Origin of the sequence: Lactobacillus sp. ESL0230 (assembly GCF_003692805.1) — a bacterium.
Taxonomy (GTDB): Bacteria; Bacillota; Bacilli; order Lactobacillales; family Lactobacillaceae; genus Lactobacillus; species Lactobacillus bombicola.
On record NZ_REHI01000008.1, the window covers coordinates 1 to 115,343 of the forward strand.

At 35.5% G+C, this 115,343-nt stretch carries 99 protein-coding genes, 2 tRNA genes, 2 pseudogenes and 1 riboswitch (1 of these 104 running past the window's edge); of the genes and pseudogenes, 17 read left to right on the forward strand and 86 right to left on the reverse strand.

The genetic code is table 11. The features are described 5' to 3' along the window. The 3 genes from F5ESL0230_RS06575 to F5ESL0230_RS06585 form a co-directional block, all read right to left on the reverse strand. Positions 1 to 17,341 (reverse strand): DUF1542 domain-containing protein (locus F5ESL0230_RS06575; protein WP_122022112.1); only part of this gene is annotated, 17,341 nt, incomplete at its 3' end. Positions 17,342 to 18,123: 782 nt separating this feature from the next. Then, complete coding sequence (locus F5ESL0230_RS06580) at positions 18,124 to 19,449, reverse strand: PTS sugar transporter subunit IIC (protein ID WP_233551659.1); 1,326 nt, start codon at positions 19,447 to 19,449, stop codon at positions 18,124 to 18,126. A gap of 17 nt (positions 19,450 to 19,466) precedes the next feature. Continuing rightward, a complete protein-coding gene (locus F5ESL0230_RS06585) occupies positions 19,467 to 20,828 on the reverse strand; it encodes a glycoside hydrolase family 1 protein (RefSeq protein WP_122022114.1) in 1,362 nt (453 codons plus the stop codon). A gap of 134 nt (positions 20,829 to 20,962) precedes the next feature. Between F5ESL0230_RS06585 and F5ESL0230_RS06590 the strand changes: the two genes are divergently transcribed. Continuing rightward, the gene (locus tag F5ESL0230_RS06590; RefSeq protein WP_158592403.1) at positions 20,963 to 21,676 is read left to right on the forward strand and encodes a GntR family transcriptional regulator; all 714 of its coding nucleotides are present in this window, start codon (positions 20,963 to 20,965) and stop codon (positions 21,674 to 21,676) included. Positions 21,677 to 21,723: 47 nt separating this feature from the next. On the opposite strand, the gene scrK is transcribed toward F5ESL0230_RS06590, so the two are convergent. The 9 genes from scrK to F5ESL0230_RS06635 form a co-directional block, all read right to left on the reverse strand. Then, positions 21,724 to 22,599 carry a fructokinase ScrK gene (scrK, locus tag F5ESL0230_RS06595; RefSeq protein WP_122022116.1) on the reverse strand — a complete coding sequence of 292 codons (876 nt, stop codon included), beginning with the start codon at positions 22,597 to 22,599 and terminating at the stop codon, positions 21,724 to 21,726. A 10-nt stretch (positions 22,600 to 22,609) separates the two neighbouring features. After that, positions 22,610 to 24,541, reverse strand: coding sequence for a transcription antiterminator (locus F5ESL0230_RS06600; RefSeq protein ID WP_122022117.1), 1,932 nt, complete (start codon positions 24,539 to 24,541; stop codon positions 22,610 to 22,612). 40 nt (positions 24,542 to 24,581) lie between these two features. Then, complete coding sequence (locus F5ESL0230_RS06605; protein WP_122022118.1) at positions 24,582 to 27,197, reverse strand: glycoside hydrolase family 38 C-terminal domain-containing protein; 2,616 nt, start codon at positions 27,195 to 27,197, stop codon at positions 24,582 to 24,584. A gap of 8 nt (positions 27,198 to 27,205) precedes the next feature. Further along, positions 27,206 to 29,875 (reverse strand): glycoside hydrolase family 38 C-terminal domain-containing protein, encoded by a 2,670-nt coding sequence (locus F5ESL0230_RS06610; protein ID WP_122022119.1) that lies wholly within the window; start codon positions 29,873 to 29,875, stop codon positions 27,206 to 27,208. 77 nt (positions 29,876 to 29,952) lie between these two features. After that, positions 29,953 to 31,050, reverse strand: coding sequence for a PTS fructose transporter subunit IIC (locus F5ESL0230_RS06615; protein WP_122022120.1), 1,098 nt, complete (start codon positions 31,048 to 31,050; stop codon positions 29,953 to 29,955). A gap of 3 nt (positions 31,051 to 31,053) precedes the next feature. Next, on the reverse strand, positions 31,054 to 31,371 hold the full coding sequence (locus F5ESL0230_RS06620; RefSeq protein ID WP_090092262.1) for a PTS fructose transporter subunit IIB: 318 nt from the start codon (positions 31,369 to 31,371) through the stop codon (positions 31,054 to 31,056). A 5-nt stretch (positions 31,372 to 31,376) separates the two neighbouring features. Next, entirely contained in the window at positions 31,377 to 31,826 is a 450-nt protein-coding gene (locus F5ESL0230_RS06625) for a PTS sugar transporter subunit IIA (protein WP_122022121.1), read from the reverse strand. A 210-nt stretch (positions 31,827 to 32,036) separates the two neighbouring features. Further along, positions 32,037 to 33,320: a glycosyltransferase gene (locus tag F5ESL0230_RS06630; RefSeq protein WP_122022122.1), complete on the reverse strand. Its 1,284-nt coding sequence runs from the start codon at positions 33,318 to 33,320 to the stop codon at positions 32,037 to 32,039. A 9-nt stretch (positions 33,321 to 33,329) separates the two neighbouring features. Further along, on the reverse strand, positions 33,330 to 33,809 hold the full coding sequence (locus tag F5ESL0230_RS06635) for a cell division protein (protein WP_122022123.1): 480 nt from the start codon (positions 33,807 to 33,809) through the stop codon (positions 33,330 to 33,332). A gap of 192 nt (positions 33,810 to 34,001) precedes the next feature. Here F5ESL0230_RS06635 and F5ESL0230_RS06640 point away from each other — a divergent pair, with 192 nt between their 5' ends. The 3 genes from F5ESL0230_RS06640 to F5ESL0230_RS06650 all read left to right on the forward strand — a co-directional run bounded on the left by F5ESL0230_RS06640 (position 34,002) and on the right by F5ESL0230_RS06650 (position 37,381). Continuing rightward, a complete protein-coding gene (locus F5ESL0230_RS06640; RefSeq protein WP_122022124.1) occupies positions 34,002 to 35,075 on the forward strand; it encodes a S66 peptidase family protein in 1,074 nt (357 codons plus the stop codon). A 357-nt stretch (positions 35,076 to 35,432) separates the two neighbouring features. Beyond that, positions 35,433 to 36,113, forward strand: a complete 681-nt coding sequence (locus F5ESL0230_RS06645) for an ABC transporter ATP-binding protein (protein WP_122022125.1) — start codon at positions 35,433 to 35,435, stop codon at positions 36,111 to 36,113. Beyond that, a complete protein-coding gene (locus F5ESL0230_RS06650) occupies positions 36,113 to 37,381 on the forward strand; it encodes an ABC transporter permease (RefSeq protein WP_122022126.1) in 1,269 nt (422 codons plus the stop codon). The genes F5ESL0230_RS06645 and F5ESL0230_RS06650 overlap by 1 nt, the downstream gene beginning before the upstream one ends. Before the next feature lie 39 nt (positions 37,382 to 37,420). Here the strand turns inward: F5ESL0230_RS06650 and F5ESL0230_RS06655 are convergent, their stop codons facing one another. From F5ESL0230_RS06655 to rpsL, 39 genes are all read right to left on the reverse strand, one after another. Next, positions 37,421 to 37,789, reverse strand: coding sequence for a DUF6176 family protein (locus F5ESL0230_RS06655; protein WP_228150092.1), 369 nt, complete (start codon positions 37,787 to 37,789; stop codon positions 37,421 to 37,423). An 88-nt stretch (positions 37,790 to 37,877) separates the two neighbouring features. Continuing rightward, positions 37,878 to 38,273, reverse strand: coding sequence for a 30S ribosomal protein S9 (rpsI, locus tag F5ESL0230_RS06660; RefSeq protein WP_090092275.1), 396 nt, complete (start codon positions 38,271 to 38,273; stop codon positions 37,878 to 37,880). 12 nt (positions 38,274 to 38,285) lie between these two features. Beyond that, positions 38,286 to 38,729, reverse strand: a complete 444-nt coding sequence (gene rplM, locus F5ESL0230_RS06665) for a 50S ribosomal protein L13 (protein WP_122022128.1) — start codon at positions 38,727 to 38,729, stop codon at positions 38,286 to 38,288. A 106-nt stretch (positions 38,730 to 38,835) separates the two neighbouring features. Next, entirely contained in the window at positions 38,836 to 39,621 is a 786-nt protein-coding gene (gene truA, locus F5ESL0230_RS06670) for a tRNA pseudouridine(38-40) synthase TruA (RefSeq protein WP_122022129.1), read from the reverse strand. Then, complete coding sequence (locus tag F5ESL0230_RS06675) at positions 39,621 to 40,418, reverse strand: energy-coupling factor transporter transmembrane protein EcfT (RefSeq protein WP_122022130.1); 798 nt, start codon at positions 40,416 to 40,418, stop codon at positions 39,621 to 39,623. The genes truA and F5ESL0230_RS06675 overlap by 1 nt, the downstream gene beginning before the upstream one ends. Before the next feature lie 4 nt (positions 40,419 to 40,422). Continuing rightward, entirely contained in the window at positions 40,423 to 41,268 is an 846-nt protein-coding gene (locus tag F5ESL0230_RS06680) for an energy-coupling factor transporter ATPase (protein ID WP_122022131.1), read from the reverse strand. Next, the gene (locus tag F5ESL0230_RS06685; protein ID WP_122022132.1) at positions 41,244 to 42,095 is read right to left on the reverse strand and encodes an energy-coupling factor transporter ATPase; all 852 of its coding nucleotides are present in this window, start codon (positions 42,093 to 42,095) and stop codon (positions 41,244 to 41,246) included. Before F5ESL0230_RS06685 ends, F5ESL0230_RS06680 begins: the two co-directional genes overlap by 25 nt. Before the next feature lie 176 nt (positions 42,096 to 42,271). Then, entirely contained in the window at positions 42,272 to 42,655 is a 384-nt protein-coding gene (gene rplQ, locus F5ESL0230_RS06690) for a 50S ribosomal protein L17 (protein WP_090092283.1), read from the reverse strand. Positions 42,656 to 42,681: 26 nt separating this feature from the next. Continuing rightward, on the reverse strand, positions 42,682 to 43,620 hold the full coding sequence (locus F5ESL0230_RS06695; RefSeq protein WP_122022133.1) for a DNA-directed RNA polymerase subunit alpha: 939 nt from the start codon (positions 43,618 to 43,620) through the stop codon (positions 42,682 to 42,684). 45 nt (positions 43,621 to 43,665) lie between these two features. Continuing rightward, the gene (gene rpsK / locus F5ESL0230_RS06700; RefSeq protein ID WP_090092287.1) at positions 43,666 to 44,049 is read right to left on the reverse strand and encodes a 30S ribosomal protein S11; all 384 of its coding nucleotides are present in this window, start codon (positions 44,047 to 44,049) and stop codon (positions 43,666 to 43,668) included. 17 nt (positions 44,050 to 44,066) lie between these two features. Continuing rightward, the gene (gene rpsM / locus F5ESL0230_RS06705) at positions 44,067 to 44,417 is read right to left on the reverse strand and encodes a 30S ribosomal protein S13 (protein ID WP_090092288.1); all 351 of its coding nucleotides are present in this window, start codon (positions 44,415 to 44,417) and stop codon (positions 44,067 to 44,069) included. 23 nt (positions 44,418 to 44,440) lie between these two features. Then, positions 44,441 to 44,557: a 50S ribosomal protein L36 gene (rpmJ, locus tag F5ESL0230_RS06710; RefSeq protein ID WP_046307548.1), complete on the reverse strand. Its 117-nt coding sequence runs from the start codon at positions 44,555 to 44,557 to the stop codon at positions 44,441 to 44,443. Between the two features lie 14 nt (positions 44,558 to 44,571). After that, on the reverse strand, positions 44,572 to 44,793 hold the full coding sequence (infA, locus tag F5ESL0230_RS06715; RefSeq protein ID WP_090092290.1) for a translation initiation factor IF-1: 222 nt from the start codon (positions 44,791 to 44,793) through the stop codon (positions 44,572 to 44,574). Between the two features lie 65 nt (positions 44,794 to 44,858). Continuing rightward, positions 44,859 to 45,515: an adenylate kinase gene (locus F5ESL0230_RS06720; RefSeq protein WP_122022134.1), complete on the reverse strand. Its 657-nt coding sequence runs from the start codon at positions 45,513 to 45,515 to the stop codon at positions 44,859 to 44,861. Positions 45,516 to 45,525: 10 nt separating this feature from the next. Next, the gene (secY, locus tag F5ESL0230_RS06725; RefSeq protein ID WP_122022135.1) at positions 45,526 to 46,821 is read right to left on the reverse strand and encodes a preprotein translocase subunit SecY; all 1,296 of its coding nucleotides are present in this window, start codon (positions 46,819 to 46,821) and stop codon (positions 45,526 to 45,528) included. After that, positions 46,821 to 47,261 carry a 50S ribosomal protein L15 gene (gene rplO / locus F5ESL0230_RS06730; RefSeq protein ID WP_122022136.1) on the reverse strand — a complete coding sequence of 147 codons (441 nt, stop codon included), beginning with the start codon at positions 47,259 to 47,261 and terminating at the stop codon, positions 46,821 to 46,823. Before rplO ends, secY begins: the two co-directional genes overlap by 1 nt. A 23-nt stretch (positions 47,262 to 47,284) precedes the next feature. Beyond that, positions 47,285 to 47,470, reverse strand: a complete 186-nt coding sequence (gene rpmD / locus F5ESL0230_RS06735; protein WP_090092296.1) for a 50S ribosomal protein L30 — start codon at positions 47,468 to 47,470, stop codon at positions 47,285 to 47,287. Between the two features lie 12 nt (positions 47,471 to 47,482). Continuing rightward, the gene (gene rpsE, locus F5ESL0230_RS06740) at positions 47,483 to 47,989 is read right to left on the reverse strand and encodes a 30S ribosomal protein S5 (RefSeq protein ID WP_090092297.1); all 507 of its coding nucleotides are present in this window, start codon (positions 47,987 to 47,989) and stop codon (positions 47,483 to 47,485) included. A gap of 16 nt (positions 47,990 to 48,005) precedes the next feature. After that, on the reverse strand, positions 48,006 to 48,365 hold the full coding sequence (rplR, locus tag F5ESL0230_RS06745) for a 50S ribosomal protein L18 (RefSeq protein ID WP_090092299.1): 360 nt from the start codon (positions 48,363 to 48,365) through the stop codon (positions 48,006 to 48,008). A gap of 23 nt (positions 48,366 to 48,388) precedes the next feature. After that, positions 48,389 to 48,919, reverse strand: a complete 531-nt coding sequence (gene rplF, locus F5ESL0230_RS06750; RefSeq protein WP_090092300.1) for a 50S ribosomal protein L6 — start codon at positions 48,917 to 48,919, stop codon at positions 48,389 to 48,391. A gap of 24 nt (positions 48,920 to 48,943) precedes the next feature. Then, entirely contained in the window at positions 48,944 to 49,342 is a 399-nt protein-coding gene (gene rpsH / locus F5ESL0230_RS06755) for a 30S ribosomal protein S8 (protein ID WP_090092302.1), read from the reverse strand. 22 nt (positions 49,343 to 49,364) lie between these two features. Beyond that, positions 49,365 to 49,550 (reverse strand): type Z 30S ribosomal protein S14, encoded by a 186-nt coding sequence (locus F5ESL0230_RS06760; protein WP_046307561.1) that lies wholly within the window; start codon positions 49,548 to 49,550, stop codon positions 49,365 to 49,367. 12 nt (positions 49,551 to 49,562) lie between these two features. Beyond that, positions 49,563 to 50,105: a 50S ribosomal protein L5 gene (gene rplE, locus F5ESL0230_RS06765; protein ID WP_090092303.1), complete on the reverse strand. Its 543-nt coding sequence runs from the start codon at positions 50,103 to 50,105 to the stop codon at positions 49,563 to 49,565. 14 nt (positions 50,106 to 50,119) lie between these two features. Continuing rightward, the gene (gene rplX / locus F5ESL0230_RS06770; protein WP_090092305.1) at positions 50,120 to 50,368 is read right to left on the reverse strand and encodes a 50S ribosomal protein L24; all 249 of its coding nucleotides are present in this window, start codon (positions 50,366 to 50,368) and stop codon (positions 50,120 to 50,122) included. 17 nt (positions 50,369 to 50,385) lie between these two features. Further along, positions 50,386 to 50,754 (reverse strand): 50S ribosomal protein L14, encoded by a 369-nt coding sequence (gene rplN, locus F5ESL0230_RS06775; protein WP_090092306.1) that lies wholly within the window; start codon positions 50,752 to 50,754, stop codon positions 50,386 to 50,388. A gap of 31 nt (positions 50,755 to 50,785) precedes the next feature. Next, a complete protein-coding gene (rpsQ, locus tag F5ESL0230_RS06780) occupies positions 50,786 to 51,052 on the reverse strand; it encodes a 30S ribosomal protein S17 (RefSeq protein WP_090092308.1) in 267 nt (88 codons plus the stop codon). 18 nt (positions 51,053 to 51,070) lie between these two features. After that, the gene (rpmC, locus tag F5ESL0230_RS06785; protein ID WP_090092309.1) at positions 51,071 to 51,268 is read right to left on the reverse strand and encodes a 50S ribosomal protein L29; all 198 of its coding nucleotides are present in this window, start codon (positions 51,266 to 51,268) and stop codon (positions 51,071 to 51,073) included. After that, positions 51,258 to 51,698: a 50S ribosomal protein L16 gene (gene rplP, locus F5ESL0230_RS06790; protein WP_090092311.1), complete on the reverse strand. Its 441-nt coding sequence runs from the start codon at positions 51,696 to 51,698 to the stop codon at positions 51,258 to 51,260. Before rplP ends, rpmC begins: the two co-directional genes overlap by 11 nt. Continuing rightward, positions 51,698 to 52,369: a 30S ribosomal protein S3 gene (gene rpsC / locus F5ESL0230_RS06795; protein WP_090092312.1), complete on the reverse strand. Its 672-nt coding sequence runs from the start codon at positions 52,367 to 52,369 to the stop codon at positions 51,698 to 51,700. The genes rplP and rpsC overlap by 1 nt, the downstream gene beginning before the upstream one ends. Before the next feature lie 13 nt (positions 52,370 to 52,382). Next, on the reverse strand, positions 52,383 to 52,736 hold the full coding sequence (gene rplV, locus F5ESL0230_RS06800; protein ID WP_090092314.1) for a 50S ribosomal protein L22: 354 nt from the start codon (positions 52,734 to 52,736) through the stop codon (positions 52,383 to 52,385). Between the two features lie 19 nt (positions 52,737 to 52,755). Next, positions 52,756 to 53,034, reverse strand: coding sequence for a 30S ribosomal protein S19 (rpsS, locus tag F5ESL0230_RS06805; protein WP_090092316.1), 279 nt, complete (start codon positions 53,032 to 53,034; stop codon positions 52,756 to 52,758). A gap of 18 nt (positions 53,035 to 53,052) precedes the next feature. Next, on the reverse strand, positions 53,053 to 53,889 hold the full coding sequence (rplB, locus tag F5ESL0230_RS06810) for a 50S ribosomal protein L2 (RefSeq protein ID WP_090092317.1): 837 nt from the start codon (positions 53,887 to 53,889) through the stop codon (positions 53,053 to 53,055). 15 nt (positions 53,890 to 53,904) lie between these two features. Then, positions 53,905 to 54,210, reverse strand: coding sequence for a 50S ribosomal protein L23 (rplW, locus tag F5ESL0230_RS06815; RefSeq protein WP_090092319.1), 306 nt, complete (start codon positions 54,208 to 54,210; stop codon positions 53,905 to 53,907). Beyond that, positions 54,207 to 54,839, reverse strand: coding sequence for a 50S ribosomal protein L4 (gene rplD / locus F5ESL0230_RS06820; RefSeq protein WP_122022137.1), 633 nt, complete (start codon positions 54,837 to 54,839; stop codon positions 54,207 to 54,209). The genes rplW and rplD overlap by 4 nt, the downstream gene beginning before the upstream one ends. Before the next feature lie 14 nt (positions 54,840 to 54,853). Continuing rightward, complete coding sequence (gene rplC, locus F5ESL0230_RS06825) at positions 54,854 to 55,483, reverse strand: 50S ribosomal protein L3 (protein ID WP_122022138.1); 630 nt, start codon at positions 55,481 to 55,483, stop codon at positions 54,854 to 54,856. 25 nt (positions 55,484 to 55,508) lie between these two features. Beyond that, complete coding sequence (gene rpsJ, locus F5ESL0230_RS06830) at positions 55,509 to 55,817, reverse strand: 30S ribosomal protein S10 (RefSeq protein ID WP_046327486.1); 309 nt, start codon at positions 55,815 to 55,817, stop codon at positions 55,509 to 55,511. Between the two features lie 436 nt (positions 55,818 to 56,253). Continuing rightward, positions 56,254 to 58,347 (reverse strand): elongation factor G, encoded by a 2,094-nt coding sequence (fusA, locus tag F5ESL0230_RS06835; protein ID WP_122022139.1) that lies wholly within the window; start codon positions 58,345 to 58,347, stop codon positions 56,254 to 56,256. Positions 58,348 to 58,368: 21 nt separating this feature from the next. After that, complete coding sequence (gene rpsG / locus F5ESL0230_RS06840; RefSeq protein WP_090092325.1) at positions 58,369 to 58,839, reverse strand: 30S ribosomal protein S7; 471 nt, start codon at positions 58,837 to 58,839, stop codon at positions 58,369 to 58,371. 14 nt (positions 58,840 to 58,853) lie between these two features. Next, on the reverse strand, positions 58,854 to 59,261 hold the full coding sequence (gene rpsL, locus F5ESL0230_RS06845; RefSeq protein ID WP_090092326.1) for a 30S ribosomal protein S12: 408 nt from the start codon (positions 59,259 to 59,261) through the stop codon (positions 58,854 to 58,856). Positions 59,262 to 59,441: 180 nt separating this feature from the next. On the opposite strand from rpsL, the gene F5ESL0230_RS06850 reads away from it, so the two are divergent. Next, positions 59,442 to 60,128, forward strand: coding sequence for an A24 family peptidase (locus F5ESL0230_RS06850; protein ID WP_122022140.1), 687 nt, complete (start codon positions 59,442 to 59,444; stop codon positions 60,126 to 60,128). Between the two features lie 48 nt (positions 60,129 to 60,176). Here the strand turns inward: F5ESL0230_RS06850 and rpoC are convergent, their stop codons facing one another. The 5 genes from rpoC to F5ESL0230_RS06875 form a co-directional block, all read right to left on the reverse strand. After that, positions 60,177 to 63,839: a DNA-directed RNA polymerase subunit beta' gene (gene rpoC, locus F5ESL0230_RS06855; RefSeq protein WP_122022141.1), complete on the reverse strand. Its 3,663-nt coding sequence runs from the start codon at positions 63,837 to 63,839 to the stop codon at positions 60,177 to 60,179. A gap of 15 nt (positions 63,840 to 63,854) precedes the next feature. Next, a complete protein-coding gene (rpoB, locus tag F5ESL0230_RS06860) occupies positions 63,855 to 67,496 on the reverse strand; it encodes a DNA-directed RNA polymerase subunit beta (RefSeq protein WP_122022142.1) in 3,642 nt (1,213 codons plus the stop codon). A gap of 209 nt (positions 67,497 to 67,705) precedes the next feature. Beyond that, positions 67,706 to 70,201, reverse strand: a complete 2,496-nt coding sequence (locus F5ESL0230_RS06865; RefSeq protein WP_122022143.1) for an ATP-dependent Clp protease ATP-binding subunit — start codon at positions 70,199 to 70,201, stop codon at positions 67,706 to 67,708. 582 nt (positions 70,202 to 70,783) lie between these two features. Beyond that, a tRNA-Pro gene (locus F5ESL0230_RS06870) sits at positions 70,784 to 70,857 on the reverse strand. A gap of 43 nt (positions 70,858 to 70,900) precedes the next feature. After that, positions 70,901 to 70,972: transfer RNA gene (locus F5ESL0230_RS06875), tRNA-Gly, on the reverse strand. Positions 70,973 to 71,127: 155 nt separating this feature from the next. On the opposite strand from F5ESL0230_RS06875, the pseudogene F5ESL0230_RS08580 reads away from it, so the two are divergent. Next, positions 71,128 to 71,940 (forward strand): annotated as a pseudogene (locus tag F5ESL0230_RS08580) (DUF2785 domain-containing protein). Positions 71,941 to 72,084: 144 nt separating this feature from the next. Here the strand turns inward: F5ESL0230_RS08580 and F5ESL0230_RS08585 are convergent. From F5ESL0230_RS08585 to pth, 16 genes are all read right to left on the reverse strand, one after another. Beyond that, positions 72,085 to 72,219 (reverse strand): site-specific integrase, encoded by a 135-nt coding sequence (locus F5ESL0230_RS08585; RefSeq protein WP_233551660.1) that lies wholly within the window; start codon positions 72,217 to 72,219, stop codon positions 72,085 to 72,087. 190 nt (positions 72,220 to 72,409) lie between these two features. Then, complete coding sequence (locus F5ESL0230_RS08455; RefSeq protein WP_158592404.1) at positions 72,410 to 72,574, reverse strand: hypothetical protein; 165 nt, start codon at positions 72,572 to 72,574, stop codon at positions 72,410 to 72,412. A 21-nt stretch (positions 72,575 to 72,595) separates the two neighbouring features. Continuing rightward, positions 72,596 to 73,363: an ABC-2 family transporter protein gene (locus tag F5ESL0230_RS06895; RefSeq protein WP_233551661.1), complete on the reverse strand. Its 768-nt coding sequence runs from the start codon at positions 73,361 to 73,363 to the stop codon at positions 72,596 to 72,598. Beyond that, positions 73,360 to 74,115: an ABC transporter permease gene (locus F5ESL0230_RS06900; RefSeq protein WP_122022147.1), complete on the reverse strand. Its 756-nt coding sequence runs from the start codon at positions 74,113 to 74,115 to the stop codon at positions 73,360 to 73,362. Before F5ESL0230_RS06900 ends, F5ESL0230_RS06895 begins: the two co-directional genes overlap by 4 nt. Next, positions 74,102 to 75,049 carry an ATP-binding cassette domain-containing protein gene (locus tag F5ESL0230_RS06905; RefSeq protein ID WP_122022148.1) on the reverse strand — a complete coding sequence of 316 codons (948 nt, stop codon included), beginning with the start codon at positions 75,047 to 75,049 and terminating at the stop codon, positions 74,102 to 74,104. The genes F5ESL0230_RS06900 and F5ESL0230_RS06905 overlap by 14 nt, the downstream gene beginning before the upstream one ends. A 641-nt stretch (positions 75,050 to 75,690) precedes the next feature. Continuing rightward, positions 75,691 to 77,229, reverse strand: a complete 1,539-nt coding sequence (gene lysS / locus F5ESL0230_RS06915; protein ID WP_122022149.1) for a lysine--tRNA ligase — start codon at positions 77,227 to 77,229, stop codon at positions 75,691 to 75,693. Between the two features lie 20 nt (positions 77,230 to 77,249). After that, entirely contained in the window at positions 77,250 to 78,272 is a 1,023-nt protein-coding gene (gene dusB / locus F5ESL0230_RS06920) for a tRNA dihydrouridine synthase DusB (RefSeq protein WP_122022150.1), read from the reverse strand. A 106-nt stretch (positions 78,273 to 78,378) separates the two neighbouring features. After that, complete coding sequence (locus F5ESL0230_RS06925) at positions 78,379 to 79,002, reverse strand: histidine phosphatase family protein (protein WP_090092363.1); 624 nt, start codon at positions 79,000 to 79,002, stop codon at positions 78,379 to 78,381. 117 nt (positions 79,003 to 79,119) lie between these two features. Next, positions 79,120 to 79,986 (reverse strand): Hsp33 family molecular chaperone HslO, encoded by an 867-nt coding sequence (gene hslO, locus F5ESL0230_RS06930; RefSeq protein ID WP_122022151.1) that lies wholly within the window; start codon positions 79,984 to 79,986, stop codon positions 79,120 to 79,122. Positions 79,987 to 80,031: 45 nt separating this feature from the next. After that, entirely contained in the window at positions 80,032 to 82,212 is a 2,181-nt protein-coding gene (gene ftsH / locus F5ESL0230_RS06935; protein WP_122022152.1) for an ATP-dependent zinc metalloprotease FtsH, read from the reverse strand. 102 nt (positions 82,213 to 82,314) lie between these two features. Continuing rightward, positions 82,315 to 83,574, reverse strand: coding sequence for a tRNA lysidine(34) synthetase TilS (tilS, locus tag F5ESL0230_RS06940; protein WP_122022153.1), 1,260 nt, complete (start codon positions 83,572 to 83,574; stop codon positions 82,315 to 82,317). Beyond that, positions 83,564 to 83,929, reverse strand: coding sequence for a S1 RNA-binding domain-containing protein (locus F5ESL0230_RS06945; protein WP_122022154.1), 366 nt, complete (start codon positions 83,927 to 83,929; stop codon positions 83,564 to 83,566). The genes tilS and F5ESL0230_RS06945 overlap by 11 nt, the downstream gene beginning before the upstream one ends. Next, on the reverse strand, positions 83,926 to 84,312 hold the full coding sequence (locus F5ESL0230_RS06950; protein WP_122022155.1) for a septum formation initiator family protein: 387 nt from the start codon (positions 84,310 to 84,312) through the stop codon (positions 83,926 to 83,928). Before F5ESL0230_RS06950 ends, F5ESL0230_RS06945 begins: the two co-directional genes overlap by 4 nt. Before the next feature lie 79 nt (positions 84,313 to 84,391). Further along, the gene (locus F5ESL0230_RS06955) at positions 84,392 to 84,634 is read right to left on the reverse strand and encodes an RNA-binding S4 domain-containing protein (protein WP_122022156.1); all 243 of its coding nucleotides are present in this window, start codon (positions 84,632 to 84,634) and stop codon (positions 84,392 to 84,394) included. 16 nt (positions 84,635 to 84,650) lie between these two features. Further along, positions 84,651 to 88,142, reverse strand: a complete 3,492-nt coding sequence (gene mfd / locus F5ESL0230_RS06960; protein ID WP_122022157.1) for a transcription-repair coupling factor — start codon at positions 88,140 to 88,142, stop codon at positions 84,651 to 84,653. Between the two features lies 1 nt (position 88,143). Then, entirely contained in the window at positions 88,144 to 88,710 is a 567-nt protein-coding gene (pth, locus tag F5ESL0230_RS06965) for an aminoacyl-tRNA hydrolase (protein WP_090092376.1), read from the reverse strand. 229 nt (positions 88,711 to 88,939) lie between these two features. Here pth and cbpA point away from each other — a divergent pair, with 229 nt between their 5' ends. Further along, positions 88,940 to 89,647 carry a cyclic di-AMP binding protein CbpA gene (gene cbpA / locus F5ESL0230_RS06970; protein ID WP_090092378.1) on the forward strand — a complete coding sequence of 236 codons (708 nt, stop codon included), beginning with the start codon at positions 88,940 to 88,942 and terminating at the stop codon, positions 89,645 to 89,647. Positions 89,648 to 89,692: 45 nt separating this feature from the next. On the opposite strand, the gene alr is transcribed toward cbpA, so the two are convergent. The 7 genes from alr to rbsK form a co-directional block, all read right to left on the reverse strand. Further along, the gene (alr, locus tag F5ESL0230_RS06975; protein WP_122022158.1) at positions 89,693 to 90,838 is read right to left on the reverse strand and encodes an alanine racemase; all 1,146 of its coding nucleotides are present in this window, start codon (positions 90,836 to 90,838) and stop codon (positions 89,693 to 89,695) included. 1 nt (position 90,839) lies between these two features. Continuing rightward, a complete protein-coding gene (gene acpS, locus F5ESL0230_RS06980) occupies positions 90,840 to 91,193 on the reverse strand; it encodes a holo-ACP synthase (protein WP_122022159.1) in 354 nt (117 codons plus the stop codon). A 75-nt stretch (positions 91,194 to 91,268) separates the two neighbouring features. Continuing rightward, positions 91,269 to 92,768: a DEAD/DEAH box helicase gene (locus F5ESL0230_RS06985; RefSeq protein WP_122022160.1), complete on the reverse strand. Its 1,500-nt coding sequence runs from the start codon at positions 92,766 to 92,768 to the stop codon at positions 91,269 to 91,271. A 9-nt stretch (positions 92,769 to 92,777) separates the two neighbouring features. Continuing rightward, positions 92,778 to 94,145 carry a UDP-N-acetylmuramoyl-tripeptide--D-alanyl-D-alanine ligase gene (murF, locus tag F5ESL0230_RS06990; RefSeq protein ID WP_122022161.1) on the reverse strand — a complete coding sequence of 456 codons (1,368 nt, stop codon included), beginning with the start codon at positions 94,143 to 94,145 and terminating at the stop codon, positions 92,778 to 92,780. A gap of 120 nt (positions 94,146 to 94,265) precedes the next feature. Next, a complete protein-coding gene (locus tag F5ESL0230_RS06995) occupies positions 94,266 to 94,514 on the reverse strand; it encodes a type B 50S ribosomal protein L31 (protein ID WP_090092385.1) in 249 nt (82 codons plus the stop codon). A 181-nt stretch (positions 94,515 to 94,695) separates the two neighbouring features. Next, on the reverse strand, positions 94,696 to 95,604 hold the full coding sequence (locus F5ESL0230_RS07000; RefSeq protein WP_122022162.1) for an L-lactate dehydrogenase: 909 nt from the start codon (positions 95,602 to 95,604) through the stop codon (positions 94,696 to 94,698). A gap of 36 nt (positions 95,605 to 95,640) precedes the next feature. Further along, positions 95,641 to 96,552: a ribokinase gene (gene rbsK / locus F5ESL0230_RS07005; protein ID WP_122022163.1), complete on the reverse strand. Its 912-nt coding sequence runs from the start codon at positions 96,550 to 96,552 to the stop codon at positions 95,641 to 95,643. 210 nt (positions 96,553 to 96,762) lie between these two features. Here rbsK and F5ESL0230_RS07010 point away from each other — a divergent pair, with 210 nt between their 5' ends. Both F5ESL0230_RS07010 and F5ESL0230_RS07015 read left to right on the forward strand, forming a co-directional pair. Next, positions 96,763 to 98,064 (forward strand): APC family permease, encoded by a 1,302-nt coding sequence (locus tag F5ESL0230_RS07010; protein WP_122022164.1) that lies wholly within the window; start codon positions 96,763 to 96,765, stop codon positions 98,062 to 98,064. Positions 98,065 to 98,254: 190 nt separating this feature from the next. After that, positions 98,255 to 98,878 (forward strand): hypothetical protein, encoded by a 624-nt coding sequence (locus F5ESL0230_RS07015; protein WP_122022165.1) that lies wholly within the window; start codon positions 98,255 to 98,257, stop codon positions 98,876 to 98,878. 272 nt (positions 98,879 to 99,150) lie between these two features. Here F5ESL0230_RS07015 and F5ESL0230_RS07020 read toward each other — a convergent pair whose 3' ends face one another. From F5ESL0230_RS07020 to F5ESL0230_RS07035, 4 genes are read right to left on the reverse strand one after another with little or no spacing between them, the layout of a single operon-like run. Continuing rightward, positions 99,151 to 99,636 carry a PTS glucose transporter subunit IIA gene (locus F5ESL0230_RS07020; protein WP_122022166.1) on the reverse strand — a complete coding sequence of 162 codons (486 nt, stop codon included), beginning with the start codon at positions 99,634 to 99,636 and terminating at the stop codon, positions 99,151 to 99,153. A 15-nt stretch (positions 99,637 to 99,651) separates the two neighbouring features. Then, positions 99,652 to 100,443, reverse strand: coding sequence for a DeoR/GlpR family DNA-binding transcription regulator (locus tag F5ESL0230_RS07025; protein WP_147440877.1), 792 nt, complete (start codon positions 100,441 to 100,443; stop codon positions 99,652 to 99,654). A gap of 29 nt (positions 100,444 to 100,472) precedes the next feature. Then, positions 100,473 to 101,846, reverse strand: a complete 1,374-nt coding sequence (locus F5ESL0230_RS07030; protein ID WP_122022168.1) for a PTS transporter subunit EIIC — start codon at positions 101,844 to 101,846, stop codon at positions 100,473 to 100,475. 33 nt (positions 101,847 to 101,879) lie between these two features. Next, the gene (locus tag F5ESL0230_RS07035; RefSeq protein ID WP_233551663.1) at positions 101,880 to 102,833 is read right to left on the reverse strand and encodes a sugar phosphate isomerase/epimerase; all 954 of its coding nucleotides are present in this window, start codon (positions 102,831 to 102,833) and stop codon (positions 101,880 to 101,882) included. 366 nt (positions 102,834 to 103,199) lie between these two features. On the opposite strand from F5ESL0230_RS07035, the gene rpe reads away from it, so the two are divergent. The 5 genes from rpe to F5ESL0230_RS07060 all read left to right on the forward strand — a co-directional run bounded on the left by rpe (position 103,200) and on the right by F5ESL0230_RS07060 (position 107,551). Beyond that, positions 103,200 to 103,850, forward strand: coding sequence for a ribulose-phosphate 3-epimerase (gene rpe, locus F5ESL0230_RS07040; RefSeq protein ID WP_122022170.1), 651 nt, complete (start codon positions 103,200 to 103,202; stop codon positions 103,848 to 103,850). A 2-nt stretch (positions 103,851 to 103,852) separates the two neighbouring features. After that, positions 103,853 to 104,347 carry a ribose 5-phosphate isomerase B gene (gene rpiB, locus F5ESL0230_RS07045; RefSeq protein WP_122022171.1) on the forward strand — a complete coding sequence of 165 codons (495 nt, stop codon included), beginning with the start codon at positions 103,853 to 103,855 and terminating at the stop codon, positions 104,345 to 104,347. A gap of 67 nt (positions 104,348 to 104,414) precedes the next feature. Further along, positions 104,415 to 105,431, forward strand: coding sequence for a LacI family DNA-binding transcriptional regulator (locus tag F5ESL0230_RS07050; RefSeq protein ID WP_122022172.1), 1,017 nt, complete (start codon positions 104,415 to 104,417; stop codon positions 105,429 to 105,431). 502 nt (positions 105,432 to 105,933) lie between these two features. Beyond that, positions 105,934 to 106,617, forward strand: a complete 684-nt coding sequence (locus F5ESL0230_RS07055; RefSeq protein ID WP_122022173.1) for a hypothetical protein — start codon at positions 105,934 to 105,936, stop codon at positions 106,615 to 106,617. A gap of 151 nt (positions 106,618 to 106,768) precedes the next feature. Beyond that, a complete protein-coding gene (locus F5ESL0230_RS07060; protein WP_122022174.1) occupies positions 106,769 to 107,551 on the forward strand; it encodes a helix-turn-helix transcriptional regulator in 783 nt (260 codons plus the stop codon). 154 nt (positions 107,552 to 107,705) lie between these two features. Here F5ESL0230_RS07060 and guaA read toward each other — a convergent pair whose 3' ends face one another. Further along, positions 107,706 to 109,262 carry a glutamine-hydrolyzing GMP synthase gene (guaA, locus tag F5ESL0230_RS07065; RefSeq protein WP_199692503.1) on the reverse strand — a complete coding sequence of 519 codons (1,557 nt, stop codon included), beginning with the start codon at positions 109,260 to 109,262 and terminating at the stop codon, positions 107,706 to 107,708. A 181-nt stretch (positions 109,263 to 109,443) separates the two neighbouring features. Then, positions 109,444 to 109,541: riboswitch (purine riboswitch) on the forward strand. Between the two features lie 74 nt (positions 109,542 to 109,615). Between guaA and F5ESL0230_RS07070 the strand changes: the two genes are divergently transcribed. Together F5ESL0230_RS07070 and F5ESL0230_RS07075 are read left to right on the forward strand one after the other, a co-directional pair. Further along, complete coding sequence (locus tag F5ESL0230_RS07070) at positions 109,616 to 110,194, forward strand: xanthine phosphoribosyltransferase (protein WP_122022175.1); 579 nt, start codon at positions 109,616 to 109,618, stop codon at positions 110,192 to 110,194. Continuing rightward, positions 110,194 to 111,483, forward strand: coding sequence for a nucleobase:cation symporter-2 family protein (locus F5ESL0230_RS07075; protein ID WP_122022176.1), 1,290 nt, complete (start codon positions 110,194 to 110,196; stop codon positions 111,481 to 111,483). The genes F5ESL0230_RS07070 and F5ESL0230_RS07075 overlap by 1 nt, the downstream gene beginning before the upstream one ends. A 175-nt stretch (positions 111,484 to 111,658) precedes the next feature. Here F5ESL0230_RS07075 and F5ESL0230_RS07080 read toward each other — a convergent pair. Both F5ESL0230_RS07080 and F5ESL0230_RS07085 read right to left on the reverse strand, forming a co-directional pair. Beyond that, a pseudogene (locus F5ESL0230_RS07080) lies at positions 111,659 to 113,235 on the reverse strand (ATP-binding cassette domain-containing protein). Between the two features lie 237 nt (positions 113,236 to 113,472). Further along, on the reverse strand, positions 113,473 to 114,303 hold the full coding sequence (locus F5ESL0230_RS07085) for a phosphotransferase (RefSeq protein ID WP_122022177.1): 831 nt from the start codon (positions 114,301 to 114,303) through the stop codon (positions 113,473 to 113,475). Positions 114,304 to 114,420: 117 nt separating this feature from the next. Between F5ESL0230_RS07085 and F5ESL0230_RS07090 the strand changes: the two genes are divergently transcribed. Beyond that, a protein-coding gene (locus F5ESL0230_RS07090; protein WP_122022178.1) for a C69 family dipeptidase crosses the window boundary here: on the forward strand, positions 114,421 to 115,343 show its 5' portion. The gene runs 493 nt beyond the window's last position; the window shows 923 of its 1,416 coding nt (coding positions 1-923); the start codon lies at positions 114,421 to 114,423; the stop codon falls past the right edge of the window.

Genomic DNA, 115,343 nt, shown 5'->3' on the forward strand with positions numbered 1-115,343 from the left:
TAGCCTGATCTACTGCATCCTTGGCCTTGGCTTGAGCATCATCAACTGCTTGACTTTGTTTTGCCTTTTCAGCACTAGTGATAGTTGGATCTTGGCTAATCTTGTCTTTAGCTGCGGCAGCGGCCTTATCAATGGCATCAGTTGCGGCCTTCTTCTGCTCGTCTACTGTACCATTTGATTTTGGAATACTGTTGATTCCTGTAATTCCGTCTGCTTGGGCTTGATTAATTTCATCTGCATTCTTAGCCTGATCTACTGCATCCTTGGCCTTGGCTTGAGCATCATCAACTGCTTGACTTTGTTTTGCCTTTTCAGCACTAGTGATAGTTGGATCTTGGCTAATCTTGTCTTTAGCTGCGGCAGCGGCCTTGTCAATGGCGTCAGTTGCGGCCTTCTTCTGACCTGCTACTGTACCATTTGATTTTGGAATAGCATTTATTTCAGCCACTCCATCTTCTTGGGCTTGAGCAATTTCATCTGCATTCTTAGCTTTTCTGATTGCGCTCTTGGCCTTGGCTTGAGCATCATCAACTGCTTGACTTTGTTTTGCCTTTTCCGCGCTAGTTAAGGTTAAATCTTGACTTATCTTTTCCTTAGCTTTAGCAGCAGCATCTTCAATGGCCTTATTTGCTATATCTTTTTGATCATTAAGTGGTTTCCCAGGAATGTATTGTGCATCAATTGCTGCAATTCCTTTATCTTGTTGATCTTCAACTTCTTGTGAAGTTCTTGCACGATCAATTGAATTTTGTGCTTTTTGGAGCTCTAATTCAACATTATCAATCTGTGTTTTCTTAGCAATACTGTCCAAAGTTGAATCAGCATTAATTGCACTCTTAATTGTATCTGCTTCTTTAACAAGTGCATTTTTAGCTACTTGCTTTTGAGCATCTAACTGATCAGCTGCTAGATGCTGAGCATGAAGTGCAAGGACACCATTTTTATATTCATCTTTAATAGCTTGCGAATTCGTAGCTTCGTCAATTTTATCCAAAGCCTTTTGCTTTTGAGCTTCTACAGCTTCAATTTGTTGTGCCTTAAGTTTTTGAGATAAAGTCTTATCACTGTTAATTTCATTCTTAACAATTTCAGCCTCATCCATAATAAGTTTCTTAGCATAAGATTTTTGATCAGCTATTGAAATTGAAGGTACATATTTAGCATCTATATTAGTAATTCCAAGATTAAGAGCATCATTAATTTCTTGGGCATTTTCAGCCTTTTGAATATTCTCCTTAGCCCTAGTTGCTTCTTGGTCAACTGCCGCTATCTGATCTGCCTTCGCTTTGTCGTCTAATGATAAATCATTTGCAATCTTATTCTTGATTACAGAAGCTTCTTGATCAATTGCTGCTTTTGCCTTAGCCTTTTGGCTATCTAAGCTTCCTTGAGGAATGTATTGTGCGTCAATTGCTGCAATTCCCTTATTGATGGTGTTCTTAAGTTCTTGAGCATTAGGTGCATTATCAATTGCTTCTTTAGCTTTAACTACTTCTGCATCTACATTAGCTTTTTCTTTAGCCTTTGTAGCATTATCTAAAGTTACATCAGCTTCAATTTCTGCTTTAATCTTCTTAGCTTCTTGATCAATTGTTGCTTTAGCAGCTAGTTTTTGATCAGTTAATGATGTGCTATTAGTTACATAGTCACTATCAATCTTACTAATTCCAGTAGATTGAGCATCCTTAACACTTTGAGCATTCGTTGCTTGATCAATTTTATCTTTTGCATCAGCAGCATCTTTATCTACATTAGCCTTTTGTGCTGCTTTAGCAGCATTGTCTAAGGTAGGATCAGCATCAATTGCTGCTTTCACTTTAGTAGCCTCTTGATCAATTGCTATTTGGGCATTTCTCTTTTGATCGGCTAATGACATGCTACTTGGAATATGATCACTATCAATCTTACTAATTCCAGCTATTTTAGCGTCTTTGACACCTTGAACATTTGGAGCTTGATCAACATTAATCTTAGCCGCTTGTGCATCTTTATCTACATTAGCCTTTTGTGCTGCTTTAGCAGCATTATCTAAGGTAGGATCGGCATCAATTTCGGCCTTAATCTTAGCGGCTTCTTGATCAATTGTTGCCTTAGCTTGAGATTTTTGACTTTCCAAACTTCCATTTTCATTAGTTATATGTTGCCCATCTACTGCTACAATTCCATCACGAACTGCACCTTTTATACCTTGAGCGTTGGTTGCATTATCAATTGCACCTTTAGCCTTAGTTGCCTCAGCATCAACATTGACTTTTTGCTTAGCCTTAGTTGCGTCATCTAAAGAAGGATCAGCATCAATTTCAGTTTTGACTTTCTTAGCTTCTTGGTCAATCGCATCTTTAGCAGCAATCTTTTGATCAGCTAATGAAACTTTACTACTTAAGTGATCAGCATCAATCTTACTAATTCCTGCCGCTTTGGCATCTTTAACACCTTGAGCATCTGGAGCTTGATCAATGTTATTCTTAGCTGCTTGTGCATCCTTATCCACATTATCTTTTTGTGCAAGCTTAGTTGCATCATCTATAGCAGGATCAGCATCAATTTCGGCTTTAATCTTAGCAGCTTCTTGATCAATTGCATTTTGGGCATTCCGCTTTTGATCGGCTAATGACATACCATTTACTAAATGATCACCATCAATCTTACTAATTCCAGCAGATTTTGCATCTTTTACTTCTTGAGCATTAGTTGCTTGATCAATCTTACCTTTAGCGCTGGTTGCATCGTTATCTACATTAGCTTTTTGTTTTGCCTTTGCAGTATCATCTAAAGTTTCATCGGCATCAATTTCAGCCTTAATCTTAGCAGCTTCTTGATCAATGGCTGCTTGAGCTGCTGATTTTTGATCAGCTAATGAGGCACTATTTGGCACATGATCGCTATCAATCTTACTGATACCAGCAGATTTTGCATCCTTTACACCTTGAGCATTAATTGCTTGATCGATGTTATTCTTAGCCGCTTGTGAGTCTCTATCAACATTAGCCTTTTGGGCTGCTTTAACTGCATTATCTAAAGTAGAATCAGCATCAATTTCAGCTTTAATCTTAGCAGCTTCTTGATCAATCGCATTTTGGGCACTCCGCTTTTGATCAGCTAATGGAATATTGTTTGTTACATGATCATCATCAATCTTACTAATTCCATCAGCTTTAGCATCTTTGACTGCTTGGGCATTAGTCGATTCAGCAATCTTCGCCTTAGCCGCTTGTGCATCTTTATCAACACTATTCTTTTGTGCCAATTTTGTTGCATCATCTAAGCTAGGATCAGCATCAATTTCGGCTTTAATCTTAGTAGCTTCTTTTGTGATTTCCGCTTGCGCGTTTCTCTTTTGATCAGCTAATGAAGCACCGTTTTCTAAGTGATCGCTATCAATTTTAGCAATTCCTGCACTTTGTGCATCCTTTACGCCTTGAGCATTTAGTGCTTGATCAATCTTCGCCTTGGCAGCTTGCGCATCCTTATCAACATTAGCTTTTTGTGATTTCTTAGCTGCATCATCTAAAGTTTCATCCGCATCAATCTCAGCCTTAATTTTAGCGGCTTCTTGATCAATGGCAGCCTTAGCATTAGTCTTTTGTTCAGCTAATGATGTATTACTTGGCACATAATCACTGTCAATCTTAGCAGTTCCAGCTGCTTGCGCATCTTTCACGCCCTGAGCATTAAGTGCTTGGTCAATCTTCGCCTTAGCTGCTTGCGCATCTCTATCTACAGTCAACTTTTGGGCTGCCTTGAGTGCATCGTCTAGTGCGGGATCGGCATCAATATCAGCTTTAATTTTAGCAGCTTCTTGATCAATGGCAGCTTTAGCATTAGTCTTTTGCTCAGCTAATGATGTATTACTTGGTACGTAATCACTATCAATTTTGGCAATTCCTGCACCTTGGGCATCTTTCACACCTTGAGCATTAGTTGCCTGACCAATTTTAGCTTTAGCTGCTGCTGCATCCTTATCTACATTAGCTTTTTGCTTATTCTTTGTAGCATCGTCTAAGGCTGGATCAGCATCAATATCAGCCTTAATCTTGGCAGCTTCTTGATCAATTGTCGCTTGAGCAGCAACTTTTTGATCCGCTAGTGAAGTACTGTTTGGAATATGATCACCATCAATTTTGGCAATTCCAGTTGCTTTAGCATCCTTCACGCCTTGAGCATTCGTTGCTTGATCAATACTATTTTTAGCTGCTTGCGCATCCTTATTAACATTAGCTTTTTGGGCAGCTTTAGTTACATCGTCTAAGGTTTCATCTGCATCAATCTCAGCCTTAATCTTGGCAGCTTCTTGATCAATTATACCTTGAGCAGCCTTCTTTTGATCTTCTAGTGACATACTATTTGGTACGTGATCACCATCAATCTTACTAATTCCAGCTGCCTTGGCATCTTTGACGCCTTGCGCATCTGTAGCTTGATCAATATTGTTCTTAGCCGCATTGGCATGAGTATCAACATTAGCTTTTTGTTTAGCCTTAGTTGCATCATCCAAAGTTGGATCAGTATCAATTTCGGCTTTAATCTTAGCGGCTTCTTGGTCAATTATACCTTGAGCAGCTTTCTTTTGATCTTCTAATGAGATACCACTTGGCACATGGTCACTATCAATCTTACTAATTCCAGCTGCTTTAGCATCTTTGACACCTTGGGCATTAGGTGCTTGATCAATGCTATTCTTAGCGGCTTGCGCATCTTTATCAACGTTAGTCTTTTGTTTTGTCTTTTCGTTGGTATCTAGAGATGGGTCAGCATCAATCTCAGCCTTAATCTTAGCGGCTTCTTGATCAATAGCAGCTTGTGCTGATGACTTTTGATCGGCTAATGAAGCACTATTTGGTACATAATCGCTATCAATCTTGTTAATACCGGCTTTAACAGCATCTTTAACTGCTTGCGCATCTGCAGCCTGATCAATCTTCGCCTTAGCGGCTTGTGCATCTTTATTTACATTAGCCTTTTGCACAGCCTTAGTTGCATCATCTAAAGTTACGTCGGCATCAATTTCCGCTTTAATCTTAGCGGCTTCTTGATCAATTGTACTTTGCGCATTCCGCTTTTGATCATTTAATGAAATGCCACTTGGTACATGATCAGCATCAATCTTAGTAACTCCCGCAGCTTGTGCATCTTTGACACCTTGAGCATCAGGAGCTTGACTAATTTTGGCCTTCGCATCTGTTGCATCCTTATCTACATTTGCTTTTTGCGCATCTTTAGCATCACAATCCAAAGTTACATCGGCATCAATTTCTGCTTTAATCTTAGCAGCTTCTTGATCAATTATTGCTTGAGCAGCAGCCTTTTGATCAGCTAATGACATCTTGCTACTTTGATGATCTGAATCAATTTTACTAATTCCTGCAGCTTGAGCATCTTTGACGCCTTGGGCATTAGTTGCAGCATCAATGTTATCTTTTGCAGTTTGTGCATCTTTATCAACATTGCCTTTTTGAGCAGCTTTAGTTGCACTATCTAAAGTAGAATCTGCATCAATTTCAGCCTTAATTTTAGCGGCTTCTTGGTCAATTATATTTTGGGCATTCTTCTTTTGATTTTCTAAAGATACACTATTTGGTACATGATCTTTGTCAATCTTGTTAATTCCAGCAGCTTGAGCATCTTTGACGCCTTGGGCATCTGTAGCTTGATCAATATTGTTCTTAGCTGCGTTAGCATCGGCATCAACATTAGCTTTTTGCTTGGTCTTAGTTGCAGCGTCTAAAGTTGGATCATTATCAATTTCGGCCTTGATTTTAGCTGCTTCTTGATCAATTAAACCTTGAGCAGCCTTCTTCTGATCAGTAAGTGATGCACTATTTGGTACATGATCTGAATCAATCTTACTAATTCCAGCAGCTTGGGCATCTTTGACGCCTTGGGCATTAGGTGCTTGAGCAACTTTATTTTTAGCTACTGCTGCATCATTGTCCACATTAGTTTTTTGCTTAGCCTTAGTTGCATCGTCTAGAGTTACGTCAGCATCAATTTCGGCCTTGATTTTAGCGGCTTCTTGATCAATGGCATCTTGCGCATTCTTCTTTTGGTCGGCAAGAGAAGTACTATTTGGTACATGATCGGCATCAATCTTACTAATTCCAGCATTTTGCGCATCCTTAACCTCTTGGGCATTAGTTGCAGCATCAATCTTATTCTTAGCGGCTTGCGCATCAGCATCTACATTAGCTTTTTGTTTTGCCTTAGTTGCATCATCTAAGGTTGGATCATTATCAATCTCAGCTTTAATCTTTATTGCTTCTTGATCAACTAAACCTTGTGCATTCTTCTTTTGGTCAGCAAGAGAAGTGCTATTTGATACATGATCGCTATCAATCTTAATGATTCCAGCATTTTGCGCATCCTTAACATCTTGTGCATTAGTTGCGGTATCAATCTTATTCTTAGCGGCTTGCGCATCGGCATCTACATTAGCTTTTTGCTTAGCCTTTGTAGCACTATCTAAGGTTGGATCATTATCAATTTCGGTCTTAATCTTAGCGGCTTCTTGATCAATAGCATCTTGCGCATTCTTCTTTTGGTCGGCAAGAGAAGTACTATTTGGTACATGATCGGCATCAATCTTACTAATTCCAGCATTTTGCGCATCTTTGACACCTTGAGCGTTTGTTGCTTGATCAATCTTGCTCTTAGCAGCTTGCGCATCGGCATCTACATTAGCTTTTTGCTTAGCCTTTGTAGCACTATCTAAGGTTGGATCAGATTCAATTTCGGCCTTAATCTTAGCAGCTTCCTGATCAATTGTTGCTTGTGCCTTAGCTTTTTGCGCCTCTAAACTTCCATTTTGACCTGATACATGTTGGGCATCAATTGCTGAAATTCCATCATGCAGAGAAGATTTGATTTCTTGAGCATTATTTGCACCATCAATTGCCTTCTTAGCTTTTGCTGCTTCATTATTAACATTATTCTTTTGCACATCTTTTGTTGCATCATCTAATGTTATATCAGCATCAATTTCAGCCTTAACCTTTTTAGCTTCTGCATCAATCTCAGCTTTTGCTGCCAATTTTTGATCTGACAATGAGGTCTTATTACTTTGATGGTCAGAGTCAATCTTAGTAATTCCAGCATTTTGCGCATCCTTGACCTCTTGGGCATTAGTTGCAGCATCAATCTTATTCTTAGCGGCTTGTGCATCAGCATCTACGTTACCCTTTTGACTAATCTTAGTAGCATCGTCTAGAGTTACATCAGCATCAATTTCAGCCTTGATTTTGGCGGCTTCTTGATCAATTGCAGATTGCGCATTCTTCTTCTGATCTGCTAATGATAAGTTGTTTGGTACATGATCACTATCAATCTTACTAATTCCAGCCGCTTTAGCATCTTTGACACCTTGGGCACTAGTAGCCTGGTCAATATTATTCTTAGCGGCTTGCGCATCCTTGTCAACATTGCTCTTTTGGGCTGTCTTTTCTGCATTATCTAAAGTTGAATCATTATCAATTTCCGCTTTAATCTTAGCGGCTTCTTGATCAATAGCATCCTGGGCATTCTTCTTCTGATCTGCTAATGATAAATTGTTTGGTACATGATCACTGTCAATCTTGTTAATTCCAGCTATCTTAGCATCCTTAACACTCTGAGCGTCAGGAGCTTGATCAATTTTATTCTTAGCGGCTTGCGCATCTTTATCAACATTACTCTTTTGCGCTGCCTTCTCCGCATTATCTAAACTAGTATCAGCATCGATATTTGCTTTAATCTTAGCAGCTTCTTGATCAATCTCTGATTGCGCATTCTTCTTTTGATCGGCTAATGATGAGTTGTTTGGTACATGGTCATTATCAATCTTAATAATTCCAGCAGCTTGCGCATCTTTGACACCTTGAACATCAGGAGCTTGATTAATCTTAGCCTTAGCGACTTGCGCATCTTTATCAACATTACTCTTTTGCGCTGCCTTTTCTGCATTATCTAAACTGGTATCAGCATCGATATTTGCTTTAATCTTAGTTGCTTCTTGATCAATTGCATCTTGGGCATTCTTCTTTTGATCGGCAAGTGATGTACTACTTGGAATATGATCGCTATCAATCTTAATAATTCCAGCGGCCTGTGCATCCTTTACTTCCTGCGCATTAGCTGCTTGATCAATATTATTTTTAGCAACAGCTGCATCATTATCGACATTTGCTTTTTGTTTAGCCTTAGCTGCGTTATCTAAAGTTGCATCATTATCAATTTCAGCTTTAATCTTAGCAGCTTCCTGATCAATCATGCTTTGAGCATTCTTCTTTTGATCGGCTAATGTTGTAACACTTGGAATATGATCACCATCAATCTTAATAATTCCGGCTGCTTGCGCATCTTTGACACCCTGAGCATCAGGAGCTTGATTAATCTTATTCTTAGCAACAGTTGCATCATTATCGACATTTGCTTTTTGCTTAATCTTGGCCGCATTGTCTAAAGTTGCATCATTATCAATGTCAAATTTAATTTTAGCGGCTTCTTGATCAATTGCATCTTGAGCGCTCTTCTTTTGATCGGCAAGTGATGTACTGTTTGGCACATGATCGCTATCAATCTTAGTAATTCCAGCGGCTTGCGCATCTTTTACTTCCTGTGCATTCGCTGCTTGATCAATCTTATTTTTAGCAGCTGTAGCATCATTATCGACATTTGCTTTTTGCTTAAGTTTAGTAGCATTGTCTAAAGTTGGATCATTGTCAATTTCAGCCTTAATCTTAGCTGCTTCTTGATCAATCGCACTTTGGGCATTCTTCTTTTGATTGTCTAAAGATACATTATTTGGTATATGATCGCTGTCAATTTTAGCAATTCCAGCAGCTTGGGCATCCTTGACACCTTGAGCATTAGTTGCAGCATCAATATTCTTTTTAGCATTGGCTGCATCAGTATCAACCTCGGCTTTTTGTTTAGCTTTGGCAGCATCATCTAATGTCACATCTTTATCTATCTCAGATTTAATCTTAACTGCTTCTTGATCTATTGCATTTTGAGCAGCTTTCTTTTGATCGGATAATGAAATATTATTTGGAATATGGTCGCCATCAATTTTGTTAATTCCTGCGGCTTTAGCATCTTTCACACCTTGAGAATTGGTTGCTTGATCTATTTGAATTTTGGCAGTTGCAGCATCAGCATCAACATTATTCTTTTGTGCTGTTTTTTGTACACTATCCAAAGTTGAATCAGCATCGATTTCAGCCTTAATCTTAGCTGCTTCTTGATCAATTGCATCTTGAGCACTCTTCTTTTGATCGGCAAGTGAGGTACTATTTGGTACGTGATCACTGTCAATCTTAGTAATTCCTGCCGCTTGTGCATCTTTGACTTCCTGCGCATTAGCTGCTTGATCTATTTTGCTCTTAGCAGCCGCCGCATCAATATCAACATTACCCTTTTGCGCTGCTTTAGTAGTATTATCTAGCGTTGGATCGTTATCAATTTCAGCTTTTACTTTAGCTGCTTCTTGATCAATTGCACTTTGAGCACTTCGCTTTTGTTCTGCTAAAGAAACGCTATTAGTAATATGGTCACCATCAATCTTGATAATACCAGCAGCTTGCGCATCCTTAACAGCTTGCGAGTTAGTTGCTTGATTTATCTTGTTTTTGGCATCAGCCGCATCTTTATCAACGTTACCCTTTTGTGTAGCCTTAGTAGCGCTATCCAAAGTTGGATCAGCTTCAATTTCAGCTTTAATCTTAGCTGCCTCTTGATCGATTAATAGAGTAGCATTTTTCTTTTGATCTTCAAGTGAAGTACTGTTAGAAATATGATCAGCATCAATTTTGGTAATACCAACTGCTTGCGCATCTTTTACACCTTGGGCATTAATTGCTTGATCTATTTTATTCTTGGCGTCAGTAGCATCTTTATCGACATTAGCTTTTTGCGTTGCTTTTTCAGCTCTATCTAAGCTATTGTCTGCCTCTATTTCGGCCTTAATTTTAGCAGCTTCAGCATCTATTGCAGCTTGAGCTGCTTTCTTTTGATCAGCTAATGAAGCTTCATTTGGAATATGATCACTATCAATTTTCGCAATTCCCGCATTAGTTGCATCCTTAACACCTTGAGCATTAACTGCCTGATCTATTTTCACCTTAGCTGCAGCAGCATCAATATCGACATTACCTTTTTGAGCTGCTTTAGCCGCTGCATCTAAAGTTACATCAGCTTCAATTTCGGCTTTTACTTTAGCCGCTTCTTGATCAATTATATTCTGAGCATTTTTCTTTTGATCAGCTAGTGACGTACTATTTGGTACATGGTCACTATCAATCTTCGAAATCCCATTATCACGAGCATCTTTCACAGCTTGAGCTCCAGTTGCTTGATTTATTTTAGTTTTAGCATTAGTTGCATCAGTATCGACATTGGCCTTTTGTTTTGTCTTAGTAGCATCGTCCAAAGTGACATCGGCATCAATTTCAGCCTTGATTTTAGCGGCTTCTTGGTCAATCGCATCTTGAGCCGCTTTCTTTTGATCACCTAATGAAGTAGAACCTGGAATATGATCAGCATCTATTTTATTGATTCCAGCTATTTGCTCATCTTTAACTATTTGAGCATTAGTTGCTTGATCTATCTTAGTTTTAGCATTAGTTGCATCAGTATCAACATTAGCCTTTTGCTTGGCCTTAGCCGCATCATCTAAAGTGACATCGGCATCAATTTCGCCCTTAATCTTAGTTGCTTCCGCATCAATTGCTGATTTTGCCTTCGCTTTTTGACTATCTAAACTTCCATTTTCACCTGGTACATATTGCGCATCGATAGCTACTATTCCATCGTGTAAAGAAGTTTTAATCTCTTGAGCATTCTTTGAGTTATCGATAGCTGATTTAGCTTTAATTGCTTCAGTATCAACGTTAGCCTTTTGCTTGGCCTTAGTCGCATCGTCTAAAGTAGCGTCATTATCAATCATACTCTTAACTCGTCTAGCTTCGGCATCAATTGACAATTTAGCGGCCCGTTTTTGGTCATCTAATGGCGTTGCATTAGGGATGTGATCTGAATCAATTTGTACAATTCCATCATTTTTAGCATCTTTAATTCCTTGCGCATCTGTAGCTTGATTAATCTTGCTCTTAGCTGCGGTTGCATCAGTATCCACATTAGCTTTTTGCTTGGTCTTAGCCGCATCATCTAAAGTGACATCGGCATCAATTTCTCCCTTAACCTTAGTTGCTTCTTGATCAATGGCATCTTGAGCTGCTTTCTTTTGATCAGCTAATGAAATATTATTTGGAATATGATCGCTATCGATCTTTCTAATACCTTCATTTTTAGCATCTTTCACGCCTTGAGCACTTGTGGCTTGATCAATCTTATTCTTTGCGGCTTGAGCGTCTTTATTAACATTACTCTTTTGCGCAGCTTTTTCAGCACTATCTAAAGTTGAATCGGCATCAATCTCGGCTTTAACTTTAGCGGCTTCTTGATCAATGGCATCTTGAGCGTTCTTCTTTTGATCAGCTAATGAGACATTGTTTGGTATATAATCGGCATCAATCTTAATAATTCCAGCGGCTTGCGCATCCTTAACGGCCTGAGCAGTCGTTGCCTGGTCAATATTAGCTTTGGCAACTAAAGAATCCTTGTCAACATTGGACTTTTGTTTGGCCTTTTCAGCATCATCTAAGGTGATATCGGCATCAATTTCGCCTTTAACCTTAGCGGCTTCTTGATCAATCGCATCTTTGGCGGTCTTCTTTTGATCAGCTAATGAGATGTTATTTGGAACATGATCACTATCGATTTTAATTATTCCAGCATTTTGCGCGTCTTTGACGCCTTGAGCATTAGTTGCTTGGTCTATCTTTACCTTAGCAGCAGCGGCATCAATATCAACATTATTTTTCTGCGCTGCTTTCTCATTATTAGCTAAACTATTATCGGCATCAATTTCAGCCTTGATCTTAGTTGCTTCTTGATCAATTATTGCCTTAGCGTTTTGCTTTTGATCAGCCAATGAAGTAGAACCTGGAATATGATCACTATCAATGTTAATTATTCCTTGGTTCCTAGCATCGTTAACCCCTTGAGCATTAGCTGCCTGATCTATTTGAGTCTTAGCTGCGGCCGCATCATTGTCTACATTTGCTTTTTGCTTAGCCTTAGTCGCATCGTCTAAAGTTACATCGGCATCAATTTCGCCCTTAACCTTAGTTGCTTCTTGATCAATGGCAGCCTTAGCTGCTGTCTTTTGATCAGCTAATGAAGTAGAACCTGGAATATGATCACTGTCAATCTTGGCAATTCCTTCTGTTTTAGCATCCTTAACATCTTGTGCACCTGTTGCTTGATCAATTTTACTCTTAGCAGCATCGGCATCAGTATCCACATTTGCTTTTTGCTTGGCCTTAGCCGCATTATCTAAAGTTACATCGGCATCAATTTCAGCCTTGATCTTAGTTGCTTCCGCATCAATGGCATCTTTAGCAATCTTCTTTTGACCAGCTAGTGAGGTTGAATTAGGGATATAATCAGCATCAATCTTGGCAATTCCTTCTGCTTTAGCATCCTTAACACCCTGTGCACCTGTTGCTTGATCAATCTTTTTCTTAGCATTTACCGCATCAGCATCAACATTACCTTTTTGTGCTGCTTTTTCTGCACTGTCCAAACTAGAATCGGCATCAATTTCAGCCTTGACTTTCTTAGCTTCTTGGTCAATTGCATCCTGAGCTGCTTTCTTTTGATCAGCTAAAGAAACCTTATTTGGTATGTGATCGGCATCAATCTTGGCAATTCCAGCTTCAGTTGCTTCTTTCACACCTTGAGCATTAGTTGCTTGGTCTATCTTTCTCTTAGCAGCAGCGGCATCAGTATCTACATTAGCTTTTTGACTAGCTTTTTCTGCACTATCTAAAGTCTCATCAGCATCAATTTCAGCTTTAATCTTAGTTGCTTCTTGATCAATGGCACTCTTATCATTTTGCTTGATTTCATCTAAAGAAATGTTGTTTCTAACATGATCGCTGTCAATTTTGATAATACCTGCATCTTTTGCATCCTTAACACCTTGAGCATTAGTCGCTTGGTCTATCTTCACCTTAGCAGCAGCAGCATCAATATCCACATTAGACTTTTGCTTAGCTTTAGTTGCATCATCTAAAGTGTCATCAGCATCAATTTCAGCTTTAATTTTTACTGCTTCTTGATCAATTATCCCTTTAGCAGCTTGTTTTTGATCAGCTAATGAAGTAGTTCCTGGTATATGATCGGCATCAATTTTAACTATACCTTCAGCTTGAGCATCTTTAACACCTTGGGCATTAAGTGCTCGATCAATCTTATCTTTAGCTGCCGCCGCATCAGTATCCACATTAGACTTTTGCTTGGCTTTAGTTACGTCATCTAAAGTTACATCCGCATCAATTTCAGCTTTAATTTTTACTGCTTCTTGGTCGATAGCAGCTTTAGAAGCTTGTTTTTGGTCAATTAATGACATTTTATTAGGAATATGATCTGCATCAATCTTCGCAATTCCTGCTGCTTGTTCATCTTTAACTGCTTGTGAGTTAGTAGCTGCATTGATTTTAGTTTTAGCTGCTGTGGCATCTGCATCGACATTGGCCTTTTGCTTGGCTTTTTCTGTATCGTCTAAAGTAACATCAGCATCAATTTCAGCCTTAATCTTAGTTGCTTCTTGGTCAATAACATTTTGAGCAGCTCTTTTTTGATCAGGTAATGATGTTTTGTTAGGAATATGATCTGCATCAATCTTAGCTATACCTTCAGCTTGTGCATTTTTAATTGCCTGTGCGTTAGGCGCAGCATTGATTTTGGTTTTAGCTGCTGTAGCATCAGCATCAACATTAGCTTTTTGGGTATCTTTTTCTGCATTATCTAAAGTTACATCCGCATCAATTTCAGCCTTAATTTTAGTTGCTTCCGCATCAATTGCATCAGTAGAGGCTTTCTTTTGATCACTTAATGCCGTACCAGGTTGATGTGCTGCATCGATTGCAGCTTTACCATTTTTCTCTGCCTCACTTACTTCACTAGGAACGATAGCTTGATCTATCTTGCTTTTAGCAGCACTAGCAGCCTTGTCAACCGCATCTTTTTGCGTTTTCTTAGCAAGATCATCAAGAGTAGGGTCATTGTCAATCTCACCCTTAACTTTAGTCGCCTCATCATCGATAGATTTATTAGCAGCTTGCTTTTCAATATCTAGTGAATGATATACATAGGTTACTGAATCTGTTCCATCAGCTAATTCAAATGATGCATCAAATGCAACTTTTTGCCCATTTACAATCACATGATCTGGAGCCCAATTGTTTGCATCAGGTGCTGGTGGTAATTTTACAGTTTCACCTGTAATACCTTCAATTACTACTTTGTTATTTGGAGTAATCTTGTTGCCGTTAGTATCTACATATGTTGGATTTACAGTCTGATTATTACCTTCAACATAGATATTAACTACTGGGTTATCGTCAGATACTAAAGTCTTTGTAGCTTGATTTTGTGCCTTTGCAGCATAATGATAACCTGCTGGAACATTATCTTGGGTATAGTATTTATTAGTCCAGTCAATGGTATTACCATAGTTGGCTGGAACTAAGTTTTCAACAGACTCTGTACCTGATTTACCTGACATTGGTGAGATCAAAACGCGTTCAGGGTGATTAACATCAACATATCTATATGTTACGTTCTTCTTTACCCCGTATACATAAACCTTATATGTATAATTATCACCTTCCATTGGTGCAATACCAATAGATGCTTGACCAAATTCATCGCCATTATCAGCATTGGTAGTTAAATCACCACCACTTTGAGCATCTTTTACGGCACCAGCATAAATTTGCTTACCTAAGGCCCACATATATCCTTTAGGCATATTATTAATAACATTTTCGTTATTAATAAGTGGTATATATTGACCAATATAAGGATCAGGTGGCAAAGTCATCTCCACTGGTGAACCAAGATTTTTACCGTTTTGATCAACATATTGAATCTTAATTTTCCCTACTGGAATAGCAATTGTTTGTAGTTCACGAGTTGCTGGTGTAACAATGTTGGAATTAGAAGTAACACCATTAATATCAGTAATTACTGCTTGACCATTTGTAACAACCATTTTGGCAAACTTTAAAGTATTATCTCCATTGGCATTATTACTTGCGGAGTTATTGCTTATCCAAGTCTTAATATTTGAATTATTAAGAGTTACAGAGCCCGTGCCTGAAATAATACCAGCATTAGTAGCTATTGGTTCCCCATTAGGACCTTGAATAGCCAAATGCAATTGTTTTGGTGAAATAAAAGTTACTCTAGAAGTATTAGCAACTTGAATTACAGCCCCATTAGCTCGTTGATTAATATCAAAAGTGGTCCCAGCATTAAATTCAACAGATTGATTCCCTTGAAGTCTAATTGCGCCTGGCATGGTGGTAATTGGCGCTTTCAAATTAAAATTTTGACCAAATTTAAATATGGCATTATTGTTAAATGCATTAGATTGGGTCCCATTCAAAAAGTATTGGAAGCCAGATTGAGTCCAACTAACATTATCACCAACATTTACACCACCAATGTTATTATACATAGCTGGATAATTGGCTGAGATATCATTGTAAGTAAGTGCTGTGTTGGAAGAACCGTCACCCATAGTAATCATATTACCGTAGCCTACACTTGCTTGTGGTGATATACTCGACATCCAAAATTCCGAAAAGCGAATATCATTACTAGTTCTCTTCATGGTTACACTGCTATTGTTCGCAAAAATAATATTCCCGACGCCACGGGTAACCTCATTAGAAATATTAAAGACATTCTCACCTGAAAAAGTTACTTTTGAGTCATTAGCCATTACTGCATGAATCGGATTATTACCATTTACTGTACTTGGAGATAAGGTTACATTATCCAAGTTTACAGAAAGTCCTGCACCATTACCTGAATAAACAAGAGAATATGCATTATTATCATTTGTATTAAACCCTTGCTTAAAGACTCCATTAGTTAGAGTTACAGTTGTTAGATTATTATATGGCACAGCAACATAACTAAAAGTTTGTGTTCCTAAATCAATTGTATGGCCGTTACCATTGACTACAACATTTGCGCCTGCAGCACGATTTCCAATATTATTAGCTGCTCCTGGCGCATAAGCTATATCATTTGTAATATTAATATATGTTACAGTTGCATCTGACCATGCAGCTGCTAAACTTGAAAAATCACTTACATTTACTAATTTTTGCTTATACATATTAGGATTCCGAATTTGATCAGGTGTAGGAACATTCAATGAGGTTGGGGTTTTGCCAGTAGTTTTACCAATCTCATCATTAAATTTTTGACGACTACTATCAGAATCTGGAGAAACTGTTATATCCCTTGATGTTCCAACATCGGCTGCTGTTTCAACTCTAGGAGTGGTCTCACTAACTAGAGTAGACTCACTCAACCCTCTCTTATCTAATGACTTGGTATCAGCCATATCATTAATAATAGAAGAAGATGGAGCAAAATCACCTGCTGGAATGTTAACAGATGTATTAGATTGTTTAGGAACAATAGTTAATGGCCTACTGTTTTCTGTGTTAGCAGTGGGAACTTGATTTGAATTAGTTACTGGCTGCTTTAGGCCATTATCGTTTACGTTTAAACTTTCACCATTTGTTTTTGATTTTTTATTAGGTGACTTGGGATCATCAACTATCTGTTTTGCATTATCAGTATTCGGTCTTTCTTCTAAAAAAGAATTAAGGCCTGAATATGTCGATAAGCTTTTTGTAACAGATGGTTTTTTCGTTGCCCCTTTTTTATTCTGTGCTTTGGTAGAAGCTATTTTAGTCTCGATACCATTGTTAGCAGCTGTAACATTATAACTAGCATCAATTTTAGTTATTACATTATTCACGATTGCCTTGACACTAGCTAAATTAATTGCTGACTCAATCTTATTATTAGCGTCACTAAATAAAGCATCAACATTCTTAATTTGATTTGCTTTTTCTCCACTACTCAAAGTTTGATCAGCATTAATTTTTGCTTTAGTATCAACTGCTTTGTTTTCTAAAGTACTCAAAGCCGTTTTCTTTGCTTCTTCAAGCATATTTGAATCAATAGGCTTACTTTCAGTAACTGATTGATTTAGTGTCGCTCGTTGAGCAAGCTTATCAATAGAATCCTCTTGATTAGTTTGGCTGTTAATATCAGCTGCTTGTACATCTTGTATACCTAGTTTATTGCTATAAACTAGCCCTCCTCCTAGCATAAAAGTTAATAAGGAATAGCTAACTAGCCATCCTTTTTTGCTTTTATGCATTTTATAGTTCGTATTCTTTATTTCTTCGATTAATTCAAATCTGTTCAAAAATATACTCTCCTTTTTATGCACTAATATATACAGTTTGCAATTCAATATAGGTGTTATTTTATCACAGTTATTATAGTGTTTCCACATTTATGTAGTTTTGACATATAAAATTCTAAAAGTTATATAAAATTATTTTGTTTGCATTTTTTATTAGATAACAATTTTTAAAATGTTTTTATTTTTATTAAAAGAAATAAAATTTTAAAAAATCATTAATTAAATATGATATAATAACATTAATGTTATTTTTAAATCCAAATTATCTTCTAAGATAAAGCAATATTTATTGTTTTAATAATTATTAACTAAAATAATTATTAGCATCATTTTTTATATATGATTAATCAAAAAATATAAATATGAATTTTTAAATAACTAAAATCAGATATATATAATTGCTTTTTTCTTAAAAACCATAGTTGTAAACATATTTTTTAATCATATGTTCCACTTTTTATAAATTTACTATTATAAATAAATAGTTAAATTTTATGATATTACATTAGCCTAACTATTTCTTTTCTAATTAAAGTATTTAATTGCAACTAACGTACTATAGGAAATTCAGTATTTTTAAGTATTATTGATAAAGCTAAGAAATCATAACTTAATTAGAAACCCCGTACTATTCTCAATAACAATCAAAGCAAAAAGGGTTAACTCCGACTTACTATCGGAAATTAACCCTAAATTAAACAATCTATTCGACCTTATGTTCATGTCCCAAATTATTATGAATATGAATTTCGTAACTAGGTTTATTGAGATAACGATTCAAGTTATTGCAGTTCTGCTTGCTTTAAAGCTACTCGCTCAGAAATTTTAATGAACGGAATATAGAATAACGTACAAACTATTAAAATGATAATTTGAACTAATACAACCTTCCAATCTCCCGCACTGGCCAAAAGTCCACTTAAAAGTGGAGGAGTTGTCCAAGGAATTAGTACACTAAGTGGCTTAACAAAACCAATTGCCGTTGCAAAATATCCAATTAATGACCCAATTACTGGACTTAATACAAAAGGAATAATCATTGGAATATTAAAAACTATGGGAAAACCAAAAATGATTGGTTCATTAATTTCAAATATTCCCGGAACAGTTGCCAATCTAACTACATCTTTATACGGCTTATAGCGCGAAACCAATAAAACAGCAATAATCAAGGATAAAGTCAGGCCTGTTCCGCCCATTTGTGAATATACTGTTACAAAGTCTGTGTTGATAATATGAATTGGCTGTTTACCAGCTGCAACAGCTGCCATATTTTCGTTCATGTTAACCAGATTCAATGGGTCAAGAAGTGAGCCGTTAATAACAGTTTGATGAATCCCAAGAGTATAAAGAAAATTACCTGTAGAGTAAATTAATAAAAAGCCTGGAAGAGAAGTATTAACTGACCGTAAGGGATTTTGAATTAAGCGCGAAATTAAAGTTACCAAATCGGTCTTAAAATAAGCTAAAATAGCTGCTAAAATACCAAATACACTTAAAGTTAAAAGTGATGGGATTAAAGAGCTAAAGCTTTGTCCTACGGCAGGCGGCACCTGATCTCCTAAATTGATTTTCAGTGCTTTAACTTTAGTCAATCTAATATAAATTTCGGTCGCCAGTAAACCAATAATGATACCAGCAAACATGCCCGTTGTACCAATTTGTGAATATAAAGCTGCACCAGTTATTTCAACTGGTTTTTTCCCTGAAAGCGGCACAACATTGACTTTAATCGCTAACATAATAAAAACTGCTGACAAAGACACTGCAGCGGCAGAAATTGGATTTTCGTAAACCTTATTTTTAGCTAAATAATACCCAATCAGGGGGGCAATTAAGATACTAGCTACATTTAATGTGCCGTTTGTTAAGGCTGTGCCAAAAACTTGAAATCTTGCTAAAATTGCTCCCTTCATTAACCAAGTAAAAATGACATTATTAAACAAAACAGCAACACCAGCTAAAATAAACATTGGCATTAATGTGGCAAAAGCATCTCGTAATGATCTTAAATGAACCTGGTTACCAATTTGGACTGAAACTTCTGTAAATTTATCTAAAAATTTTTGTAATTGTGGATGAGCCTGATTCCTAGCTGAATTATTCACTTTAATCACCTCTAAACTCAAGTTAAATCTTGACCATTTGAATGAATAACTTTTTTCAACCATGCATAACTTTTTTTAGGAACGCGTTTCATATCACGCAAATCATGATTTGTACGATTAACATAGACGACACCATATCTTTTTTCCATATCACCTTGTGAACTCATAATATCAATTAGGCCCCAACCGAGGTATCCCATTACATTTACTCCATCTTCATTTATTGCTTGTTGCATTGCTTTAATATGATCACGATGGTAATTAATACGATAATCATCAGCAATTTGATGCTTACCATCCCACCTTTCTCGTACCCCAATTCCATTTTCAATAGGGAAGACAGGCAAATGATAACGTTGATATATTTTATTTAAAACGTCTCTAAATCCTAGAGGATCTATTTGCCAACCCCATTCAGTTGACTTTAAATAAGGATTATCCTTTTTACCAAAATTCAAATACTGGTTAGGGGGTGTATTTTCAGGAATTTTACTAGCATCAATTGTACTAGACGCATAATAACTAAAACTTAAAAAATCACTTTTCAATTTGGCAATTTCTACCAATTCAGCTTGATTGACCTGAATATTAATACTCTGCTTTTTAATATATTGGGTAACAGCAGTCGAATATTTCCCCAAAGTAAAAGCATCGAGTAAATTAAAATTCAAAAACTCATCGACTTGATTAGCCATAAATACATCTTGCGGATTAGCTGTTGCTGGATAGACTTGACTATAAGCTAACATGCCACCAATTTTTGCCTTAGTTTTATTGTGTAAATAATTTGCAATTGTCGCATGACAAAACATTACATTATGCGCAATTTGATATAGTTCTGAAATTGTTTTCTTACCTCTTAAATAACCTGAAATTTTAAAAACTTCCATCGTATGGTACAAATTTTGCTCGTTAAAAGTAATCCAATATTTAACTTTACCTGCAAAATGGTCAATCACGATTTTGCTATAGCGAATAAAAGCACGACAAACTTTTTTACTAATAAAGCCATTGTAGTCCTGAGCTAAATGTAATGGCATATCAAAATGATAAAGACATATCATCGGTTCAATATTGCGTTTGCTTAGTTCATCAACCAACTTGTCGTAGTAGTCAAAACCTGCTTTATTGATAGTACCATCACCATTCTTAATTATGCGCGACCAGGATACTTGAAAACGATACATATTCATTCCTAAATCTTGCATATAATCTAAATCTTCAGTTAAGTGGTGGTAGTTATCGTTAGCAAAATGCCAATCACTTATCTGATCACCGGCCTTTCTAATGTCATAAACAGATAAAGTTTTCCCCCCTTCATTCCAGCCACCTTCTGTTTGCATACTTGAAGTTGAATTTCCCCAAAAAAATTTAGCCATCATATTTCTTCTTTCTTAAATTTTAAAAGCGCTTTCAAAAATAATATTATTGCACTTTACTTTCCAAGTAAATATTTGCCAAAATGTAAGTAAAGTAAATTGTCTACTTATGAAAGATGAAAGGAATAACTATTATGCATAAGCAACCCAAATATGTTTTAATTGCCAATCAAATTGAACAAGATATTCTTTTGCACAAATACCAATGTCAACTACCCCATATTGATCAATTGGCAAAAACTTATCATACTAGTAAGGTAACAATTATTAATGCCCTACATTTTTTACAATATAAAAGTATTGTAGCGCCAATCCGTGGTCATGGAACTATGATTCTGACAGCAGAAGAACAAGAAATTTCCAAAAAGGATAATGCCGTTGAACACGTAGGTTTTACTGAACGAATAAAAAATAGCCAATTTTTAACAAGTCATATAATTTCTTTTGATGTGCGCAAACCTACTCATCAAGAAATTACTTTATTAAAACTGAATAAACAGGAATTAGTTTATGATATTATCCGTTCACGTCTTTTACACAATAGTCCAGTTAGACTAGAATATACAATTATGCCCGTCAAACTTATCCCCCAAGTTACGCCTAAAATATTAAAAAAATCTATTTATCATTATATTGAACACGATCTTAATTTAAAAATTGGCAAAGCGAATCGCACTTTTCGGGCAGATAAAGCCGATGCTTATGATCAGTTATACCTAAACTGTCAAAAAAATGATCCAATTTTTGAAATTGAACAAGTCTGTTTTTTAACCAATGGGATACCTTTTGAATATTCCCAAACTAGAAATCGCTATGATCAAGGCGAAGTGACCTTAAATCATGTATAAAAAAAGACAAAATGATAATAAACTCATTTTGTCTTTTTGATTTTTAACTAATCAATGGCTCTAAGGATTCTTTTGGCCAAAGCAAAATTTCCTACTGTCGCTGAACCATTATCATGAATTTCTGGCATTGTGATATATCTGTTTAGATCTGGTACTTGAAGATAGCCGTTTAACATTTGCGCAAAATCACGGCGCACTTTTTGTAAAAACGCTTCACTAGTTACACCGCCACCGAAAACAATTTTATCAGGACGGAATAATAAAGTTGCCTGCAACGCAGCCTGAGCAACATAATAGCTCATTATATCCCAAACTGGATGTGAAATTGGAACTTCGGCTCCTTTTTTACCAAAACGTGCTTCAAACGTTGGCCCTGCAACAAGTCCCTCTAAACAATCAGCATGAAAAGGACAAATACCTTTAAATTCCAAGTCATTTGGGTGGCGTTTAACCTTAACATGGCCCATTTCTGGATGCCCTAAACTGCCCACCAGCTTACCCGCAATAATTGCACCGCCACCAACTCCAGTTCCAATTGTGTAATATAGAAGAGAATTAATGTCTTCGTTAGCAAGTAAAGTCATTACATATTCACCATAGGCTGAACCATTCACATCAGTAGTAAAAAAAATGGGTACATTGATTTCTTGTTTTAGCATACCCACAATGTTAGTATCTTGCCAGCCTTTTTTGGGCGTCGTCGTGATATAACCATAATTATGAGCTGTTTTTCGAATTTCAATTGGTCCAAAAGATGCAATGCTGATTGCATCAACTGGATACCTCTTAAAATAGCCTATAACTTTTTTTATTGTTTCTTGCGGTGTAGTTGTTGGTATAGTAATTTGATCTTGAATTTGATAATTTTCATTACCTATTGCACAAACAAACTTTGTTCCACCTGCTTCAATTGAACCTAGCATTTCTATCTCCCTAATAACTTTTTTTAATTAACATACTAATAGCGTTCTTCACTTCCTGTGCATTAGAACTCTTATCTATTATTTTCCTAAAGGTGGGGTTGGTTTGCAAGTCTACAATAAAATCAAATAATTTTTGGATACTTAAATAATCATCACGAGAAATCGCCAGGAGAAAGACATACTTTACTTCGTTCTTTTCATCCCACTTAATTGCTTTACTTAAACGTGCAAATGAAACTTTAGATTTTTTAGTTGCATAGCCTAAAGAATGAGGAATAGCAATTTTCCCACCAATAGCCGTTGAATACATTTGTTCTCTTTCATACACTTTTTGCATAAAGTCCTTATTTACAATTGCTTTGCTCTCCAAATTTTTTATTAACATATTTAACAATTGCTTTTTAGTCATATTTTGCTTGACTAAGTAAATATTTTCCGTATCAAACAATTTATCAATTTTTTGGTATGGATTATTAAGTGACTTCAAATATTCAGAAAGTTGAATAATATCATTATTTAAATTCACCAAATCAATTTGAATGACTGGAATAGGTGCATCAGTAATCGGAACCATTGTAATTAAAAAATCATTATCAGTAGCTTTTCCTGCTAAATATTCCTCATAGGTATAAGTTCCCGTAATATTTAAAAAAGCTGTGAACTGTGACTGCAATTTTGCTCTAACTAAAGCAGCAGTTGATATACCATTGCCACAAATTAAAGCTGTATTTTTTTTGGTTGATTTCATCCCTTGACGTTCAATTGCAGCACCCACATGTAATGTGATGAAGGACAATTCATCATCATCAAGTTTTAAATTAAGCATATGTTCCAAATATGGTGCCGAATAAGCTGTAATTTCATAGGCATAAGGAAATGTAGATAAAATCACACTCAATAGTGGATTTTTTCTATTGCCATTAACTTTTTTTATTTTGACTAAATTATTTAAATGTTGAGTTAAGTTAATACATAATTCTGGATCATTTACTAAGTCTAATGCAAACTCTTTTTTTATATTTTTTAAAAAAATCCTGACCGCCTTATTAATATCTTTATTAGTTTTAGCCCTAATTTTATCAGTAACACATTCAGGATAATTCATGGCAAAATGATAAATTAAATCATTACGTTCACATTCATTTAGCTTAATGCAAAATTCTTTTTCCAAATTAATGAATAATTTGCTAATAGCAGCTGAAACATTACCTTTGATTTTTAGCTGATGAGATTTCTCTAGTGAATAACCTAGCTTTACTCGTGAGATTGCTAGGGCAATATGCAAGATTATATTTTTTGTATTAATATCTGATAAAGAATAATTATATTGCTGTAAAAAACTATGGACTATCTGTTTTAATCTATCAAGTCTAATATTAGCAAAAATAATTTTTTCCTGTTCAGTAAACCCCACAATATAAGCATTTGAACTTTTATTAATTAATTTGGTAATAATGAATTTTCTTTTAACAGTTTCTGTTCCTTTTAAGTAATAATAATCTTTTGATTTAATAATTTTTAGTCCAACTTCATTAAAATCTTTTTTTATTGTTACTAAATAAGTAAAAAAAGTATTGTCACTAATAAAAAAGCGATCAGTTAGTTCAGACAGTTTAATTTGATTATTAACTAACAAGTATTGCTCAATTTCAATAATTCGTTCACTAGAACTTGAAGCTGGTAAATTACTTTGCGCAATCTTCATTAATTGTTTACGTAAATTTTGATCTAAATAAGCAAGATAAAAGCCACTTCCTCTTTTATTTTTTATTTTTACTTTGTAATAATCCAATTCCTTATTTAATTCCTGAATATCGGACCTAATCGTTCTCGTACTAACATTATATTTTTTAGCTAGAAAAGCGGAGGAAACATAACAATTGGCAGAATTATTTAATAAATCTTCCAAAATATTGCCCAATCGTTTATAGGATAGTTTCATACCGTTCCCCTTTTTGTAATCCACTTTTACTTACACATTACTATATCTGTTTGATTAAAGTAATCATGTCATAGGGAGCAATTTGAAAACTTTGTTTTCCAATTTCTTCAAGGCCATTAATAACTTTATAACCCAATTTTTCAAGATATGACACATCCTGTGTCTCGCCAGTAAGATTAGATAATCGCAAAATCAAACTATTTTCTACCGTATAGGCAAGATACAGTGCTGAAACCTCAACCCCTGGTTCAATTGTCAGCCAAGATTGCTCTTTTTTAAGTTCATGAAGCCCAGTAGGATATTCTATATCCCATAATTTATTATCTAAACGATTCACAAATAGATTATGTGTTTGCATTTGATAACCAACAGATGGGGTATACCACTTAGTTAAGTCCTGAGCTATCTGTTTTTCATTTAATTTTGAACCATTATAAGCACATAACCCAAAAACGAATTCATTTTGTCCTAATTCTTGCGCTAATGGGGTTGGCATCATTACATGCCCCACTGAAGTAGTATCACCAGAAGCTCGGCCAGGACGCCATAGTAAATCAGATTTACCCAATTGCCCTGTAGTTGCCATTAACGTAATTAAAAGGGTATCTGCAACTTTCTCATACTCTTTTTGACCCGTACCAAAGAAGTATAAGCCATTAATTTTATCGCACAGGCCAACACAGCGATCGAATACATAAATATTTACCGGCTTTTCAACAAATTCATCATTCCAATCATCTGCAATCTTTTCATTAATAGTTTTTCTAAAGCCACCTTGAATTTGAGCATGTGCAAAATTAGTGGTAATTCCTGTTTTTATCTTTAGCCGCAAACGATGAGATAGAGCTTGATTATCAATCTCCAATTTGGCACCTAACACAGGTGAATCTTTTCTTAATTCTAGGATTAATTTATATTTTATTTCAGCAGTTTGTTTTTGCTTTAAACGATCTTTTAAAGTTCTTGGCAGCTCCCAAGTTCCTGTTAAAGTCATACGTTCAATGCCTGAAGCACTATATTTTTTAACATTGCCATTCCATGGAAGCTGCATTTCTTGATCACCTTTTAGTGGTGAAAAGTCATAAGTATCACCATCATTTCCTTGATCATAAATACGAATCACATCAGGAAAAATTTTATTAGCCGTTTTCATTGTGAATTTGCCATCTGAAAAAGATAGGTCAATATTTTGATTAGTGATTTTCGTCCCCACATCTTGCCTTAATTCTTCACACGGTGTTTCGCAATCTTCAAAATGAACTACTTGATAGCCTAATCCTTGCATCTTAATTTTTAAGCTTACCTTTATTTTGTAATATCCAGGTTCATCTTTAAATTCATAACCATTAGGAGTTAATTGCATAATATTAGGACGCGATAGTATCTTCTCACTGGCTAAAATAACCGCCTGATTTTGATTAGGAAATTTAATTTTTTTACTTGAACTAATAATTTCAATTGTCTTACGTCCATCAAAATTATAAGGATCGGTATTAAATACAATAACATCATGATCAGTTAAAGATAACCGTTGAGCCAATCTTTTTTTGATATAATTTTCAACTCCTGCCGCGATTTCAAAAGCCTGCTTAAAACGGTGGTCTATATCAATGGCTACATTATCAGTCACACTACCACCAAGAGTATCGTGAGGCTGTAATTCAAATAATAATTTCCAGAGTTTAATAACGATTCCGTTAGAAATTGGAATATTCGCGTAACGTGCAATAATCATTAATGGTTCCAGTCTTCGAGTAATTACTTGCTCTAAGTTAAAATTTTGTCTTTTATTTCTTGACCTAACTGAAGTAATTGTACGGTGAACGCGCGAGTAGGTAGGGTAGCGCAATTCTCCCTGATATGTAGGTAATTTTTTACTATGTAATTTAGCCATAAACTTGGGATAAGTACTGTTGATAACTTCATAACGAGAATATTTGTTCACCTCCTTCAATATTGCTGAAATATTATGAATAATATTCATTTGATCGATACCAGATGGTATTAAAACTTCATCATGGTGACCATTTGCGGCTTCAAATTCTATTCCTTTATCTAAACGCTCTTTAACAAATTTTTGCAAATTTTGTTTTGAGACTAAATCAATTTGACCGGTATAGTAACCCAAAGGAAAATTTGCTGCAAAAACTGCCTTCCCGCCCAGTGCTTTCCACTTGAAATAAACTGAATTAGTTTGTCTTTGAAAGTTTGTACCACGCCAAGATAAAAAATCATGAATATCAACTTGATGTAGGATCATTGGCAAATTGGCATTAAAACCAAATGTATCAGGCAAATAGCCTAACATCATTGGATTACCATAGTTTTCTTTAGCATCAATAATGCCAATAATTAAATTTCTAAGTAGCGATTCAGCGCTTGGAACCATCGCATCCGTTTGTGTGTACCACGGGCCAATAAAGAGCTGTTTACGCTCTACTAAACGATGAATTCTTTTCTTGCCCTCAGGATGAATTTCAACATATTCATCAATGATAGACATCTGACCATCTAAAGTAAAATTTGCTTCTGGATGATTCTCTAATTCATCTAAAACTTCTGTAAATAATTGATCACTCAGTACTTGTGCATCTTGTGATGTAAAATACCATTCTCGATCCCAATGAGTATGATTGACAAAATATGCTTTAACCATAATCCCTCCTAAAATTGACAATAAACTGTTATAAATTTTGCATGTTTTAATTTGGGTAAAACTACTTGATTATTTTCAATTAATAATTCTGATTGACCTACTCCTTTTAAATTAACCAATTTAACAAGCTTAGGAGTCTGGGTGAATACAATTTTCCCGCCTACTTCATGGAATAGTGGATTATATAATCGGATTTCATAGGACTTAGTACCAGGAACTGTTTTAATTGTGCTTGTTACCAAATTACTTTCAAGTTTAAATAAGCTCAATTCCTCTTGGTATTTTCTTTTCACTGGGTTAAATGGAAAAGTTAATCGGCCATTTAAGAACTCTGCGTACTCATAAATTTGTAAAGGAGTATCCCACTGCTTTACTTCATTTGCCAAGCTACTTTGATCATAAGTTGTAGCCAATGTTTTTAAAGCAAATTCAAAAGATAACTTTTTTTGCAATTGAGCCTGTGGTGTAACCACGGTCTCATCACCAGAAGCTCTACCAGGTCGATATAACAAATTTTTTTTGCCCAACATCCCATAAGTACGAAAAATTGTTAACCTCATAATAGAATGGTTTTTTCCAATACATTCATACTCTCTTACACCTTGAGGTATTACAGCCATACATCTTGTATTATTAGATATGGCAACAAAACTTTGCATCGTATTGATTGAAATAGGCATTTCCTGCCATTTATCAGTTTCTTGCCGCCATAAAGTCAGTTCTTTTTCTTTAACTACTTGTCTTTTAACCGTTCCAAATTGCATATCTGCAATACTTGTCTTAGTCACTATTTCACTATCAAAATTAATACACAATCGATGACTTTTAGACTTTCTATTATCAACATTAATTTTAAAAGCAATAATTTTGCTATTTTTAGTTAAAGTAACCTCCAAACTAACTGGCATGGTAGTATCAACAACTTTTTGCGCACGTTTAGTTAAGTTACTTGGTATTTTAAAATTAAAATTAATAATTAACTGATTTTTTAACTTTCCTAAATATTGATAAACTTTATAAGATTGCTGAGTGGAAAAGATATGCATATCTTTTCGTGGTGGTGAATAATTATAGGAGTCCCCATCGTCTCCATTTTCTTCTAGAATAGCTTGATTTTGATAAAGATATTGATTACTTTTATCCAAAATATTTAAACTACCATCGTCATTAACTTCAATACGGTAAAATTCATTTTCAATCATCTTACCTTCTACAATTCGCTTAAGGTGACGCTCTTGATCAGGTAAAACTGACAAGTATAGTTGCTTATATCCAAATGATGGAATTTGTGTACATTCGATATCTAAATCAATTTGATAAACTTTTTGTGGATGATAAATTTGCTTACCTGGATCTAATTGAATAGTTGCATCAGTTAATTTTTTTGTTACATCTTTAATATTTGTAATTTCAAATTGAATATTGCTACCCTGTATATCTCGAATTGAAAAGGCTCGACTTGGTGAATATAGGGTATAATGTAAGACCTCATTACGAATAACTGGCATTGAATTAAATACTGTAAGAGTTATTGGATGATTAGCATTTTCTATCCTAGTAGAAATTTCTCGCATGGTAAGTTCAACTAGACCAGTTGAAAGATCTTGAACTTCTTTATACCGCATTTCAATATCTTCGTTTACACGATCAGAAACACAATTTCCCATTGAATCATGAGCAGCATTTTTAAACATTTTTTTCCAAATATCATTAACTGCTTGCTCTGGATATTCAAAACCAAAGTGATTACCTAATGTAAGTATAGGTTCCATAATATTACTCAAATAAAATTGTAACTTTGTATTGAGCTGTTTAATATCCGCCCTAGAGGAATAAATTGATTTATGCACACGCATGTCTTTTCCACAATCTTGCTCACCACTTATCCGTTTCAATAGTGGATTTTGTTGACGAACTGCCTTGATATATTCTTCAAGCGAAGCAACTTTAAAAGTAAATTTGCCATCATTAGCATGATTTAATTTACTAGTAAACTTTGGCAAATCAAATCTAATTGGAGCCATATCAGAGCCGTTAGGAAAAAGTAAATTATTAGTGGTTGCTGTCAGAGTAACCGTTTTAAATGGTTCTTCTGTCATTAATTCTGCTAATTTAGTTTCATTAATTACACCACCAATAAAATAGCCACAAGCCATCCGGTAAACTGTAACTTCTGAGCCATCTTCGCCCTGCCAAATAAATTCAGATTTAGGAGCGCTACTTAATGAGAATCCTCGATATAAAACAGCATCATGAATATCAAATTCTCGGTATATTTGTGGCATACTTGATTCCTGACCAAAGGAATCAGGAACATAAGCAATATTCATGTAGCCACCCAATTTATCGCATTCTTGCATTCCAATGCGCAAATTATTAACAATACTTTCCGCTGAAACCATGAATTGATCAGTTTGCGTGTACCATGGACCTAAAAGCAACCTTTTATTCTTTACTAACTTTTTTACCCGATCCATATCTTGTGGTCGCCATTTTAAATAATCTTCTATAAGTGAAGCTTGTCCATCTAATAAAAAAGAGTGATATTTTATATCATTTTCTAAACAATCGATTACATCTTTTAAATCTTTTAAAAGATAAATTTTTGCAGTAGAAGAAGTAAAAAACCATTCTCTATCCCAATGCGTATGCGGAACAATAAAAACCTTTTTAACCATTATTTCTCCTAAAGTTAAAAACTATAGTTTGAAAATAACGATAATTTAATTTTCAACTATAGTTTTTACCGTAATTATTATTGAATGTTTAATTCTATATCATCATCGCTCATCGATTCTTCACCAGTTGAGTTTTGATCAGTAAAGTCTGCAATTAACGGGGCCGCAATTGCAATAAACAAAGCACAAACTAAAATTCCAGCCAGATATGCAATAATATTATCCGCCGTTAAAATACCAGGCAGTCCTCCTAAAGGGGGAATATGTGATTTTACTCCTAAAAAAGCTCCAGTAGCTGAGCCTAAAGCACCACCGATGATATTCACAATAATCAGTTGTGGAGCCTTCATCATAAACGGAATTGCACCTTCTGTAATTCCAAATATACCCATAATCAAATTATTATGACCCATTTCTAAAAGTTCAGAAGAAAAACGATTTCTAGGCCAAATAAAACTCATAATGGCGTAACCCATGGGAATTGCACAAATAGCAATATTAGTATATAGACATGGTTGATAAATTCCCTCGATAAAGAAGAAATTTCCAACTCCCCAGGCTGCTTTATTAACGGGGCCACCAAGATCAACACCAATCATGCCTCCCATAATAGCTGCGAGTAAAATTGCATTCGTCTTTTGTTCAACCATGAATTTTACCCATGAAGTTAAACCATTATTAATCCAAGCTAATGGTGGTGTAAGCACCACACCTACAAATAAGGCAACTGAGCCCACGGTTAAAAGCGGCATAATAATTAGTTCAATTGCTGAATTCCATTTATCTGGAACTTTAATCTTTCGGCACCACCTTGCAACATACCCAGCAATCAGTCCCGCAACAATTGCTCCGATAAATCCTAATTGATTGTTAGTAGCAAGCTGACCACCAATAAATCCTGCACCTAATGCAGGTTTATCTCCTAGTGCATAAGCAATGTAACCGCCAATAACTAAATTAACTAACCCAATTCCAATCCAACCAACCTGATTGATTTGATACAACATATGAAAAAATCCACTAGATTTTGCGAATTTTGATAAGTCACCATAGCCAAAGCACATGCCAATCAACTGTGGCACTCCGACTATTAAGGCACCACCAATTACAGTAGGAATCATATACGAAATCCCACTCATCACGGCTCCTTCCCATTCTTTTAGCAACCGTTTCATTTTTTAGTCCTCCTTTTTAATCGCGGCAGCACACTTCTTCAAAACAGCTTTTGGTGCTTTAATACAAGTATTAATATCTACCCTAATTACAGGCTTGCCTTCAAATCTTTCCATACTGGTAATTTTTTGGTCAGAAGCAATGAGTACAAAATCTGCTATTTTTGCTTCTTCTTGAGTAATTGCATTAACTGGCCCCATCATCCCCTGTTGTTCAATCTTAACATTCCAACCTAATTCTTTACCTGCCTTCTCTAAGGCTTTAGCTGCCATTGGTGTATGTGCTAAACCTGCTGGACAAGCTGATACTCCGACTACATTCATAATTGTTACTCTCCTATTCTTTCATTAATAAAATTTGCTATTTCATTTCTATTAGTCATTTGCCGTAATTCTTTTTTAAAATCGTGTTCCAATAAGGCTGTCGATAAATTAGCCAACATTTTTAAATGCTCATTGCCTACATTTTGAGGTGGAACCATCAAAGCAAAAACATCCGTTACTGGTTGATCATCATATGTTTGCCACTTTAAAGGATTTGCCAATCTAAAGTATAAAAAGCCAGCCTTTTTAACAGCAGCAGTTTTAGCATGTGGAATAGCAAAACCATCTTCTAAACCAGTAGAAAATTCCTTTTCCCTATCAATAAAACTCTTATTTAAAGCTTTAGCATCCGTGGTGTAACCTGTTATAACAGCGACTTCTGAAATATACTCTAACAAAGAATTAATGCTTGACTCACTTACATTTAGAAAAACGTTTTCCTGTGAAAAATTCATTTTTATTATCACTTCCAATTCCTAAAAGGCTTTACTGAAATTAAGCCTAACTTAAATTGATTATTTTGTAATTAGTAACAATTTCCATTTAAGTTGGAAAAAATATAATTTAAATATTTTTACTTTATTTTGCTTTTTTAAGAAACATAAAAAGCGTTCTTCTAATTAGAAAAACGCTTTTAAATTAATTAAAACAAAATTACCTAAAGACTATCTTGTCGGACTGACCCAAGTACCGGATCCATAGCCCAAGATCGTTTTTACTGCGGGAATAAAAGTAGTAATTATTGTAATAGTATTAATTACCCATAAGCACAATAAATAAATAGGGGCAAATAAAATATAACTTAATTTATTCCCACGAGTATCAATCAATAAAGCCGTAGTCAGCTGTAAAGTTCCGGCAATCATTTCAAAGCAAATAAGTAATAAAGTTGAAAATATTAAATATAACAACTGTGACCAGTTTTGCGTAGCACAATAATTGATTGCTAAAAAAACAAAAATTATTGACGAGATAGCAAAAAAGAACGACCACAGAATACTAAATGTTTGGTCAAATAATAATAACGATTCGCCTAAATTTTTAATGGGATGGCGTAAAACTTTTAATAAGTTAGTCAACCAAACTTCCGTACCACCCTTAGCCCAACGTTTACGCTGATGGTATAAATCTTTTAGTGTTTCCGGCACTAATGTATAAGAAATAATATTAGGGGCAAAAACTGACAGCCAATTATTTAATTGATGGTCCCACGCAATACTAATATCTTCAGTAGCACGATCTTGACGAAATAAGCCTACATCCATTAAGGCGCTTTTACGATACATCGTATTTGCACCACTGTAAGCAAAGATACTACCAAAAACACCCATTTCAGCCCGCTTGATGATTCCAACAATACTAGAAAATTCAACAGTGACTGATTTGGTAATCAGTTTAGTCCGATTCCTAACTTCAACATTAGAAGTTACGGCTGCAACATTTTGTCCTTCTGGACTATTAAAGTAATTAACATATCGGTTTAACGCATCCGGTTCTGGGATGGTGTCAGCATCGTTGCTAAGTACAAGTTCTCCCTTAGCAAAAGCTACCCCGACGTTAAAAGCATGGGCTTTACCCTTATTTTTTTCAACTCGAATAACACGCAAATTGGAATAATGTTTTTGAAGGGATTGTAAAATTTGCGGTGTTCGATCTGTGGAACAATCATCAATTACTAAAACTTCATAATTATTATAATTTAATTCATTAAGTAAATAAGTAACAGTTTCTTTTAAACTTGCTTGTTCATTATGGGCTGGAATCATAATCGTAATAAAGGGCGCCTTATTTTCAGCAATAGTAGTAAAATCCTTCTTCTTATTGCGAAATACATATCTATAACATAATCCTCCGACAAACCAACCCAATCCACCTAGAATAGGATAAGAAATTAAGATTAAGAATAATCCATTTAGTAACGGTTTAATTGTTGACCAAGTTATATCCATCAATTAACCTCATTTCTTAAACAAACGTTGCGCAAAATCATTTTCAAGATTTTGTTCTGGTTTAACACTATAGAAATTATATTGCTGGCGCTGTTTTAAATCACCAAATTTTTCGGTCCAACCTTGCTCAATTAATTTTTCATGTCTCATACGGCGCTTTTGATCAACTACTCTCTGCTTGGTCCAAACAAAAGCAAAATGACGGTTATTATGAACGGTCAAAAATAAATAGGTTATTATAATGATAATGAAGATAATTATAAAAAATTCAATTAAAAATTTCATAGGTAAAATAATATCCGAATAATATTTAATATGCGCTTTTTGAGCAATTTGCGGAAAATGTAAAATTATATAAACGCCAATAAACGGTGAAATAACACCCAGCCAGCCAATTATGGCAATTATTGTTTGCCTTATCTTTAAATGCCAATTTCCTGAAGTAAAATAGTCATCTTGGGCTAAGTCAGAAAAAGATCTATGACTCATTATTAGTTTCCTCCTTATCTTATTCCATTCATGGATACCTAATTCTTTTATATTTACTTTATTATTATTACTATTTTAGGTCAAGAAAACAGAAATTATTAAATTGTTTTTGATTTTTCAACATCTATTGTATTTACTTAACCTATGATATACTGATGTTTAATTATTTTATAATAAAAAGGAGGCTAAATTTTGTTAGTAAAACCACATCAATTACAAAAAGGTGATCAAGTAGCACTAATTAGTTTGTCTAGTGGTGTCTTAGGCGAAAAGCAGGTTCTTCATGAACGAAAATTAGGGGAAAAGCGCTTAAAAGAACTAGGTCTTAAATTTATTTATATGCCTAATTCCTTAAAAGGAACTACTTACCTAAAAAAGCATCCCAATGAACGGGCTAATGATTTAAAAGAAGCTTTTATGAATCCTGAAATTAAAGCAATTATTGCGGCCATTGGCGGTGATGATACTTATCGCTTGTTACCATATTTAATGGAAGATTCAGATTTTATTAAAGCAGTACAAACAAGCCCCAAACTATTTACAGGATTTTCGGACACGACAAATAATCACCTAATGTTTTATCGATTAGGGATGCAGAGCTTTTATGGACCTAATTTTTTAAATGATCTCGCAGAATTAGATGTTAGTATGCTAGAATACACCCTAAATACTTGGAATCATTTCTTTATTAACCCACCTACAACTAATATTCCTGCAAGTCAAACTTGGTATGAAGAACGAACCGATTTTTCGCCTAAAGCAATCAATCATCCTCGAATTAGCCATCGCGATACTGGTTATCAAGTGCTTCGAGGAAATGGAATTATTCAAGGGCGACTTTGGGGTGGCTGCTTAGACAGTCTCTATGATGACTTGACCCAATATCGTTATCCTGATCAAGCCGAAATTATTCGGCATTACCGATTAATTTTATCTCCCCAAGAAGCTCAAAACATCATTTTATTCATTGAAACTAGTGAAGAATGTCTCTCTCCAGATTTATATGCCCAAATGCTTGATCAACTAGATCAAGCAGGTCTTTTAAAATCTATTCGAGGAATCTTAATGGGAAAGCCACAGAACAATTGCTATGTTAACGAATATCAGACCAAGCTTTTAGCAGCCACTGCAAAATATCAAACACCCATTTTGGCAAACGTTAATATTGGTCATGCCTACCCCCACACCGCGCTTCCTTACGGCGCTCTTGCGCAAATTAACCTTGATCAGTCTTCTTTAAAAATTTTAGAACCATATTTTTCTTAACTTAAAAGCGTTATCCAAAACATTGAATAACGCTTTTTAAAATTACTACCTTTTTAATAATTAACCTTTTTTTCTATATATCTGAGCCACCTTAATTTTAAACTGATTCCATTCATTTTTAATAACTTGTAATTCCATTTTACCTACCTTTGTTATTTTATAATAGCATTGCTTCCGTCCCTGAAATGGTTCATCGCATGTTAGCAAGTATTTTTCTCTTTGCAAACTAGCAAATAATATGAATAAAGCAAAACATTCTATCATTTAGCATAAATTATTTTATATTTATTTAATAAAAGCTTGAATTTTATTAATTATAGTGTATTATTTATATATAACACTAAAGGAGAGAGAACAATGAGCTTATTAGAAACTCAGAATGTGGTCAGAACTTATGGTAAAGGCACAACCAAGTTTGATGCATTACGCGGAGTTAGTTTAGCAATAGATAAAGGTGAATCAGTTGCCATTATTGGTAAAAGTGGATCTGGAAAATCAACTTTAATGCATATTATGGCACTTCTTGATCAACCAACTTCCGGGAGTATTTTATTAGATAACCAACCGACAAACAAAATTAAAGGGCAAGCTTTAAATAAATTACGTAATCAAACTTTTGGCTTTGTCTTTCAACAATTTTTCTTAAATGCTCAAGATACCGTTCTTGAAAATGTAATGTTGCCATTAAAAATTGCTGGTGTAACGGGAAAAAGGCGCAAGGAATTGGCTTTAGCGGCAATCAGGGCGGTTGACCTTGAAAGTAAAGCTCAAAATAAAGCTAGTAACCTTTCTGGTGGTCAAAAACAACGTGTTTGTATTGCTCGCGCACTAGTTAATGAGCCACAAATTATTTTTGCTGATGAGCCAACTGGTAACTTAGACTCAACTACCGGAGAAATGGTAGAAAATATTTTGTTTAAGTTACATCGTGAAAAAGGAATTACCTTAATCATCGTTACTCACGATCCTGATCTGGCTCAAAAATGTCAAAGACAAATTCAAATTAAAGATGGTCTAGTAGTTGAAGGGGGAGCATAATGAAGTATCGCGATATTTTAAACTCGGCTGCCAGTAATTTATGGCACAACAAAGGGCGAACATTTTTAACAATTATCGCTGTGCTAATCGGGGCTTTAACCCTGAGCATTACAATGGGGATTAATTCTGGTGTCAATAATTACTTAACCAAACAAATTGGAAACGTTGGTAATACTGAGCAAATGATTATCGCTCCTAGTTTTTCTAGTGGCAATAGTAATGGTGCACCAGAAAGATACAATACCAACAAAAGTAGCAATAATGCTGACGGAATGTTGACTAAAAATGACCTCAAGAAAATCAAAACAGTTAAAGGTATAAAAGATATTAAAGCATTAAAGGATAGCAACGTTACTTATGTCCAAGGACTTAATAAAGTCAAATATGTTATCGATGCTCAGCCAACCCTGGGAATTGCTTATGACTTAAAAGCCGGGCGACAAGTTGCAATTTCAGGTAATTCATCAGAAATTCTTTTAACTAAACAAATGATGAAAGCCTTTGGTTATCACAATGCCCAGCAAGCTTTAGGAAAATCAATCACACTTGTGACTAATTCACCCGTTACCAAAAAGAAACAAAAAATTTCAGCTAAAATTGTTGGTATTCGTAATGATAGTATGATTAGTAGCGGTCAAAATGTTTATAGTCATGGCTTAAGTCAAAAAATAATCAAAGCCAATCAAGATGGCATTCCTAAGGCACTTAAAGATCGCTATGTTGAAATTGTCGCAACACCAACTAGTAAGAATCCTGATAAAATCGCAACAATCGAAAAGAAATTAGCTAAAAAAGGTTACACTGCCCAAACTTTAAAGGATGCGGTTAAGCAACTCTTTCAAACCTTTAATATTGCAACAGGTGTATTGATTATTTTTGGAGCAATTGCTCTAATCGCTGCCAGTTTTGGCGTTATCAATACCCTTTACATGTCAGTTCGTGATCGAACACGGGAAATTGGTCTAATGAAAGCTTTAGGATTAAGCCAAGGCAAAGTTTTTTCTATTTTTAGTTGTGAAGCAATTTTAATTGGTTTATTTGGATCACTTCTAGGGTTACTTGGAGCTATGGGGATAGGTCAGGCCTTAAATTCAGTTGCCAGGAAGACTTTCTTAAAGGGAATCGATGGCTTTACCCTAATTCAATTTAATTGGCCTAATAGTTTATTAATTATTGGAATTATTTGCTTAATTACATTTTTAGCGGGAACACTGCCAGCTAGACGAGCAGCTAAGCTCGATCCGATTACCGCTTTAAGATATGAATAAAAAAAAGACGAAAGTAAACTTTCGTCTTTTTTTTACTTTTTAGTTTTCTGCTTTTTTTATTATTTGCTCAAGTCTAGGAGCTAATAGGCTTTGTTCTAATATCATGTCAACTGGATGATATTTTTCATCAATACATTCATCCCAGTATTCTAAATGTTTTTTATCAATATAGCTCCCAGACTCTTCCACTGCATTCCCCCCAATACCTTGGATTGAATACCAGTAGAAATATGTATAGCCATCTTGATTATCTTCTTTAAATACAGTTTCAATGTACATTTTTTCCCCAGCCATAGTTGCAACGGTATCTTTATGATGCTGATTAAGAAAATCCATCCACTCTTGTGCTTTTTTTTCTTTACCCTTTTTTATTCTAAATCTTGTGAGCTCTATCTGAACATTGATCAATTTATATTTCCTCGTATAAAAAAACATCAACCAGAGATTGATGCTTTTAAAATTACTAGTAATTAACCAGTATAAATTCAATAAAGAATTAACGCTTACTAAATTGTGAAGCTTTACGGGCTTTCTTCAAACCTGGTTTCTTTCTTTCAACCATTCTCGGATCACGAGTTAAGAAGCCAGCCTTCTTTAATGGGCTACGGAAATCTGGATCAACTTCAAGTAAAGCACGTGCAATTCCCAAACGAATTGCACCAGCTTGACCTGAAAAACCCCCACCATTAACGTTAACTTTAACATCGTATTGATTTTCAGTTTCAGTCAAAGTCAATGGTTGCTTCAAATCCTTAACTAAGTTAGGGAATGGAATATATTGATCAATATCTTTATTATTAACAGTGATCTTACCAGTGCCTGGTACTAAGCGTACACGCGCAACTGAATTTTTACGGCGACCAGTACCTGCATATGCAACTTGTTGTGCCATTTATGTAACCTCCTAGATTAACTTGTTAATGTCTAATGCTTCAGGTTTTTGTGCTTCATGCTTGTGTTCAGCATCAGCATAAACATGCATCTTCATAAATTCTTGATGACCAAGAGTATTCTTTGGAAGCATCCCCTTAACTGACAATTCAACTAATCTAACTGGGTTATTAGTAAGTAATTCACCAGCTGGAGTGGCCTTAATGCCACCAAGATAACCAGAGTGGTGGTAGTAAATTTTGTCAGTAGCTTTCTTACCTGTCAACTTAATCTTGGCAGCGTTAATAATAATAACGTTATCACCAGTGTCAACATTAGGTGTATATTGAGGCTTATTTTTGCCTCTCAAAATAGTTGCTACTGCTGTAGACAGACGTCCTAGAGAGACATCTGTTGCGTCAATAACATACCACTTACGTTCAATTTCATTAGGTTTTGCTAATTGTGTAGTACGCAATTTAATTTCCTCCGTTTATACGTTGTTTGAAAACAATAAGATTCCGGGGCCTATCGTGGACAAACATACCATATTAGAATACGTCCTTTTATAAAAAAAGTCAATATTATTTACTGTCTTGCCGATATTTTATTGGAACATCCTCATAGAAAACGTGGTATAGATAGAGACCATTTGCTTGTGCCGTTTCTCGAACCTGATTACGATCTTTAGCTTTTATTATCCGCGGTATATCATTAACTGGTCGTTTGCCATTACCTATTTCTAATAACGTTGCTACTAAAATCCGAACCATATTATATAAAAATCCAGAACAAATAAAATCAAATATTAACTCATTGGCCTCCTGGTCAAAATTAACATCAGTATAATACATTGTACGAACTTTATTCTTAATTTGACCACCACTAGCAGTAAAACTCGTAAAATCATGTGTCCCAACTAAATCTTGAGCAGCAATTTTTATTTTTTCTACGTCAATGGGGTAAGGATAGTGCCCCGTATAAAAGCGCTTAAATGGATCAACAAAGCGATCTAAACTCATTCGATAGCGATACCACTTGCCTTTAGCGCTATAGCGAACGTGAAAACTTGGATCAACAATTTCACATTTTTTAAAAATAATGTCTAATGGCATCATTGAATTGAGGGCATAAATCATTCGCTCGGCTGCAATTTTATTGCCAGGATAATCAAAATGAATAACTTGGTCATAAGCATGGACGCCAGCATCAGTTCTACCAGATCCTTCAATTGGAACCATTTCTCCCTTAGTCATTTTAATAAGCGCTGCTTCAATTGTCTTTTGAATAGTGCGCTGGTGTGGCTGGGATTGAAAGCCATGAAATAAATGCCCATCATAGGCTAAAGTCATCTTATATCTTGTTTTCATTAATGTGTCCTAAATATTAATAATAAAATAACTAAAATTATAAAATAAACCAAATTAATTAAATCATATAATGACCACTGCAATATTCGATATCTAGTGCGCCCTTGATCACCGCGATAGCCGCGCGATTCCATTGCAGTTGCTAAATCAATTGCCGTTTCAAGAGAACTAATAAAAAGAGGAACCAAAAGAGGCGTAATTGCCTTAGCCCGAGTTATCAAACCGCCATTATTAAAATCTGCACCCCGTGCACGTTGGGCATTCATAATTTTAAAAGTTTGGTCAAATAAAGTCGGCACGAATCTTAAGGCAATTGACATTACCAAAGCAATTTTATCAACTGGAACCTTAAGCAATTTCAGCGGTGTTAATAACCATTCAATCGCATCAGCAATTTCTAAGGGCATAGTTGTAACTGTCATAACTGTTGAAATTAAGACAATAAGCGTAAAACGGATAAAAATATAAATTGCATTGATAATACCATAACTTGAAATCGCCAACATCATCCATTGCCAATATACTTTGCCACCTACGGTAAAGAATAATTGTAACAATGACGTGAAGAGGATTAGCCAAATGATTGGTTTTACCCCATCCCAAAATACTTTACCTTTTAATTTTGTAGCAGCAACTGCTACTAAACTAAAAATTGTCAGGATTGCATAAGTAGCTGGATTATTAGCTAAAAAAATCACAAAAATAAAAAGAATAGTCGCAACTAACTTTCCGCGCGGATCCATTTTGTAAACTATCGAGTCACCAGCAATGTAGCGGCCAATCAAAATTTTATTCACAAGCTCACTTCCTTAAATTATACTTGATTCCGGCTATCAATTCTTTTTTTGTTAGCGGTAAATCAGTAAATGTGTAATTCGTTAGTTGCGAAGCAAACAATGATGCCCTTGGTTCATCCAAGTAATGCTTTTTTAACCAGCTACGATCATTAAATATTTTTTGCGGTATATCATGCTTAATTAAGCGTCCCTTTTCCATCACTAGGACATCATCGGCATACTCTACAACATCATCCATATTGTGCGTAACTAAAATAATAGTATGGCCAGCTTTTTGATATTCAAAGAAAAGTTGCATCATTTTTGCTCTGGCACGTGGATCAAGACCAACTCCTGGTTCATCCAAGCAAAGAATTTCAGGTTCATAGGCCAATACTCCTGCAATTGCTACCCGTCTCATTTGCCCACCTGATAATTCAAAGGGTGACCTATTAGCAATATCTTTTGGTAATCCAACTCGGTCTAACCACATTTGCGCACTAGCTTTTGCTTTTTCTGAATCATAGCCAAAGTTTTTAGGTCCAAAAGCAATATCATCAAGAACTGTATTTTCAAATAACTGTGTTTCTGGAAATTGAAAAACTAAACTGACATGCCGCCGTAATTTTTTTAAATGCTTATCAGTAGTTTCTGGTGTTATAAGACTACCCGCAATTTCGATTTGCCCACTAGTGGGCTTTAATAGTGCATTAAAATGTTGCATTAAAGTCGACTTACCACTGCCAGTATGACCAATAATTGCTGTAAAAGAATTATCTTTTAACTCAAAACTAACATTATCTAGTCCTTTTTTTTCAAGGGGAGAACCTTGTGAATAAACATAACTCACTTTTTGGAATTTAATTGACATAAGTAATTAATCAACTCTTTTTCTGAATTTATAGTATCCGGTATATTTATCGCATTGCTCTGCAAATCTTTCTTTACTTGTTGAAAAAATGGTACAGTCAGTCCTAGTTCATTTAATAACTTAGTTTTTTTAAAAACATACTCAGGTTTTCCCTGAGTTACTATCTGACCATCATTCATTACCAGTACTTGATCGGCTAAAGCTGTTTCATCAATATCATGTGTAATTGCAATCACAGTTAGTCCATATTTGTCTTTCATTTGCTGTACAACTTGCAACACCTGACTTCTTCCATCGGGATCTAACATAGATGTGGCCTCATCTAAAATAATAATTTTAGGCTTAATGGCAATAATACCTGCAATCGCCACTCTTTGCTTTTGCCCGCCAGAAAGAGAACCTGGTTCTGCATCTGCATATTCACTCATTCCAACAGCTGCAATTGCTTTAGGAACAATTTTCGTCATTTCTAAGCGAGAAACCCCTCGATTTTCTAATCCAAAAGCCACATCATCTGCAACTGTCGCACCGACGAATTGATTATCAGGATTTTGAAAAACAACCCCCACACGGTCCCGTATATCCCAAACAGTTTTTTGGGTGAGCCGAATTCCATCAACTTCAATTTTAGAATTAGCATTTTCGTCCGCATCAAGTAACCCATTTATTAAACGAATAATAGTCGACTTACCACTTCCATTATGTCCAATTATAGAAGTCCATGAACCTCTTTCAATGTCAAAAGTCACATTATTAATTGCGGGCTCTTTAGCATCAGGATAAGTAAAACTCACATTTCTAATTTTAATAATATTATCTATCGTCATGCTTTTGGCCTCCTAAGGTATGAGTTAATTGTACCAAAAAAAAGCAAAAAAAATCACCCATGAGGAGGGATAATATGCATTACCTAAGCTAGACTAAACTTTCGTCATCATCCTAACGCTTATTCTCACTCTCATGGATAATTCTTAATAGCTATTAAGTTTTGGTTACTCTCAAATTAAACTAATTCCAAAATAACCATTGGAGCACCATCACCCTTACGAGCAGTGGCTAACTTCATAATTCTGGTATAACCACCATTACGATCTTTGTAACGAGGTGCGATATCACTGAAAAGTTTTTGCAAAGCTGATTTAACAACAACTGCATCTTTTTCTTCATGGATGTCAGCAACTTCATTACGAACAAAGGCAGCAGCTTTTCTTCTAGCTGCTAAGTCACCACGTTTACCTAAAGTAATCATCTTTTCGGCAGTTCTGCGTACTTCTTTAGCACGAGTTTCAGTAGTAACAATGCGTTCATTCATAATTAATTGGGTAGTCATCTCTCTAAGCATTGCTTTTCTATGTGCACTATCCCAACCTAATTTACGGTATGCCATTCAGTTTACCTCCTTTTATTTTTCAGTTAATCTTCTTGACGAAGTGAAAGTCCTAGGTCAGCTAATTTATTTTTAACTTCTTCTAATGATTTTCGGCCTAAGTTACGTACACGCATCATGTCTGCTTCTGTTTTGTCGGTTAATTCTTGCAGAGTATTAATGCCTGCTCGCTTAAGACAGTTATAAGAACGAACAGAAAGGTCAAGCTCTTCAATCGTCATTTCAAGCTTTTTCTCTGCTGTATCGTCTTCTTTTTCAACCATTACATCGTTAAATTTTGTACTTGTATCAGCATTTTCAAACACTTTAAAGTGCTCTGCCAAAATTTTGGCAGCAAAACTTAGGGCGTCATTAGGCTTGATTGAACCATCAGTCCAAATCTCTAAAGTGAGCTTGTCAAAATCGTCTCTCTTACCAACACGAGTTGATTCAACTTGGTAATTAACTTTTTCGATTGGTGAAAAAAGAGAATCAACCGGAATAACACCAATTGGCATGTCTTCACTCTTATTGTCGCTTGCTGCAACATAACCACGACCATTCTTAACGGCAACTTGCATATGCAAATGTCCACCGTCTGCAATGGTACAAATATATTGGTCAGGATTTAATATTTGAATATCAGCGTCAACCTTAAAGTCATCAGCAGTTACAACTGCTGGACCTTCAACGTCAATTTCAATAATTTTTTGTTCATCTGAAAAAGACTTTAATTCAAGCTTCTTCAGGTTCAGAATTATTTTGGCAACGTCTTCTTTTACACCAGGAACGGTTGAAAATTCGTGCAAGACATCATCAATTTGAACATATACTAATCCTGTACCTGGAATAGATGTTAGTAAAACTCTACGTAATGAGTTACCTAAAGTAGTACCAAAGCCTCGTTCAAGTGGTTCAATAACAAATTTACCATAAGACTTCTCTTGGTCCACGACGGTAATATTTGGCTTTTCAAATTCAATCATTACTAGACCCCTTTCAAAACGCAACGTCTTTTATTAAGAAAAAAATTAGACACGACGACGTTTTGGTGGTCTAGAACCATTGTGAGGAACTGGGGTGACATCACGAATTGCAGTAATTTCCAACCCAGCAGCTTGCAGTGATCTAATAGCAGATTCACGACCAGCACCAGGACCCTTAACTGAAACTTCTACATGCTTCATACCTTGATCCATGGCACTCTTAGCAGCTGCCTCGCCAGCCATTTGTGCTGCAAATGGTGTAGACTTACGACTACCTTTAAAGCCCAAAGCTCCGGCTGATGACCAAGCAATTGCATTACCTTGAACGTCGGTAATCATGACTAAAGTATTATTAAACGTAGAATGAATGTGAGCAACGCCTTTTTCAACGTGCTTCTTCACACGACGCTTACGTGCTGTTTTAGGCATCAATAAACCTCCTTATTTTATTTATTCTTCTTACTACCCTTACGAGTACGTGCGTTATTCTTGGTATTTTGACCACGAACTGGGAGTCCACGGCGGTGACGCATACCACGGTAAGAACCAATATCAATTAACCGTTTGATATTCATGCTGACTTCTCTACGTAAGTCACCTTCAACACGGTATTTATCAACTTCTGCGCGAAGCTTTTCTTGATCATCTGGAGTCAAATCTTTTGAACGTATGTCTTCAGAAACACCAGCATCCGCACAAATTTTCTGAGCTGTTGGTTCACCAATACCATAAATATATGTTAATGCAACAACTATTCTTTTATCTCTTGGTAAGTCAACACCAGCAATACGTGCCATAAATTGCACCTCCTATTTTATTTTTAACCTTGACGCTGCTTGTGTTTTGGATTTGCAGGGCAAATAACCATTACACGACCATGTCTTTTAATAATCTTACAATGTTCACACATTGGTTTAACAGATGGTCTAACCTTCATGTTTCCCTCCGTTATTATTTTATAAACCGATAAGTAATTCTACCTTTTGTTAAATCGTAAGGAGAAAGTTCTACAGTCACGCGATCTCCTGGTAAGATACGAATATAATGCATTCTAATCTTACCGGAAACGTGTGCTAAAATTTCAGCCCCATTTTCCAATTCAACTTTAAACATAGCATTAGGTAAAGTATCAACTACTTTACCCTTTACTTCAATGACATCATCTTTTGCCAAAGCTGTTCCTCCGCATTTAAACAGTCATTCTTTGAAATTATAACACGGATAAATAAATATACAAATTATTCCTTTTTACTTAATACCGCATCAACTTGTTCAAAGACTTTTTCTGGAGTTTGTTCACCATTAACAATAGTCAGCAAACCATTCTTTTGATAATAGTCTTTCAAAGGTGTATTCATTTTTTCATTAACTTGTAAACGATTCTTTACTACTTCAGGCTTATCATCTTCACGTTGATAAAATTCATGGCTACCACAACGATCACAAATACCTTCAACTTTAGGCATCTTAGTAATCTTATTATAAGTTGCGCCACACTTTTTGCACATAAAGCGTGCTGATAGCCGACTAACCAAGGTTTCTTCTTTAACTTCTAATGAAATAACTTTAGTCAAAGGCTTGTTAAGTCGCTTAGTTATGCCTTCTAAAGCTTCTGTCTGAACAATTGTTCTTGGGAAACCATCTAAAATATACCCTTCTTTGATGTCAGGCTGATTTAAACGTTCCTCTACTAGCCTAGCAGTAACTTCATCGGGTACTAGATCACCTTTATCAATATAACTTTTAGCTTCAAGACCAACTTTGGTCTCATTAGCCATTGCTTCTCTAAACATATCCCCAGTTGAAATATGAGTTAGATGATATTTATCGACAATTTGTTCTGATACTGTACCCTTGCCAGCACCCGGTAATCCTAAAAGAAATAAGTTAATCATTTATTTGTTCCTATCTAATGAATCCAACGTACTCTCTCTTCATTAACAATCCGTTAATTTGGCGAGATAATTCCAAAACAACCCCAATTACAATTAAAAGACTAGTACCTCCTAGACCTATTGAACTTGGTAAGTCCCAAAAGTTAGTAGCAAGCTGTGGTAGTAAGGCAACTAAGCCTAAGAAAACAGAACCAACTGTTGACAACTTTATTAAAAGCTTAGAAACATAATCCTGTGTATCTTTACCTGGCCAAACGCTTGGAATATAAGCTCCTTGTTTTTGTAAATTCTTTGATAGCTTTTCAGGATTAACCTGAACAAAAGCATAAAAGAATGTAAACAATACTATTAAGAGTGTATAAATTATTACGCCAGTCGTAGTTTGCATACTAAAAATATTAGTCATTATTTTGTACCATTGCTGGTCACCTTGAGATCTTTGAAAGGCCATTAAAATTGTTGCTGGAGTGATGATGAATGAACTAGCAAAAATTACAGGGATAACACCTGAAACATTAACTTTTAATGGCAAGAAACTTTCAGAGCCACTTACAGTCGCACGTTTAGTGTATTGTATTGGAATACGACGATCTGCTTGTTCAACCCACGTAACTATTTGTGTTACGACAAGTACTGCAATGATAATCGCAATGAAGAACACAACACCTTGCCAACGATCAGTTGCACTATTATTGATAATTTCATCTTTATATAACTGCCAAAGACCACGTGGAAGTCGAGCTATAATACCAGCAAAAATTATAACTGAAACACCATTTCCCAGACCTTTATCAGTAATTTCATCACCAAGCCAAGTTAACAGCATTGTTCCTGCTGTCATGATTATTGCAATTTCAGCATAGGTTTGTGGCGTTTGTGACTTAACAAGCCCCATTTGTGTCAAAGCGTTAAAGCCAAGAGTAATTCCAACACTTTGAACGAATGCCACAAATAATGAAAGCCATCTAGTGACTTGATTAGTCTTACGCCGTCCAACTTCACCTTGCTTTCCCCATTCAACTAAAGTTGGAATAATATCCATTTGTAATAATTGAATAACAATTTGTGCTGTAATATACGGGGAAACTCCTAGAGAAAAAATAGAGTAAGTATCTAATCCACCACCAGAAACAGTATCTAGCATTGGAACTAGGCCAGTTTGTGCAACCTGAGTGATCGCTTTTGCATTAACACCTGGAACAGTAATGTTAGCTCCAATGCGATATAGCAAAAGAATAAAGAGTGTAAAATAAATTTTATTTCTTATTTCTTTATCCTTAAAGGCGTTCTTCAAAGTCGAAAACATTAGATCACCTCAACAGATCCGCCGGCAGCTTCAACTGCCTTTTTCGCAGCTGCGGAAACTTTATTAACCTTTACATTTAACTTGACTTTTAACTCACCTTTAGCAAGTAACTTGACACCTGATAATTCTTTCTTTACCAAGCCAACTTCTTTAAGACTAGCAACAGTTACTTCACTATCATCTTTAAATTTGTTTAAGTCGTCTAAATTAATAATTGCGTATTCTTTACGGTTAACATTCTTAAAACCACGTTTAGGCATGGTTCTGAATAGTGGCATTTGCCCACCTTCAAAACCTAAACGTGTATGACCACCTTGACGGGATAATTGTCCCTTTTGTCCACGGCCAGAAGTTTTTCCGTAACCACTTGAAGTACCACGTCCAACACGTTTTCTAGTATTGCGTGAACCTTCAGCAGCATGTAATTCATGAAGCTTCATTAATTCGGCACCTCCTTATTTAATTATTTAGTTGTCTCTTCAACAGAGATCAAATGAGCAATTTTCATTAACGCACCACGTGTAGTAGCGTTATCTGGTAAAGTTACTGTACTATTGATTCTACCCAAGCCAAGAGCTTTAACGATTTTTCTTTGGTCAGGTAGACGGTGCGCAGCACTTCTAATTAAAGTAACTTTTAATTCAGTCATTTATAAGTCTCCCTAATCTAAATCTGCGTGACGAAGCTTTTCAACATCTTCACTAGTTCTAAGTTTCTTTAATCCATCAATTGCTGCACGCACAACATTAATTGGAGTATTTGAACCTAATGACTTAGAAGTAACGTCTGCAATACCAGCCATATCCATAACGATACGAACAGCACCACCAGCAGCAACTCCAGATCCGGCTGGAGCAGGCTTAAATAAAATGCTTCCTGAGCCATAGTGACCAATTACTTCATGGGGAATAGTTGTTCCAACTGTTGGAACAGTAATCATATTCTTCTTACCAGCTTCAACGGCCTTACGGATTGCTTCTGGGACTTCTTGAGCCTTACCAGTACCAAAGCCGACACGACCTTTTTTGTCGCCAACGATTACCAAGGCGGCAAATCTCATTCGTTGTCCACCTTTGACAACCTTGGTAACACGATTAATTGCTACTAACTGATCTTCGATGTCGTCTTTATTTCTGCGATTATTACGAGAATCGTTGCGGTTTGCCATGTATTATTCTCCTTCCTTAGAAATCTAATCCATTTTCACGAGCGGCATCTGCCAAAGCAGAAATACGGCCGTGGTATAAGTAACCACTTCTATCAAATACAATATTTGAAATATTTTTACTTTTAGCTGCTTCAGCAATTGCTTTACCAACAGCTTGAGCCTGTTCTACTTTAGTTGAATCCTTAGCAATGGAAGCATCTAAAGTTGAGGCACTTGCTAGCGTGACACCCGCTACGTCATCAATTAATTGAGCGTAGATGTTTTTGTTTGAACGGAAAACACTTAAGCGTGGGCGCTCAGCAGTACCAGAAATCTTGCTACGAATACGTTTATGACGCTTTAAGCGCAATTTATTCTTATCTGGTTTAGAAATCACAATTTCACCTCAAAATTTATCTATTATTTACCTGTTTTACCTTCTTTGCGACGTACATATTCATCAACATAACGAATACCTTTACCCTTATAAGGCTCTGGTGGACGTACATCACGAATTTCAGCCGCAAATTGTCCAACATTTTGCTTTGAAATTCCTTCTACTTCAATTTCAGTTGCTGAAGTAGCTTTTACAGAAACACCTTCTGGCGCAGTCATTTCAACTGGGTGTGAATAACCAACGTTTAAAGTTAATTTATCACCTTGAGTAGTTGCTCGATAACCAACACCGATTAACTTCAAAGTCTTCTTGTAACCATTAACTACACCTTCAACCATTGAAGCTAAGTTAGCTCTTTCAGTACCATGAAGTGCCTTATCGCTTTCACTTGAACGTGAAAAAGTGATTTTGCCATCTTCTTGGTTAAAGGTAATTTTTGGATCAAAATATCTAGTTAATTCACCCTTAGGACCTTTGACAGTGATATTGTCACCTTCTTTGGTAACAGTGACACTATCTGGGACTTCAATTATTTTTAAACCTATCCGGCTCATTGATTGTTCTCCTTTCTGTCAGAATTACCAAACGTAAGCGATAACTTCGCCACCAACATCTTTTTGTCTTGCTTCTTTATCGGTAATTACACCAGCAGAAGTTGAAACGATGGCGATACCTAATCCGTTAAGAACCTTAGGTAAATTTTCAGCACTAACATAGTTTCTAAGACCTGGCTTAGAAATACGCTTTAAGCCTGAAATGACACGTTCTCCGTCTGGACCATATTTCAAGAAAATCTTGATAATACCTTGCTTATTGTCATCAGTAACTTCGTAATCACGGATGAAGCCTTCGCGTTTCAAAATTTCTGAAATAGATTTTTTTATGTTTGATGCAGGAATTTCAACAGAACTATGCTTTGCCATATTAGCATTCCTAATTCTTGTCAAGTAATCTGCGATCGGATCTGTCATGACCATTTATGCTATCCTCCTAACCGTATTACCAACTAGCCTTTTTAAGACCTGGGATCTGACCCTTGTGAGCTAAATCCTTCAAGCAAATACGGCATAAGCCAAATTTACGATACACAGAGTGTGGGCGACCACATCTCTCGCAACGAGTATATTCACGTGAAGAAAACTTAGCAGGACGATGATTTCTAATTTTTTGTGACGTTTTAGCCATTAGTGTCCTCCATTATTTTGCAAACGGCATACCAAATTGACTTAAAAGCTCACGCGCTTCTTCATCAGTGTTGGCAGTAGTTACGATAACAACATCCAAACCCCTAGTCCGATTAACCTTATCAAAGTCAATTTCTGGGAAAATCAATTGTTCCTTAATACCTAAAGTATAGTTGCCTCGACCATCAAATGAACGACTTGAAACACCACGGAAGTCACGAACACGAGGAAGTGAAACACTAATCAACTTGTATAAGAAGTCATACATTCTATCTCCTCTAAGTGTTACCTTAGCACCAATAGACATACCTTCACGCAAGCGGAAGTTCGCAATTGATTTCTTAGCTTTGGTAACTAATGGTTTTTGACCAGAAATCAAAGTTAACTCATCAACAGCCTCATCCAAAGTTTTAGCATTGGAAACAGCATCACCAACACCCATGTTTAAAACGATTTTTTCAATCTTAGGTACTTGCATAACTGAACTGTAATCAAACTTTTCTTGCAATGCAGGAACAATCTTTTCTTTATATTCTTTAGCTAAATAATTTGCCATTTGTGTCCTCCCTTCTACTTTTTAGTTTCTTTTTTGCTTTCAGATTTAGCAATAACCTTAACATTAGATGCATGAATTGAACCTTCTGATTCAACTACACCACCATTTGCATTGGTTTGCGAAGGTTTTTGGTGTTTTTTTATTGTATTAACGCCCTTAACAACCACACGGTTCTTTTTAACGTTAACTGAAAGAACAATACCTTCTTTACCCTTATCTTTTCCGGCAATAACTTTTACTTTGTCACCAGTTTTAACAAACATCAGTGCACCTCACTTAATTATAAGACTTCTGGAGCAAGAGAGACGATCTTCATAAAGTCGTGCTCACGTAACTCACGTGCAACAGGCCCAAAGATACGAGTACCACGTGGGCTCTTATCTGCATTAATTACAACGCCGGCATTTTCATCAAACTTGATGTATGAACCATCTTCACGACGTGCGCCTGATTTTGTTCTAACAATAACAGCTTTAACAACGTCGCCTTTTTTGACAACGCCACCTGGTGTTGCTTGTTTAACTGTTGCTACCACGATATCGCCAATGTTACCAGTCTTACGCTTTGAACCACCTAAGACTCTAATAACTAAAAGTTCTCTGGCACCTGAGTTATCAGCAACCTTCAAACGGGATTCATTTTGAATCACTATATAATCCTCCCCTCACTAAATCCGCAAGTTAAACAGATTTCTTAACAATTTCAACTAAACGAAAGCGTTTTGTACGAGATAATGGACGAGTTTCCATGATACGAACAGTATCGCCAACTTTAGCTTCATTATTTTCATCTTGTGCGTAATATTTCTTTGAATATCTTGTACGCTTTTTGTATACAGGGTGATTCTTGTAAGTATCAACTACTACAGTAATAGTTTTATCATTCTTATCAGAAATTACTCGACCTTGATATACGTGACGACGATTTCTTTCGATTGATTCGCTCAAGTTAATAACTCCCTTCCACTAATCGTTTTTTAATGCTTCTTCGCTAAGAATTGTTTTAATTCTAGCGATATTTTTGCGGACTTTACTTAGGCGAGCGGTATTTTCTAATTGACCCGTTGCTTGTTGAAAACGCAAATTAAAAAGTTCTTCTTTATATTGCTTTTCCTTATCTAACATCTGATCATTGGTTAGTGCTCTAATATCCTTAGCCTTCATTAGAATTGCCACCTACTTCCGAACTTTTAGTCACAAATTTACACTTAATTGGTAATTTAGTTGCTGCAAGTCTTAAAGCTTCACGAGCGGTTGCTTCACTAACACCACCAATTTCAAACATTATTTTTTCTCTCTTAACAACAGCTACCCAACCGGCTGGTGCACCTTTACCAGAACCCATACGTACACCAACACCTTTAGCAGTGTATGACTTTTGAGGGAAAATTCTAATCCAAACTTTACCACCACGCTTCATGTAACGAGTCATCGCAACACGAGCAGCTTCGATTTGTTGATTAGTAATCCAATGTGATTCAAGGGCTTCCAAACCATACTCACCAAAAGCAATGGTTTTTCCACCTTTAGCAGCACCGCGCATTTTTCCACGGAATTCACGACGGTGTTTTACTCGCTTTGGTACTAGAGGCATTATTTGTTTCCTCCTTTCACAGCTTTTCGAGGTGTCTTACTCTTTGAAGGTAAGATTTCACCACGGTTAATCCATACTTGAACACCAATTTCACCATAAGTGGTAAATGCGTTTACCCAAGCATAGTCAATGTCAGCTCTCAATGTCTGTAATGGAACACGACCTTCAGTATGCCACTCTCTTCTTGCCATGTCAGCACCATTTAAACGACCAGAAGTTTGAACTCTGATTCCTTTGGCTCCTGCACGCATAGATCTTTGAGTAGCTTGGCGCATTGCACGTCTAAATGCAATACGTGCTTCTAATTGACTAGCGATACTTTCAGCTACTAATTTAGCATCTAAATCTGGCTTCTTAATCTCAACAATATTTACTTGAACTTGCTTCTTAGTTAAAGCATTTAACTCTTTTCTTAAAGCTTCAACTTCAGAACCACCTTTACCGATTACCATTCCTGGCTTAGCAGTATTAATCGATACATTGATTCTATTTGCTGCACGTTCAATTTCAATAGTAGAAACAGAGGCATCTTTTAATTTCTTAGAAATGAATTGTCTGATGCGCAGGTCTTCATTTAAGGTTTCCTTGTATCCTCTGTCAGCATACCATTTAGATTCCCAATCACGAATTACGCCGAGACGAAAACCATTTGGGTTAATCTTTTGACCCATTAATATACCTCCCTTAATCGTTCTTTTCTGAAACTACTACAACTACATGACTAGTTCTCTTGTTAATAGGAGAAGCCATACCTTTGGCACGTGGTCTAAATCTCTTTAAAGTTGCTCCTTCATTGACGTATGCTTCTGATACATATAAATTTGCACTTTCGAGATCGTAATTGTGTTCTGCGTTTGCAATTGCTGAACGTAAAACTTTTTCAACGATTGGGGAAGCAGCTCTAGGCGTAAATTGCAAGATTGCCAATGCTTCAGCAACATCTTTACCGCGAATCAAATCAACGACTAAACGTGCTTTTCTTGCAGTAATCCGAACAGTTCTTGCTTCAGCCCTAGCTGAACTAATTTGTTCTGCCATTTAAGTGTTTCTCCTTTCTTTATCTTGTAGCCTTGTCGTCAGATGCTTTGTGTCCATGGAAAGTTCTCGTTGGAACAAATTCACCTAATTTGTGGCCAACCATGTCTTCAGTAATATAAACTGGAACATGTTTTCTACCATCGTAAACAGCTATAGTCAACCCAACAAAGGAAGGGAAAATAGTTGAACGACGTGACCAAGTCTTAATAACCTGTTTTTTTTCTGAATCAGCTTGTGCATCAACTTTCTTTAACAATGATGCATCTGCAAAAGGCCCTTTTTTAATACTACGGCTCATTAATTAACCCTCCTTCTATTACTTGCTACCTTTACGGTGACGAATAATTAACTTCTCGCTGGCTCTCTTACTATTTCTAGTCTTAATACCACGAGCTTTCTTACCCCAAGGAGTCATAGGTTGTGGACGTCCGACTGGAGCCTTACCTTCACCACCACCATGTGGGTGATCGTTAGGGTTCATTACAGAACCACGGGATTGTGGACGTCTGCCTAGCCAACGGCTACGACCAGCTTTACCTATTTGAATTAATGAATGTTGTTCATTGCCAACAACACCAATAGTTGCACGACAAGCTGACAAAATTTTACGAACTTCGCCACTTTGTAATCTAACTAACGTATACTTGCCGTCACTACCCAAAACTTGAGCACTAGTACCCGCACTTCTTACTAATTGACCACCTCTACCAGGTCTCAACTCAATGTTATGAATTGAAGTACCAGTAGGGATATCTTTTAATGGTAATGCGTTACCTGGCTTAATGTCTGCATTAGAACCTGATTCAACTATATCACCAACTTTTAATCCTTTAGGTGCTAAAATGTAAGTTTTAATACCATCAGTATAGTGAAGAAGTGCGATATTAGCAGTTCTATTTGGATCATATTCAATAGTTTTAACAACGGCTTTTGTGTTGTCCTTGTTACGTTTGAAATCAATGATACGATACTTTTGTTTATGTCCACCGCCACGGTGTCTACTAGTAATATGACCATATGAGTTACGACCCGCAGTATGTGATTGTGACTCAAGCAAAGTACGCTCTGGCTTGCTTGTAGTAATCTCAGCGAAGTCGGAAGAAGTCATATTACGGCGACCATTTGTGGTTGGCTTATAAATCTTAATAGCCAATTGACTGACCTCCTATTACTTATTCTCTTCTGTATTTTCGTCTTTAAAAATTTTGATGTCGTTTGAATCGTTAGTTAAAGTAACAATTGCTTTACGTGTGCGAGCAGTTTTACCAGTATAGCGCCCAACTCGCTTATCCTTACCACGAACATTCATAATGTTAACTTTTTTAACTTTAACATCAAAAATTTCTTCAACAGCGTTACGAACTTGAGTCTTGGTTGCAGTTAAAAGCACATTGAAAGTGTACTTCTTATCATCCATTAAATTCGTAGACTTTTCAGTAATGACAGGTCTTAAAATGATATCGTGTGCACTCATTCTTTTGCAGCCCCCTCAACATTCTTTTCAATCTTCTCAATAGCATCCTTAGTCAAGATTAATTTGTCATAATTGACAACATCTTCAACATTAACACCATTAATAGTGATTACCTTAACGTTTGGCAAATTCTTAGCTGAAAGTTGCACGTTTCTATCTTCTGAAACAACCAACACTTTGCCTGCAACATTTAAGCTGTCCAGTATTGCTTTGAATTCTTTTGTCTTAGGTGCTGACATAGTCAACTGATCTAAAACAATCAAATTATTATCAATTAATTTTTGAGAAAGAACTGACTTAATAGCCAAACGACGTTGCTTTCTTGGCATTGAATATGCATAAGAACGTGGAGTAGGTCCAAAGACTACACCACCACCACGCCATTGAGGTGATCTAATAGAACCTTGACGAGCACGCCCGGTACCCTTTTGCTTCCATGGCTTCTTACCACCACCACGAACAGCAGATCTATTCTTCACTTTTGAAGTGCCTTGACGCTTGCCAGCTCTTTGTCTGATGATTGCATCAAAAACTACGCTCTCATTTGGTTCAATACCAAAAACTTCATCTTTTAAAGAAACTTCACCAGCATCTTTACCTTTTTGATCGATAACTTTTAAATTAGCCATTCTAGTCCTCCTTCCTAATCGTTATTTTTAACAGCAGATTTGACAGTAATTAATGAATTTTTAGCACCAGGCACGTTGCCTTTAATTAATAAAACATTCTTATCTGCCACAACTTTTTCAATTACTAGGTTTTCAATGGTAACTTTTTTCACACCCATGTGACCTGGCAAGCGCTTGCCTTTAGGTACACGGTTAATGATGGAACCCATTGAACCAGGAATTCGATGGTATCTTGAACCATGAGTTTCAGGTCCACGTGATTGACCCCAACGTTTAATGTTACCTTGGTATCCATGACCTCTTGTAATTCCGGTAACGTCAACAACGTCGCCTTCCTTAAATGTGTCCACAGTAACTTCTGAGCCGACTTCGTAGTCCTTAAGCTCTACTCCGCGGATTTCACGAATGAAGCGCTTAGGCGACGTCTTTGCTTTTGCAGCATGACCTTTTTCTGGTTTGTTGCTCAAAACTTCACGTTTATCTTGATAGCCCAATTGAACTGCTTCGTAACCGTCTGATTCAACAGTCTTAACTTGCATAACAACATTAGGTGTTGCTTCAACAACAGTTACAGGAACAAGGATACCATCTTTAGTGAATATTTGAGTCATACCGACTTTTCTTCCTAAGATTCCTTTGGTCATGTTTACACCTCTTTCTTTTTAAAATTTATAGTTTGATTTCGATGTCAACACCGCTTGGTAAATCAAGCTTCATTAAAGAATCAACAGTTTTAGGTGTTGGATTTAAAATATCAATTAAACGTTTATGTGTCCGCATTTCAAACTGTTCACGAGAATCCTTGTTCTTATGTGGTGAACGTAAAACTGTGAATAAAACCCTTTCTGTTGGCAAAGGAACTGGACCTGAAATTTCAGCGCCAGTCCTCTTTGCAGTAGCTACGATTTTAGCAGCTGATTCATCGAGAATACCATGTTCGTATGACTTTAGTCGAATACGAATTGATTGACTTGCCATTAAATTACCTCCTTAACGTCCTCTTTAAAAGATGACTAGCTTCCGCAAAAATTCCCAGCACACTTCTGTGGCAATGCATCCTGGTGTGCCGCAACCTTTTGCATCAACGCTCTACAACAAAGATGTGCTTTAGAGCAGAATAAGCCCTAAATGCACAAAGACTATTGTACCTACTTTACGCTTAAATATCAAGGGTTAGGGTTATTTTTATTTAAATTAAAGCATTAATTTAGACGAAATTTGTTTGATAAAAAATAGCTATTATATATAAAAATCCATTAATAAAAGTAAAAATTAATTTTTAAACTGATTGAATTTTATTGGGCTCAAAGTAAAAGCATCAAACTACTCATGTAGTTTGATGCTTTTAAGCCTAATTAAAATAAAGAATTATTAAATTTATCAACAACTCGATCTTTACATTAGGACAAAATTACTATTCAGCGTTACCGCCACGATTTTTAATAATTTCTTCCTGGATTGACTTAGGAGTAGCTGCATAGTGATCAAAGACCATTGTGAAAGTACCACGACCTTGAGTTGATGACCGCAAAGTAGTTGCGTAGCCAAACATTTCAGCAAGTGGAACCATTGAATTCAATACTTTAGCACCCGAGCGGTCTACCATATTGTCCATTGTACCACGACGAGCAGTAATCGAACCCATTACATCTCCTAAGTATTCTTCGGGTGTAATCACTTGAACTTTCATAATTGGCTCAAGAATTACCGCACCAGCCTTAGGAGCTGCATTCTTCAAAGCAATTGAAGCGGCAACTTTGAAGGCTGCTTCTGAAGAGTCAACTTCATGGTAACTACCATCATAAAGTTTAGCCTTGACATCAATTAATGGATATCCTGCTAAAATACCATTCTTCATTGATTCTTGTAACCCGGCATCAACTGAAGGGATAAATTCACGAGGAACAACACCACCGACAATGGCATCTTCAAACTCATATCCTTTACCTCTTTCATTTGGTGTGAATTCAATCCAAACGTCACCATATTGACCTTTACCACCAGATTGACGAACAAATTTACCCTGTGCTTGTGCTTCCTTAGTAAAGGTTTCGCGATAAGCAACTTGTGGTTCACCAATTTTGGCTTCAACGTGAAATTCACGTTTCATTCGTTCTACCATAATTTGAAGGTGCAATTCACCCATCCCAGAAATTAAAGTTTGTCCAGTTTCTGCATTAGTTTCTGCTCTAAAGGTTGGATCCTCTTCAGTTAACTTCTGCAAAGCAACGTCAAGCTTATCACGGTCTGCTTTTGATTCTGGTTCGATTGAAACTTGAATAACTGGATCTGGAACTTCTAGGCTTTCCAAAATCAATGGGTGATCTGGATCAGTCAAAGAGTCACCAGTAGTGGTATTCTTTAAGCCAATTGCTCCCGCAATATCTCCAGAGAAGACTTCAGAAATTTCACTTCTTGAATTAGCATGCATTTGTAATAAACGACCAACACGCTCACGACCGTTCTTAGAAGCATTTAAAACATAAGATCCAGATTCAAGTGAACCAGTATAGACACGAATATAAGTTAAACGACCAACGAATGGATCAGTTGCAATCTTGAAAGCTAATGCTGAAAACGGCTTGTCGTCACCAGCAATTAATTCAACTTCTTCACCAGATTTAGGATCATGAGCAACATAAGGTTTTACATCTAGTGGTGATGGCAAGTAATCAACAACACCATCAAGCATCATTTGTACACCCTTGTTCTTAAATGCTGAACCGGCAAATACTGGGAAAGCTTTCAAATCTAGCGTTGCCTTACGAATAGCAGCTTTTAATTCTTCAATGGAAATTTCTTCACCATTAAGGTATTTATCCATGATGTCGTCATCAACATCAGCTACTTGTTCAATTAATTCAGCACGACGCTTTTCTGCTTCTTCTTTGTATTCATCTGGAACTGGAATTGTTTCCCATTTAGCCCCAAGCTTGTCTTCATCATAAACATCAGCTACCATGTCGATTAAATCAATGACGCCTTCAAATGTTTCAGCAGAACCAATCGGCATCTGCACAGCTAAAGCATTGGCGTTTAAACGTTCATGTAAAGATTTTACAGACTTATCAAAGTCCGCACCAATCTTGTCCATCTTGTTAATGAAAACAATTCGAGGAACACCGTAAGTTTCAGCTTGGCGCCAAACATTTTCAGTTTGTGGCTCAACACCAGCTTGAGCATCAAGAACAGTTACCGCACCATCAAGAACCCTAAGGGAACGCTCAACTTCAATTGTAAAGTCAACGTGTCCTGGGGTATCAATAATGTTAATTCTGTAGTCATTCCATTGAGCAGTTGTGGCCGCGGACGTAATGGTAATACCACGTTCTTTTTCTTCTTCCATCCAGTCCATTTGGGAATCACCTTCATGTGTTTCACCAATTTTATGGATTTTACCAGTGTAGTAAAGTATACGCTCGGTAGTGGTGGTTTTACCCGCATCAATGTGGGCCATAATACCAATATTACGTGTTTTTTCTAATGGAAATTCACGTTTATTAGCCATAAATTCTCTCTCCTTAAAAAATTAGAAACGATAATGAGCAAAGGCACGGTTAGCTTCTGCCATGCGATGAACATCTTCACGCTTCTTAACTGCTGAACCAGTGTTATTTGAAGCATCAATAATTTCATTAGCTAAACGCTCATCCATTGTGTGCTCATTACGCAAACGGGCATATGAAACCAACCATCTTAAGCCTAAAGTTGTTCTTCTTTCTGGACGAACTTCAACTGGAATTTGATAATTTGATCCACCAATACGACGAGCTCTAACTTCCAAAACTGGCATAATGTTATTCATTGCTTCTTCAAAAACATCAAGTGGCTCTTTGTCAGTCTTTTCTTTAACAATATTAAAAGCGTCATAAAGGATTGCAGATGCCTTAGCTCTTTTACCATCAATCATCAAGTGATTAATTAACTTGGTAACAAGCTTTGAGTTGTATACTGGATCTGCTAAGATATCTCTTTTAGCTACATGTCCTTTTCTAGGCATTATTTAACTCCTCCTTAATCTTTCTTGGCACCATACTTAGAGCGACCTTGTTTTCTGCCATCAACACCAGCAGTATCAAGAGCACCACGAATAATATGGTAACGCACACCAGGAAGGTCCTTTACACGACCACCACGAATTAAAACAACCGAGTGCTCTTGTAAGTTGTGACCTTCACCAGGAATATAAGCAGTTACTTCAATTAAGTTAGAAAGACGTACACGAGCATACTTTCGTAAAGCTGAGTTTGGTTTCTTTGGCGTCATAGTACCCACACGAGTAGCAACTCCACGCATTTGTGGTGCTGGGTTAGACACTAATTCTTTTTTCATACTGTTATAGCCGTAGCTTAAAGCTGGGGACTTTGACTTAGTCGTCTTAGTCCGACGACCTTTTCTTACCAATTGATTAATGGTTGGCATTAACTTTTTCCTCCTATAAATCGTTTATTTTGTTCACACATCCAGGAGTTTCTTTTTTATCCTGAACATTACTTCAAAATGCACACAGATTATTTTACACGCTTCTAATTAAAAATCAATCCATTCTATTAAGAAATTTCACTTATTTTTACGTATTATTAATTGAGGTGAATTTATAAAATGATTTATTTATTAACCAATTTTATAATTGGAAGTTGCTTAGCTTCTCATGCAGCTGTAATTTGTGAGCATTATAACCAAAGTGACTTTATCTTCACTAGATCACACTGCACCATTTGCCACAGTGAATTAAGCTTACTAGATGAACTTCCTATTATTTCTTACATTTTTTTACGTGGCAGATGTCGTTATTGTCATGGACAAATTTCTGCCCATCTTTTTTTAATCGAAGTTATTGGTGGTTTTGCCTATATTCAGATTGACTTTAGTAAAGTTGAAGGACAGCTAACAGCTATTTTAATTTTTAGCTTATTGCTTGTTGCGATTTATGATGCGACACATTCTGAGTTTCACCTCGTCATGCTTTTACCAGCCCTTTTTTCTATAAGCTATCATATTAACAATTTATTTAAAGCTGAATTATTAGATTATATCGAGGCATTCCCAATTTTAATTTTACTTGTTATCTATATTTTTCAGAAAAAACTTGGTAGCGGCGATTTAATTATCTATTTAATTTTAATACTATATTTTAATGCGCATTTTGCTAATCAAGTTTTTTTATTCGGCTCTATTTTTTTACTTTCACAATTCATCCTTGAAAAGAAAAATTTTTCAAAAAAACAAGCTATACCTTTTATTCCCTATCTTTTTTTAGGTTTAGTTATACAGTTGATTCTTAACTAAAAAGAGCTTAATTTCTTATAATAAGAAATTAAGCTCTTTTAAAATTTATTATTGTGGATCCTTTAGCTTGTCAGCTTCCTTCATTTGTTTTTCAATATCAGCAATTGAATAAACAGACTTTGGCTTAGCTACATCTGCTTCAGGTTCCATATTACGATAAACTGGGAGACCAGTACCAGCAGGTATAATTTTACCAATAATAACGTTCTCTTTCAAACCAAGAAGTGGGTCATTTTTACCCCTGATTGAAGCATCGGTAAGAACACGAGTGGTTTCTTGGAATGATGCAGCTGACAAGAAACTATTAGTTTCTAATGCTGCCTTAGTAATTCCCAAAATCACACTTTGAGCGGTTGCAGGGATGCCACCAGAAATAATTACTGACGTGTTACGTTCCTTAAATTGGCCAATATCCATAATTTCACCTGGTAACAAGTTAGTTTCACCAGGATCAAGAACCCTAACTTTTTGAAGCATTTGTCTAGTTAAAACTTCAACGTGCTTATCAGAAATATCAACCCCCTGCATTCTATAAGCTTTTTGAACTTCAACTAAAATATATTCTTCAGTTGTTAAAGTATCTGTAACTTGGATTAATTCTTTCGGATCAATTGAACCAAGGGTCAGCTTAGCTCCTCGTTTCACTTCATCACCTTCAGCAACTGCAACAGATGCTGTGTATGGTACGCTGTAACTTCTGGTATCAATTTTACCTTTAACTGTGATTTCACGAGTGTGTTCTGCTGGATTTTCTTGAATTGAATCAATTATTCCATCAACTTCAGAAATAACAGCCCGACCTTTAGGATTACGCGCTTCAAACAATTCTTGCACACGAGGAAGACCCTGTGTAATATCTTCGGCACCAGCAACACCACCATTGTGGAAAGTACGTAGAGTTAGCTGAGTACCCGGTTCACCAATTGATTGCGCCGCAACAGTACCAACCGCTTCACCAACTTCAACCGCTTCACCAGTTGCCAAATTCATACCATAGCATCTGCGGCAAACACCATGTGATGTATCACAAGTTAAAATTGAACGAATTTTAACATTAGTAACTCCTGCAGCACAAATTTGGTGCGCCAGATTTTCATCCATCATTACATTTGGCCCTACAATTGCTTCACCAGTTTGTGGATCTTTAACCGTTTCGGCAGTGAATCGACCAAGTAAACGATCATAGAGTGGTTCTATTAATTCATCGCCTTCCATAATAGCATGAACATCAATTCCACGATCAGTACCACAATCTTCTTCACGAATAATCACATCTTGCGCAACATCTACTAAACGTCTAGTCAAATAACCTGACTGAGCCGTCTTCAACGCTGTATCGGTCATTCCTTTACGTGCACCGTGAGTTGACATGAACAGTTCTAGTACAGATAGCCCTTCTTTAAAGTTTGAAGTAACTGGAATTTCAAATAGTCCACCGTTAGGTGTGGCCATTAACCCCCGCATTCCAGCAAGCTGTGTAAAGTTAGAAATATTACCACGAGCACCTGAGTCAGCCATAATTGTAATTGGGTTACGTGGATCATATATTTGGGCAATTTCATTTTGAACTTGATCTTTACATTCATTCCAGATACTAATCACACGATCATGTCGTTCTTGTTCCGTAATTAGCCCACGTCTAAATTGCTTAGAAACAACATCAACTTGCTTGTGCGCTTTGGCTACCTTTTCATCTTTATCATCAATTTCCGGAACATCAGTCATTCCAATAGTAATACCAGAAGTGGTTGAACTTGTATAACCAAGAGTCTTTAAGTCATCAAGATACTCTGAAGTTCTTTGAACCCGATAATACTTGTAAATTGTTGCAATCGAATCTGATAAAAATGACTTCTTAAATGGTGTAGAAATTAATTCATCAGCAATATCATCGATTTTTTGATTGATGTCTTCGCCTGAATGTAAGAAATACTTTTCTGCTAAAGGATTATTTAAATTCTCTTCAGTTGGTTCATTGATATAGAAGTAATCCTTTGGAAAAATTTGGTTAAAAATTACCCGACCATATGTCGTAATAAAAATACCGTGTTCACAGCCCTTCGGCCATGCTTTTTCCGGCATTGAATCAGCAGCCATACCAATAATTGTATGGTAATGAATATCACCATTATTGTAAGCAATAGTTGCTTCATCTGGGGAATTGAAAATCATTCCCTCGCCTTCACGACCTTTTTCAGCTTGTGTTAACCAATAGTTACCTAAAACTATATCCTGCGAAGGTGTAACAATCGGTTTACCATCTTTAGGTGCCAAGATATGATGCGCTGCTAGCATTAATAATCTTGATTCCGCAACTGCTTCATCAGATAGTGGAACATGAATAGCCATCTGGTCACCATCAAAGTCAGCATTATAAGCTTCACAAGTTAATGGATGTAAGCGAATAGATTTACCTGGCACTAATACAGGTTCAAATGCCTGAATACTTAAACGGTGCAAGGTAGGAGCACGGTTCAGTAGAACTGTTCTTTCCTTGATTACATCTTCAAGTACATCCCAAACCTCATCATCTTCACGATCAATTTTGCGTTTTGCACTCTTAATATTGGATGCAATCTTGCGTTTAACTAGTTCGTGCATCACAAATGGCTTAAATAATTCAAGTGCCATTGGCCGTGGAACACCACACTGATAAAATTTCAATTTTGGTGAAACATCGATAACTGAACGACCAGAATAATCAACACGTTTACCAAGTAAGTTTTGACGAAAACGTCCTTGTTTACCTTTCAGCATGTGTGATAAAGACTTCAATGGTCGATTGCCTGGACCGACAACTGAGCGACCACGACGACCATTATCAATCAAAGCATCAACAGCTTCTTGCAACATCCGCTTTTCATTTTGTACGATAATGTTAGGAGCATTAAGGTCAAGTAATCTCTTTAACCGGTTATTCCGATTAATTACTCGACGATAAAGATCGTTTAAGTCAGAAGTAGCAAAGCGACCACCTTCTAGTTGAACCATTGGACGCAAGTCCGGTGGAATAACTGGTACGGCATCAATAACCATCCATTCTGGTTTATTACCAGAATCTTTAAAAGCATCTAAAATATCTAGTCTTCTAATTGCACGAACACGTTTTTGACCAGTAGCAGTCGCCAATTCTTTCTTTAAATCAGTAACTTCTTTGGCCAAATCAACTTTACGTAGCAGATCACGAATTGCTTCTGCCCCCATCTTAGCTTCAAATCGACTACCATATTTAGCTTTTTGTTCTCGATATTCAACTTCTGTTAGCAATTGTTTGAATTCAAGGTCGGTATCACCCGGATCAATTACAATATAAGCAGCAAAATAAATTACTTCTTCTAATAACCTTGGTGACATATCAAGAATTAATCCCATTCTTGATGGTATTCCCTTAAAGTACCAAATATGAGTAACTGGAGCAGCCAATTCAATATGACCCATCCGTTCTCTTCTTACTTTAGATGAAGTAACCTCAACCCCACAGCGATCACAAACGATACCACGATATCTTACGCCTTTGTACTTACCACATGCACAAGCCCAATCTTTAGTTGGCCCGAAAATTCTTTCATCAAATAAACCATCTTTTTCGGGTTTTAAAGTACGATAATTAATCGTTTCGGGTTTTTTAACTTCGCCGTATGACCAACTCCGAATTTTATTCGGGGATGCAAGACCAATCTGCATACTTTCAAATTTATTAACGTCAATCAAAAGTTTGACCTCCTACTATTTAGAAATCTTGTGATCATCATCGGACTCATCAACCAGAGTTTCACTCTTAGTTGGTATTTCAGTTGTTTCTGCTCCAGACTTCACCGCTTCCTCAGCTAGTTTTTTCTTTTGCTGTTCTTCTGCCATCTTGGATAAAGTATCAATATTTAAATGCTCACTTGAATCATCATCCATGTCGCGCAATTCAATTTCATTATGATCCATATCAAGCACACGGATGTCCAATCCTAATGATTGCAGCTCTTTGACAAGAACACGGAAAGATTCAGGAACACCTGGCTTAGGAATTCTTTCACCCTTAACTATCGCTTCATAGGCTTTAACACGCCCCACAACGTCATCTGACTTATAAGTCAAAATTTCTTGAAGTGTGTATGCCGCACCATAGGCTTCAAGTGCCCAAACTTCCATTTCACCAAAACGCTGTCCACCAAACTGTGCTTTACCACCAAGTGGCTGTTGAGTAACTAAAGAGTATGGTCCAATTGAACGAGCGTGAATTTTATCATCAACCATGTGCGTTAATTTCAAGTAGTGCATAATACCCACAGATACACGGTTGTGGAATGGCTCACCTGTGCGCCCATCATAAAGAACAGTCTTACCGTCTTTATCAATACCAGCTTCATGCACAGTATCCCAAACATCGTCTTCACTTGCACCATCAAATACAGGCGTAGCAACATGTATACCTAACTTATTAGCTGCCCAACCTAAGTGTAGCTCTAATAGCTGACCGATATTCATACGTGAAGGAACACCCATTGGATTCAAACATATATCTACTGGTGTACCGTCTGGCAAGTATGGCATATCTTCCTCTGGAACAACAGCGGCAACCGTACCTTTATTGCCATGACGACCAGACATTTTGTCCCCAACTTGGATTTTTCTCTTCTGCGCAATATAAACGCGAACTAAAGTATTTACGCCTGGCGAAAGCTCATCACCATTTTCTCGTGTATAAACTTTAACATCACGCACAATTCCGCCGCCACCATGTGGCACACGCAAAGAAGTATCGCGAACTTCACGCGCCTTTTCTCCAAAGATTGCATGAAGTAATCTTTCTTCAGCGGATAATTCAGTCACACCCTTAGGCGTTACCTTACCTACCAAGATATCACCATCATGAACTTCAGCGCCAATCCGAACAATACCTTGTTTATCAAGATCTTTAAGGGCATCTTCACCAACATTAGGCAATTCTCGCGTAATTTCCTCAGGTCCTAGTTTAGTATCCCGAGCTTCAGATTCATAATCTTCTATACTAATTGAAGTATAGACATCTTCTTTAACTAAACGTTCTGAAAGCATAATTGCGTCTTCATAGTTATACATATTCCAAGTCATGAAAGCAATCACTGGGTTTTGACCTAAAGCTAGCTCACCATGATCCATAGTTGGACCATTTACAATTACTTCCCCTTCTTCAACCTTGTCACCTAAATTAACATTCGGTGTTTGATTATAGGACTTAGAATTATTCGAACGACGATATTTTTCAAGCGTATATTTATCTAAAGTATTATCATTACGTCTTATTTTAATTGTGTTAGCATCAACATATTCAACTGTTCCAGCTGCTTTGGCTACAATAGCAGCACCAGAATCATGCGCAGCACGATATTCCATACCAGTTCCAACTAAAGAACTATGCGGATTAATCAGTGGTGCAGCTTGGCGCTGCTGGTTAGCACCCATCAAAGCACGGTTAGAGTCATCATTTTCTAAAAATGGAATACATGCTGATGCCACAGAAACGACTTGCTTTGGAATAACATCCATATAATCAATTTTATCTGGACTAACTTCAACATTATCTTCCTTATGACGAGCCAAAATCAGATCGTCTTTAAACGAACCGTCTGGATTTAAGTGAGTATTAGCACCAGCTATAATGTAATTATCTTCAACATCAGCAGTTAAATAATCAATTTTATCCGTAACTTTATGGGTCTTCCAAGAAACACGCCGGTAAGGTGTTTCAATGAACCCATATTTGTTAATAACAGCATAACTTGCTAAGGAGTTAATCAATCCAATATTAGGACCTTCTGGGGTTTCAATTGGACATAAACGACCATATTGCGTATAGTGCACATCACGAACTTCATATCCAGCACGATCACGAGTCAGTCCACCAGGTCCTAAAGCAGACATGCGCCGCTTATGAGTTAATTCACCCAATGGATTGTGCTGATCCATAAATTGTGATAATTGCGATGAACCAAAAAATTCTTTCAAACTAGCTACAATTGGCCGTATATTGATTAACTGTTGTGGTGTTACGGTTGACGGATCTTGAATTGACATTCTTTCACGCACAACACGTTCCATTCGGGCTAAACCTATTCTAAATTGATTTTGTAATAACTCACCAACCCGGCGAATTCGCCGGTTGCCCAAGTGATCAATATCATCAATATTACCGATTTCATCTTGTAACAAAAAGAAATAATTAATTGATGCCAATACATCTGCAGGAGTTAAATATTTAACATCTTTGTCAATATGACCATTAGAAATGATTTTAACTATTCGTTCAGGATTAACTTTTGAGTATACTTTTACTTCTTGAACAGTAATCGGATCTGGTAAAACACCTTCTTTTGAAGGTTGATAAGTAACCATCTTGAAATCATCACGATCAAGATAATTTTCTAAAGTATCCATTACTTCGTGGGTAACTATGGTACCTTTTTTAGCAACAATTTCGCCCGTATCAGGATCAGCTAAAGTTTCAGCTAAAGTTTGCCCATATAACCGACTCTTCAAAGATAATTTTTTATTAACCTTATAGCGACCAACGGCTGCTAAATCGTATCGGCGTGGATCAAAAAAGCGCGCATATAGCAAGGAGCGTGAAGAATCAGTTGTTTTAGGTTCACCAGGACGTAAGCGTTCATAAACATCTTTCAAGGCTTCTGCAACCCGCGAATCAGCTGGATTCTTGTGTACATCTTTTTCTAAAGTAAACTGTAAAGTATCACTTTGACCAAAAAGATCAATGATTTCATCATCTGAACCAATACCTAAAGCCCTAATAATTACCGTCAATGGCAACTTACGTGTCCGATCAACACGAACATATGATACATTCTTGGCATCAGTTTCATACTCAAGCCAGGCACCACGATTAGGAATAACTGTCGTGCCAAAAATCTGACGCCCATTTTTATCATAATCACCAGAATAATAAACACTAGGTGATCTAACTAATTGGGCAACAATAACCCGCTCAGCTCCATTAATAATAAAAGAGCCAGATTCTGTCATTAATGGCAGATCGCCAAAAAATACATCTTGAGTCTTAATTTCACCAGTTTTTTGATTAGTTAACTTTAAGGTAACATGCATTGGTGCAGCGTAAGTCGCATCATGATCTCGTGCTTCATCAACAGTATACTTTGGATTCTGGAGTTTATAACCCAAATATTCCAAAGAAAGCTTGCCTGAAAAGTCACTAATTGGCATAATGTCGTCAAAAACTTCTTTAATACCTTCATCCAAAAACCATTTATATGATTCAGTTTGGACATCAGTCAAGTTAGGTAATTTTAGCACTTCTTTAATGCGTGAAAAACTACGTCTTGTTCGATGTTTACCAAAATTCACTACGTGTCCATTTAACAAGGAGAAAACATCCTTTCTGTCAGAGAAAGCTAGTATTACATTTTGATTACAATTTCAAAAAGCTAGAATTTTAAGCATAAAAAAGACAAAAACGACTACTGTCATTTTTGTCCTTATTATTTTGCTGGACAATATATCAGCAAAATTCTGAAAATCAGCTTTTTAATCACGATTAAGTATAGCGAACAAATAATTAGATGTCAATGTTATTACTTAACATTGGCCAAATTATCTTTTGTTGTCCTAATTAAATCAAACTTCAATTTTTTCCTATTACATCCTATTTTCAAAGTATCACCACTTTGCAAGTCTCCCTCAATTAGCATTGAAGCAACTTGATCTTCAATATCTTTTTGAATTGCTCGCCGCAATGGTCTAGCACCCATTTCTGGATCATAACCATCTTGAGCAATTTTATCAAGAGCCGCAGGCGATATTTTAAGTTGAATCCCCTGTTTATTCAAACGTTCAATTAATTTACGCGTAAGTAAAGTTACCACTTGCCTTAATTGTTTTTGATCAAGTTCGTCAAAGATAATACTTTCATCAATTCGATTCAAAAATTCTGGTCTAAAAAATTGTTTTAGTGCTTCTTTTACCCGATCTTGACGTAATTTTACCTGGTTAGAATTATCAGCACTAAAACCAACAGCCTTGGTTTCAAAGATTGAGCGTGAACCCAGATTGGAGGTCATAATAATAATGGTATTTTTAAAATCAACTTTACGTCCCTTTGAATCGGTTAAAAAGCCATCATCAAGGACTTGCAATAGCAAATTAAATACATCAGGGTGCGCCTTTTCAACTTCATCTAATAAAACTACAGAATAAGGATGACGCCGAACTTGTTCAGACAACTGCCCACCTTCATCATAACCGACATACCCAGGAGCTGAACCAATCAATTTGCTACTAGCAATTTGATCCATATATTCTGACATATCGATTCGGATTAAATTGTTTTCTGAGCCAAAAACGGTAGCAGCAATAGCTTTAGCAAGTTCGGTTTTGCCTACACCAGTTGGCCCTAAGAAAAGAAATGAACCAATTGGACGATTCTCATCTTTAATACCACTACGGCTACGACGAACTGCCTTACTAATTGCCGAAACAGCCTTATCTTGACCAATAATTCGTTGGTGTAAATTATTTTCAAGATTAGCTAATTGTTTGGTTTCATTTCGACTCATTTGTGTTACTGGAACACCTGTCCAATTAGATACCACCTTGGCAATATCTTCGGGATGAACAATTGCCCCATTTTTCTCTGATTTTTTCATACGACTATAAATTTGATCTTGCCTTACTTGCAGACTATTTTGTCGTTCTTGTAATTGCGCTGCCTTCACAAAGTTTTGATTAACTGCAGCCTGATTCTTTTGTTCAATTACTTTTTTAAGTTGATCACTAATTTGAACTAATTGATTATTTGTACCTGTACCAGCTTTGATTTTAACAGATGCACTAGCTTCATCAATTAGATCAATTGCTTTATCAGGCAGATAACGATTAGAAATGTATCGACTAGACAAGTCAATTGCATTTTCTAACGCTGCCTTATCAATTTTAACATGATGAAATTTTTCATATTTAGGTTTTAACCCGGATAAAATAGCGAAAGTTTCTTGGCGTGATGGTTCAGTTAAACGTACAATCTGAAAGCGCCGAGCTAATGCTTGATCTTTTTCAACGTATTTTTGATATTCGTCAAAAGTTGTAGCACCAATCATTTGTAAATCACCGCGGGCCAACGATGGCTTTAAAATATTAGCAGCATCAATTGAACCTTCAGCACCACCTGCACCAATTAAGGTATGCATTTCATCCACAAAAAGAATGATTGTACCATCATTAGTAATTTCCTTAATAATTCTTTTGAGGCGGTCTTCAAATTCACCCCGATACTTCGTTCCAGCAACTAAGCCACCCAAATCTAAAGAAATCACTTGTTTATCCAATAAGTCATGCGGTACTTGCTTACTTACAATTGCAGTTGCGATTGCTTCTGCCACAGCCGTTTTCCCCACTCCTGGTTCACCAATCAAGACTGGATTATTTTTATTACGCCGGGACAAGATTTCGATTACGCGAGCAACTTCCCGATCACGCCCAATAACTGGATCAATTTGACCATTTTTTGCGCGCTCATTTAGATTTACTGATACTTGATCTAAGGTTGGAGTAGTACTGTTAGTTTTATCATTAGCCTCTACATTACCATAATTTGACCAGCCCTTGTCATCATTTTCATTCAAATCAAGCAGTTGGTCGTCTTCCCCTAAACTATGTAAAATATCATTTTTTAAGCCATCAATATCTACATTTAGATTGCGTAAAATTACTGACGCTAAAACTTGTTCATTAAAGACAAGTGCTAAAAGAATATGGCTAGTTTTAATTTTAGTAGCCCCTTCACGTCCTGCTAACGTAGCGGCATAGGCTAAAACCATAGTTAATCTAGGCGACATTTCCATATAAGTAGCTTTACCAGCTGAACCATAACCAGTATAGCGTTCGATTTCTTCACGAACTGCTGTTGAAGTTATTCCCCAAGATCTTAAGTCCTTGCCAGCTTCACCATCAGACTCAATTACCATCGCCAATAGCACATGTTCAGTACCAATTAAGCGATGGTGAAAATTTTGTGCTTGTTCACGTGCAATTTCTAAAACTTGATTTGCACTGTTAGTATAAGTTTTTTTCATCATAGCACCACCTTTATAAATGACGTGTATTCACTATATACTCTTTTGCTGAATTGTAAATTTTTTTGTTTCAAGAATATATTAGTTCACGTTAAACATCGCAATTATTATAGCAAAGACTGTACTGTGATGCTAACTTTCCTATCTCTTTCATTATGTTTACCATGTGTCTTACCGTAATCTTAAGCAAATCGCTAACTATTCCTTTATAAGTCTTTTCCCGTGTTTGTTCTAGTGGCAAGAAAGCAGCCTCACTAATTTATTTCAGTTTCTGTTAAACAAACAAAATTGAGCTCATATAACTTTAGAAATTATTCCAGAAGATAAATAAGCTTAGTCTGGTTCCACTGTTAAATTAACCCTTATTTAAATAAAAATTTAAACAATACAAACTAATAATCAACCTGTTAATAACTAAAAAAACAGATACATGATAGCGGCCTATTTTAGGTAATTTTGTATCTTTATAAAATATGAAGTCTTTTAGCCTAATTTCAGGTAATTTCAAAAAAATCAGAAAAAAATAAAAATGCCTTAGAATCAACATTTGAAGCCAATTGAAACTAAGACAAATCTTCATTATCGGGAAAACAGGATTCGAACCTGCGACCTCTACGTCCCGAACGTAGCGCTCTACCAAACTGAGCTATTTCCCGTTTAATAAAAAAACTCACCTAAAGTGGTGAGTCTTTATTATAGAGCGGAAGACGGGATTCGAACCCGCGACCCCCACCATGGCAAGGTGATGTTCTACCACTGAACTACTTCCGCAAGACATCTATTATTATAGCAGACATATATAGTTTTGCAACCCTTTTTTAAAAAATCTAACTAGCTAATTACTTTATAAAACAAAAGATTATTATATATTAGTAAAAATTAGGTATACTTTTTACCAAGTAATAATTAAAAAAGGGGGAAAAGCCATGCAAAATGAACTAGAAAATTTATTGCACTTACCAAAAAATCAACTATCCTTTACTGATCAACATGTATATATACTCTTAAATAATCTTGGTAGTATTGATCCACATCTTCGCGATAACCTTAGTTACAGTCTTTTAGCACGTGGTTTTCAGGAAAATTCCTTTAACAAAGAGCAACTTAGAATAATTATCGATTTTTTTATTAATAAAAAGACCTTGTTTCATCAAATTACTGAACCTGAGAATGATGCTGTTTTTTTGCGCACATTCACTGCCCTATTGGGAGCACTAATTTTGGCAATGGATAGCAACCAGACGGTTTTAACCAACGATGAACGGCAAACAATGTTCAACTGAAGTATTACATATTTAGAATTAGAAAAGGATTATCGCAGCTTTGTCAAAAATAAAGGTTGGGCGCATAGTATCGCACATGGTAGTGACTTTTTAGCTGCAACATTGCAACATCCCAAATTTATCATTCAAGACCAAATAGATCTTTTAAATTTAATCCGAACAATTTTTAACAATATGCAAACTACCTTTGTTGATGATGAAGAGAAACGCTTGGCTTATGCTTTTTTTCAAGGGCTTAAGACTCAAAAATTTTCTACTTCTACTTTTATTGAATTCATTAATGAATTTAATACTGAACGCTACCAAAAATTAGCCAATGACAATTTACTCGGCTGGCATCAATTGAGTACTTGGTTAGCAATGCTTCAAAGTCGGTATTTTCTCCTAGAAAAAAGGCCTGAATTACAAGTGCCAATTGCTAATTTAATTAAAAAATATTATGATGCTTATAAATAAACCTTGACCTATCAAAAAAACAGGTATGACAATGTCATATCTGTTTTTTGATAGGCTTATTTTAGCTAAGTTTTCTTCAACTTAACGTTAAATATCTTCAAGATGCTCTGGAAACATTATTAAGAAGAGTTTTTAGCCTGCTCATTAATCTTCAAACTGTATGAGCTGTTCTGGTTTCAGATCCTTAGTTACATCAACATATATACCTAAATTTGTTTGAATGTCCAAATGTCCTAAAGCTTCTTGAATAACTTTTATATTTATTCCAAATTCAATCAATCTAGTAGTAAATATATGCCGTAATGTATGACAACTAAAGTTAAGTAATAAATTTTTTACTTTATTTAATAGGATTTTTACTTAAAGCGTTGAAATTAGCATCCCTAATAAGGTGTATTAATACCATATCCAGTTTTGCCTAGCTTTTGAACAATCATAGAACACAAGTGCTTGACTACAGGCTCTTTATTTAAACTCTAACATTTTCACCTAATTCAGGATTACCTGACTTACATGACTTACGAATATAAGTTAGCTTTTCTTCTACATGATTAAAGAAAGCCAATTCATCTTTATTAAAAATAAACGATGGGGTTACATCTAGCTTAGTATGCTGTAATCTTGTACGTCCCATGTCACTCACTTACTTTAAAATTTAATTAGCCGAAACATACTTTTTTATTCCTAATCTCCATAAAAATCTAGAAATTACATAAAAAAGGACCAATAAAATCAAATAATAAATAAAATATGACTGTATTCCATATTTCAAAAATTCATTAGTGATATTCGTTGCTAATAATATAGGTATCACGAATACAAAAATATTTTGTATTATTTTAGGAAATATTTTTGTAGGCCGTGATGCAAAATTGAATAAATCTTCAACAACTCCACCTAATCCTACTAATCCGTTAAACCAAAATAAAAAAGTTAAACATATTTGATTCAAGACAAAAATCATCAAAGCAGTTGTAATTATTAAAATATTAACAACTATAAATTGAAATTGTGTTATTACTTCTTTATTTAGAAAAATGATTAGCAAAATATACGTAATTATAAAATTAAGAATACTTGGAATATCTATACCTCTAATTGCAGATAGCCAATACGAAGAACTAGGTCTGATTAGAATATAATCTAAATTACCTTCTAAGATATCATCATTTAGTTCTTCATGTCCTAATATAAAAAATATATTATAGACATATGTAGAAGAGTTAACAAAAGTTATTAAAATAAAATATTGATTTTCAGTCCAACCGGGAATACTCCGATTATCAGCATAATAAATATTTCCTGTTACTAATTCAATAATCAAAAATATCAAGGCTAAAACAAAAGTTATAATACTTGCTGTTCTATAAATCAAGAATTCTTCAATACTTTTTTTCCAGATTGTTTTACCAATTCTTATCATGCACCTACACCTTCATACTTTTTAATTCCTATTTTAAAAATATATTTTCTAAGGAAATTAAAACCAACTAGCCATAAAAAAACTACAAAAAAATATTTAATAATCGCATTATTATTGCCCCCACTAATTATCAACCTTGCAGGTACATCAGTAACCAAAGAAAAGGGATTATATTGCAGCCAACTATAAATTCTTTTATCCAGCATATTTAAGGGAAAGTACAATCCACCCAGAAGTAAGTAAATTGCGTTTATGCCGTTACGTAAGGGCCACATATTAATAATCCAAAAACTTAATTCTCCAAGTAACAACATCAAGTTAAAAAACATAAAATTTGCAACTATAAAATAGAAAAACAAAAAAACAACTATAAGAAAATTGTTAGAGAGTATTACTAGTAAGACCAAATAGAATATTAGTATATAAAATTGCCTGCCAAAGCTATACAAAAAAATATACCAAAAAAGTGATATAGGTTTAGTTATATACATTGATAATCTTCTAGAACTGATTAAACCCGCTAAATAATAAAGTGGAGTAGTTGTAAATATCAAGGCAGTTGTATTAGTAAGAATCAAATATCTGGCCATGTTTATAAAATCAGAATGTGGTAGTAATAAATTCCATATCCATAAGGATACTGCCAAGTTAGCTACCTGTAATATTATTGTAAGGATGATATTAGAGCGAAAGACCAAATTATCCTTCATCCCTAAATATAAAACAGGCATATATTTTTCAATTTTTTTCATTAGCTTTATCCCATTCTTTATATATTGATAAAACCAAATCTTCGATTGTCATTCCTTGTCGATTAATAGATATTATGTTTTGCTCTCCTACACTATCAATTTCATTCTGTAATTCTGAAATTGATAGTACTTTTTCTTTAGAAACCATATTGTTATTTGGATCCAAGAATTTAACTTTAAATTTTTGATGATCGTTTATATCCACTGGTAACGAATTTAAAGATCCATCAAAAATAATGTGTCCTTGAGCTAAAATAAGTAATCGCTTAGAAATCGCTTCAATATCACGTAAATTATGTGACGTAAATATAATCGTAGTTTGATTTACCCTATTTTCTTCAAGTAAAAAATCATATATATTTTTTTGAGTCCCTATATCCAAGCCTAAAGTAGGTTCATCTAAAAATAAGTATTTAGGTGAATGAATAAGTGTACATAGCAACTCACATTTTACCCGCTGACCTAAAGATAATTTTCGAACAGGGATTTTAATGATATCTTTTAAATTCAACACTTTTATTAAATAATTTAATCTTTTTTCATAATCTTCATCATTTAATTGATAAATCGCACTGAGCATATTAAAAGTATCTATAGGTGGCAAGTTCCAAGAAAGCTGGGTCTTTTGGCCAAACATTACACCAATATTTTGATAAAATGATCTCCGGTGCAAAGCTGGATTCATATTATCAACCCTAATATCGCCTTCAGTTGGTTCTATTATCCCCGTTAATAATTTTGCAAAAGTAGTTTTCCCTGCCCCGTTAGGTCCAATCAATCCTATTAATTCACCATCAGGAATGTTTAAATTTAATGTATCAATTGCCCGCTTTTTTTGATTCTTGCGTTTAAAAAAGTCGTGCACTGAACCCATTAACCCAGGATTTTTTTCAAATGTTACATAATCGAATGAAACATTATCTAGTCTGATCATTTTTCCTCACTCATTTCATCAATGATTAATATTATACTCATATTATTCTTAATGTGAACATTTTAGATAGCCTATTTTTAAAAATTACTTTTTATTTCACAAAAAGTGAACATAAAGCCCACCATTAAGCCTTTTTGGCACTCTCAAAATCTTAATTTCAACTACTAAAATCACTTTGTGTGCCTATTTAAAATAATTTTTTGTTTAAAAACGAGTAAAAAGCCTATCAAATTAATCCTTTTAAGTACTAATCTGATAGGCTTCAATTAATTTTAAGCATAAAAATATGATGGAAAAACGAAATCATCTACATGAGTTGATTCTATCTTATATACTTTTTCCCGTAATCTTTTCTTCTTCATCATCACCAAATAAAGAAAGCTGTTGATTAACGACTGGACTTGAATCATGGCTTGTAGCAATTAATTTCTTTAAGACATAATCGTTAAAGTTAAACTACAAAATATTTAAAGAAATTACTCTCAAACGGATCATCTATCAAATCAATCCTCTTTGGCCTTTTTTTGCATTTGTTATGCACTGTTTTGCTATTTAAACACCTTATAAAATTATTGTAATTATATTTTATAAAAAAATCTCATATCTATGTTTAAAAACATAAATATGAGATTTGATTTTCGTCAGCCTTTTTTAGCTAAATCAGCCTTAACTTCTGCTTCGACGCTTTCAATATGCTCTGGACGCATTGTTGGGAAGAGTAGTACATCCCTAATTGCTGGAGCATCAGTTAAAAGCATTACTAAGCGGTCAATCCCGATACCTAGACCACCAGTTGGTGGCATACCATATTCCATAGCTCGCAAGTAGTCCTCATCAATCATATCAGCTTCATCATTACCGGCTTCTCGCTCAGCCATTTGGGCTTCAAATCTTTCTCTTTGATCATCAGGATCATTTAATTCTGAAAAGGCATTACCATATTCTTCACCCATAATGTAAATTTCAAAACGATCAGTAAAACGAGGATCATCGGCATTCTTCTTGGCAAGTGGCGATATTTCAACTGGATGACCATAAACAAAAGTTGGATCAACAATTGTTTCTTCACAGTATTTTTCAAAGAAGGCATTAATAATGTGACCAACTTTCCAAAAACTTTCAACCTGAATGTTATGCTCATTAGCTATTTGAATAGCATCTTCAATGCTCATCTTTTGCCAGAAGTCAACTCCAGTTTTTTCTTTAATTAAATCAACCATGTGAACCCGACGGAATGGCTTACCTAAGTCAATCTCAGTTCCCTGATAAGTAACCTTACCGTCATCTGTAACCACATTAGCAGCCGCACGAATAATTCCTTCTGCTTCATCCATCACATCATGAAAATCCCAATATGCGGCGTACGTTTCCAGTTCAGTAAATTCTGGATTATGATGGGTATCTAAACCTTCATTTCTAAATACACGGCCAATTTCATAAACTCGCTCCATATCACCAACAATTAAACGTTTAAGTGGTAATTCAAGCGCGATTCTCATATATAAATCAATATCTAATGCATTGTGATGTGAAATAAATGGACGCGCTTCAGCACCGCCAGGAATATTATGTAAAACTGGCGTTTCAACTTCTAAAAATTCTTTTTGGTTTAAGAAATCGCGAATTGCTTGAATAATCTTAGTCCGGTTAACAAAACGTTCATAACTTGCACGATTAGAAATAAGATCAAGATAACGCTGACGATAAATTTGTTCAACGTCTTTTAAGCCATGATATTTATCTGGTAATGGTCTTAGTGCCTTAGATAAGAAGGTAATATGCGTGGCACGGATTGTTAATTCACCGGTGTCAGTCTTCATAACTTCACCGTCAATGCCTAAGAAATCACCAATATCTGACTTTTTAAATATTTGATAATTTTCTTCACCAACTGCATCTTTACGTACATAAATTTGAATTTTACCAGTTCGATCGTACAAATCTGCAAAACCAACTTTACCTTTTCCTCTTTTAGCCAACATACGACCTGCAATTTTAGTCTTTGGCAATTCAGCATTTAATTCATCTTTGTCAGTATTAGCATACTTTTCATTCAAAGTTCGGGCTAAATCTGCTCGAGCAAATTTTCTCATACCAAATGGTTCAATCCCATTATCACGTAGCTCTTCCATTTTTTGGCGACGAACAATTAACTGATCATTCATTTCATTTTTAGCCAATTACTTTTCCTCCATTATATTTATAGCTTAATTTCATTTTTGACCGCTTTTTGCGCATGCCATTTTTCATATTCTGTCACAAAATTATCAAGCAAATCATAGACTTCTTGGGCAGTCCAAACTTCATTTATTTTAGCACGAGTTCGGGCTGAACGGGGAACTCCTTTTAGATAATAGGCAGCTTGCTGTCTAAATTCTGGAACTGCAATTTTTTCTCCCTTTAGTTCGACTAACCCCTTAAGCTGATGCTTAGCTGTCTCAACACGCTCTCCTACTGTCTGTTCGGGTAGTTTTTCACCCGTTTCTAAGTAATGCACCATATCTTTTAGAATCCAAGGATTACCAAGTGCTGCTCGTCCGACCATGACCGCAGTACAACCAATTTCATTCAGGGCTTTTTGAGCTAACTCAGGTGTAGTAATGTCACCATTAGCTACAAAGGGTACATCTAGTACCTGAGCTACATCATGCAAAGTCTCCCAGTCTGCTTCACCTGCATACATCTGCTTGCGGGTCCGACCATGCATCGCAATCATACTGGCACCAGCTTCTTGGGCAGCTAAAGCATTTTCAACCGCAAAAATATGCTTCCGATCCCAACCAATTCTCATTTTAATTGAAACTGGTTTAGAAACATTTTGCACAACTTTATGCACCATTTGATAAATTTTATTGGCATCAAGCAACCATTTTGATCCAGCATCAGTTTTAGTTACCTTAGGTACCGGACACCCCATATTAATATCAATAATGTCAGCAGCAGTGTGTTGGTCAATATACTGCGCCGCTTCCAGGAGTGTTGCTTCAGTACCGCCAAAAATCTGAATACTCATCGGATGTTCACGCGGATCAACTTTTATCATCGACATCGTCTTTTTATTACGATAAATTATACCGTGATCAGAAATCATTTCACATACAACTAGTCCTGCCCCAAATTCTTTACAAATCATTCTGAAGGCAGAATTAGAAACTCCTGCCATTGGAGCGACTACCACGCGGTTGGGAATGGTTAAATCACCAATTTTCCAGCTATTGTCCACACAATCATCCTTTCAAATACTCTAATATCATAACAAAAACAAACCCCTAAAGAAAATTTCATTGTAGCATTAATTAAAAAATACTATAGAAGGGCTTTTTTACCAATTAATCAGAGAAGAAATCACTTGGTGCCACCCGATTATAATAACGTAAAAAGGGCTGCTTACTATGATCAGCAACAGAAATTCTGGTAACACTTGCATTTTTAGCTTCACCAATTATTGCAATGTTAGGCGTATGCAATATGTTTTGAACTAATGCCCTTGAAGCTGTGCCATGAAATACCAAAAGTACTGTTTCATTGACATGCCTGTGTACAAGATCTTGCCAAAATTCCATCAAGCGCTCATTTAAATGCTGATAGCTTTCACCCGAACAGAAATTAGTATAATTTTCTGTAAAATAGCCTAACTCGTCAAATGCTTCGGGGTACTTGGCAAGTAGTTCTTGAGCTGGTTTCCCATCCCAATTGCCGTAGTCAATCTCTTTTAAGCGGTCATCGTAAATAATATCGTGCTTGCCACGATCTAAAATTTCAGCTGTCTGCTTTGCACGAATTAAAGGGCTAGCATAGACGTAGTCAATTTTTTCTATATCAAAACTATCTCCTAAAGCTGTAACTTGTTTAATTCCTGTTTCATTCAGAGGTAAATTAGTACCGGCACCATTAATGGCAAAAGTTTTATTAGTATCAGTTTGGCCATGCCGTACAATATAAACATTTAGCATTGGGCTGATCCTCGCTTTCTTATTTAGATTAACTCTTTTATTATAATAAAAACCATACGATATCGCATCTCTATTTTTATTACCATGCAACTATACTTTAAAATATTGTGCTTTTATTTATTGAATAATATCCCTTAATTCTTTTTCAGTAAATTGATATTTATTGCCGCAAAAATTGCACGTTAATTCAGCACCATGGTCTTCTTTAATCATCGTTTCAATTTGACTTGCTTTTAATGTTGCCAGAATCTGACGATATTTTTCCTTTGAGCAGTCACATTTATAAGTAACATTTTCCCTAGTCAATATTTTACAATCATTCCCTAAAATTGATTCTGCCAATTCCTCTGGTGTCATTCCAGCCAAAAAAGCGGTTGACAAAGCTGGTAAATGATCAATTCGCTCAATAGTTTTTGTAATCAGACTATCACTTGCCCCAGGCAATGCTTGAAGCATAAATCCACTTGCTTCACCAATTGTATTATTAGGATTAACAAAAACTGAAAGCCCTACTGCAGAAGGAATTTGTTCTGACTTGGTTAAATAATAGGCAATATCTTCCGCAATTTCACCAGATACAATAGGAACTTGCCCAGTATAGGGTTCTTTTAACCCTAAGTCCTTTGTCACTTCAAGCCATCCTTGACCAACTGCCTTTTTAACATCAATATGCCCACCCTCTTTAGCAGGCAAAGCGATATGCGGATTTTTTACATACCCCTTAACAGTTAAGTCAGATTTAGCTGTAACAATTGTAGGCCCAACGGGACCATTGCCAAGTAAGCGAATTGTTAGTTCTTCCTGATCCGTTAATTGAGCTCCTGCAAGTAATTCACCTGCAAGTAAAGTTCGTCCTAAAACAGCAGAAGCAGCTGACCAAGTATTATGTCTAGTCTGTGCTTCTTGCACTAAATTTTTAGCCGAAATGGTTAATAACCGTAGATTTTTTGTTTTGTCAATTGCTTTAATTAAATAATCGCTCATTGTATTCTCCTAAAAAAATAGAGCCTAACTAGGCCCTATTTGTAATTAGTCTTGCGGATGATCATCCGAAGCCTTTTTATTTTCATTTTTATCAGTTTTTGCAACTGACTCAGACTTATTAGAATCAGACTCCTTAGACTCAAGTGAAGATTTGGCTTTCACCGGATTTTCAGGATTTCTTGCTTCTACTTCTTGGTTTTTTTGTGCGGGAGTTTCCGACTTACCATCAGCCATAATTTCCTTATGATTGTCTTTCTTCTCAGCCGCAGCTTTAGCTTCCTCATAAGTTAAAACTTTAGATTCGCTAGGATATTCTTGCTCAGTCTTTTCTGGCATCTTACCAGTGGTATAGAGTGACATAATTTGCTTTTCATCTAACGTTTCATATTTAAGTAATGCTTCAGCAATAATGCGGTGTTTTTCACGATTATTCTTTACAATCTCAACCGCCTGAGTATGAGCTTCATCAAGTATTTCTCTGACTGCTTCATCAATTTTAGCCGAAGTAGCCTCACTATACGGCTTTAAGCCATATGGATTGGTTTCACCCTCTTTTTCTAATTCAACCATTCCTAAAGAATCAGTCATACCATAATTAACTACCATACTATGAGCAATTGCAGTTGCTTGTTCAAAGTCATTCGATGCTCCAGTTGATTGATCACCTACAACAACTTCTTCACCGGCACGTCCACCCATTAAACCAACAATTTGTTCCATTAATTGCTTTTTAGTCAGAAGGAATTGATCATCTTTAGGCATCATTAAATTATAACCACCAGTACGACCATGGGGAACAATAGTAACCTTGCGTACAGTACGTGAATCGCTTAAAACCAAACCACAAATTGAGTGCCCCGCTTCATGAAAGGCAACTCGTTGTCTTTCTTTTTGTGAAATCATACTATTACGCTTAGCTGGACCAGCAATAACACGATCTTCAGCTTCATCTAAATCAAGAGCAGTAATTTCTGATCCATTACGTCTAGCAGCTAATAAAGCAGCTTCATTTAATAGGTTAGCTAAATCAGCACCAACAAAACCTGGAGTTTGCCGGGCGATTTCTTTTAAATCAACATCATCTGCAAGTGGCATGTTTTTAGCATGTACCCGCAAAATTGCTTCACGTCCACGTACATCTGGTGAACCCACTAAAATCTTACGGTCAAAACGACCAGGTCGCAATAACGCTGGGTCTAAAACATCTGACCGGTTAGTGGCAGCAATAACAATTACGCCTTCATTTCCTTCGAAACCATCCATTTCCACTAACAACTGGTTTAAAGTCTGTTCGCGTTCATCATTACCACCACCACTGGCATTACTACCACGGCGACGACCAATCGCATCAATTTCATCAATAAAAATGATACTTGGGGCATTCTTTTTCGCATTGGTAAATAAATCACGCACACGACTGGCCCCAACCCCAACAAACATTTCCACAAAATCAGAACCTGAAATTGAAAAGAACGGCACATTGGCTTCACCCGCTACAGCACGGGCTAACAAAGTTTTACCCGTACCTGGAGGACCCTCTAATAAAACTCCAGATGGGATTTTTGCTCCAAGTTTAGTGAACTTAGCTGGATTTTTTAAAAATTCAACTACTTCAACTAACTCTTGCTTTTCTTCTTCTTCACCTGCAACGTCAGAGAAACGAATTTTATTTTTCTTTGGATCCTCTGGTTTAACATGTGAGCGACCGAAATTCATAATTCCGCCATTGCCACCTCGACCACCGCCACTTTGGCTAATCATCATCCAAAGTAAAACGATAAAGAGAATTGTCGGCACTAGCATTACAATAGTAGAAATCCAGTTACCAGATTGTGACTCACCCTGAGTGGTCATTTTTGTACCATTTTGTTGAGCTAAATCTTGTATTTTAGACACACTTGAATCATTCTGAAGCATAGTTGTAGAAAAGTGATCTACTTTTGCAACAGATTTATCATTAAAAAAATCAAAACTTGATTTTTCTTTACTATTTTGTGCTTCCTTATAGCTTCCTGAAATCGTATACACACCATTGGCAGGCTGAACGTTAAAACTTTTAACTTTACCTTGATCTAAATCTTTTACAAATTCTGAATAGCTAATATTTTCACTACCACCAGAACTATTAGATCCACCAAGTGCCCAGTTGATTCCCGCTACTAACAAAAGGAAAACAACTAAATAGAACAAACCATTTGAAAACAGCCGATTCCGGTTATTCTTCATAAAAAACCTCCGCAAAGTTTCTATAGATACACGAATAAAAGTTTATCACAAATTTCACTAATGCTCTATCTTTTTAAAATTTCTTATCAATTGATCGCATAATCAATTGATCGCATATATGTAATATTTTTGTTCATTTTCACTAACCAACTGATTGTGATACGTATGTTCCACGTATACAGTAACACCATTTGCATATACGCTTAAACAATATGGCCGTAATAAGTTAGGGATACTGTTTTCCGCAAACTTTTTTTTACTTAGCACATGATGGCCATTCTTTAAAGGCAATTTTTTACCTTGAGCTAAAAGTCCTACACTAAATTTAGCTTTAGCTGGCGCTTTAAAGCAATCAATTAAAGTTCCATGTTCCGGTTTGCTTCTACTAATTATGAAGCGGCGCTGATTAAAGGAAAACTCATAATCGATCTTAATCGATTTGCTCTTTTCTAATACTGGTAGCTTGTTTTTGCATAAATAAAAATAGCCTTGGTAACTAATAAGTTTAAAGCCAGATAAGTTTTCATTAACACGTCTATGCCAAGTGCGCCAAATAAAATATTGCCAATAAGAAATTTGTTCTGCCCTAGACAAAGTGGATAAAGTACTTATCGGTAAGCGATATGATACCCCAACAAAAGGTTCTGGCTGTACTAATTGATCAAATCGATGGGCAACTAATGAAAGCAATAAATTAATTTGGTTACTAAATCGCAACGCATTACGTCCAATTAATGGATTCTCTTTTTTTAAAAGCGGAACAACATTATGACGTAAGCGATTCCGTAAAACATCATCCTGGTCATTAGTTTGATCAATCACAAAAGGAATATGATTAGCCTTATCATAGGCGAATAAAGCCGCCTTTTCCATTGATAACAAGGGCCTCAATAACAGAAATTCTTGAAAATGACTTATAGCCTGCAAATTATTCATTTCACTTGGATTCCCTGAACGAATAAATTTAAGCAAAATATTTTCTATTAAATCGTCCAAATGATGCGCTGTTAGCAAATAATCAGCATGTCTAGCCCTAGCTGTTCGTAACAAAAATGAATAGCGGTACGCACGGGCAGCTGCCTCTATGCCTTTTTCCGGATGCATTTCAACTGGCCAATACTCATTTACTACTGCAATTTCTTTATTTTGGCAATAGTTATTAATTACCTCAATTTCACGATGAGCATCAGGTCTTAATTGGTGGTCTAGATGTGCCGCAACTAATCTAAAATTATACTTACCCCTTAATTTATAGAGCATATCCAGTAATGCCATTGAATCTGGCCCACCACTTGTGGCGACAACTAAAGTTTTAGCAGATAAAGAAATTTTTCTTTGATTAAAAAAATTTTCAATTTGCATAGATAACCAGTTCTTGTTCTAATTTTTTGATTTCTGTCTGGCTATTACTTACGGTCTCAGCCAAAACAGATAAAAAATTTTCCTTTTTTGTTTGCAAAAAATCATTGGTCTGATCAATCAGCTGTGAATCATTTACCCGCATTTTTGACAGACTTATTTTCCCGCGATAATTGTGGATAACAACCACCCTTATAGCTTGACCACTGTGATAATTTTGCCGTTCGTGTAACCAGTTAGCCCCAAAATCTTTATGATGAATCAGTCCAAACTTGTTTTTGGGTAGTGTCACAAATATACCCAAATCTGTAATTTTATTGATCACACCTGTAATACGCTGTCCTACTTGATACTTCATTGATCCTTATTTTTTTCCTCAGGTAAATTATAAATTGTTTCATTTGGCTTAGAGTATAAAAATTTAAAACGAACCAATTTAGCTACATAATCTGAATCTTTCAAGTTATCTCGTTTAATCGATAAACTACGTTTTTGCTCATTAAGTTCGCTAAGTGTTTGCTTAGAGGTCTGCACTTGATCATTTATTTGCTTTGTTTGCATATACGTATGCATTATTTGCATACCCAACAACACAAATAAAATCACAAAACCACCAGCAATTAGCCTACGCCGAACTCGATGAACATGTTTTATATATTTTTCACGCTGCCGCTGCTTTTTTACTAGAAGAGCTAGTTGCTCCTTTTCACCTGGCGAATTGTAAATACGTGGTCCTTTCATGGCTTTCCCCTATATAAATTAAATTGATCCTAATTCAATTATAACAATGACTAAAATAAATGTCATATATCTAAGTTGCTTAATCAACTAATTCATAAAGTTCACTTGCTTCAGCTTTTTTAGTTGTTTCTCGAATAGCACACACTTTTGCTTTAACTGTTCTGGAACCATAACCAACCTCAATCAGGTCACCAAGTTTTACCTCGTAACTTGACTTCACTACTTTATAGTTTACCCTAATTCGTCCTTGATCAGCCATTTCTTTAGCAATTGGCCGTCTTTTAACTAAACGGGAAACTTTCAAAAATTTATCAATTCTCATTGTTCTGCCTCAATTCTTATCTTTGAATAATATCACTTGCTGCACTCATAAATTTAATTAGTTCATTAATCAACTGTCTCTTAGACATATTATCTAAAAGCGTCAACAGCACAACCAAGTGCTTTTGTGGATTTAAATTAATTTTGACTTTTAAGGAAACATGTTCTAAAGCTTTAAAAATATTAGGTCCAGTCAATTCTTTACTAGCTGAAACATCAAATTCAACTTTTATTTGTTGCTTTACTCTAATAATACTCAACACTTGGGCTAAGTCAGCTTCAAGTTTTAAATTTGAAATTGCCAAAAGATTTTCAACTGGTTCAGGATAATCACCAAAACGATCAATTAATTCATCCTGGATTTCCTGAATTTCATCAAAATTAGCAGCCTTGATTTTTTTATAAAATTCAATTTTTTCTTCTTGGTCACTAATATAACTTTCGGGAATATAAGCTTCAAAATCTAGCTCAATTTCCGCATTACTCTTTTTGACTTTATGCTTACCCTTGCGGTTATCAATTGCATCACTGAGCATCTGTGAATATAAATCATACCCTACGCTGTCAATAAAGCCATGTTGCTGTGCTCCAAGCATATTGCCAGCACCCCGAATTGACAAATCACGCATTGCTATTTTAAAGCCTGAACCTAATTCAGTAAAATCACGAATCGCTTCTAAGCGCTTTTCACCCACTTCAGTTAACACTCGATTAGGCTGATATAAGAAATAGGCATAAGCCAACCTTGCACTACGCCCGATTCGTCCGCGTAACTGATAAAGCTGACTTAAACCATAATGGTCGGCATTTTCAATGACCATCGTATTTACATTAGGCATATCAATACCTGTTTCAATAATTGTAGTTGTGACCAAAATATCAAATTCGCGATTTAAAAAGCGATATAAAATATCCTCCATCTGATTTTTGCTCATTCGACCATGTACGCTAGCAATTCGAGCCGTAGGCAATAGCTCTTGTAACCTGACTACCACATCATCAATATCACCAATTCGATTGTGTAAATAAAAGACTTGCCCATCGCGTTGCATTTCACGCAAGCAGGCATCCTTGACCACGCTTGGCAATTCCTCCATGACATAAGTTTGAATTGGAAAACGGTTAGAAGGCGGTGTTTCCATCACCGAAAGATCACGTACACCAACCATTGACATATGTAGGGTCCTTGGAATTGGCGTAGCTGTTAGTGTTAATACATCAATATTAGCTTTTAGTTCTTTTAGACGTTCTTTGTGCTTAACGCCAAATCGTTGTTCTTCATCAACAATTAGCAGTCCCAAGTCTTTAAACTGCACATCTTTAGATAAAAGTCGGTGCGTACCTACAACTAAATCAAGCTTACCCGCCTGAAGTTCAGCAATAATTTTTTGGGTTTCACTTGCAGTTTGAAACCTTGATAAGACTGCATAATTAACTGGAAAGTTTTTAAATCGATCTTGAATTGTTTCAAAGTGTTGTTGAGCCAGAATAGTTGTTGGCACTAAAAAAGCCACTTGCTTACCACTTTCAATCGCTTTAAAGGCAGCCCGTAATGCCACTTCAGTTTTACCAAAACCTACATCACCAACTAATAAACGATCCATTGGTTTCTCTTGTTCCATATCATGCTTGATTTCTTTAGTCGAGCGTAACTGGTCAGCTGTTTCAACATAAGGAAAAGCAGCTTCAAACTGCTGTTGTAATTCATCATCCGGAGCAAAAGCAAAACCTTTTTCTGCTTCACGTTTTGCATAAAGTTCAATCAGGTCATCTGCAATATCTTCAACTTTAGACTGAACTTTACGCTTGGTATTAGCCCATTCACTGCCACCTAATTTATTAATATGCGGCTGCTTTCCTTCTGAAGCAACATACTTTTGCACCAACTTTAATTGATCAGCTGGAACAAATAACTGATCACCATGTTGATAAGTTATAGTAATATAATCGCGCTTAATTCCTTGGTTTTCTAGCGTCTTAATTCCTTCAAAACGGCCAATCCCGTGATTGACGTGCACAACATAATTGCCTGGTTTTAACTCAGTATAATTACGTAAACGCTGTGCATTTTCTAATGTTTTAATTTTTGAGGGTTGGTGAGTGGGTTTATTAAATAATTCTTGTTCAGTTAAATAAACTAACTTACTATTAGGTAAAGAAAAGCCACGCATAAATGAGCCAACAATTATTTGCGTTTGTTGCTCAATTAACTGATCAGCTTCAACTATGGGAACATTTAAACCAAATTCAGCTAAAGTCTGCTTAATTTGCTGTGCTCTTTGAATATTATCTGCTTGCAAGATAACCGTTTGTTTCTTTTTTTGATAAGACTCAATTTCAGTTTTCAACAGCGGCATCTGACTAAAGAACTCTTGAGGCTGTCTAGTTTGCCAATCAAGGAGTTGCCCTAACCGAACTCGACCAATACTCCTTTGAAAAGGGGAAAAATATACATGATGGTGCCCGTCTATAGCCCAATTTTTATAAAAATCACTGCGCACTACTTGCCCTGGCAACATTGCACCGGTCTTCAATTCGTCAGCAATAAAGTCTGCATTTTGCTGATCTACTGTTTTAATTGACTGATTAATTAAAGACCAATCATCCAATACAATTAAGCCATCTTTAGTTAGATAATCTAAAATGCTACTTGAATTAGAAAGTAAGAAGTCAATTAGAAAAGAATAGTTCTGGGGTAAATTATTATCATTCAAATTCGCTAAAATTGAAGTAAAATGATTTTCCACTTCTTCTTTCGGTGCTGGAGCATCGGCCATTGCAACTTCAATTTGCTTAACTGCACTTTTAAAGTTATGTGCAGTAAAAACATGATCCTGCGCTGGTCCTACTGTTAAAGCCTTAATTTCTTTTTGACTACGCTGACTAGCTAAATCTAATTCGCGCATAGTATCAATTTGATCACCAAAGAATTCGATTCTAACTGGATTTTCACGATCTAGAGGATAAATATCTAAAATGTCACCTCGTAAAGCAAATTCTCCTGGTTTAGCTACTAAATTTTCCCGTCGATACCCTGAACTAACCAACCAACTTGTTAAATCAGCTAAATCGTACTCAGCTTCAGCCCTAAATTCTTGCCTTACAGCTTGATATTCTTTAGGATTAGACAATTTGTATTGCATCCCTTGTGGGGTAGTTAGCACAATTCCTTGTTCACCAGTTAATAAAAAGTTAAGTGCTTGTATTCGACTACTCAGTTCATCCGGTGAGCTAACTGCTGCTTGGGTAGCAATCGTTGCATTCAATGGAAAAAGCTGTACTCTACCATCTGGCATTAACTGCTTTAATTCACCATAGAGCTTTTGCACCTTGTTTTCATTCTCTTCAATTAAAATTATTGGTCGGTCAAGCTCACTTACTAGCTGACATAAAAGTACACTAAAAGCACCAGCATTGGCACCGGTGATGAGTGAATTTTTCACATTAACTGTTTTAGCTATAAAATTAGTTAATTCTTGATCTTTTTCAATTAAATTAGTTAAACGCATATCAATTATATTTATTCATCAAAAATTGGCAACCCTTACCAGTAATAAAATCAGTAATTACATCACTACTAATTTCAAAAGCATTATCCATTAATTTTTGTTGCTCCATACTAAATTTGGATAAAACCCACGAAATAACACTAGCTTCAGTAACATTAGCTGGATGTTTGATACCGATTTTGAGCCGGTTAAAATCACTAGTGCCAAGATCGCGAATGATACTTTTAATTCCGTTATGCCCACCAGATTTACCAGTTGCCCGAATTCTAATTTTTCCTAATGGTAGATCCATATCATCTTGTATAATCAAAACATCTTGTGCCTTAATTTTAAAAAAGTGGGCAAATTGGGCAACTGAGCGGCCAGATTCATTCATAAAAGTTTGTGGTTCAAGAAAAATAACATCTTCACCCTTAATAACTTGTTTAATATATCTGCCTTCAAACTTTTCGCGCTCAAGCTGAAGGGAACCTTGCTTTAAATAATAATCTAGCGCCATAAAGCCTGTATTATGCTTGGTACCATCATATTTTTTACCTGGATTTCCTAAACCAACAATTAATTTCATTAGTAATTCCCCTTACTTTTAATCGTATTTAATGAATAGTATAGCCACCTCATAGGATAATTAATAAGCATACTTACATTTACATGTACATGTGAAGTAAAAATCTTTTTTAATTATCCTGTACGTGCTAAACTCTATTTATCCAATATTTTAATTTTAATACTTATCTAATTAATATACTATTTATGTTATAATTATCTAGAACAATTTTTACAATGGAGGCAGTTTCATGCTTATTAAATCTTTAGTTATCAAAAAAGATTATCTAACAACAGTCAACGAACATGCTACATTAGCTGAAGCCCTGGAAACTTTAGAAGATTCGGGCTACAGATGTGTACCTATTTTAGATGATACTGGAACTATTTTTCGTGGGAATATTTATAAGATGCATATTTACCGCCACAAATCTCAAGGAAAAGATATGGATTTACCAGTAACACATCTACTTAAAAACGCAACTAAAACAATTAAAGTTAATTCACCATTTTTTAAAGTATTCTTCACAATAAAAGACCTACCTTACATCTCTGTTCTAGATGAAAGCGGTAAGTTCTATGGTATTTTAACACACTCTCGCTTATTAGACATGTTATCTGATGCATGGAATCTTAAAACCGGTTCGTATGTCCTCACCGTTTTAACCGATAATTCAAATGGTAATTTAGTAAAAATGGCAAAAATTATTAATAAATATTCTAATATCGCTGGAACAATGAGTTTAGATGCATCTACTGCTCAGCAAAGTCATAATTTCGTTCGCCGAATCTTATTTACTCTTCCAGCTGGTGTGAGTGAAGAAACACTGAAAACTATTGTTGGTAAATTAGAACATAAGGGTTACGTAGTTGCAGAAATTGAAGATTTACAAGCTGGCATGACCATTATGAGCGATGAAAATCCAGGAGTTTATCTCAATAAGCCAATTAATGATTAATTTCATTGACAAAAAAGACATTGCTTTTGCAATGTCTTTTTTTGATTAGCAATTCAATTGCCCGTAATATTTACGCGGTAAGCGATCATCTAATAAACAAGCTACTTCATAATGAATTGAATCAACATAATCAGCTGCCGCCTTAATATTATTAGGAGCTAGTGGGTCATTAGAAATCAGCACTACTTCTGTACCCACGGGCATTTCATGAGGCAATCGCACCATTAATTGATCCATACATATTCGTCCCACAATTGGGCAATATTCGTTTCCTACTTTTATTTTAAAGCCCTGAAACTTACGAATAAAACCGTCAGCATATCCTACTGGTACCGTGCCAATTATTTGATCACTAGTTGCAACATAAGTTGAACCATAGCCTACCCCCTGATTGGCATGAATGGTGTGCACCTGCACTAGTTCACTTTCAAATGAAAGGGCGGGTTTTAATTTAATTGTTAGTGACAAATCTGGACTAGTAGGATTTGAGGATGGATTCAAACCATAAATTCCAATTCCAAAGCGCACTAAATCGCTATGAACACCCTTATTAAAAACACTAGCTGCCGTATTATCCACGTGAATCCATTTGGGCTTTACTTTAAGCAATTTTTTTAAATGATTAAAGCGCTGAACTTGACTTTTAAAGTAAGTATCATCACTACTATCAGCTGAAGCAAAATGAGTAAATAGTCCTTCAACAAAAAAATTAGGATTATTTAATAAAAAATTATTAGCGTTGAGAAATTCAGCATCCTCACTAAAACCAATTCGCCCCATCCCAGAATCAATCGCCAAATGTATTTTAAGAACTAAATCTGCATTTTCTGCTACTAAGATTTTTTCTGCATCTTCTAACCACGCTAAATTGGGAACTGCTAGGGAAATATCATTAGCAGCAGCTAGCGAAACAAATTTAGGTGGTGTTACACCCAAGACTAGAATTGGCTGAACAATCCCTGCTTGACGTAACTCTAAGGCCTCATCTAAAATAGCCACGCAAAAACCACTCACACCAACTTTTACTGCCTCTTGAGCAACTTGTACAGCCCCATGTCCATACGCATTAGCTTTAACAACCGCAAACAATTTTTGCCCCGGTTCTAAATGTCTTATTTCTTCTTTTATATTTTGCCTAATAGCTGCCAAATCAACACAAACAGCAGCCGGACGATGTATTCCTGGAATCATTTTATTTCTCCAAAACAACTAATGTGACTATTTCATGATTGTCGTGGGTAATACTCGACCAAATTTTACCAGTAAACTTTGGTGAAGTTGTCACCGGATGCCCTACCTTATCCCACAGCGTTTCAACATCTTGTAATCCAATTTCTTTTCCAAGTCCAGTCCCCATGGCCTTAGAAAAAGATTCTTTTATTGAAAAACGACCACCTAAATATTCTACTTTTCGCTTATTAACCATCTTTTGATATTGAGCAAATTCCTTAGGCGTTAAAACTTTTTTTGCAAAAGAATCGCCCTTGGTCACAATTTTTGCCACACGTTCAACTTCAATAGCATCAATACCTACGCCTACAATCATTTTTTTACCTCATATAAAAAAGTATAATACAAAAAAAGAGTTGTACATCAGGCCAACTCATTATTTTGTAAATCATTAATCCTTTTTACTTTTAATCACAAAACTATGACTGCTATTTGCTTTATGTGAACGATCACCGCGATAATTACCATGGCCACGATTACCACCACGATAATTACTATGACCTCGGCTTCCACCACGGTAATTACCACGACCGCGACTTCTGTTTCCGCTGCGACGCCCATCGCCACCTTTATATGGCAATGGCTTTTGGGAACTGATTTTGACTTCAACATTTGAAGAATCTTTTGATAAATTCTTAAGTAAGGCACTTGCTAAATCAATAGCCGAATAATTTTCTAATAACTCAGCAGCATCAGCAGCATATTTAGTCAAGTCTTCCTTTAGCAAATCCTCAACCTTAGTCTTAGCAAGTTTCAACTGGCCTCTTAAAGCTTCATCATCTGAAGGTGGAGCAAGCGGGGTCATCTTCTTCTTGGTTAATTGCTCAATTGTTCTCATATAGCCCAATTCATTTGGTGTAACAAAGGTAATAGAGCTCCCATTTTGACCAGCCCGACCCGTACGTCCAATACGGTGGACGTATGAATCTGGATCCTGCGGAATATCATAGTTGTAAACGTGCGTTACGCCTGAAATATCTAACCCACGCGCAGCAACATCGGTAGCAACTAGAATATCAAGTTTACTAGCTCTAAAGCGTTTTAAAACACTTATTCTTCGTGCCTGTGATAAATCGCCATGAATTCCAGCTGCATTATAGCCGCGGGCTTGCAAGCCTCGTGTAACCTCATCAACACGTCGCTTTGTTCGCACAAAAACCACTGCTAAATCAGGACTTTCAACATCAATTAACCGACACATAATGTCAAATTTTTCAGAGTCTTTTGCTCTAACATAATATTGATCAATCAAATCAGCAGTTAGTTCCTTAGTCTTAATTCGGACTATTTCTGGATTATCCATAAACTTTTCACTAATATTCATAATTGGCTTAGGCATAGTTGCACTGAAAAGTAAAGTCTGCTTGCGATTTTTAACATAACTTAAAATGCTTTCAATGTCTTGAATAAAACCCATATCAAGCATTTCGTCAGCTTCATCTAAAACAATAGTGTTAACATCTGCTAAATTAATTGTCTTACGCTTTAAGTGATCGAGTAGTCTTCCGGGGGTACCAACTAAAATCGCTGGTACATGATTCTTAAGTGAACGAATCTGTCTACTAATGTCCGCCCCACCATATACGACCTGCACACGGGCACGTTCATCACGTCCTAAGCGAAAAAGCTCTTCTTGCGTCTGAATTGCCAGTTCGCGAGTCGGTTCAATAATTAAGGCTTGAATTACCTTCTTATCTTTGTCTAAATTTTGTAAGATTGGTAAAGCAAAAGCAGCAGTCTTACCTGTTCCTGTTTGTGCTTGACCAATTACATCCTTGCCTGCTAAAGCAAGGGGAATTGTCTCTTCCTGGATTGGTGTCGCTTCTTCAAAGCCTGAACGTTTAATAGCTTTTAAAAGCTCATCATTTAATCCTAATTCCGAAAATTTCACTAAATTCTCCTATCTAAGCCGCTCTAGTACCTTTTCCAGATGCATGCCATGCGATCCCTTAAGAACAACTATATCATGCGGCTTAATATCATTTTTCAAATCAGCAATCATGTGCTGCATCTGATCTTTTGTATAATAATGCAAATGCTCATCGGAATATATTCCCTTGAGAACATTTGCTAAATTCTTCATTTCTGAGCCAAATAAATATACTTCATTTATTACTTGTGGGTCAAGACAATCCGCTAATTTAGCATGGAGACTATCCGACTGTTGCCCCAATTCTAACATATCGCCTAAAACGGCAATCCGTCTGCTATCTTTTGGTACTTCAATTTGACCAAAACTAGTTAAAACAGCACGTACAGCTGTCGGGTTTGAATTATAGACATCGCTCATAATGTCTTCGCCTACATCGCCTTTTTCCCACTCCATTCGGTTAGCAGTAGGCGTAAAGCTAGCCAAAGCAGCTGCAATTTCTTCATCACTTTCACCAAAATAACGCCCTACACACAAAGCCGATAGTGCATTAGAAACATTATGTTTACCAATCATGGGAATAGTAAATTGATTATCAGAATTGTTAACCGTAAATGTAGCATGACGCTTATAACTTCGATAACCTGTCATATAAACTGTATCATTTTTTGCTAGGCCAAAGGTAACTTTTGCTTGGTTAATTTTCTTAGCTCGCGCTTGCAAAAGCGGTTCATCACCGTTATAGATAAGTTCGCCGTCTTCACGCAAAAAATCAGTAATTTCCATCTTCGCATCAGCAATTGCTGCCCGCGAGCCTAAAAATTCAATATGGGCTTCCCCAATCATTGTAATTACAGCAACATCCGGATGAGTAAGCTCACTTAATAAATGTAATTGCCCTGCATGATCCATTCCCATTTCCAAAACCAGAATCTCTGTATTAGGTTTCATTTCCAAAATAGTCATTGGCACACCAATTTCGTTATTAAAGTTCCCATCAGTCTTATGAACGTTAAACCTTTTAGCCAAAACAGCTGAGGTCATATCTTTGGTAGTAGTTTTGCCATTAGAACCAGTTATTCCAACTACAGTTGGATTAACTTTATTAAGATAATACTGTGCTAGCTGTTGCATACTAGTTAAAGGATCTTCAACTTCTAGAATTGCAATATTATTAGGCTTATTGGGGTGACCCTTTTGCCATAAAGTGGCACTGGCCCCATTGTTGATTGCGTTATCAATGAAGTCATGTCCGTCCCTTTCTCCTTTCAATGGGACGAATAAGCCGCCAGCTGTAATTTTTCTTGAATCAAAGACAACAGAAGTAATAACAGTTTGCTCGTTGCCCTCACAAGTTGAATTAATTGCCTTGGCAATTTCTGCCAGTTGCATTTTCATCTATTTTTCTCCTAGCTAAAAAGAAATTTGGGTAAAGCATCCTAATCCAATTTTAAATAAGCCATAGGCTTTACATAAAAAAGCAGCCCCAATGGGACTGCTTCCACCAGATCAAAGATACTACTTCTCTTTCATACCATACTTCTTGTTGAATTTTTCGATTCGACCATCGGCCTGAGCAAACTTTTGCTTGCCAGTGTAAAATGGATGAGAATCTGAAGTGATTTCAACCCGAATTAATGGATAAGTCTTACCTTCGTAATCTACTGTTTCTTTTGACTTTACAGTTGAACCTGCAACAAATTTAGCACCTGTTGCTGAGTCCATAAAGACAACTTCTTGGTAATCTGGATGAATGCCTTGTTTCATGTTTATTACTCCTTTGCCATGGCTTTATTGCAAACCATAGATTAATCGATTAACGCTAAATACAATAACATTTTTAATGTTAAATTTCAAGCCTTAATAATTATAACAGGCTTAGTAATTTAAAACAATGATTCCTAGATTTAGGATCACATAACTATTAGATATTTTTGCTCACTATAAATTATGCTTGCGATTTTTCTTTGATTGTTTCAGCAGATTTTTGTAGCAATTCCTCTTCTGCTGCTGTTAGTTTTAAGTTAATTTTAGCAACTATTCCTTCTCGCCCAACAACAGCTGGATAAGACATATAAGTGTCATATTTTTCTTGAAAACTCGACACTGGTAATTCTGTGCGTGCATCAGTTAAAATTGTCCGAACAATTCTAACAGCCGCAGCTGAAACACCATAATTAGTATAACCCTTACCGTTAAAAACCGTAAAACCCCCTTCTTTAATTTCATTATCAAGATCCTCTACTCGCCAAGATCCATCTTGTGTAAATTCAGAAATTGGTTGCTGCAAAACTTTTACAGTCGACCAAGCTGTAAATTGTGAATTGCCATGCTCACCTAAAGCAAAACCACTTACTGAACGCGGATCAACATCAAATTTTTGCGCTACTACTTTTTTCATACGTGCAGTATCAAGTAAAGTACCTGTTCCAATCACATGTTCTTTAGGTAATCCCGTTAATTGTTGATATAGATTAGTAATTGCATCGACTGGATTAGATATAACTAACAAAATTCCATTGAAGCCACTCTTTTTGATTGCATCAGTAATTGGCTTCAATTGTTTTTTATTGAATTCTAGTTCTTCAAAACGATCGCCTTTAGTTTCAAGCGAAATCCTGCCTAAGGTGCTAATTACAATTTGAGCATCTTTTAAAGCTGAGTAATCATTAACCTTAATATTTACGTGATTGGGCAAGTTAGCCATAGCATCTTCAAAGTCAACTGCATCAGCTTTGACCTTTTTTTCATTAACATCAATCATTACTAAATCATCAACTAGTTCTGAAATGATCAATTGATGTGCTACAGTACAGCCGACATGACCATCACCAATAATTCCAATCTTTGTTGTCATAATACCTACCTCTTTTTCTTTGCTTAATAACTTTACTTAATTTTTTTCGATTTCTTTAAGATAAGGAATTGAAGGCTGTGCACCATATCTTTGAACAGTGAGTGACGAAGCTTTATTAGCAAAATTGATTGCATTACTTAAGTTAACTAAATTGGGTTTAAGAGTACTTGCCAGTGCTCCAATAAAGGTATCACCCGCAGCAGTGGTATCGACAGCCTTGACTTTATATGCTGGAACTAACCCACTCTTAGACTGAAAATCATAAAAAGCTCCCTTGGAGCCAATAGTGATAATGACTGTAGCCACACCTAGCTGATGTAATTTTTCAGCGGCTTTTTTAGCACTAGCTTCATCAACAACCTGTACATTAGTAATTGTAGCAGCTTCTGTTTCATTAGGAATAATTATATCTGTTAATTTAAGCAATTCTGAAGGGATTTCTTCCATTGCAGGAGCAGGATTTAAAATGGTTTTAATCCCAGCTTGATGAGCTATTGCAAAAGCTGTAATAGTGGCCGCAATTGGCGTCTCAAATTGAGCCACAACAAAATCGCTATCAGTGAGTAATGATCTATTCTGACTAACATAATTTTGGTCAAAGCGATAATTGGCACCAGAATATATTGTAATTGAATTCTGCCCAGCATCATCAACAGTAATGTAGGCTTGCCCCGTTGATTCCTGGTCAACTATCATAACTCCACTTGTATCAATCTTTTCCTGTTTAAGTGCGGCAAGCAATTCCTTACCTGGTGCATCATTACCAACAGCACCAATAAATTTCACAGTACAACCAGCTCGAGCTGCTGCAACTGCTTGATTAGCACCCTTCCCACCGGCAGCAGAATAGTGATCTTTAGCATGGATTGTTTCGCCAGGTTTTGCCATCCGCTTTACTCGTAGATTAGTATCAAAATTAAGGCTACCGACTACTGTAACTTTACTCATTTTTTCTCCTTTATACATATAAAAGAAAGATCATCAACATTATTTCCTCCAAATAATAACACGTAATTGCCTTCAAGTATGCAAGAAGTAAATATTTTCTATTTCCTTTAAGTTTATTAATTATCTTTTACAAATAATCTTTTTATTTTGCAAACCTTATCCTATAATTACAATGATAAATTTAATTTTGATTTAATAAGGTATTGAACAATGAAAAGACAATTAAACTTCTTCGCAGCTTTGGCAACCGTCATGGGGACAATGATTGGCGGTGGTGCTTTTTTTAAAATTGCTAATACTTCTACACTTACCCATAACCCTTGGCTGAGTATTCTTGTTTGGCCACTTGCTGGATTTATCACGCTGATGGCGGGCTTAAGCATCGCCGAATTAGCTGCAATTTTCCCTGAAGAAGGTGGTCCGGTTAAATACCTCGAAAAAATTTATGGTCCCAAAGTTGCTTTTTTATTTGGTTGGTCATTAATTATTATCTATTATCCAGCTAACATTGGCGCTTTAGCTATCGTTTTTGCAACTCAACTTAAAGCAATTCCTGGCTTTAGTCACCTTTCAATTACAGCAATTGCACTGATTGTCATGCTTATAATTCTTGCTATTAATTGGCTTGGTTCTAAATTAAGTGGACAAGTTCAAAAAATTGCTTTGATAATTAAATTAATTCCCATTCTAGCTATCATTGTATTAGCCGTCATTAGCAATCAAAACCATTTAGTTTCAGCTCCTCGACCACAAATTTCATCTGCAAGTGGTGCTGTTGCCTTTGGCCAAGCTTTGTTAGCAGTTTTATTTGCTTACGACGGTTGGTTAAGCATTGGTAATTTGGCTAGTGAGATTAAAAATCCAGCCAAAACACTTGCTAAAGCAATCATTTGGGGATTATTTGGGGTAACTGTCATTTATACCTTGCTTAATTGGAGCTTCATCAAAATACTTCCTTGGAAACTGATTGTGGGCAATCAAGCAACGGCGCTTTTGACGTCGCAACAGTTGTTCGGCAATTTTGGGAGTATCATTATTAGTTTTGGAATTTTAGTTTCAATTTTCGGAGCAATTAATGGTCACCTACTGTTAGGATCAAGGATGCCATATGTTCTTGGGAAAGAAAACAAATTACCTGGTGCCAAATTTTTCGGCACCCTAAATCAAAAAACAGCAGTACCCACAAATAGCATGCTGTTTGAGTGTTTGGTCGCGACCATTATGATTTTTTCCGGAACTTTTGACTCACTAACTGATATGCTAGTTTATGTTTCTTGGATTTTCTCAATTTTATTATTTATTGGCGTCTTGCTCTTACGAATTAAAAAGCCTAACCTCCAGCGACCATATAAGACTCCCTGGTATCCACTACCACCTATTCTAGCTATTATTGGCGCTAGTTTTATCGTCATTAGTACCACCCTTACCCAACCCATTTTAGCTTTAACCGGTATTTTACTCACTCTGAGTGGCTGGCCTGTGTACCTTTATGTCCAGCATCAAAATAAATAGAAGTAATTGGAGCTATTTTTAACTAGTTAATTACTCCCTGTCCGCTAAACTTTATAATTTTACAAAAATGATGAGAATTTTTACTTTCTGTAACCATAACTTAACAATTAATTTATAATCCTTAATATGTTCTGTGTTAAAATACATAGGTATTTATACATAGGTATTTATTAATTAGAGAGGTAAAGTTATGAAATTTAATAAAAAAATAGTTACCCTTGCTGTAGCAGGTATTACTGCCGTTTCCCCAATTATTAGTCAATCTGCACTTGTTTTAGCTGATACTACTAATCAAGTAACTAACAATACTGCAAAAACTGATGCCAATACTGCAACTACTGACAATTCAAAGGCTAGTCAAGACAACAAGGTAACTGCACCTAACGCTGATACACAAAAGCCTAAAGAAGACAACAAAGTTGTTGCGCCAAACCCGAATGCTGATGCACAAAAGCCTAAAGAAGAAGCCCAGACTAAAGAACCAAAGGCTAAGTTAATTAAAACTAATGCCAAATGGTCCAAAAAGCAGAAAGCTGCCAATAAATATTACAATGCTGCTATCAAGAAGGGACGCAAACTTTCTAAGTTAAAGCGTTTAAACCTATATACTGATACTTTGAAGCACTTTTCTAAGAATCATGCTAGTTATGCTAAAAAATATCGTGCTTATTTAAAAGCAGAAATTAACTGGTTAAAGCCAATTGTTGAAAAGGAACAACAAGCCAAAATTGTTAATCCACTACCTGATGTACCAACTGATCACCCAGTAGATACACCAAGCAAGACGGACAAAGCTCCTGAAAACAAAAAATAATTTTTTAGTTAAATAGATTTTAAAGCAATATTCTTCATTATGATAATGAAGAATATTGCTTTTTATTATCTTAACAATTAAATTCACATATCACATAAAAAAGATGGCTATAAGATAAATTAAAGCTAGCCTCACATTAGTTAGACTTAATATTAGTGACTGCGCTAACTATTTTTATTTATATTTTAAAAAAACAAAAAGCTTAGAAATATTAACAATTTCTAAGCTTTTTATATCTGTTCATTAAAAAAATATTAAGCTTATTATTGATACTATAGTGATTCAAGCACAACTTCGCCTGCATTAATTAGTGAGCCGTACTCAGGAACCGGAACTATTTCTCTGTCAAACCCTTTAGTAAATACAACTATCGTAGTTGGATCATAACCTTGTTTTTCAAAAAAATCTGGTTTAATTTTAATCAAAGGTTGCTTCTTAGTTACTTTATCTCCTTGATTTACAAGTAGCTCAAATCCCTTTCCATTAAGGTTAACAGTATCTAACCCAATGTGTATTAAAATTTCTAATCCTTGTTTACTCTTTAAACCAACTGCATGCTTCGTTTCTGGAATCATAATTATTTCTGCATCAATTGGAGCAACTACTTCAGCTGTATCACCACTAGGGATAACTGCAAAACCATCACCCATCATTTTTTGCGAAAATATATCATCTTTTACATCAGTTATCTTTACTAACTTACCTGAAATTGGAGCAACTATTTCAGCTTTTACTTTTCTGGAAAATAACTTAAACACATTTATCCTCCCTTTTTACGACTTAAAAGTCTTAGGAACTATCATCTGCGTACCCTCAGCAATTTCACTATCAAACTGATCAGAAATCAAAGTTGCCTCCTTTAATTGTAAAGCACTCACTGTTGATGTCACACCAAACTTACTGCTATCGCATAAAATATAAGATTGAATCGACCGTTGACTAATTATTCTTTTTTTAGAAGATTCTTCAATTGATGGTGTCATATAACCTGTTTCAACATTTACACCACTAATGCCAAAAAAGGCTTTGTCAAAATGTAAATCTTTTAAGGTTGCCTCGGTTAAGGAACCAGTCAAAGACGAGGTAAAACCATTATAATTACCGCCAATTAAAACAACATCAGCAACTAAATCACCTAAAATACTACAAACCTGTGTATTAGTAGTATAGATAACAACTTTTCTATTAACTATTTGCTTTAAAAGAAGTGTACACGTCGATCCTGAATCAATATATATCGTGTCATGATCTTGAATAATGCTTGAAGCTAATTTACAAATTTCTTCTTTTTCTTGTAAATGCATCGTTGCTTTTTTTATAAAAGATATTTCACCAATCTTTGATACTAGCTGAATCGCTCCACCAAAAAGGTACTCAATCTTTTCCTTTTTTTCAAGAACTTTAATATCTCTTCTTAACGTAGATAATGATACTTCAGGAATTTGTTGATGCAATTCATCAAGTTTAATCATTTTATTATTTTTTAAAATTGTTAAAATTTTGTTTTGTCTCTCAACAGGTAACAAATATTTTTCTCCATAACTAATACTTAATAACTCTTTCACTTCCTTTCAATTATACTATCAAAAATTTTCTACGCCAATTTTTCTTCTCTACTTGTAACTAAGAACCCTAGAACTATACCTACTACTGTAGAAATCCCAAGTCCAATCATTGCATTAATAAAATTGCCACCTGATTTAGAGATAAATGCTGGAAAAGTAGTTACACTACCAAATACAAATGCCGTAGTAAATACTTTAGTTAAACCAAGATAAGCTCCACCAACTGCTCCAGCTATTATTTGTGCTAACCAAATCTTTCGGTTTTTAACTAACAAACCAAATAAAGTTGGTTCAATAATTGCCGATAAACAAATTGTAATGACACCAGTTATAGAGAAATTTTTTAATTCTTTATCTCTCGTTTTTAACCAAACGCCAAAGGCAGTACCAATAACAGCAAAATTGCAAGCAAACGTCAACGGGCAAATATAATCAAATCCTTTAGTAGCAATATTATTAATCATGATTGGATTAACCGCCCAATGAATACCAAAAGATACTAAGAAACTCCACCCGCCACCAACTACAATGCCACAAAGAATTGGGGCATTTTTAATTAGCCAATTGACAGCATCACCGACAATTTGACCGCCGTATACTCCCAATGGGCCAATAACAATTACTGTTAATGGAACCATTATTAATAAAGAAATTAAAGGTGTAATAACTAACTGTAAATTTTCTGGGACATGCTTTTCCAGCCATTTATATAGGTATGAATATGCCCAAATGGAAATCAAAATTGGCACAACTGTTGAGTTATAATTCATTAAAACTACGGGTATTCCCATAAAAGATGACATCGCACCATTACCATGATTACCCATCAGCTGGATAAAATCTGGGAATAACAAGGCCCCCGCAATTAAAGCACCAATATATGGACTGACTTTAAACCGATTAGATGCGGAAAAAGCTAATAGAATTGGCAAGAAATAGAATACTGCCTTAGAAGCAGCAGTTAAAATCACAAAAGTACCACTTTTTTGACTTACTAATCCTAGCTGGCTACTCAAAAGTAATAATCCATATAAAATTCCTGAACCTGCCAATGCCGGTAATAATGGAGCAAATATTCCCGCAATAGCCGTAAACAAATTATTTATCCAATCTTTTAAACCATGAATTTCTGGTTTAGTTTCAACGTTTGTATTTCCTGAACCGTTCACTAGACTTTCAAAGGCATCGTATACTTTAGGAACATCAAGACCTATTAAAACCTGATATTGACCACCTCCACGGGCAACATTTATTACTCCATCAATTGCTTTGACCTCAGTATCATCTACATTGTCGTTTTTCAAAGTCAATCTTAGTCTGGTAGCGCAATGTGTCATATTTGTGATATTTTTTGATCCACCTACTGCTTGAAGTATTCCCTGCGCAGTTTTTTTATAATCCATAGATTTGCACCTTCTTACTTACAAATTAGAAATCTATTTTTGTAAAAATTCGAGCATTAAATTTCTTGACTTCACTCCATCATTAGAGTCAATAACCTGCTGAATTTTATCCATACCTATTTGATCAAGTAAATCTAATAAATACTTGAGCATTTCAATATTTGATTTTGTTTCATCTGAAGGATCTTCTCTCACAGGTTCTGTATCAAAGTAAATCATGCCGTCAAAATTATATTTTTTCATATAATATAAAAATTCAAGTGTCTTAAAAGGCGTTACTGTACCAACCATTAATCCGTCATCATGCACTCCGTATCCATCATTTAAGTGGACGCCAAAAAGTTGTTTTCTACTACAGAATAGTGCAGTACCCATTGCTGGATTTTCATGTTTCATCAACATGTGGCAATAATCTAGTAAAACTCCAAAATTTTTGCGGTTAATATCATGGAGCATCATTTCTACTATTCCCATACTATCAACGAAAGCATAGCCACGAGGTTCATATGGCTTATATTCAATACTCCATCTAATGTCAGGAGCATAATCTGCAACTTCTTGACACGCTTTGACAATTCTATTCCAATATTCAACGTAATCTATTTGAAAACTATAATCAAAGCCATCATGCGCACTCCAAATATTAATCATTGATCCACCAATTGCATGGCAATAATCTGCGGCTTCTTTACACATTTTGATGGCATCTTGATAAAGTTTTTCATCTGGATTACCCAAATCTCCAGTCAAATAGTGTGTTTCAAAACGCATCTCCATTCCATTTGGCTGTAGATTATGTTTATCAAGCATCTCTTTCATATGTTCTGGAGTAATGCCAAGAGTTTGTTGTGGAAAATTAATATCAACATAGTTGATACCTACTTTTTCTAATTGTTCAAAGACTTTTTCCAGATCATTATTATAGTGGGGTAGATATGCATTTAATCTTGTAGCTAATTTTAATTCCATGTGATAGATTCCTTTCATTTCATCTTATCCATAATTGTTATCGTTTACATTTTCAATTATAATCAATAATTTTCATATTTCAATAATTATTTTTCATATTTTTTCAAAAAATTATAAAAAAATATCATGAATTGCAAAACAGACACGCTAGTTATTAATTAACTTTTCTTTTTATTTGGTTAATCCTCCTTGATATTTTTTGAGCAAACGTTTTCTCTAATTTAAATGATATATTAGCATGCTTTTTTAATTTGTCAACCATCAACCTAAATAGCAATTATGAATATGCTGATATAACAAACAAAAATGTTCGGGTTGACTATTATTTAATTCAATGTTAAATTCATTTCTGAGAAAACGATTGTTCAAAAAGGAGAATAATTTATGGAACGATTACTATGTCCGTCAATGATGTGCGCTAATCTAGCCAACATTAAATCTGAGGTCTCTAATTTAATTAAAGCTGGCGTTGATATTTTCCATATGGATATTATGGACGGTATTTTTGTACCTAACTTTGCTTTAGGTTTAGAAGACTATAAAGCAATTCGTAGCCTGACCTCCTTACCTATGGATGCTCACTTGATGATTAAAAATCCAAATCAATATATTAACTTATTCAGTAATGCTGGGGCTGATATTATCTATATTCATCCAGAAGCAGATCCAATTCCTACTAGCACATTATTGAAAATAAGAAGTTTAGGTAAGCGTCCCGGGATTGCAATTAATCCTGGTACTTCAATTGAAACAATTAAAGAACTATTACCTCTTGCAGATTATGTAATGGTCATGACTGTCAATCCAGGATTTGCAGGTCAAAAATTTTTAGATTTTGTCATTCCTAAGATTAAAAATCTAGCACAACAAAAGCAAGAAAAAGATTTTACTTTAATGGTTGATGGCGCTATTTCACCAGGAAAAATCAAAGAATTATCAGCTATTGGTGTCGATGGTTTTATTTTGGGAACGTCAACTCTTTTTGGAAAACAAGAAAATTATTCTGAAATTATCAAAAAATTACGAGGAGAATAATTATGAAAAACTTAAAAATTGCATTCGGTTCTGATCATGTTGGCTACGAACTAAAACCTGTAATTATGGAATATGTTAAGTCACTTGGTTATGAAATTTATGATTTTGGTACTTATTCGAATAAACGAACTGATTACCCGCTTTATGGTAAAAAAGTTGGTGAAGAAGTAGCTGCTGGTAATTATGACTTAGGAATTGTCATTTGTGGAACTGGGGTTGGTATTTCAATTGCTGCTAATAAAGTTCCTGGTATTCGTGCGGCATGTGTTAGTGACCCATATTCAGCTGAATTATCAAGACGTCACAATAATTCAAATATTTTAGCTTTTGGTTCACGTGTTGTTGGATCTGAATTAGCAAAAATGATTGTAAAATCTTGGTTAGCTGCAGAATTTGAAGGTGGCAGGCACCAAAGACGAATTGACGAACTAGCTGCAGAAGATGCACACGATAACCAAAAGTTTGATAAAATAAAAAATAATATTACTGAGATATAAAAAATTAATTAATGATTGGTCATAATAGCTCACATTAATTAATGATTTAGGAGAATTAAAATTAATCGTGAGTAATAAAGTTTCTATCAAAGAAATCGCTAAATTAAGTGGTGTATCAGCTTCAACTGTCTCACGCGTCATTAACAATAATGGGCGCTTTTCTGAAGAGACAAAGCAACGCGTACTTGCAACCATTAAAAAATATAATTATCAAACTAATAGCTTTGCCAAAGGTCTTAGAATGCAACGCTCAAATACAATTGGAATTATTGTGCCGGACTTAGCAAATACTTTCTTTTCTTCACTAGTTGAAAAAATAGAAAACAACTTTTTTTCTAATAATTATTCCACTATTATTTGTGACACTGGACGTAATTCTCAAAAAGAAATGACTTACCTCCAAATGTTAGAATCAAAACAGATTGATGGCTTAATTGTAATTTCCGGTGATAATCCTTTTAATACTAAAATTCTTAGCCGAGATATTCCAGTTGTTTGTATTGACCGTGAACCTAAAAATCAAGATACAATTTATGTGGGATCGGATCATTATACTGGAGCAAAAATAGCTACCCAAACTCTAATTGAAGCTGATACCCAACCATTACTATTTACAGTAATTGATGGTTCTTCATCTATTAAGCATCGAATACGGGGCTTTAAAAATACTATTAAATCGCTTAATTTAAACAGTAAAATTGATAATTCAATTTTCTGCCTAAACCCTGTTTATAAACAGGGTTCAGATAAGCGAAGATTAGAAATTAGAACTATCCTACGAAGTTTAGTTCAAAAACAAAAATTACCTTTGGGCATTTTTGCTACAAGCGATACTCTAGCTGCCGATATTCTAGTTTCTGCACGCGACCTTCGCTTAAATATTCCGGGAGATGTAAAAATTATTGGCTTTGATGATGCTCCAATTGCCAAATATTCATTTCCCGAACTTACTACCATTAGACAAAATGTCGTAGAAATTGCCTCACGAGCTAGTCAACATCTAATTAAAGCAATCAAAAGCGGAGATACTAAGTTAGAGCATGATATTATTCCAGTTAGTTTAATCGAACGATCAACGTTATAACTATCAAAATAAAAATAGGTACAAAATATGTATCTATTTTTTATTTTATAATAAATTTTATCAGCCACTTTAAATACATAAATAACAGTTTGTACACTTGCCTTACCATTAAATAAGCCACCAATGTATTATTCTTAAAAATTTTCTTAGCATATGATAATCCATTACCACTATTTGCATTTTCTCATATAGAGATGTTCCTAAAATTACCTGTACTATTTCATAATTACTACCATCTACTCGTACTTCATAAAATGGATCATCAAAATGATGGTCAGTACATCTTTAATCATAATGCGTTTAATATTAGGAAAGATTAACATCCTAGGAGTAAGGTTGCTGATATAAAGATTTTATTTATATATTCTTACTACCAACCAAATTATGTTTTTACTTTCCTTAGATTAATTACACATTCATCCGTAATTATTAGTATTCTAATTAGAACAATTATTTAAAACAGTATAGACTTTCATTATCCAATTACTGAAAGGAAAATTCAATGAAAGCAATAATTCAAACAGGATATAATAAAACTCAAATTAAAGAAATACCATCAATTCCTCTTTCACCAATTTCTATTAAAGTAAAAACAAATTTTGTTCCTTTGCTTAGATATGATTTATTAAAACTTAATGGTCAAGTCCCCACAAAACTACCATCAATTCTTGGCTATGGTGCAACAGGTACAGTAGTAGCAATCGGAAATCTACGTTCATCATCTCTTCTCAATAAACGTGTATTAATTTTAAATCCGTGGGGAACTTTTCAAAAAAAAATAACTTCAAATATCCCACCTTTAACTATTCCAATTTTGGATAATGTTTCAAATGAAGAAGCTACCGGACTAATTGGTGGAGCTGATCTAGCTCTCAGTTTGTTTAAAATCGTTAAAAATACATTTAAACAGATAATTATTTATGGCGCCGATTCGGTGACAGGATTAGTATTAATGCAATTATTAACACGATTCACAAAAGTGCCATTTATCCCCAAGGCAAGAACTTTATCAGCAAACTACCTAAAACAAAAGATTAATGAATATAATATAAAACCAGATATTGAAGCAACAGCGCAAAAGAACAATCTTATTATCGATTTAGTCGGCAGTGCTATCAATGACAAACTTTATCAGCATATTCAGAACAATGACGAAGTTATTAGTGTCGCACAAAATGATTTATAATGAAATTTCAAACAATAGATTATTTATACCTATTAATCAAATTTTTAATTACAAAAATTTTAATGAAGCAATAGAATATCAAACTACAAGCCCAAGCAGAGGAAGAAATTTGATTTCTTTTAAAGATTAATATGCTATAGTAAACAGTACTATGAACAACTTTGAAGAAGTAATTTCTAAAAAAATAAGTAAAACAATTAAACAAGAACGGATAAATAAAAAGCTTTCTCAAAAAGAATTGGCCGAAGGAATTTGCTCACAAGGAATGATAAGTAGTATCGAGCATGGTGACTATATACCAAATACTGCTATTTTTATTGCTATATGTAGCAAGCTAAATTTATCTATTGATAAAGCTTTTTTAAAAGAAAAATTAAATTTTAGCAATAATACTTATCTTGCAAATACAACCTTTAAATTATGTAGAGAACATAAATATACTAAGCTTATTAAATATTTGGATGATCAAAATATTATTGCATCCCTTAATACTAATCTAGACTTTCAAACTTATTATTACTATTATAGCTGTTCAATATATCAAGTTAAGCATGATTTATTGGATTGCCAGCATTACTTTGAGGTGGCAATTTCATACTCTATGAATGTTTCAAAGCCAATTCCTAAAAATCCTATTGAACTACTATTACTTAATTCTTTAGGTGTTATTTACTTTCAGTTAGGAAGAAACAAAGAATCCTTTAAAATATTTAAAATAGTAAATAAATATTCATCTACCATTAGTGATGCACAGTCTGAAAATCTTAACGTAATTCAATATCAACAAGGTAAGATTTATTTTGATTTAGCAAAATACGCGACTGCTTTAAAATTGTTCTTATCAGGATTAGACAGGATCAATAAAATTCATGGAAATTTCATGTTAGGCAATTATTCTTCAATGATCTTAAAATGCTACCAAAATATCAAATAAATACACAAACTAAAAAGCACTCAATTTTATATTAAGTGCTTTTATATTTAGTAGACTTTGAGCAGACAACCAAATTAATTTTTACCTTTTTCATAAAACTTGTTCTAAATAAGTATTGTTAAATTGAAATTTCCTCATAACTTAACATGACCTTTTATTCCCATTCAATAGTTGAAGGTGGCTTACTCGTTACATCATAAACGACGCGGTTAACGTTATCAACTTCGTTAATAATTCTCGTTGAAACTTTTTGCAAGACATCCCACGGCAAGCGCGCAAAATCAGCTGTCATCCCATCAATTGAAGTTACTGCCCGAATGCCAATCGTATAGTCATAAGTCCGCTCGTCGCCCATGACGCCAACTGATTTAATTCCTGGTAAAACTGTGAAATATTGCCAGACGTCTTCTTCTAGACCAGCCTTTTTAATTTCTGCACGTAAGATGGCATCACTTTCACGTACTAATTCTAATTTAGGTGCAGTAACTTCACCTAACACCCGAATCCCAAGACCAGGACCAGGAAACGGCTGACGCCAAACTAAGTCATGCGGAATCCCTAATTCTTCACCAAGCTGACGCACTTCATCCTTAAATAATTTTCGTAATGGTTCAATTAGTTGAAAGTGCATATCCTGAGGCAGACCGCCGACATTGTGGTGGGATTTAATTGTCTGTGCAGTATTGGTGCCACTTTCAATCACATCAGTGTAGAGTGTACCCTGCGCCAAAAAGTCAACCTCATGCATCTTTTGCGCTTCTTCGTTGAAAACCTCAATGAATTCCTTACCGATGATTTTACGCTTTTGCTCGGGATCAGTTACATCCTTTAATTTAGTTAAAAAGCGCTCTTGGGCATTTACCCGCACGATGTTCACACCTAAATCACGATTCAAGGCGGCCATCACTTCGTCACCTTCATTTTTGCGCAACATCCCGTGATCAACAAAAATGGCAGTTAATTGATCACCAATTGCACTATGTAACAAAGTAGCCGTCACGCTAGAGTCTACCCCACCAGATAAGCCTAATATTACCTTTTTATCACCAACTGTCTGCTGAATATTGGCAATTTCCATCTCAATAAAATCAGCCATTGACCAGTTAGCTTTAGCTTTGCAGACTTTGAAAGCAAAATTACGCAAAATATCTAAGCCATATTCAGTATTGCGAACTTCAGCATGAAATTGAATGCCATAAAACTTGCTTTGTTCATTAGCAATCGCCGCAATCGGGCAATTTTTACTTGAAGCAATTGTCTTAAAACCACTTGGTGCCTGCTTAACTAAGTCACCATGACTCATCCAAACAAATTCATCTTTTGGTAAGCCATCAAATAAAACCGAATTTGCATCTTCTACTTGAATGTCAGCTTTACCATATTCAGAATTATCAGCTTTTTCAACTTTACCGTTTAAATAAGACGACATTAATTGCATGCCATAGCAAATACCTAAGATAGGAATTCCTAATTCAAAAATTTTAGGATCAACCTTTAAAGCATTGTCATCATAAATACTGTTAGGACCACCGGAAAAAATAATGCCCTTAGGATTAATTTGTCTAATTTTTTCTAAGCTAAGATCGTGCGGTAATAGTTCAGAATAAATGCCAAAATCACGCAAGCGCCGCGTGATTAGTTGATTATATTGACTACCAAAGTCTAAAACAATAATTTCATCAAAATCATGAATCTTTTTTCTCACTGACATTCTGGCTCCTTTGCTAATTAAATATCAAATCATCTAAACTGTACTAAGAATTTAAGGTGGGGTCAACTACTTTTTAAGTAAAAAATTTTTTCTCAAAAATTATATCGATATATGCCTGAACTAATTTATTTTTAAAATCCCCCTTAATCTTGCACAACTAAATTTACTTTGTTAGAATGCATACACAAGCAAGTATTATGTCTATATATTGCCGTAATCTGGTCGGCAGTCTCTACTCAGAACCGTGAATTCTGAACTATGGATCAAGTACAAATAGCGCAGTGTCACTGTCTTATTGGTCTTTTTTACCATAGTTTTGGTAGAAAAGACCTTTTTGTTTTAGGAGGAAAAGTATGAAATTGCTGGAAGATCGTATTCGCAACGATAGCGAAGTTTTACCCGGAAATGTCCTAAAGATTAACTCATTTTTAAATCATCAAGTTGATCCTGAATTAATGATGGCCGTTGGAACAGAATTTGCTCATCTTTTCAAAGATGCCGGTATCACCAAAGTCTTAACTTGTGAAGCTTCAGGAATCGCGCCCGGGGTAATGACTGCCTATGAGTTACACGTACCCATGGTCTTTGCCCGTAAAAAAAAGCCCTCGACACTTAACGATGAAGTATATTGGGCAGATGTTTATTCTTACACCAAGAAAACCACTAACCAAATTTGTGTTGAACAAAAATTTCTCAATTCCAACGACCGTTTATTAATTATTGATGATTTTCTAGCTAATGGTGAAGCCGTTAAGGGCATGATTAATATTGCTCATCAAGCCTATGCGGAAATAGCTGGCGTGGGCGTAGTCGTAGCTAAGTCTTTTCAAGGCGGTAGCACTTGGATTAAAAAACATGGCTATAAACTTGAAGCTTTAGCAAACATTGCTAGTTTAGCTGATAATCAAGTACATTTTGTAGGGGAAAATTAATGCAAAAAGAAGTCAGTCAACAAAAAGCCGCCGTCCTTGGGCTGCAACATCTGTTAGCAATGTATTCTGGTGCAGTCGCAGTACCACTTTTAATTGGGACAGCTCTAAAATTCAACGCTGAACAAATGACCTACTTAGTTTCAATTGATATTTTTATGTGTGGGTTGGCAACTCTTTTACAGTTAATTACTAATCGCTTTTTTGGTATTGGCTTTCCTGTAATTCTTGGCTGCGCTATTCAGGCGGTTGCTCCCTTACAAATGATTGGTCGCAAATTTTCAATTAATGATATGTATGGGGCCATTATTATTGCCGGCATTTTCGTAATTTTAATTGCTGGGGTTTTTGCCAAAATCAAAAAATTCTTTCCCCCTGTTGTCACCGGTACCTTAATTACCACAATTGGTCTAACCTTAATCCCAGTTGCCATTCAAAATATGGGCGGAGGAAATGCTACTGCTAAGGATTTTGGTAGTAGTCAAAATTTATTACTTGCCTTCTGCACTATGTTCATTATTTTAGCTTTAGAAATTTGGACAAAAGGCTTTTTACAATCAGTTTCAGTTTTAATAGGATTAATTAGCGGCACACTTATTGCTGCGTGCCTAGGTCTAGTTTCATTTACCCCAGTAATTACAGCATCCTGGTTTCATTTACCGCAACTTTTTTACTTTGGAGCGCCTCATTTTGAATGGTCTTCCAGTTTAACAATGATCATCATTGCCTTAGTTTCAATGGTTGAATCAACTGGCGTCTTCTTTGCCACGGGTGATTTGATCACGCATCAAGTTTCAGAAGATGATCTTAAAAAAGGCTATCGGGCAGAAGGACTCGCTCAAATCCTAGGTGGTTTATTCAACGCTTTTCCTTACACGACCTTTTCGCAAAATGTTGGACTTTTACAATTGTCAGGCATTAAAACTAAACGCCCCATTTATTGGGCCGCTGGATTGTTGATGACGATGGGACTGCTACCCAAAGTTGGCGCTCTCGTCACCATTATTCCAACACCAGTATTAGGTGGGGCCATGCTAGTAATGTTTACCATGATTGCCGTTCAGGGCATTAAAACTTTAGTCCAAGTTGATTTAAGTAATAACAATAATATTTTAATTATTGCTATTTCAATTGGCCTGGGACTAGGTGTTACTATTTATCCACAATTTTTCCATAATTTACCTGCAACAATTCAACTTTTCCTAAATAATGGTATTGTGATTACCAGTTTATCGGCTACTATCTTAAACTTACTACTCAATGGTGCAAATTCTAAAAAAATTAGTAGCTAACCAAATTATAGCTATACTATTATCCATCGCAAAATGGCACTTTTTTTCTATATAAAGAAAAGGAGTGCCATTTTAATAAAAACTATTGCCGTAAATTTTTACATACTCAACTTAATTTGCATCCTAGACTAAGCGGTTACTTCAAAAATTAGTCATACTCGCTGAAACATAGTCGCTACGAAGAAAGGTATGAATTAAAATCAATTACCTGATTATAACGTGCCAGGTCTGCTGGTTTATAGTGATGAATTACCTCAATAAAAGTCAAATCAGAAGCGAAGAGGTAATCATGAACCTGCTTGGAGGTTACTTGATCCAGAGAAGCATTGACTTATCGAGTAAAAGAATCTGACGCTGAGCCAAAATTGCCCGCGCGAGTTCAATCCTAGATAATTGGCCGCCTGACAATTGATCAGCATTATCACCTAGGCCGTAGTTTAGCCCTTTTTCTTGAATTAGCTTAGCTAGACCAACACCCTGACAAACGGCCATTATTTTGTCTGGCGCAATGTCAGCGCCTAAAGTTAAGTTAAAGAGTAAAGTGTCAGCAAAAATTACGGCATTTTGACTTGAGTAAGCAAAAAGATTAGTAAACGCCCCCGCGTCTACTTGCTGGTGATTGAGTAAAATCTTGCTAGCTTGACCATAGTCACCATATAACAAATACTGTAATAAAGTTGACTTACCGGCTCCAGATGGTCCGATAACTGCAATTTTTTGACCATTCTCAATTGTCAAGTCGATATCGCTAGCTAACTGCTGGCCTTGTCGGATTAAAGACAAATCCTTAACCTCCAATTCTACTAAATTTGCTGTCATACTCGTTGTTTGAGGATAAGTAGCAGCCTTTTGACCGAACTGAGTAATGCGCTTAACAATTCCCTTGGTTGTAGATAAATTATTGCGTTCACTAAGAATTTGTAAGATTGGGTTAACAAAAGAATTCGAAAGCTGAATAATGCCAAAAAGTGCACCTAAAGTGGTAAAACCCTTGATTACTAGCATAATCCCTATAGCAAAGGGAACTAAGTAAGAACCACCCATAGCAATGAGATTAAGATAGGCATTCGTATTGTTTTTCAAGATATTCATTCTTGCCAACTTGGTTTCTAATAAATTAATTACTTTTAGGTCTCGCTTAACAGCGTTATTTTGTTGACCATAAAGGTTTAATGTCCTAGTTCCTGCTAGTGTGTTCTTGGTCTGATTAACATATTGATCATTGGCCTTAGTCCATTCATCAGCAGCGGTTTGAATTGGCTTTTGAAGCAGATTAGAAACAAGCATAGGAAGCAATGAACCTGCAAAAAATATGACGGTTAAAATAGGATTTAAGTACAGGGCATATGATAAGGCCAAAATTACTATATAAAAATAAGTTAAAATAGAAATCTCTGCTTCATAACGATTTGTTTCTAACAACTTAAAATCATTAGTTAAAAAACCTAGGTTGGCAGTATCCTCACTGGGACTAGCAAGCATCCCTTTAAGTGTCTGCCTTCTTAGTTTAATATTAGTTTGCTTAATTGCATCCGCCTTTAAATAGTTAAAGCTTAAGTGAGCCAATAAGACTAAAATTAGTGCAATTAAGACTTGAATAATCAACCAAGGTAACTTAGCAAATTGCTTGGCTGCAGCCATATTGATCAGTGATCCTACCATGTAGGCCATAATGACATTTTCCGTGCTGTAAATAAAACCAAAGACATTAAGTAAAAAGAATTTAAAATGCGAATAGTTTTTAAAGATCATTGCTTCTTTTCTCCTATTAACTATTTTTTAATTAATTTTAATAACAAATTAATAATAATTTATTATATACTCGAATAATAGATTTAACAATATTTTTTTGCTTACATCACAATTTCACTTTTGTCTTGTTTAGATAATTTAATCAAACAAACCCCCATAATTTAGCATCCTAATTATGGGGGTTTTGTTTTCTGCCTCTTAAATAAACTAGTTTTTATTAAAAAATCTAATTAAGCTTTAGAGTAAATCTTCTTCTACTTTTACTAACATCTTTTCCCCAATCTGCTTAAAAGGCTGATCCTCAATTTTGTCAGTATAACTCATAATGCCACAAGCTGTTTTAAAAAGTAAAAAAGCTTGCATTAACTGGCTAATTTTAGGTTCAGATAACTTGAGTGTATATCCCTCCATAAAAGCGGCCATTAATTCTGGCTGCAGTTTAAAATCCTGATAAAATAGCTTAATAAAATCTTGGTAACTAACACCCAACTGTACTTTTTCATAATCAATTAATACCAGCTGATTAGAGACAAGCTGATAATTACGTACACCCACATCACCGTGTAGAACTGTACTGGAGTTAAGTAGCTCTGTTTCAATCATAATTTGATCGTGCACAAAGTACTTAAAGATTTTAATTAATCTATTGCGCATGGAACCACTACGCAACTGCTTAATTCTTTGATGAATTTTAATAAAAGGCTCACTATCTTGTCTAATTCCCGCAAAAGGACGCACTTGAGCGTGAAATGTGGCTAACTTCTCACCCATTAAAAAGGCCAATGATTTTGAAACTGGTACGACAATATCTGCTGGTGCCATATCAGTCATCACTAACACATACAAAATCGGTTCAACATCAACTTTAAAAGCTGCAAGAACCCTTGAATTAAGTTGTTCGTTAACTGCTTTTTCTGTTAGCCAATTACGCTCTTGTAAAAAGACTTTAACAAAAACTGACTGCTGATACTGCTGACTAAAACCAACAAAAGTGCGATTAAACGACTGATGACTAATTACCCTTAGTTTTGCCTGCAACCTTTGCTCTAACAACCGTTTAATTTCCATTACTAGTTACCCTCGACAAAAACAACTATAATTTCTCCTAAAAATCAACCATTTTTTTGCAATTAATGTCCATTTTTTAATACAATATACCTTAAGAACTTTGAAAGGACAATATTTATGAAAAAAGCAGAATGTACAACCATTCTTGTTGGTAAAAATGCCAGTATTGATGGTTCAACTATGATTGCCCGCAGTGAAGATGGTGGTAGAACCATTATTCCAGAAGGGTTTGAAGTTATTACCCCTGAAAAACAACCTAAACACTATGAAAGTGTCATCAGTCACCAAAAAATTGATGATAAAGATTTAGCTGAAACTCCTATGCGTTATACCAGCGCACCTGATGTTTCTGGTGAAAGTGGTATTTGGGCAGCAGCCGGAATCAACTCCGATAACATTGCGATGACTGCGACTGAAACAATTACAACAAATTCCCGTATTCAGGGAATTGATCCACTAGTTAGTGTAGGCGGACTTGGTGAAGAAGATTTTGTTACCCTAACTTTGCCTTATATCCATAGCGCCCTTGAAGGTGTTAAGCGTGTTGGCTACCTGCTAGAAAAATACGGTACCTATGAAATGAATGGGATGGCTTTTGCTGACCACGATGAAATTTGGTACCTGGAAACAATTGGCGGTCACCACTGGATTGCCCGCCGAATTCCAGATGATGCTTACGTAGTTGCCCCTAACCGCTTAAATATTGACGAATTTCACTTTGGTCAAGATGGCTTTATGGCTGATACGCAACTAGAAGAATTAATTGACACTTACCACTTAAATCCTGATCGTGACGGTTACAATATGCGCCACATCTTTGGTAGTTCAACTATTAAAGATGCTCATTATAATAATCCACGGGCTTGGTATGTCCATAATTATTTTGATCCAGAATTTGGTGGCAAGCCAAGCGATCAAGATCAACCATTCATTTGTCATGCTAACCGCAAGATTAGTATCGAGGACATTTGCTTTGTTGAAAGTTCACACTACCAAGATACCCCATTTGATCCATACGGCGATCAAGGTACGCCTGAACA

Excerpts from the sequence above, each read along its gene's own strand:
- F5ESL0230_RS06585 (WP_122022114.1), bottom strand. The coding sequence starts at position 20,828 with ATGGCTAAATTTTTTTGGGGAAATTCAACTTCAAGTATGCAAACAGAA.
- F5ESL0230_RS06590 (WP_158592403.1), top strand. The coding sequence starts at position 20,963 with ATGCATAAGCAACCCAAATATGTTTTAATTGCCAATCAAATTGAACAA.
- scrK (WP_122022116.1), bottom strand. The coding sequence starts at position 22,599 with ATGCTAGGTTCAATTGAAGCAGGTGGAACAAAGTTTGTTTGTGCAATA.
- F5ESL0230_RS06600 (WP_122022117.1), bottom strand. The coding sequence starts at position 24,541 with ATGAAACTATCCTATAAACGATTGGGCAATATTTTGGAAGATTTATTA.
- F5ESL0230_RS06605 (WP_122022118.1), bottom strand. The coding sequence starts at position 27,197 with ATGGTTAAAGCATATTTTGTCAATCATACTCATTGGGATCGAGAATGG.
- F5ESL0230_RS06610 (WP_122022119.1), bottom strand. The coding sequence starts at position 29,875 with ATGGTTAAAAAGGTTTTTATTGTTCCGCATACGCATTGGGATAGAGAA.
- F5ESL0230_RS06615 (WP_122022120.1), bottom strand. The coding sequence starts at position 31,050 with ATGAAACGGTTGCTAAAAGAATGGGAAGGAGCCGTGATGAGTGGGATT.
- F5ESL0230_RS06620 (WP_090092262.1), bottom strand. The coding sequence starts at position 31,371 with ATGAATGTAGTCGGAGTATCAGCTTGTCCAGCAGGTTTAGCACATACA.
- F5ESL0230_RS06625 (WP_122022121.1), bottom strand. The coding sequence starts at position 31,826 with ATGAATTTTTCACAGGAAAACGTTTTTCTAAATGTAAGTGAGTCAAGC.
- F5ESL0230_RS06630 (WP_122022122.1), bottom strand. The coding sequence starts at position 33,320 with ATGGATATAACTTGGTCAACAATTAAACCGTTACTAAATGGATTATTC.
- F5ESL0230_RS06635 (WP_122022123.1), bottom strand. The coding sequence starts at position 33,809 with ATGAGTCATAGATCTTTTTCTGACTTAGCCCAAGATGACTATTTTACT.
- F5ESL0230_RS06645 (WP_122022125.1), top strand. The coding sequence starts at position 35,433 with ATGAGCTTATTAGAAACTCAGAATGTGGTCAGAACTTATGGTAAAGGC.
- F5ESL0230_RS06650 (WP_122022126.1), top strand. The coding sequence starts at position 36,113 with ATGAAGTATCGCGATATTTTAAACTCGGCTGCCAGTAATTTATGGCAC.
- rpsI (WP_090092275.1), bottom strand. The coding sequence starts at position 38,273 with ATGGCACAACAAGTTGCATATGCAGGTACTGGTCGCCGTAAAAATTCA.
- truA (WP_122022129.1), bottom strand. The coding sequence starts at position 39,621 with ATGAAAACAAGATATAAGATGACTTTAGCCTATGATGGGCATTTATTT.
- F5ESL0230_RS06680 (WP_122022131.1), bottom strand. The coding sequence starts at position 41,268 with ATGTCAATTAAATTCCAAAAAGTGAGTTATGTTTATTCACAAGGTTCT.
- F5ESL0230_RS06685 (WP_122022132.1), bottom strand. The coding sequence starts at position 42,095 with ATGACGATAGATAATATTATTAAAATTAGAAATGTGAGTTTTACTTAT.
- rplQ (WP_090092283.1), bottom strand. The coding sequence starts at position 42,655 with ATGGCATACCGTAAATTAGGTTGGGATAGTGCACATAGAAAAGCAATG.
- F5ESL0230_RS06695 (WP_122022133.1), bottom strand. The coding sequence starts at position 43,620 with ATGATTGAATTTGAAAAGCCAAATATTACCGTCGTGGACCAAGAGAAG.
- rpsK (WP_090092287.1), bottom strand. The coding sequence starts at position 44,049 with ATGCCTAAAACAGCACGTAAGCGTCGTGTGAAGAAGCACGTTGAAAAA.
- rpsM (WP_090092288.1), bottom strand. The coding sequence starts at position 44,417 with ATGGCACGTATTGCTGGTGTTGACTTACCAAGAGATAAAAGAATAGTT.
- rpmJ (WP_046307548.1), bottom strand. The coding sequence starts at position 44,557 with ATGAAGGTTAGACCATCTGTTAAACCAATGTGTGAACATTGTAAGATT.
- F5ESL0230_RS06720 (WP_122022134.1), bottom strand. The coding sequence starts at position 45,515 with ATGATTAACTTATTTCTTTTAGGATTACCGGGTGCTGGCAAGGGTACA.
- secY (WP_122022135.1), bottom strand. The coding sequence starts at position 46,821 with ATGTTTTCGACTTTGAAGAACGCCTTTAAGGATAAAGAAATAAGAAAT.
- rplO (WP_122022136.1), bottom strand. The coding sequence starts at position 47,261 with ATGAAGCTTCATGAATTACATGCTGCTGAAGGTTCACGCAATACTAGA.
- rpmD (WP_090092296.1), bottom strand. The coding sequence starts at position 47,470 with ATGACTGAATTAAAAGTTACTTTAATTAGAAGTGCTGCGCACCGTCTA.
- rpsE (WP_090092297.1), bottom strand. The coding sequence starts at position 47,989 with ATGGCAAACCGCAACGATTCTCGTAATAATCGCAGAAATAAAGACGAC.
- rplF (WP_090092300.1), bottom strand. The coding sequence starts at position 48,919 with ATGAGCCGGATAGGTTTAAAAATAATTGAAGTCCCAGATAGTGTCACT.
- rpsH (WP_090092302.1), bottom strand. The coding sequence starts at position 49,342 with ATGGTCATGACAGATCCGATCGCAGATTACTTGACAAGAATTAGGAAT.
- F5ESL0230_RS06760 (WP_046307561.1), bottom strand. The coding sequence starts at position 49,550 with ATGGCTAAAACGTCACAAAAAATTAGAAATCATCGTCCTGCTAAGTTT.
- rplE (WP_090092303.1), bottom strand. The coding sequence starts at position 50,105 with ATGGCAAATTATTTAGCTAAAGAATATAAAGAAAAGATTGTTCCTGCA.
- rplX (WP_090092305.1), bottom strand. The coding sequence starts at position 50,368 with ATGTTTGTTAAAACTGGTGACAAAGTAAAAGTTATTGCCGGAAAAGAT.
- rpmC (WP_090092309.1), bottom strand. The coding sequence starts at position 51,268 with ATGAAGGCTAAGGATATTAGAGCACTAACCAATGATCAGATGTTAGAT.
- rplP (WP_090092311.1), bottom strand. The coding sequence starts at position 51,698 with ATGCCTCTAGTACCAAAGCGAGTAAAACACCGTCGTGAATTCCGTGGA.
- rpsC (WP_090092312.1), bottom strand. The coding sequence starts at position 52,369 with ATGGGTCAAAAGATTAACCCAAATGGTTTTCGTCTCGGCGTAATTCGT.
- rplV (WP_090092314.1), bottom strand. The coding sequence starts at position 52,736 with ATGGCAGAACAAATTAGTTCAGCTAGGGCTGAAGCAAGAACTGTTCGG.
- rpsS (WP_090092316.1), bottom strand. The coding sequence starts at position 53,034 with ATGAGCCGTAGTATTAAAAAAGGGCCTTTTGCAGATGCATCATTGTTA.
- rplW (WP_090092319.1), bottom strand. The coding sequence starts at position 54,210 with ATGAGTGCACACGATATCATTTTAAGACCTGTCATTACTGAAAAGTCT.
- rplD (WP_122022137.1), bottom strand. The coding sequence starts at position 54,839 with ATGGCTAATTTAAAAGTTATCGATCAAAAAGGTAAAGATGCTGGTGAA.
- rplC (WP_122022138.1), bottom strand. The coding sequence starts at position 55,483 with ATGACCAAAGGAATCTTAGGAAGAAAAGTCGGTATGACTCAAATATTC.
- rpsJ (WP_046327486.1), bottom strand. The coding sequence starts at position 55,817 with ATGGCAAGTCAATCAATTCGTATTCGACTAAAGTCATACGAACATGGT.
- fusA (WP_122022139.1), bottom strand. The coding sequence starts at position 58,347 with ATGGCTAATAAACGTGAATTTCCATTAGAAAAAACACGTAATATTGGT.
- rpsG (WP_090092325.1), bottom strand. The coding sequence starts at position 58,839 with ATGCCTAGAAAAGGACATGTAGCTAAAAGAGATATCTTAGCAGATCCA.
- rpsL (WP_090092326.1), bottom strand. The coding sequence starts at position 59,261 with ATGCCAACCATTAATCAATTGGTAAGAAAAGGTCGTCGGACTAAGACG.
- F5ESL0230_RS06850 (WP_122022140.1), top strand. The coding sequence starts at position 59,442 with ATGATTTATTTATTAACCAATTTTATAATTGGAAGTTGCTTAGCTTCT.
- F5ESL0230_RS06865 (WP_122022143.1), bottom strand. The coding sequence starts at position 70,201 with ATGAAAAAAACTTATACTAACAGTGCAAATCAAGTTTTAGAAATTGCA.
- F5ESL0230_RS08455 (WP_158592404.1), bottom strand. The coding sequence starts at position 72,574 with ATGGGACGTACAAGATTACAGCATACTAAGCTAGATGTAACCCCATCG.
- F5ESL0230_RS06895 (WP_233551661.1), bottom strand. The coding sequence starts at position 73,363 with ATGATAAGAATTGGTAAAACAATCTGGAAAAAAAGTATTGAAGAATTC.
- F5ESL0230_RS06900 (WP_122022147.1), bottom strand. The coding sequence starts at position 74,115 with ATGAAAAAAATTGAAAAATATATGCCTGTTTTATATTTAGGGATGAAG.
- F5ESL0230_RS06905 (WP_122022148.1), bottom strand. The coding sequence starts at position 75,049 with ATGATCAGACTAGATAATGTTTCATTCGATTATGTAACATTTGAAAAA.
- F5ESL0230_RS06925 (WP_090092363.1), bottom strand. The coding sequence starts at position 79,002 with ATGCTAAATGTTTATATTGTACGGCATGGCCAAACTGATACTAATAAA.
- hslO (WP_122022151.1), bottom strand. The coding sequence starts at position 79,986 with ATGAGCGATTATTTAATTAAAGCAATTGACAAAACAAAAAATCTACGG.
- ftsH (WP_122022152.1), bottom strand. The coding sequence starts at position 82,212 with ATGAAGAATAACCGGAATCGGCTGTTTTCAAATGGTTTGTTCTATTTA.
- tilS (WP_122022153.1), bottom strand. The coding sequence starts at position 83,574 with ATGCAAATTGAAAATTTTTTTAATCAAAGAAAAATTTCTTTATCTGCT.
- F5ESL0230_RS06945 (WP_122022154.1), bottom strand. The coding sequence starts at position 83,929 with ATGAAGTATCAAGTAGGACAGCGTATTACAGGTGTGATCAATAAAATT.
- F5ESL0230_RS06950 (WP_122022155.1), bottom strand. The coding sequence starts at position 84,312 with ATGAAAGGACCACGTATTTACAATTCGCCAGGTGAAAAGGAGCAACTA.
- F5ESL0230_RS06955 (WP_122022156.1), bottom strand. The coding sequence starts at position 84,634 with ATGAGAATTGATAAATTTTTGAAAGTTTCCCGTTTAGTTAAAAGACGG.
- mfd (WP_122022157.1), bottom strand. The coding sequence starts at position 88,142 with ATGCGTTTAACTAATTTAATTGAAAAAGATCAAGAATTAACTAATTTT.
- pth (WP_090092376.1), bottom strand. The coding sequence starts at position 88,710 with ATGAAATTAATTGTTGGTTTAGGAAATCCAGGTAAAAAATATGATGGT.
- cbpA (WP_090092378.1), top strand. The coding sequence starts at position 88,940 with ATGCTTATTAAATCTTTAGTTATCAAAAAAGATTATCTAACAACAGTC.
- alr (WP_122022158.1), bottom strand. The coding sequence starts at position 90,838 with ATGATTCCAGGAATACATCGTCCGGCTGCTGTTTGTGTTGATTTGGCA.
- acpS (WP_122022159.1), bottom strand. The coding sequence starts at position 91,193 with ATGATTGTAGGCGTAGGTATTGATGCTATTGAAGTTGAACGTGTGGCA.
- murF (WP_122022161.1), bottom strand. The coding sequence starts at position 94,145 with ATGAAAATGCAACTGGCAGAAATTGCCAAGGCAATTAATTCAACTTGT.
- F5ESL0230_RS06995 (WP_090092385.1), bottom strand. The coding sequence starts at position 94,514 with ATGAAACAAGGCATTCATCCAGATTACCAAGAAGTTGTCTTTATGGAC.
- F5ESL0230_RS07000 (WP_122022162.1), bottom strand. The coding sequence starts at position 95,604 with ATGACAACAAAGATTGGAATTATTGGTGATGGTCATGTCGGCTGTACT.
- rbsK (WP_122022163.1), bottom strand. The coding sequence starts at position 96,552 with ATGAGTAAAGTTACAGTAGTCGGTAGCCTTAATTTTGATACTAATCTA.
- F5ESL0230_RS07010 (WP_122022164.1), top strand. The coding sequence starts at position 96,763 with ATGAAAAGACAATTAAACTTCTTCGCAGCTTTGGCAACCGTCATGGGG.
- F5ESL0230_RS07015 (WP_122022165.1), top strand. The coding sequence starts at position 98,255 with ATGAAATTTAATAAAAAAATAGTTACCCTTGCTGTAGCAGGTATTACT.
- F5ESL0230_RS07030 (WP_122022168.1), bottom strand. The coding sequence starts at position 101,846 with ATGGATTATAAAAAAACTGCGCAGGGAATACTTCAAGCAGTAGGTGGA.
- F5ESL0230_RS07035 (WP_233551663.1), bottom strand. The coding sequence starts at position 102,833 with ATGAAAGGAATCTATCACATGGAATTAAAATTAGCTACAAGATTAAAT.
- rpe (WP_122022170.1), top strand. The coding sequence starts at position 103,200 with ATGGAACGATTACTATGTCCGTCAATGATGTGCGCTAATCTAGCCAAC.
- rpiB (WP_122022171.1), top strand. The coding sequence starts at position 103,853 with ATGAAAAACTTAAAAATTGCATTCGGTTCTGATCATGTTGGCTACGAA.
- F5ESL0230_RS07055 (WP_122022173.1), top strand. The coding sequence starts at position 105,934 with ATGAAAGCAATAATTCAAACAGGATATAATAAAACTCAAATTAAAGAA.
- F5ESL0230_RS07060 (WP_122022174.1), top strand. The coding sequence starts at position 106,769 with ATGAACAACTTTGAAGAAGTAATTTCTAAAAAAATAAGTAAAACAATT.
- guaA (WP_199692503.1), bottom strand. The coding sequence starts at position 109,262 with ATGTCAGTGAGAAAAAAGATTCATGATTTTGATGAAATTATTGTTTTA.
- F5ESL0230_RS07070 (WP_122022175.1), top strand. The coding sequence starts at position 109,616 with ATGAAATTGCTGGAAGATCGTATTCGCAACGATAGCGAAGTTTTACCC.
- F5ESL0230_RS07075 (WP_122022176.1), top strand. The coding sequence starts at position 110,194 with ATGCAAAAAGAAGTCAGTCAACAAAAAGCCGCCGTCCTTGGGCTGCAA.
- F5ESL0230_RS07085 (WP_122022177.1), bottom strand. The coding sequence starts at position 114,303 with ATGGAAATTAAACGGTTGTTAGAGCAAAGGTTGCAGGCAAAACTAAGG.